Source organism: Pseudomonas sp. B21-048 (genome assembly GCF_024748615.1).
Classification (GTDB): domain Bacteria; phylum Pseudomonadota; class Gammaproteobacteria; order Pseudomonadales; family Pseudomonadaceae; genus Aquipseudomonas.
In genome coordinates this window covers 1-114262 of sequence record NZ_CP087168.1, presented here as the reverse complement: position 1 = coordinate 114262, position 114262 = coordinate 1, and the positions used below count along the sequence as shown (strand labels likewise).

Annotated in this window: 110 protein-coding genes and 2 pseudogenes (1 of these 112 cut by a window edge); 61 read left to right on the top strand and 51 right to left on the bottom strand. The window is 58.7% G+C overall.

Going from position 1 to position 114262, the window contains the following annotated elements; all coding sequences use genetic code 11:
- Both LOY56_RS00560 and LOY56_RS00555 read right to left on the bottom strand, forming a co-directional pair.
- Nucleotides 1–457 carry the 5' end (the start) of a CaiB/BaiF CoA-transferase family protein gene (locus tag LOY56_RS00560; RefSeq protein WP_258618695.1) on the bottom strand. Its footprint begins 764 nt before the window's first position, so the window shows 457 of its 1221 coding nt (coding positions 1–457); it begins with the start codon at nt 455–457; the stop codon falls past the left edge of the window.
- 13 nt (nt 458–470) lie between these two features.
- Nucleotides 471–1652 carry an acyl-CoA dehydrogenase gene (locus LOY56_RS00555; RefSeq protein ID WP_258618693.1) on the bottom strand — a complete coding sequence of 394 codons (1182 nt, stop codon included), beginning with the start codon at nt 1650–1652 and terminating at the stop codon, nt 471–473.
- Nucleotides 1653–1810: 158 nt separating this feature from the next.
- On the opposite strand from LOY56_RS00555, the gene LOY56_RS00550 reads away from it, so the two are divergent.
- The 10 genes from LOY56_RS00550 (at nt 1811) to LOY56_RS00505 (ending at nt 11677) form a co-directional block, all read left to right on the top strand.
- Nucleotides 1811–2710 carry a LysR family transcriptional regulator gene (locus LOY56_RS00550; RefSeq protein ID WP_258622928.1) on the top strand — a complete coding sequence of 300 codons (900 nt, stop codon included), beginning with the start codon at nt 1811–1813 and terminating at the stop codon, nt 2708–2710.
- Nucleotides 2711–3143: 433 nt separating this feature from the next.
- Complete coding sequence (locus tag LOY56_RS00545; protein WP_258618691.1) at nt 3144–4265, top strand: Re/Si-specific NAD(P)(+) transhydrogenase subunit alpha; 1122 nt, start codon at nt 3144–3146, stop codon at nt 4263–4265.
- Between the two features lie 15 nt (nt 4266–4280).
- A complete protein-coding gene (locus LOY56_RS00540; protein WP_003187010.1) occupies nt 4281–4604 on the top strand; it encodes an NAD(P) transhydrogenase subunit alpha in 324 nt (107 codons plus the stop codon).
- The gene (locus LOY56_RS00535) at nt 4604–6040 is read left to right on the top strand and encodes an NAD(P)(+) transhydrogenase (Re/Si-specific) subunit beta (RefSeq protein WP_258618685.1); all 1437 of its coding nucleotides are present in this window, start codon (nt 4604–4606) and stop codon (nt 6038–6040) included. The genes LOY56_RS00540 and LOY56_RS00535 overlap by 1 nt, the downstream gene beginning before the upstream one ends.
- Nucleotides 6041–6220: 180 nt before the next feature.
- Nucleotides 6221–7714, top strand: coding sequence for an acetyl-CoA hydrolase/transferase family protein (locus LOY56_RS00530; protein ID WP_258618683.1), 1494 nt, complete (start codon nt 6221–6223; stop codon nt 7712–7714).
- A 319-nt stretch (nt 7715–8033) separates the two neighbouring features.
- On the top strand, nt 8034–8249 hold the full coding sequence (locus LOY56_RS00525) for a DUF1127 domain-containing protein (RefSeq protein WP_095055374.1): 216 nt from the start codon (nt 8034–8036) through the stop codon (nt 8247–8249).
- Nucleotides 8250–8627: 378 nt separating this feature from the next.
- Nucleotides 8628–8945 (top strand): DUF2388 domain-containing protein, encoded by a 318-nt coding sequence (locus LOY56_RS00520; protein ID WP_258618682.1) that lies wholly within the window; start codon nt 8628–8630, stop codon nt 8943–8945.
- Nucleotides 8946–9052: 107 nt separating this feature from the next.
- Nucleotides 9053–9370 carry a DUF2388 domain-containing protein gene (locus LOY56_RS00515; protein ID WP_258618681.1) on the top strand — a complete coding sequence of 106 codons (318 nt, stop codon included), beginning with the start codon at nt 9053–9055 and terminating at the stop codon, nt 9368–9370.
- A 28-nt stretch (nt 9371–9398) separates the two neighbouring features.
- Nucleotides 9399–9719: a DUF2388 domain-containing protein gene (locus LOY56_RS00510; protein WP_258618680.1), complete on the top strand. Its 321-nt coding sequence runs from the start codon at nt 9399–9401 to the stop codon at nt 9717–9719.
- Nucleotides 9716–11677, top strand: coding sequence for a DUF4105 domain-containing protein (locus tag LOY56_RS00505; RefSeq protein ID WP_258618678.1), 1962 nt, complete (start codon nt 9716–9718; stop codon nt 11675–11677). The genes LOY56_RS00510 and LOY56_RS00505 overlap by 4 nt, the downstream gene beginning before the upstream one ends.
- Nucleotides 11678–12019: 342 nt before the next feature.
- On the opposite strand, the gene trpA is transcribed toward LOY56_RS00505, so the two are convergent.
- A complete protein-coding gene (trpA, locus tag LOY56_RS00500) occupies nt 12020–12832 on the bottom strand; it encodes a tryptophan synthase subunit alpha (protein ID WP_258618676.1) in 813 nt (270 codons plus the stop codon).
- Nucleotides 12832–14067, bottom strand: coding sequence for a tryptophan synthase subunit beta (trpB, locus tag LOY56_RS00495; RefSeq protein ID WP_007902766.1), 1236 nt, complete (start codon nt 14065–14067; stop codon nt 12832–12834). The genes trpA and trpB overlap by 1 nt, the downstream gene beginning before the upstream one ends.
- A gap of 112 nt (nt 14068–14179) precedes the next feature.
- Between trpB and LOY56_RS00490 the strand changes: the two genes are divergently transcribed.
- Nucleotides 14180–15073 carry a LysR family transcriptional regulator gene (locus LOY56_RS00490; RefSeq protein WP_258618673.1) on the top strand — a complete coding sequence of 298 codons (894 nt, stop codon included), beginning with the start codon at nt 14180–14182 and terminating at the stop codon, nt 15071–15073.
- On the opposite strand, the gene LOY56_RS00485 is transcribed toward LOY56_RS00490, so the two are convergent.
- Nucleotides 15070–15396, bottom strand: coding sequence for a YqjD family protein (locus LOY56_RS00485; RefSeq protein WP_008008037.1), 327 nt, complete (start codon nt 15394–15396; stop codon nt 15070–15072). The genes LOY56_RS00490 and LOY56_RS00485 overlap by 4 nt on opposite strands.
- A gap of 153 nt (nt 15397–15549) precedes the next feature.
- Here LOY56_RS00485 and LOY56_RS00480 point away from each other — a divergent pair, with 153 nt between their 5' ends.
- On the top strand, nt 15550–15765 hold the full coding sequence (locus tag LOY56_RS00480) for a dodecin (RefSeq protein WP_007902773.1): 216 nt from the start codon (nt 15550–15552) through the stop codon (nt 15763–15765).
- Between the two features lie 129 nt (nt 15766–15894).
- Nucleotides 15895–16119: a DUF1161 domain-containing protein gene (locus LOY56_RS00475; protein WP_258618672.1), complete on the top strand. Its 225-nt coding sequence runs from the start codon at nt 15895–15897 to the stop codon at nt 16117–16119.
- Nucleotides 16120–16183: 64 nt separating this feature from the next.
- Here LOY56_RS00475 and LOY56_RS00470 read toward each other — a convergent pair whose 3' ends face one another.
- Nucleotides 16184–17185, bottom strand: coding sequence for an LLM class flavin-dependent oxidoreductase (locus LOY56_RS00470; RefSeq protein ID WP_258618671.1), 1002 nt, complete (start codon nt 17183–17185; stop codon nt 16184–16186).
- 237 nt (nt 17186–17422) lie between these two features.
- Between LOY56_RS00470 and LOY56_RS00465 the strand changes: the two genes are divergently transcribed.
- Nucleotides 17423–17854 (top strand): OsmC family protein, encoded by a 432-nt coding sequence (locus LOY56_RS00465; RefSeq protein WP_258618670.1) that lies wholly within the window; start codon nt 17423–17425, stop codon nt 17852–17854.
- Nucleotides 17855–18025: 171 nt separating this feature from the next.
- Nucleotides 18026–18259, top strand: a complete 234-nt coding sequence (locus LOY56_RS00460; RefSeq protein ID WP_258618668.1) for a DUF1161 domain-containing protein — start codon at nt 18026–18028, stop codon at nt 18257–18259.
- A 6-nt stretch (nt 18260–18265) separates the two neighbouring features.
- Here LOY56_RS00460 and LOY56_RS00455 read toward each other — a convergent pair whose 3' ends face one another.
- Complete coding sequence (locus LOY56_RS00455) at nt 18266–18685, bottom strand: hypothetical protein (protein WP_123720043.1); 420 nt, start codon at nt 18683–18685, stop codon at nt 18266–18268.
- A gap of 40 nt (nt 18686–18725) precedes the next feature.
- Nucleotides 18726–19142, bottom strand: a complete 417-nt coding sequence (locus LOY56_RS00450; RefSeq protein WP_258618667.1) for a hypothetical protein — start codon at nt 19140–19142, stop codon at nt 18726–18728.
- Nucleotides 19143–19200: 58 nt separating this feature from the next.
- Between LOY56_RS00450 and LOY56_RS00445 the strand changes: the two genes are divergently transcribed.
- A complete protein-coding gene (locus LOY56_RS00445; protein ID WP_258618666.1) occupies nt 19201–20292 on the top strand; it encodes an aminopeptidase in 1092 nt (363 codons plus the stop codon).
- A gap of 39 nt (nt 20293–20331) precedes the next feature.
- Here the strand turns inward: LOY56_RS00445 and LOY56_RS00440 are convergent, their stop codons facing one another.
- Both LOY56_RS00440 and LOY56_RS00435 read right to left on the bottom strand, forming a co-directional pair.
- A complete protein-coding gene (locus LOY56_RS00440) occupies nt 20332–20982 on the bottom strand; it encodes an HAD family hydrolase (protein WP_258618665.1) in 651 nt (216 codons plus the stop codon).
- A 45-nt stretch (nt 20983–21027) separates the two neighbouring features.
- Entirely contained in the window at nt 21028–21573 is a 546-nt protein-coding gene (locus tag LOY56_RS00435; protein ID WP_258618664.1) for a gamma carbonic anhydrase family protein, read from the bottom strand.
- 101 nt (nt 21574–21674) lie between these two features.
- Here LOY56_RS00435 and prlC point away from each other — a divergent pair, with 101 nt between their 5' ends.
- The gene (gene prlC, locus LOY56_RS00430; RefSeq protein ID WP_258618663.1) at nt 21675–23726 is read left to right on the top strand and encodes an oligopeptidase A; all 2052 of its coding nucleotides are present in this window, start codon (nt 21675–21677) and stop codon (nt 23724–23726) included.
- Nucleotides 23723–24010 carry a YheV family putative zinc ribbon protein gene (locus tag LOY56_RS00425; protein WP_258618662.1) on the top strand — a complete coding sequence of 96 codons (288 nt, stop codon included), beginning with the start codon at nt 23723–23725 and terminating at the stop codon, nt 24008–24010. The genes prlC and LOY56_RS00425 overlap by 4 nt, the downstream gene beginning before the upstream one ends.
- A 46-nt stretch (nt 24011–24056) precedes the next feature.
- Here LOY56_RS00425 and LOY56_RS00420 read toward each other — a convergent pair whose 3' ends face one another.
- Nucleotides 24057–24704: a tyrosine-protein phosphatase gene (locus LOY56_RS00420; RefSeq protein ID WP_258618661.1), complete on the bottom strand. Its 648-nt coding sequence runs from the start codon at nt 24702–24704 to the stop codon at nt 24057–24059.
- Between the two features lie 154 nt (nt 24705–24858).
- Nucleotides 24859–25164, bottom strand: coding sequence for a hypothetical protein (locus LOY56_RS00415; RefSeq protein WP_258618659.1), 306 nt, complete (start codon nt 25162–25164; stop codon nt 24859–24861).
- Nucleotides 25165–25404: 240 nt separating this feature from the next.
- Between LOY56_RS00415 and LOY56_RS00410 the strand changes: the two genes are divergently transcribed.
- The 3 genes from LOY56_RS00410 to LOY56_RS00400 all read left to right on the top strand — a co-directional run bounded on the left by LOY56_RS00410 (nt 25405) and on the right by LOY56_RS00400 (nt 29037).
- Nucleotides 25405–26463 (top strand): PA0069 family radical SAM protein, encoded by a 1059-nt coding sequence (locus LOY56_RS00410; protein WP_258618658.1) that lies wholly within the window; start codon nt 25405–25407, stop codon nt 26461–26463.
- A 232-nt stretch (nt 26464–26695) separates the two neighbouring features.
- Nucleotides 26696–27427, top strand: coding sequence for a carbonic anhydrase (locus tag LOY56_RS00405; protein WP_258618654.1), 732 nt, complete (start codon nt 26696–26698; stop codon nt 27425–27427).
- An 80-nt stretch (nt 27428–27507) separates the two neighbouring features.
- Entirely contained in the window at nt 27508–29037 is a 1530-nt protein-coding gene (locus tag LOY56_RS00400; RefSeq protein WP_258618652.1) for a SulP family inorganic anion transporter, read from the top strand.
- 102 nt (nt 29038–29139) lie between these two features.
- Here LOY56_RS00400 and LOY56_RS00395 read toward each other — a convergent pair whose 3' ends face one another.
- Nucleotides 29140–29790 (bottom strand): hypothetical protein, encoded by a 651-nt coding sequence (locus LOY56_RS00395; RefSeq protein ID WP_258618650.1) that lies wholly within the window; start codon nt 29788–29790, stop codon nt 29140–29142.
- A 371-nt stretch (nt 29791–30161) separates the two neighbouring features.
- On the opposite strand from LOY56_RS00395, the gene coxB reads away from it, so the two are divergent.
- From coxB to LOY56_RS00375, 4 genes are all read left to right on the top strand, one after another.
- Nucleotides 30162–31289, top strand: a complete 1128-nt coding sequence (gene coxB / locus LOY56_RS00390) for a cytochrome c oxidase subunit II (protein WP_258618646.1) — start codon at nt 30162–30164, stop codon at nt 31287–31289.
- Between the two features lie 82 nt (nt 31290–31371).
- The gene (gene ctaD, locus LOY56_RS00385; protein ID WP_258618638.1) at nt 31372–32964 is read left to right on the top strand and encodes a cytochrome c oxidase subunit I; all 1593 of its coding nucleotides are present in this window, start codon (nt 31372–31374) and stop codon (nt 32962–32964) included.
- A 126-nt stretch (nt 32965–33090) separates the two neighbouring features.
- Nucleotides 33091–33648 carry a cytochrome c oxidase assembly protein gene (locus tag LOY56_RS00380; protein ID WP_258618636.1) on the top strand — a complete coding sequence of 186 codons (558 nt, stop codon included), beginning with the start codon at nt 33091–33093 and terminating at the stop codon, nt 33646–33648.
- Between the two features lie 33 nt (nt 33649–33681).
- The gene (locus LOY56_RS00375) at nt 33682–34569 is read left to right on the top strand and encodes a cytochrome c oxidase subunit 3 (protein WP_258618634.1); all 888 of its coding nucleotides are present in this window, start codon (nt 33682–33684) and stop codon (nt 34567–34569) included.
- A 51-nt stretch (nt 34570–34620) separates the two neighbouring features.
- On the opposite strand, the gene LOY56_RS00370 is transcribed toward LOY56_RS00375, so the two are convergent.
- A complete protein-coding gene (locus LOY56_RS00370) occupies nt 34621–34824 on the bottom strand; it encodes a twin transmembrane helix small protein (RefSeq protein ID WP_258618633.1) in 204 nt (67 codons plus the stop codon).
- A 70-nt stretch (nt 34825–34894) separates the two neighbouring features.
- Here LOY56_RS00370 and LOY56_RS00365 point away from each other — a divergent pair, with 70 nt between their 5' ends.
- The 5 genes from LOY56_RS00365 to LOY56_RS00345 are packed head-to-tail and all read left to right on the top strand — an operon-like array spanning nt 34895 to nt 38797.
- Nucleotides 34895–35635: an SURF1 family protein gene (locus tag LOY56_RS00365; RefSeq protein WP_258618632.1), complete on the top strand. Its 741-nt coding sequence runs from the start codon at nt 34895–34897 to the stop codon at nt 35633–35635.
- Nucleotides 35601–36194 carry a hypothetical protein gene (locus LOY56_RS00360; RefSeq protein WP_258618631.1) on the top strand — a complete coding sequence of 198 codons (594 nt, stop codon included), beginning with the start codon at nt 35601–35603 and terminating at the stop codon, nt 36192–36194. The genes LOY56_RS00365 and LOY56_RS00360 overlap by 35 nt, the downstream gene beginning before the upstream one ends.
- A gap of 10 nt (nt 36195–36204) precedes the next feature.
- A complete protein-coding gene (locus tag LOY56_RS00355; RefSeq protein WP_258618630.1) occupies nt 36205–37278 on the top strand; it encodes a heme A synthase in 1074 nt (357 codons plus the stop codon).
- Nucleotides 37266–38165 (top strand): heme o synthase, encoded by a 900-nt coding sequence (gene cyoE / locus LOY56_RS00350; RefSeq protein ID WP_258618629.1) that lies wholly within the window; start codon nt 37266–37268, stop codon nt 38163–38165. Before LOY56_RS00355 ends, cyoE begins: the two co-directional genes overlap by 13 nt.
- On the top strand, nt 38162–38797 hold the full coding sequence (locus LOY56_RS00345; RefSeq protein ID WP_258618624.1) for an SCO family protein: 636 nt from the start codon (nt 38162–38164) through the stop codon (nt 38795–38797). The genes cyoE and LOY56_RS00345 overlap by 4 nt, the downstream gene beginning before the upstream one ends.
- A 142-nt stretch (nt 38798–38939) precedes the next feature.
- Here the strand turns inward: LOY56_RS00345 and LOY56_RS00340 are convergent, their stop codons facing one another.
- The 7 genes from LOY56_RS00340 to zur form a co-directional block, all read right to left on the bottom strand.
- Nucleotides 38940–39713: a MetQ/NlpA family ABC transporter substrate-binding protein gene (locus LOY56_RS00340; RefSeq protein WP_258618623.1), complete on the bottom strand. Its 774-nt coding sequence runs from the start codon at nt 39711–39713 to the stop codon at nt 38940–38942.
- An 89-nt stretch (nt 39714–39802) separates the two neighbouring features.
- A complete protein-coding gene (locus LOY56_RS00335; RefSeq protein ID WP_123500528.1) occupies nt 39803–40477 on the bottom strand; it encodes a methionine ABC transporter permease in 675 nt (224 codons plus the stop codon).
- The gene (locus LOY56_RS00330; RefSeq protein WP_258618622.1) at nt 40477–41484 is read right to left on the bottom strand and encodes a methionine ABC transporter ATP-binding protein; all 1008 of its coding nucleotides are present in this window, start codon (nt 41482–41484) and stop codon (nt 40477–40479) included. The genes LOY56_RS00335 and LOY56_RS00330 overlap by 1 nt, the downstream gene beginning before the upstream one ends.
- A gap of 244 nt (nt 41485–41728) precedes the next feature.
- Complete coding sequence (locus LOY56_RS00325; protein ID WP_258618621.1) at nt 41729–42445, bottom strand: PA5502 family lipoprotein; 717 nt, start codon at nt 42443–42445, stop codon at nt 41729–41731.
- Between the two features lie 37 nt (nt 42446–42482).
- The gene (gene znuB / locus LOY56_RS00320; protein WP_258618619.1) at nt 42483–43271 is read right to left on the bottom strand and encodes a zinc ABC transporter permease subunit ZnuB; all 789 of its coding nucleotides are present in this window, start codon (nt 43269–43271) and stop codon (nt 42483–42485) included.
- Nucleotides 43264–44043 carry a zinc ABC transporter ATP-binding protein ZnuC gene (gene znuC, locus LOY56_RS00315; protein WP_258618616.1) on the bottom strand — a complete coding sequence of 260 codons (780 nt, stop codon included), beginning with the start codon at nt 44041–44043 and terminating at the stop codon, nt 43264–43266. Before znuC ends, znuB begins: the two co-directional genes overlap by 8 nt.
- Nucleotides 44043–44525, bottom strand: coding sequence for a zinc uptake transcriptional repressor Zur (zur, locus tag LOY56_RS00310; RefSeq protein ID WP_007902861.1), 483 nt, complete (start codon nt 44523–44525; stop codon nt 44043–44045). The genes znuC and zur overlap by 1 nt, the downstream gene beginning before the upstream one ends.
- 66 nt (nt 44526–44591) lie before the next feature.
- Here zur and LOY56_RS00305 point away from each other — a divergent pair, with 66 nt between their 5' ends.
- Nucleotides 44592–45512, top strand: a complete 921-nt coding sequence (locus LOY56_RS00305; RefSeq protein WP_258618612.1) for a zinc ABC transporter substrate-binding protein — start codon at nt 44592–44594, stop codon at nt 45510–45512.
- A gap of 91 nt (nt 45513–45603) precedes the next feature.
- Here LOY56_RS00305 and LOY56_RS00300 read toward each other — a convergent pair whose 3' ends face one another.
- Nucleotides 45604–46554, bottom strand: coding sequence for a homoserine kinase (locus LOY56_RS00300; RefSeq protein WP_258618610.1), 951 nt, complete (start codon nt 46552–46554; stop codon nt 45604–45606).
- Nucleotides 46555–46613: 59 nt separating this feature from the next.
- Nucleotides 46614–46901 (bottom strand): DUF2782 domain-containing protein, encoded by a 288-nt coding sequence (locus tag LOY56_RS00295; RefSeq protein ID WP_008076254.1) that lies wholly within the window; start codon nt 46899–46901, stop codon nt 46614–46616.
- Between the two features lie 74 nt (nt 46902–46975).
- On the opposite strand from LOY56_RS00295, the gene polA reads away from it, so the two are divergent.
- The gene (polA, locus tag LOY56_RS00290) at nt 46976–49744 is read left to right on the top strand and encodes a DNA polymerase I (protein ID WP_258618607.1); all 2769 of its coding nucleotides are present in this window, start codon (nt 46976–46978) and stop codon (nt 49742–49744) included.
- Nucleotides 49745–50028: 284 nt separating this feature from the next.
- On the opposite strand, the gene yihA is transcribed toward polA, so the two are convergent.
- The gene (yihA, locus tag LOY56_RS00285) at nt 50029–50670 is read right to left on the bottom strand and encodes a ribosome biogenesis GTP-binding protein YihA/YsxC (protein ID WP_258618605.1); all 642 of its coding nucleotides are present in this window, start codon (nt 50668–50670) and stop codon (nt 50029–50031) included.
- A gap of 191 nt (nt 50671–50861) precedes the next feature.
- Here yihA and LOY56_RS00280 point away from each other — a divergent pair, with 191 nt between their 5' ends.
- The 7 genes from LOY56_RS00280 to LOY56_RS00250 all read left to right on the top strand — a co-directional run bounded on the left by LOY56_RS00280 (nt 50862) and on the right by LOY56_RS00250 (nt 58123).
- Nucleotides 50862–51152 (top strand): cytochrome c5 family protein, encoded by a 291-nt coding sequence (locus tag LOY56_RS00280; protein WP_258618603.1) that lies wholly within the window; start codon nt 50862–50864, stop codon nt 51150–51152.
- Between the two features lie 46 nt (nt 51153–51198).
- Nucleotides 51199–51810, top strand: coding sequence for a cytochrome c4 (locus LOY56_RS00275; protein WP_258618601.1), 612 nt, complete (start codon nt 51199–51201; stop codon nt 51808–51810).
- Between the two features lie 197 nt (nt 51811–52007).
- Complete coding sequence (locus LOY56_RS00270; protein ID WP_258618599.1) at nt 52008–52649, top strand: thiol:disulfide interchange protein DsbA/DsbL; 642 nt, start codon at nt 52008–52010, stop codon at nt 52647–52649.
- Between the two features lie 14 nt (nt 52650–52663).
- Nucleotides 52664–53524 (top strand): endonuclease/exonuclease/phosphatase family protein, encoded by an 861-nt coding sequence (locus LOY56_RS00265; RefSeq protein WP_192345218.1) that lies wholly within the window; start codon nt 52664–52666, stop codon nt 53522–53524.
- Nucleotides 53525–55549, top strand: a complete 2025-nt coding sequence (locus LOY56_RS00260; protein ID WP_258618591.1) for a diguanylate cyclase — start codon at nt 53525–53527, stop codon at nt 55547–55549. It begins immediately after the preceding gene.
- 104 nt (nt 55550–55653) lie between these two features.
- Nucleotides 55654–56433 carry an N-acetylmuramoyl-L-alanine amidase gene (locus LOY56_RS00255; protein ID WP_258618588.1) on the top strand — a complete coding sequence of 260 codons (780 nt, stop codon included), beginning with the start codon at nt 55654–55656 and terminating at the stop codon, nt 56431–56433.
- 73 nt (nt 56434–56506) lie between these two features.
- Nucleotides 56507–58123: an EAL domain-containing protein gene (locus LOY56_RS00250; RefSeq protein WP_258618587.1), complete on the top strand. Its 1617-nt coding sequence runs from the start codon at nt 56507–56509 to the stop codon at nt 58121–58123.
- A gap of 12 nt (nt 58124–58135) precedes the next feature.
- On the opposite strand, the gene LOY56_RS00245 is transcribed toward LOY56_RS00250, so the two are convergent.
- Entirely contained in the window at nt 58136–59926 is a 1791-nt protein-coding gene (locus LOY56_RS00245; RefSeq protein ID WP_258618586.1) for an ATP-binding protein, read from the bottom strand.
- Nucleotides 59927–59936: 10 nt separating this feature from the next.
- The gene (gene algB, locus LOY56_RS00240) at nt 59937–61283 is read right to left on the bottom strand and encodes a sigma-54-dependent response regulator transcription factor AlgB (RefSeq protein ID WP_258618584.1); all 1347 of its coding nucleotides are present in this window, start codon (nt 61281–61283) and stop codon (nt 59937–59939) included.
- A gap of 425 nt (nt 61284–61708) precedes the next feature.
- Here algB and LOY56_RS00235 point away from each other — a divergent pair, with 425 nt between their 5' ends.
- The 4 genes and pseudogenes from LOY56_RS00235 to LOY56_RS00220 all read left to right on the top strand — a co-directional run bounded on the left by LOY56_RS00235 (nt 61709) and on the right by LOY56_RS00220 (nt 65795).
- Nucleotides 61709–61993, top strand: a complete 285-nt coding sequence (locus LOY56_RS00235; protein WP_258618583.1) for a hypothetical protein — start codon at nt 61709–61711, stop codon at nt 61991–61993.
- 71 nt (nt 61994–62064) lie between these two features.
- Nucleotides 62065–62229 carry a DUF1328 domain-containing protein gene (locus LOY56_RS00230; RefSeq protein WP_003177151.1) on the top strand — a complete coding sequence of 55 codons (165 nt, stop codon included), beginning with the start codon at nt 62065–62067 and terminating at the stop codon, nt 62227–62229.
- Nucleotides 62230–63013: 784 nt separating this feature from the next.
- Nucleotides 63014–64345: a glutamate/aspartate:proton symporter GltP gene (gltP, locus tag LOY56_RS00225; RefSeq protein ID WP_258618582.1), complete on the top strand. Its 1332-nt coding sequence runs from the start codon at nt 63014–63016 to the stop codon at nt 64343–64345.
- 219 nt (nt 64346–64564) lie between these two features.
- Nucleotides 64565–65795 (top strand): annotated as a pseudogene (locus LOY56_RS00220) (nucleoside recognition domain-containing protein).
- Between the two features lie 26 nt (nt 65796–65821).
- Here LOY56_RS00220 and LOY56_RS00215 read toward each other — a convergent pair.
- The 9 genes from LOY56_RS00215 to LOY56_RS00175 form a co-directional block, all read right to left on the bottom strand.
- The gene (locus tag LOY56_RS00215) at nt 65822–66448 is read right to left on the bottom strand and encodes an ABC-type transport auxiliary lipoprotein family protein (RefSeq protein WP_258618580.1); all 627 of its coding nucleotides are present in this window, start codon (nt 66446–66448) and stop codon (nt 65822–65824) included.
- A complete protein-coding gene (locus tag LOY56_RS00210; RefSeq protein ID WP_258618578.1) occupies nt 66445–67383 on the bottom strand; it encodes an MlaD family protein in 939 nt (312 codons plus the stop codon). Before LOY56_RS00210 ends, LOY56_RS00215 begins: the two co-directional genes overlap by 4 nt.
- Before the next feature lies 1 nt (nt 67384).
- The gene (locus LOY56_RS00205; RefSeq protein WP_008007958.1) at nt 67385–68188 is read right to left on the bottom strand and encodes an ABC transporter ATP-binding protein; all 804 of its coding nucleotides are present in this window, start codon (nt 68186–68188) and stop codon (nt 67385–67387) included.
- The gene (locus LOY56_RS00200) at nt 68185–69333 is read right to left on the bottom strand and encodes an ABC transporter permease (protein WP_258618570.1); all 1149 of its coding nucleotides are present in this window, start codon (nt 69331–69333) and stop codon (nt 68185–68187) included. The genes LOY56_RS00205 and LOY56_RS00200 overlap by 4 nt, the downstream gene beginning before the upstream one ends.
- A gap of 54 nt (nt 69334–69387) precedes the next feature.
- The gene (locus LOY56_RS00195; RefSeq protein ID WP_258618568.1) at nt 69388–70416 is read right to left on the bottom strand and encodes a DUF2914 domain-containing protein; all 1029 of its coding nucleotides are present in this window, start codon (nt 70414–70416) and stop codon (nt 69388–69390) included.
- Between the two features lie 273 nt (nt 70417–70689).
- Nucleotides 70690–72069: a pitrilysin family protein gene (locus LOY56_RS00190; protein WP_258618566.1), complete on the bottom strand. Its 1380-nt coding sequence runs from the start codon at nt 72067–72069 to the stop codon at nt 70690–70692.
- Nucleotides 72070–72125: 56 nt separating this feature from the next.
- Nucleotides 72126–73784, bottom strand: a complete 1659-nt coding sequence (locus LOY56_RS00185; RefSeq protein ID WP_258618558.1) for a Na/Pi cotransporter family protein — start codon at nt 73782–73784, stop codon at nt 72126–72128.
- A 212-nt stretch (nt 73785–73996) separates the two neighbouring features.
- On the bottom strand, nt 73997–74764 hold the full coding sequence (locus LOY56_RS00180; RefSeq protein ID WP_258618557.1) for a TerC family protein: 768 nt from the start codon (nt 74762–74764) through the stop codon (nt 73997–73999).
- 86 nt (nt 74765–74850) lie between these two features.
- A complete protein-coding gene (locus LOY56_RS00175) occupies nt 74851–76158 on the bottom strand; it encodes a CitMHS family transporter (RefSeq protein WP_123720078.1) in 1308 nt (435 codons plus the stop codon).
- A 320-nt stretch (nt 76159–76478) separates the two neighbouring features.
- Between LOY56_RS00175 and LOY56_RS00170 the strand changes: the two genes are divergently transcribed.
- Nucleotides 76479–76880, top strand: coding sequence for a GFA family protein (locus LOY56_RS00170; protein WP_258618554.1), 402 nt, complete (start codon nt 76479–76481; stop codon nt 76878–76880).
- Here LOY56_RS00170 and LOY56_RS00165 read toward each other — a convergent pair whose 3' ends face one another.
- Nucleotides 76881–77207, bottom strand: coding sequence for a DOPA 4,5-dioxygenase family protein (locus LOY56_RS00165; RefSeq protein ID WP_258618553.1), 327 nt, complete (start codon nt 77205–77207; stop codon nt 76881–76883).
- Nucleotides 77208–77290: 83 nt separating this feature from the next.
- Between LOY56_RS00165 and LOY56_RS00160 the strand changes: the two genes are divergently transcribed.
- Nucleotides 77291–77953, top strand: coding sequence for an NAD(P)-dependent oxidoreductase (locus LOY56_RS00160; RefSeq protein WP_258618552.1), 663 nt, complete (start codon nt 77291–77293; stop codon nt 77951–77953).
- Between the two features lie 20 nt (nt 77954–77973).
- Here LOY56_RS00160 and LOY56_RS00155 read toward each other — a convergent pair whose 3' ends face one another.
- Nucleotides 77974–78924, bottom strand: coding sequence for a choline sulfate utilization transcriptional regulator (locus LOY56_RS00155; protein ID WP_258618550.1), 951 nt, complete (start codon nt 78922–78924; stop codon nt 77974–77976).
- A gap of 114 nt (nt 78925–79038) precedes the next feature.
- Between LOY56_RS00155 and betC the strand changes: the two genes are divergently transcribed.
- The 3 genes from betC to LOY56_RS00140 all read left to right on the top strand — a co-directional run bounded on the left by betC (nt 79039) and on the right by LOY56_RS00140 (nt 83214).
- Nucleotides 79039–80553, top strand: coding sequence for a choline-sulfatase (gene betC / locus LOY56_RS00150; RefSeq protein ID WP_258618548.1), 1515 nt, complete (start codon nt 79039–79041; stop codon nt 80551–80553).
- A 16-nt stretch (nt 80554–80569) separates the two neighbouring features.
- Nucleotides 80570–81502 (top strand): choline ABC transporter substrate-binding protein, encoded by a 933-nt coding sequence (gene choX, locus LOY56_RS00145; protein WP_258618546.1) that lies wholly within the window; start codon nt 80570–80572, stop codon nt 81500–81502.
- 143 nt (nt 81503–81645) lie between these two features.
- Nucleotides 81646–83214 carry a SulP family inorganic anion transporter gene (locus LOY56_RS00140; protein ID WP_258618537.1) on the top strand — a complete coding sequence of 523 codons (1569 nt, stop codon included), beginning with the start codon at nt 81646–81648 and terminating at the stop codon, nt 83212–83214.
- A 30-nt stretch (nt 83215–83244) separates the two neighbouring features.
- On the opposite strand, the gene aroE is transcribed toward LOY56_RS00140, so the two are convergent.
- The gene (gene aroE, locus LOY56_RS00135) at nt 83245–84066 is read right to left on the bottom strand and encodes a shikimate dehydrogenase (RefSeq protein WP_258618535.1); all 822 of its coding nucleotides are present in this window, start codon (nt 84064–84066) and stop codon (nt 83245–83247) included.
- Nucleotides 84067–84079: 13 nt separating this feature from the next.
- The gene (gene hemF, locus LOY56_RS00130; protein ID WP_258618529.1) at nt 84080–84994 is read right to left on the bottom strand and encodes an oxygen-dependent coproporphyrinogen oxidase; all 915 of its coding nucleotides are present in this window, start codon (nt 84992–84994) and stop codon (nt 84080–84082) included.
- 179 nt (nt 84995–85173) lie between these two features.
- On the opposite strand from hemF, the gene LOY56_RS00125 reads away from it, so the two are divergent.
- Entirely contained in the window at nt 85174–86151 is a 978-nt protein-coding gene (locus LOY56_RS00125) for an NADPH:quinone reductase (RefSeq protein ID WP_258618527.1), read from the top strand.
- Between the two features lie 108 nt (nt 86152–86259).
- On the opposite strand, the gene LOY56_RS00120 is transcribed toward LOY56_RS00125, so the two are convergent.
- The 3 genes from LOY56_RS00120 to LOY56_RS00110 form a co-directional block, all read right to left on the bottom strand.
- A complete protein-coding gene (locus tag LOY56_RS00120; protein WP_258618525.1) occupies nt 86260–86817 on the bottom strand; it encodes an L-threonylcarbamoyladenylate synthase in 558 nt (185 codons plus the stop codon).
- A gap of 54 nt (nt 86818–86871) precedes the next feature.
- Complete coding sequence (gene dprA / locus LOY56_RS00115; RefSeq protein WP_258618519.1) at nt 86872–87972, bottom strand: DNA-processing protein DprA; 1101 nt, start codon at nt 87970–87972, stop codon at nt 86872–86874.
- Between the two features lie 80 nt (nt 87973–88052).
- Nucleotides 88053–89078: a LysM peptidoglycan-binding domain-containing protein gene (locus tag LOY56_RS00110; protein ID WP_258618513.1), complete on the bottom strand. Its 1026-nt coding sequence runs from the start codon at nt 89076–89078 to the stop codon at nt 88053–88055.
- 169 nt (nt 89079–89247) lie between these two features.
- Between LOY56_RS00110 and def the strand changes: the two genes are divergently transcribed.
- The 5 genes from def (at nt 89248) to LOY56_RS00085 (ending at nt 93930) form a co-directional block, all read left to right on the top strand.
- On the top strand, nt 89248–89754 hold the full coding sequence (def, locus tag LOY56_RS00105; protein ID WP_258618511.1) for a peptide deformylase: 507 nt from the start codon (nt 89248–89250) through the stop codon (nt 89752–89754).
- 70 nt (nt 89755–89824) lie between these two features.
- Nucleotides 89825–90784, top strand: coding sequence for a methionyl-tRNA formyltransferase (gene fmt, locus LOY56_RS00100; RefSeq protein ID WP_258618506.1), 960 nt, complete (start codon nt 89825–89827; stop codon nt 90782–90784).
- Entirely contained in the window at nt 90781–92091 is a 1311-nt protein-coding gene (gene rsmB / locus LOY56_RS00095) for a 16S rRNA (cytosine(967)-C(5))-methyltransferase RsmB (protein WP_258618504.1), read from the top strand. Before fmt ends, rsmB begins: the two co-directional genes overlap by 4 nt.
- 22 nt (nt 92092–92113) lie before the next feature.
- The gene (trkA, locus tag LOY56_RS00090) at nt 92114–93487 is read left to right on the top strand and encodes a Trk system potassium transporter TrkA (protein WP_258618502.1); all 1374 of its coding nucleotides are present in this window, start codon (nt 92114–92116) and stop codon (nt 93485–93487) included.
- Between the two features lie 131 nt (nt 93488–93618).
- Entirely contained in the window at nt 93619–93930 is a 312-nt protein-coding gene (locus LOY56_RS00085; RefSeq protein ID WP_258618501.1) for a tetratricopeptide repeat protein, read from the top strand.
- A gap of 34 nt (nt 93931–93964) precedes the next feature.
- On the opposite strand, the gene LOY56_RS00080 is transcribed toward LOY56_RS00085, so the two are convergent.
- Together LOY56_RS00080 and tag are read right to left on the bottom strand one after the other, a co-directional pair.
- A complete protein-coding gene (locus tag LOY56_RS00080; protein WP_258618500.1) occupies nt 93965–94852 on the bottom strand; it encodes a lysophospholipid acyltransferase in 888 nt (295 codons plus the stop codon).
- Nucleotides 94853–94892: 40 nt separating this feature from the next.
- A complete protein-coding gene (gene tag, locus LOY56_RS00075) occupies nt 94893–95450 on the bottom strand; it encodes a DNA-3-methyladenine glycosylase I (RefSeq protein ID WP_258618499.1) in 558 nt (185 codons plus the stop codon).
- Between the two features lie 81 nt (nt 95451–95531).
- Here tag and glyQ point away from each other — a divergent pair, with 81 nt between their 5' ends.
- The 4 genes from glyQ to LOY56_RS00055 all read left to right on the top strand — a co-directional run bounded on the left by glyQ (nt 95532) and on the right by LOY56_RS00055 (nt 99942).
- The gene (gene glyQ, locus LOY56_RS00070) at nt 95532–96485 is read left to right on the top strand and encodes a glycine--tRNA ligase subunit alpha (RefSeq protein WP_003213601.1); all 954 of its coding nucleotides are present in this window, start codon (nt 95532–95534) and stop codon (nt 96483–96485) included.
- Complete coding sequence (glyS, locus tag LOY56_RS00065; RefSeq protein WP_258618498.1) at nt 96482–98536, top strand: glycine--tRNA ligase subunit beta; 2055 nt, start codon at nt 96482–96484, stop codon at nt 98534–98536. Before glyQ ends, glyS begins: the two co-directional genes overlap by 4 nt.
- Before the next feature lie 4 nt (nt 98537–98540).
- Nucleotides 98541–99080, top strand: a complete 540-nt coding sequence (gene gmhB, locus LOY56_RS00060) for a D-glycero-beta-D-manno-heptose 1,7-bisphosphate 7-phosphatase (protein ID WP_258622919.1) — start codon at nt 98541–98543, stop codon at nt 99078–99080.
- A gap of 82 nt (nt 99081–99162) precedes the next feature.
- On the top strand, nt 99163–99942 hold the full coding sequence (locus tag LOY56_RS00055) for a 1-acyl-sn-glycerol-3-phosphate acyltransferase (RefSeq protein ID WP_258618495.1): 780 nt from the start codon (nt 99163–99165) through the stop codon (nt 99940–99942).
- 181 nt (nt 99943–100123) lie between these two features.
- Here the strand turns inward: LOY56_RS00055 and LOY56_RS00050 are convergent, their stop codons facing one another.
- The gene (locus tag LOY56_RS00050; protein WP_258618494.1) at nt 100124–102433 is read right to left on the bottom strand and encodes a CHASE2 and HATPase_c domain-containing protein; all 2310 of its coding nucleotides are present in this window, start codon (nt 102431–102433) and stop codon (nt 100124–100126) included.
- A 533-nt stretch (nt 102434–102966) separates the two neighbouring features.
- On the opposite strand from LOY56_RS00050, the gene LOY56_RS00045 reads away from it, so the two are divergent.
- Nucleotides 102967–103686: a response regulator transcription factor gene (locus LOY56_RS00045; protein ID WP_258618493.1), complete on the top strand. Its 720-nt coding sequence runs from the start codon at nt 102967–102969 to the stop codon at nt 103684–103686.
- 128 nt (nt 103687–103814) lie between these two features.
- On the opposite strand, the gene LOY56_RS00040 is transcribed toward LOY56_RS00045, so the two are convergent.
- Nucleotides 103815–104714 (bottom strand): EamA family transporter, encoded by a 900-nt coding sequence (locus tag LOY56_RS00040; RefSeq protein ID WP_258618492.1) that lies wholly within the window; start codon nt 104712–104714, stop codon nt 103815–103817.
- A 131-nt stretch (nt 104715–104845) separates the two neighbouring features.
- Here LOY56_RS00040 and LOY56_RS00035 point away from each other — a divergent pair.
- A pseudogene (locus LOY56_RS00035) lies at nt 104846–105034 on the top strand (AraC family transcriptional regulator); the annotation flags it as partial.
- Nucleotides 105035–105433: 399 nt separating this feature from the next.
- Here the strand turns inward: LOY56_RS00035 and LOY56_RS00030 are convergent.
- Nucleotides 105434–106321, bottom strand: coding sequence for a LysR family transcriptional regulator (locus LOY56_RS00030; protein WP_258618491.1), 888 nt, complete (start codon nt 106319–106321; stop codon nt 105434–105436).
- A gap of 541 nt (nt 106322–106862) precedes the next feature.
- Here LOY56_RS00030 and panB point away from each other — a divergent pair.
- A complete protein-coding gene (panB, locus tag LOY56_RS00025) occupies nt 106863–107687 on the top strand; it encodes a 3-methyl-2-oxobutanoate hydroxymethyltransferase (protein ID WP_258618489.1) in 825 nt (274 codons plus the stop codon).
- Nucleotides 107688–108051: 364 nt separating this feature from the next.
- Here the strand turns inward: panB and gyrB are convergent, their stop codons facing one another.
- The 4 genes from gyrB to dnaA are packed head-to-tail and all read right to left on the bottom strand — an operon-like array spanning nt 108052 to nt 114262.
- Nucleotides 108052–110469 carry a DNA topoisomerase (ATP-hydrolyzing) subunit B gene (gyrB, locus tag LOY56_RS00020; RefSeq protein WP_007902994.1) on the bottom strand — a complete coding sequence of 806 codons (2418 nt, stop codon included), beginning with the start codon at nt 110467–110469 and terminating at the stop codon, nt 108052–108054.
- 5 nt (nt 110470–110474) lie between these two features.
- Nucleotides 110475–111578 (bottom strand): DNA replication/repair protein RecF, encoded by a 1104-nt coding sequence (gene recF / locus LOY56_RS00015; RefSeq protein WP_258618486.1) that lies wholly within the window; start codon nt 111576–111578, stop codon nt 110475–110477.
- A gap of 20 nt (nt 111579–111598) precedes the next feature.
- The gene (dnaN, locus tag LOY56_RS00010; protein ID WP_258618485.1) at nt 111599–112702 is read right to left on the bottom strand and encodes a DNA polymerase III subunit beta; all 1104 of its coding nucleotides are present in this window, start codon (nt 112700–112702) and stop codon (nt 111599–111601) included.
- Nucleotides 112703–112741: 39 nt separating this feature from the next.
- Nucleotides 112742–114262 carry a chromosomal replication initiator protein DnaA gene (gene dnaA / locus LOY56_RS00005; RefSeq protein ID WP_258618483.1) on the bottom strand — a complete coding sequence of 507 codons (1521 nt, stop codon included), beginning with the start codon at nt 114260–114262 and terminating at the stop codon, nt 112742–112744.

Here is a 114262-nt window from a genome sequence, read left to right as displayed (position 1 = left end):
CCAAGCCCTGGATCATGAAGTCATAACCCGCACGCTTGGCATACGGACCGGTCTGACCGAATCCGGTGATCGAGCAATAGATAAGCTTCGGATTAATCGCCTTGAGCGACTCATAGTCCAACCCATAAGCCGCCAGACCGCCGACCTTGAAGTTTTCAATGAGGATGTCCGACTTCGCCGCCAACTCACGCACGAGCTGCTGTCCTTCTGGCCGCGTGAAGTCGATGGTCACTGATTGCTTGTTGCGGTTGGCGGACAAGTAATAAGCCGCCTCGCTGGTGTTCTCGCCATAAGCGTCTTTAAGGAACGGAGGCCCCCAGGCGCGCGTGTCATCGCCATTGCCCGGGCGCTCGACCTTGATGACTTCGGCGCCAAGGTCCGCCAGGATCTGCCCGGCCCAAGGCCCGGCAAGCACCCGCGATAAATCCAGTACCCGTAGATGCGAAAGCGCGCCCATGACCGTTCTCCTATTAATAGAACGCCTGGATGCCGGTCTGCGCGCGACCGAGGATCAGTGCGTGGACGTCATGCGTACCTTCATAGGTATTCACCACTTCCAGGTTGACTAGATGCCGAGCGACACCGAATTCATCGGATATACCGTTGCCACCCAGCATGTCGCGCGCCATGCGGGCGATGTCGAGGGACTTGCCACAGGAGTTGCGCTTCATCATCGAAGTAATCTCGACGGCAGCAGTGCCCTCATCCTTCATACGACCCAGACGCAGGCAGCCTTGCAGCGCCAGAGTGATTTCGGTCTGCATGTCAGCCAGCTTCTTCTGGATCAACTGCGTGGCTGCCAATGGACGACCAAACTGCTTACGATCCAGGGTGTACTGACGGGCGGTGTGCCAGCAGAACTCGGCAGCGCCCAGTGCGCCCCAGGAAATGCCGTAACGTGCCGAGTTAAGACAGGTAAAAGGACCTTTCAAGCCGCGAACATCCGGAAAGATGTTCTCTTCAGGGACAAACACGTTGTCCATGACGATCTCGCCGGTGATGGATGCACGCAGGCCAACCTTGCCGTGAATCGCCGGAGCGCTCAGGCCTTTCCAGCCCTTCTCCAGAACAAAACCACGAATGTCGCCCGCGTCGTCCTTGCCCCAAACTACGAACACATCGGCGATCGGGCTGTTGGTGATCCACATTTTGCTGCCGGTGAGGCTGTAGCCACCTTCCACTTTGCGTGCTCGAGTAATCATCGCACCCGGGTCGGAACCGTGGTCAGGTTCGGTCAGACCAAAGCAACCGATCCATTCACCCGAGGCCAGCTTCGGCAGGTATTTCTGCTTCTGTGCTTCGGTACCGAATTCGTTGATCGGCACCATGACCAGCGAGGACTGCACGCTCATCATCGAGCGATAGCCGGAGTCGACACGCTCGACCTCACGGGCAATCAGACCGTAGCTGACGTAGTTAAGGCCGCTGCCACCGTATTGCTCAGGAATGGTCGCACCCAACAGGCCCACTTCACCCATCTCGCGAAAGATCGCCGGGTCGGTCTTCTCATGACGGAAAGCTTCGAGAACGCGCGGCGCGAGCTTCTGCTGAGCGAATTGCAGAGCAGTGTCGCGAATCATGCGCTCTTCTTCAGTGAGCTGTTGATCCAGCAGCAGTGGATCGATCCAGTTGAAGCTAGCTTTACCGCCCATGAGTGAGTCCTCTCGAATCGGGTCAAATAACGTGGAGTGATCCTAGGCCGGGTTTGGCTTCACGACAAACGAGGATTTTGCATACTGTTGTGCTAATTTCTCACTCCGTAACGTCGCAAAAATAGCCTATATGCGATGTATTAGTGAGGTTGACGTACATGCGCAGGAAGATCCCCAGTACAACCGCCCTGATCAGCTTTGAAGCTGCAGCGCGCCACGAGAGCTTTACCAAGGCCGCCCAGGAACTTTCCCTCACGCAGGGAGCGATTTGCCGACAGATCGCCAGCCTGGAGGAGTTCCTCAGCGTCGAACTATTCCGACGCTCCCGGCGCGGAGTGAAGCTGACCGAGGCCGGGCTTTCCTACAGCCGCCGAGTGGCCACCCAACTCGATGCGGTTGAACGCGACACTTTGTCAGTGATGGGCCAGCAAGGCGCCAACATGATCGAGTTGGCGGTGGTGCCAACCTTCGGCACTCAATGGCTGCTGCCGCGACTCAAGGATTTTCAGCACAAACATCCAGAAGTGACGGTCAACCTCACCAATCGCACGCGCCCTTTCCTGTTTGCCGACACGGATTTCGACGCCGCGATCTATTTCGGCGATGCCGATTGGCCGGGTACCGAATCCCACAGGCTGATGGGCGAAAATCCGATGCCGGTGTGCAGCCCCAACCTTCTCGGCAAAAAGACACTCCTCACGCCTGCGGAAATTGCTGATCTACCCCTACTGCAACAGACCACCCGTCCCTATGCCTGGCGCCAGTGGTTCAATTCCCAGGACCTTAATATCCCGCGAGACATGACAGGGCCGCGTTACGAGCTATTCTCCATGCTCGCCCAAGCAGCGATGCACGATATGGGGATCGCTCTGATTCCACCATTCCTGATTCAACGTGAATTGACGGAGAAGCGCCTGGTGATTGCTAACCCTCAAGCCCTATCCAGCATCAAGGCTTACTACCTGATGATTCCGGAGCGAAAAGTCGAATCAGCCTCTTTGAAGGCATTTCGCGATTGGCTGGTGAATCAGGCACAAAGCTACAGCCTAGAAGGATAAAGGCTCACACCAATTAGCTGACCTCGTAGTCATAAAAACAGACACACTACAGATATAAGTATTTGTCGCATATGAACAGACTGTACTGATAGCAGTACAAACGTCCCACAAGGTCCGGAGGACGTGGCTTTCAGCCTCTATTGGCCAGCAGTGACGCTTCATTCACCGAGCCGACGTGTAAATACTTGAATTTTTGCCGAAATCCTTATAAGCCACGGGTTATAAGGGATTTAACCGACCCGTGCGACATTCGGTCACAGGGTGACTTGTAGTTAATTTTCCGTCACCCGTCATAATCCCTTGAAGGGCACAAAGTTCGCCTGCAAAATGCCGCGCCCCGCCCTGATTTGGCGGGATCGTGCTGATCGGCCGCCCCAGCCGCACCATTCGAAGTGCCTGGGTTTACTCAATAAGATCACGCAGGAGATTTGACGTGCACATTGGTGTTCCTCTCGAAACCCAGACGGGTGAAACACGGGTTGCTGCAACCCCGGAAACCATCAAGAAGCTGATCGGCCAGGGTCATAAGGTCACTGTGCAAAGCGGCGCCGGCATTAGTGCCAGCGTTGTCGACAGTGCTTATGAAACGGCAGGCGCAACCATTGGCAGCGCCAATGATGCATTTGGCGCAGAGCTGATTCTCAAGGTGGTCGCCCCCAGCGACAGCGAGCTGACGCTGATAAAGAGCGGCACCGTTGTGGTGGGCATGCTCAACCCGTTCAGCAATGAAACCATTGCCAAGCTGGCCGAGTGCGGCATTACCGCATTTGCGCTGGAAGCCGCACCGCGCACCTCCCGCGCCCAGAGCCTGGATGTGCTGTCTTCCCAGGCCAACATCGCCGGCTATAAAGCTGTGCTGCTTGCCGCCCACTACTATCCTCGCTTCATGCCAATGCTGATGACTGCCGCGGGCACTGTGAAAGCGGCGCGCGTGCTGATTCTCGGTGCCGGTGTGGCCGGTTTGCAGGCGATTGCCACGGCGAAACGTCTGGGTGCAGTCATCGAAGCGTCCGACGTGCGTCCTGCGGTGAAGGAACAGATCGAATCCCTGGGTGCGAAATTCGTCGAAGTGCCGTACGAAACCGATGAAGAGCGCGAATGCGCCGTCGGTGTCGGCGGTTACGCACGCCCCATGCCGGCCAGCTGGATGCAGCGTCAGGCCCAGGCCGTGCATGAACGTGCCAAGCAAGCTGACATCGTCATCACCACCGCACTGATCCCGGGCCGCAAGGCGCCGACGCTATTAAGCGCCGAAACCGTGGCGCAGATGAAGCCCGGCTCGGTGGTCATCGACCTCGCGGCAGCCCAGGGCGGCAACTGCCCGCTGACCGTGGCCGATCAGGTGGTCGTCGAGAATGGCGTGACCATTTGCGGCCCGACCAATCTGGCCGGCGCAGTCGCGGCCGATGCTTCGGCGCTGTACGCGCGCAACCTGCTGGACTTCCTGAAGCTGGTCTTCAACAAAGAAGGCCAGTTTGAAGTGAACCTCGAAGACGACATCGTCGCCGCGTGCCTGATGTGCCGCGACGGCCAAGTCATCCGCAAAAACGCCTAAGCAGGGATTCAGACGATGGAAGAGCTTATCTCCCCCGGTATCTACAACCTGATCATCTTCGTGCTGGCGATTTATGTCGGTTATCACGTGGTGTGGAACGTTACACCTGCACTGCACACGCCATTGATGGCAGTGACCAACGCCATTTCGGCGATTGTGATCGTCGGCGCCATGCTGGCGGCCGCTTTGACCGTGACGCCACTGGGCAAGACCATGGGCACCCTGGCGGTGGCTCTGGCGGCAGTGAACGTGTTCGGTGGTTTCCTGGTCACCCGTCGCATGCTTGAGATGTTCAAGAAAAAAGCCCCGAAAGCCGTAAAAGAAGAGGCGCCCAAGTAATGAGCATGAATCTGGTAACGACGCTCTATCTGATCGCGTCGATCTGCTTCATCCAGGCCCTCAAAGGCCTGTCGCACCCCACTACGTCGCGTCGCGGCAATGTCTACGGCATGCTCGGCATGGCCTTGGCGATTCTCACTACGGTCGGCCTCATTTATAAGCTCGGGGCTGAGCTGGCGACGGCCGGCATCGGTTACGTCATCGTCGGTCTGTTGGTCGGCGGCACTGCCGGTTCGATCATGGCCAAGCGTGTTGAAATGACCAAGATGCCAGAGCTGGTCGCTTTCATGCACAGCATGATCGGTATGGCCGCAGTGTTCATCGCGATCGCGGCGGTGGTTGAGCCGCAGTCTCTGGGCATCGTTAAACAGCTGGGTGATTCCATTCCGGCGGGCAACCGTCTGGAGCTGTTCCTCGGCGCGGCCATCGGCGCAATCACCTTCTCCGGTTCGGTGATCGCATTTGGCAAGCTGTCGGGCAAGTACAAGTTCCGACTGTTCCAGGGCGCACCAGTACAGTTCAGCGGTCAACACAAGCTGAACCTGCTGCTGGGTCTGGCGACGTTGGCATTGGGCGTCACCTTCATGCTGACCGGCAGTCTCAGCGCTTTCGCACTGATGCTGGCCCTGGCCTTCGTGATGGGCGTGCTGATCATCATCCCGATCGGCGGCGCGGACATGCCCGTCGTGGTGTCGATGCTCAACAGCTACTCGGGCTGGGCCGCAGCGGGTATCGGCTTTTCGCTGAACAACTCGATGCTGATTATTGCCGGCTCGCTAGTGGGCTCAAGCGGTGCGATCCTTTCGTACATCATGTGCAAGGCGATGAACCGCTCGTTCTTCAATGTGCTGCTCGGCGGTTTCGGTAACACGGCGGATGCCGCTGGCCCGGCAGGCTCGAAAGAAGCTCGCCCGGTGAAGTCCGGCTCGGCTGACGACGCCACCTTCCTGCTGACCAACGCCGACACCGTGATCATCGTTCCGGGCTATGGCCTGGCGGTAGCCCGTGCGCAGCACGCATTGAAAGAACTGACCGAAAAACTGAGCCACCGCGGGGTGACGGTGAAGTACGCGATTCACCCCGTAGCAGGGCGGATGCCTGGCCATATGAACGTCTTGCTGGCCGAGGCTGAAGTGCCTTATGACCAGGTGTTCGAGATGGAAGACATCAACTCCGAGTTCGGCCAGGCCGACGTGGTGCTGGTGCTCGGCGCCAACGACGTGGTGAACCCGGCCGCGAAGAATGATCCGAAATCGCCGATTGCCGGCATGCCGATTCTCGAAGCGTTCAAAGCCAAGACCATCATCGTCAACAAGCGCTCAATGGCCAGCGGCTATGCCGGCCTGGACAACGAGCTGTTCTACCTGGACAAGACCATGATGGTATTTGGCGACGCCAAGAAAGTTATCGAAGACATGGTTAAAGCAGTCGAGTAAACACTGCTCCAGCGCAATACCAAAAACCTCAGCCTTTAGTAGGCTGGGGTTTTTTTATTCCTCGTGAAACCCGACCAAAGGCTCTAAATCAGGGGCTGGCATTCGACCATGGTAGCGGGACGATTTTTTTTCAAATCACTAGACTGCGCATCTTGCTTTCGCTGCCCGAGATATCAATCCATGTACCGTGACCGTATTCGCTTGCCTTCATTGTTGGACAAGGTAATGAGCGCCGCTGACGCTGCCGCTCTGATTCAGGACGGCATGACCGTCGGCATGAGCGGCTTTACCCGCGCCGGCGAAGCCAAGGCCGTGCCGCATGCCCTGGCCGAGCGCGCCAAGGTCACGCCGCTGAAAATCACCTTGATGACCGGTGCCAGCCTGGGCAACGACCTCGACAAACAACTGACCGAGGCCGGCGTGCTGTCGCGACGCATGCCGTTTCAGGTGGACAGCACCTTGCGCAAGGCGATCAATGCCGGCGAAGTCATGTTCATCGACCAGCACCTGTCGGAAACCGTGGAACAACTGCGCAACCAGCAACTCAAGCTGCCGGACATCGCAGTGATCGAAGCTGTGGCAATCACCGAGCAGGGCCATATCATACCGACCACCTCAGTGGGCAATTCCGCCAGCTTCGCGATTTTCGCCAAACACGTGATCGTCGAGATCAACCTGGCTCACAACCCGAATCTCGAAGGTCTGCACGACATCTATATCCCGACCTACCGGCCGACCCGCACGCCTATTCCGCTGGTGAAGGTCGATGATCGCATTGGCAGCACCGCCATCCCGATACCGCCCGAAAAAATCGTTGCGATCGTGATCACTAATCAGTCCGACTCGCCGTCCACTGTCTTGCCACCCGACAGCGACACACGGGCCATCGCTGACCATTTGATCGATTTCTTCAAACAAGAAGTGGCTGCCGGGCGCATGACCAACAAGCTCGGACCGCTGCAAGCCGGTATTGGCACTATCGCCAATTCGGTGATGTGCGGCTTGATCGACTCGCCGTTTGAAGACCTGACCATGTACTCCGAAGTGCTGCAGGATTCGACCTTCGATCTGATCGACGCCGGCAAACTGAGCTTTGCTTCGGGCAGCTCGATCACCTTGTCCAGTCGGCGCAATGCCGATGTGTTCGGGAACCTGGAGCACTATAAGGACAAGCTGGTGCTGCGCCCCCAGGAAATCTCGAACCACCCCGAAGTGGTGCGACGCCTGGGTATCATCGGTATCAACACCGCGCTGGAATTCGATCTGTATGGCAACGTCAACTCCACTCATGTCTGCGGCACACGGATGATGAATGGCATCGGTGGCTCCGGCGATTTCGCGCGCAATGCGCACCTGGCTATCTTTGTTACCAAGTCGATTGCCAAAGGCGGCGCGATTTCCAGCGTGGTCCCCATGGTCAGCCACGTCGACCACACAGAACACGACGTCGACATTCTGGTCACCGAGATAGGCCTGGCCGACCTGCGAGGCCTGGCGCCCCGGGAGCGCGCTCGCGTCGTCATCGACAACTGTGTTCACCCGGACTATCGCCCAGCCTTGAATGACTACTTCACCGCCGCTTGCGCAGTCGGTGGGCATACCCCGCACATCCTTCGCGATGCCCTGAGCTGGCACATCAACCTGGAAGAAACCGGGCGCATGCTGGCGGTGTAATTGATACAGATTGCAGCTGACGCAAACACAGTTTCGTCAGCTTGCTGTCGCAACACTCAACCTCATCAAAAACTGTACTGCTGTACCGGTCTTTTCCTACCGTAATTGCCTGCCCTTCTCGCTCAAATACCAAAAAATGCACTGATTCAGTGCGGATAGGTACAGTTGCCTCAATTTTGACCAGTACACCGTCTTTTAACAGTTAACTGGTCCCTCACAATACAGGTGAACTGTATCTACAGAGAATGGCCGAACGAGAGGATTATGGGCACCAGTCAAACCACTACCTAATCCCGCCACAAGCGGAAGGATGAAAACCATGGAACGTACACTCAGTTCCGAACTGTTCTTCGAAGACACCGCTGCAAAAACCCAGGCTTCCATGCCTCTGCGCGTTCTCGCCAACCTGATGCTGTGGCAGCGCCGCATTACCAGCCGCCATCAACTGGCTCGTCTGGATTCGCGACTGCTGGCTGATGCCGGGATTAGCGAAGCACAACGCTATGAAGAGCTGAGCAAGCCGTTCTGGCGCTAAGTTAGCGTCGCTGGCTCTGATCCTTCGGATCCACCGCCAGCAACCCGAATTGAATACACAAAACCCGTCGTGGGAAACCACGGCGGGTTTTGTCGTTTTGGCGCTCTCAGAGTGGCCGTAAAAAAGAGATAGCCGTCCATAGGTACAGTTTAAAATAATAACAATTTAACCAGTACACTTTTATCCTAAGCTCGATACCCTAGAGCAACAGGGTTCGCCGACAGCCCCTCAGCCTTTCTGGCGTTAGCTTCTCCATTAACAGGGGACTGTTCTAACCCAGGTGCACAGGCCTAATATCCAAATAGAATGTGGCAAATGCTTTACGACAGTGTCTAATCCTGCGCCACTCTTAATCGGTCTATCCAAAGGAGCTATTCCATGTCCCGTCTTCGTCTGCTCAGTGCTGCTGCCCTGCTTGCCGTGGCTGCCAATTCCCACGCCACCAGTTTCATCGTGACCACCGATTCCATTGTTGGTGGGCTGAAGGCTTCCTCCGACGCGACCTCAGATGTTTCGTCTTCCTTTCGTGATGACAAAATCGTCCGTGCTGCTCGGGACGATGCCGCCAGTTTCGTCGCCAGTGAAGGTGCGATTCGTGGTGTGAAACTCGAAAGCGCTTTCGACCATATCCGCCAACAGACTCCACAACTGAATGCGACCGACGCACAGCTGGCCCAAGCCATCCTGACGATCTAAGCGACAGCTCTGAAGTGGGACACGCACGTCGTGTCCCGCTGTTTCGGTGCTGGCTCTAGCCCGGGCATTACGCTAGCCTTGGGACTCGCTTTCAGCTATCGAGTCTCATGCGTTTTCTTTCAAGCTGGTCGATCACTGCGGTTGTTCTTGCGGCTTGCTGGTCGGGTTCGACCCATGCTTTCGACGCGTTCAACCTGTCTACGCAAGGCACCGTGGCCAGTGGTTATGCCACCAGCGTGGTGACCTCCGCACCCTTCGACCATAAATTGCTGATCGCCGCCCGGGATGACGCTGCCGCGTTCATTGCCAGTGACGGCCAGCTGCGAGGAGCGCAACTGGAGTCGGCCTTGATCTACCTGCGCCGGATCCAGCCAAAACTTCATGCCAGTGATCTTGAACTGGCACAGTCAATTCTCGTCCAATAGTTATCCCTTGCCTCTCCGGAGTCGTTCCATGCGTAGCCCGCTGATTGCTGCCACCCTTGGTCTGCTGTTATTGGCCGACGTGACCCAGGCACACACCCTGGTAGCCACCAGTAACATCATCATTCAAGCCTCCCAACGCACGCTTGATTTCACATCCGATACCACCACGTCCATCCGCGATTCGAAGATTGTCCGTGAAGCCCACGACGACGCGGCCAGTTTCGTCGCCAGCAACGGTGAAATCCGCGGCGCGCACCTGGAAGCGGCCTTCGACACCTTGCGCACCCGCGTACCGGAAGCCCGCGACGCCAGTGATCAGGTTCTCGCCGAAGCCATCCTCGCACTGTGAGGTCACTAGGCGTCTGGCTATTGGCCGGGGTTGTATTGCTGCTCGGCAATACGGCGCAGGCGGGCCTGCAACTACGGCTCAAGACCGACGGTCTGAGCCCTGCGCAACAGCAGGCCAGTCAGGCGCTGCTCGATGAAGCCATCCAGGCGTTACCGCCGCGCTTCATCGAGCAACTGGACCGGCGCATTGATGTCGGCTGGACCGACGACATGCCGAGCGATGCCTACGGTCAGGCGTCGCTGGTGTCCGAGCTGGACCTGAATCGCAATCTGCTCGCCAGCCTCACCAACGGCAGCGCCGCAACCCAAAAAACGTATCGCCCCCACGGCACCGTGCGCCGGGAAATGCTCGCCACGGTGTTGCACGAACTCACCCATATTTATGACCGCGCGCGCCTATGGCCAGCTGTCGAGCGCACACTGATCCAGCGTTGCACGCAACGTAACAGCAGCTCCGGGCTGATCGGCATCCCCGATCAATGCCGTGGGCAGACGGAGCGACGCTGGACCCTCAGCGATGACCCTCGTCTACTGGATTTGGCCGGTTGGCCGCAATACGTCGGTCGGCGCGGCGAGCGCGAACAGCACAACCGGCAGATTGCCCGCAGCCCGGACATCTACGAGACGAGCAGCCCGAAGGAGTTCGTCGCGGTCAATATGGAGTATTTCCTCCTCGACCCAAGCTATGCCTGCCGTCGCCCTGCGCTGTACCGTTACTACAAAGAACATTTCGGCTGGGCACCCGCCGCCAAAGACATGTGCGGCCAATCCTTCGCATTCCTCAATGCCGGCAACGACTTCGCCAAACAACCCTTGGGCCAGGTCGATCCGGAGCGGGTTTATGCTGTTGACTACCTGCTGGCAGAAGCCAACCAGAACTGGGTCAGCCGCTGGGGCCACAGTATGCTGCGACTGGTGATCTGTGCTCCGGGCCGGCCTCGCGGGCCGGATTGTCGACTGGATCTGGATCAGCATCTGGTGTTGTCCTACCGCGCCTTCGTCGGTGACGTACAGCTGTCGAGCTGGGACGGGCTGGTGGGTAAATACCCATCGCGCCTGTTTGTCTTGCCGCTGGCCCAAGTGATCGACGAATACACCAAGACCGAACTGCGCAGCCTGGCCTCAGTGCCGCTGAACCTGTCGCACAGCGAGATCGAAGACGTAGTGGAACACGCCGCGGAGATGCACTGGAGTTACGACGGCAACTATTTTTTCCTGTCCAACAACTGCGCGGTAGAAGGCCTGAAATTACTGCGCAGCAGCACCAACAATGCGCAACTGGTCGGCCTCGACAGCATCATGCCCAACGGTTTGCTGGAAGTGCTCAAGGGCCGGGGACTGGCAGACACCAGCGTGCTGGACGATCCCCGCGAAGCGCTGCGTCTGGGCTATCGCTTCGACTCCTTCCGCGATCGTTATCAAGCGATGTTCGAAGTGCTGAAAAAGCATTTGCCGATCAAGCAGGAAAAGGTCGAGGACTGGTTGTCACTGAAAGCCGAAGAACGCCGCAAATGGATTGACCAGGCTGATTTGCGCACCAGCGCGGCGTTGCTGCTGCTGGAACAGGCCAGTTTCCGTCAGCAGATGGTGCTGGCCCAGGACGAAGTGAAGCAACGCTATCTGGGCGCTCGGGAATTGAAGAATGGCGGCATGGATAAAGCCAATGCGACCTTGCAGCAGATTCTCGCCAACAGCGGCTTCCTCAGCCGTCCGGCCGAACTGCTCGGCACGGGTGGTTATGGTTTGCCGCAGCCGAATGAATGGACACGTCTGGAGTCGGAAAGCAGCTTGCGCCAGAAGCAGCTTCAAGCGCTGACCGGGGATCTCGACAAGGAAGTGAGAGCGTTGCTCGAGCCGAGTCGTGCCGCCGAAATGGCTGCCAACGAAGCCAATCTGAAGCAGGTTGGCGAACATTTGCGCAAGCTGCACAAGGCCGCGGGTGGGTTGGAATTGCCCTGAAGCATAAGACCCCGAGAGAACAAAATCCTCTGTGGCGAGGGAGCTTGCTCCCGTTCGACGGCGAAGCCGGCGCAATAGGGTGCCTGGTCGATTTTGGGGCCGCTTCGCGCCCCAGCGGGAGCAAACTCCCTCGCCACAGTGGGTCGCCTGATTGCTTGCCTGTGGGTCAATACAAAACCCCATCAAGAATCTCACAAACAATCCCGGTGCCTACGGCGATCAGCACAATATCCTCACAGCCATACAGCAAAAAGGGCCTCAGAACGTAGTCCTGAAGCCCTCGGTCTTGCTGTTCAGTCTGTGCCGCGAGGCGCTAATTCCTCAGTATCAGGCACTTTACCTTCAGCTGACCCGCGCTTTACGCACGCCGTCGGACAAGGCTGCGCACAGGCTGAGGACGCCCTCCACCGCCTGATCCGGCGTTGATGCATTGGCGATGTGATCGATCAGCGCCGACCCCACCACCACACCATCGGCCAGACGTGCGATTGACGCGGCCTGCTCCGGTGTACGAATACCAAAACCGATGCTGATCGGCAGATCGGTATGGCGACGCAGACGGGTGACGGCTTCTTCGACATGTTCCAGAGTCGCCGCGCCCGCACCGGTCACACCCGCCACCGACACGTAGTAAACAAAGCCGGAACTGCCGTTCAATACCGTCGGCAAGCGCACGTCATCAGTCGTCGGAGTAGTCAGACGGATGAAGTCCAGGCCCGCCGCCTGTGCCGGGTCGCACAGCTCAGCGTTATGTTCCGGCGGCATGTCGACCACGATCAGGCCATCGACACCGGCCTCTTTGGCTTCAGCGATGAAACGCGGCACGCCGTACATGTGAATTGGGTTGAAGTACCCCATCAGCACCAAAGGCGTCTCGCTATTGCCTTCGCGGAACTCGCGAACCATTTGCAGGGTTTTCGCCAGGTTCTGTTTGGCGCCCAAGGCACGAATGTTCGCCAGTTGAATCGCCGGGCCATCGGCCATTGGATCGGTGAAGGGCATGCCCAACTCGATCACGTCGGCACCCGCTCCCGGCAAGCCTTTGAGGATCGCCAGAGACGTGTCGTAGCTCGGGTCGCCAGCGGTCACGAAGGTCACCAGGGCGGCGCGGTTCTGTTCCTTGAGTTCGGCAAAACGCGTTTGCAGGCGGCTCATCAGTGTTTCTCCTGCTTGGATTGCTCTTGTTGAGAGTGTTCCATGTGGTGCATCACGGTCTGCATGTCTTTGTCGCCACGGCCGGACAAGTTGACCACCATCAGGTGATCTTTCGGCAGCGTCGGTGCGCGTTTGAACACTTCAGCCAGGGCATGGGCGCTTTCCAGTGCAGGAATAATCCCTTCCAGACGGCAGCATTTGTGGAACGCGTCGAGGGCTTCGTCGTCGGTCACCGAGGTGTACTGGACGCGGCCGATGTCATGCAACCAGGCGTGTTCCGGGCCGATGCCCGGATAGTCGAGGCCAGCGGAAATCGAATGAGCGTCGATAATCTGGCCGTCATCGTCCTGCAACAGGAAAGTACGGTTGCCGTGCAGCACGCCCGGTACGCCGCCGTTCAGGCTGGCCGCGTGCTTGCCGGTTTCGATGCCGTAACCGGCAGCTTCAACACCGATGATCTCGACGCTCTTGTCATCGAGGAACGGGTGGAACAGGCCCATGGCATTGGAACCACCACCGATGCACGCCACCAGACTGTCGGGCAGACGGCCTTCCTGGGCTTGCAACTGCTCGCGGGTTTCCTTGCCGATCACAGCCTGGAAGTCGCGAACCATGGCGGGATACGGGTGTGGGCCGGCCACGGTGCCGATCAGGTAGAAGGTACTGTCGACGTTGGTCACCCAGTCACGCAGGGCTTCGTTCATCGCATCTTTGAGGGTGCCGGTGCCGGCGACCACCGGGATCACTTCGGCGCCCAGCAGCTTCATGCGAAACACGTTGGCTTGCTGACGTTCGATGTCGGTGGTGCCCATGTAGATCACGCAATCGAGGCCGAAACGCGCAGCCACGGTGGCGGTCGCCACGCCGTGCATGCCGGCGCCGGTCTCAGCGATGATGCGTTTCTTGCCCATGCGCCGCGCCAGCAGGATCTGGCCGATGCAGTTGTTGATCTTGTGCGCGCCGGTGTGGTTCAGCTCTTCGCGCTTGAGATAAATCTTCGCACCACCGCAGAACTCTGTCAGACGCTCGGCGAAATACAGTGGGCTTGGACGTCCGACATAATCACGCTGAAAGTAGGCCAATTCTTCTTTGAACGCCGGATCCTCCTTGGCCGCTTCGTATTCGCGGGCCAGATCGAGGATCAACGGCATCAGGGTTTCGGCGACGTAACGGCCACCGAACGCGCCGAACAGGCCGTTGGCGTCGGGGCCGTTGCGCAGATTAGTCTGGGTCATGGGTCGCTCCAGTTGTATTCGAGAGGTGACGATGGGGTTCACTCTACCCCTGACGTTCCGCACTGAAAACCGATAAGATCGCCACAACCTGTCAGGAAAACTCACAGATCCCATGAGCCACGACCTTCCTCCGCTGAACGCTCTTCGCGCCTTCGAAGCCACTGCCCGCCTGAACAGCGTCAGTCAGGCCGCCGAACAGCTGCACGTCACTCATGGCGCGGTCAGCCGACAACTCAAGGTGCTGGAAGAACACCTCGGCGTGAGTCTGTTCATCAAGGATGGACGCGGCCTGAAACTCACAGATGCCGGTGTCCGTTTGCGCGATGTCAGCGGTGAAGCCTTCGAGCGATTGCGCAGCGTTTGCGCCGAACTGACCCAAAGCACCGCCGACGCGCCGTTCGTACTCGGCTGCTCGGGCAGTCTGCTGGCACGCTGGTTCATTCCGCGTTTGGGGCGGCTCAATGCGGACCTGCCGGATCTGCGTTTGCATCTGTCGGCTGGCGAAGGCGATCTCGACCCTCGGCGGCCCGGCCTGGATGCCTTGCTGGTATTTGCCGAGCCGCCATGGCCGGCGGACATGCAGGTCTACGAATTGGCCAGCGAACGCATCGGCCCGGTCATGAGCCCACGATTCGTCGGCTACGAAAGGCTGCAGAACGCACCGGCAAACGCACTGTTGACCGAACCCTTGCTGCACACCACCTCACGCCCGCAAGCCTGGCCGAGTTGGGCACAGCAAAGCGGCCTCGACACAAAAGAGCTGAAGTACGGCCAGGGTTTCGAGCATTTGTATTATTTGCTGGAAGCGGCAGTGGCCGGGCTGGGTGTGGCCATCGCGCCCGAGCCGCTGGTGGCCGAGGATTTGAAAGCCGGTCGCCTGGTTGCACCATGGGGTTTCTGTGAAACCCCGGCGCAACTGGCGTTGTGGCTACCCAAGCGCGCCGCGGACGGGCGCGCTCGGCAACTGGCGCAGTGGCTTAAAAACGAACTGCGCCAGGCATCTTAATTACCGCGTCTGCACAGCAGGTAGGCTGCCAGAAGACCCAGCGCACCCACGGCGACACCGGCGGTAGTCCAAGGGTGTTCCTGGGCGTAGTCACGTGTCGCGATCCCGGTTTCACGGGTTTTGACCTTGACCTCTTCATAAGCATCGGAGAGCAGATGACGCGAATGTTTCAGCGCATTTTCGGCGTTGATTTTCAGCGTTTTAAGGGTTTTACGCGACTCGTCCGAGGCGTCGTCCTTCAGGCTTTCCAACGATTTCAGCAGACTCTCGATTTCGGCTTCCATGCTTTGCAATGAGGCTTTGCGTAACGAGGTATTGGCCATGGTGGCTCTCCTGCATTGTTTGAGTTGCGTGTGTTGGTTGGGACTTCAGGGGGGCGAGAAAGTGCAGTAAATCTGAACATCCCTGCGGATCAGTCAAGGAAGAAATACAAAAAATCACTGCTAGGCTGTATTTCACACCTCAAGGAGAACGCCATGACTGACCATCACACCTACAAGAAAGTCGAGCTGGTTGGCTCATCCACCACCAGCATTGAAGATGCGATCAACAACGCCCTGGCCGAAGCCAATAAAAGCCTCAAGTACATGGAATGGTTTGAAGTGACCGAAACCCGTGGGCACATCAAGGACGGCAAAGCGGCACACTTTCAGGTGACGCTCAAAGTCGGATTCCGGATCGCCAGTAGCTGAATTTTAGCCAGGCTTCTGAACTTGCGCGCCGGTCGAATGCCATAGGGAATGGCTGAGCGCTACGTGGTGAGCGCATCCGGCCGACAGCTGGACGCCTTCCCCTATTGATCCGATCAGGGAGTGCAACCCATGAAGACGTTTATTTTGGCGGCAGGTTTGTTGAGCCTGGCGGGAACAGCCTTTGCCCAGGGCAAGTCGTGCGACGAGCTGAAAGCCGAAATCGCAGCGAAACTGGATGCCAAGGGTGTTTCCAACTACACACTGGAGATCGTCGACAAAGGCGCTGCTGCTGACGGAAAAGTCGTTGGCACCTGTGAAAAAGGCTCCAGGCAAATCGTCTACAAGCAGGGCTGACCGCCCTCGAAAATGAAAAAGCCGACGCAATGGCGTCGGCTTTTTTGTGGGTGCGGTTTGCGCCTCAGCCCTTCATGACCTGCGCCAGCAACTCATAGGAGTGCACGCGATCGGCATGTTCGTACAGGTCACAGGTAAAAATCAGCTCATCGGCCTGAGTCTGCTCGATCAGCACTTCCAGTTTGGCGCGAATTTTCTGCGGGCTGCCGACCATGGCCAGGCCAAGGAAATCACCGACCGCTTCTTTCTCATGGGGCAGCCACAAGCCGTCCATGGTCTTCACAGGCGGGCGTTGCACCAGGCTCTGGCCACGCATCAACGCGAGAATCCGCTGGTAGACCGAAGTGGCCAGGAAATCGGCCTGCTCATCAGTATCCGCTGCCACCAACGGCACGCCGAGCATCACGTAAGGCTTATCCAAAACCGCGGAAGGCTTGAAGTGGTTGCGGTAAACGCGAATCGCCTCATGCATGAAGCGCGGTGCGAAATGTGAGGCGAAGGCGTAGGGCAAACCGCGCTCACCGGCCAGTTGGGCACTGAACAGGCTCGAACCCAGTAACCAGATCGGGACGTTGGTGCCGGTACCCGGCATGGCAATGATCCGCTGGTCCGGCGTGCGTGGGCCGAGGTAGCGCATCAGTTCGGCCACGTCTTCCGGGAAGTCGTCGGCACTCCCGGAGCGCTCACGACGCAAGGCGCGGGCGGTCATCTGATCGGAGCCGGGGGCGCGCCCCAGGCCCAGGTCGATCCGTCCTGGGTACAGACTTTCAAGGGTGCCGAACTGTTCGGCGATCACCAGCGGCGCGTGGTTGGGCAACATCACGCCACCCGAACCGACACGAATGGTCGAAGTGCCACCGGCCAGATAGCCCAGCAGAACTGAGGTCGCCGAACTGGCGATCCCGTCCATGTTGTGGTGCTCGGCGACCCAGAAGCGGTTGTAGCCGAATTTTTCGACGTGCTGCGCCAGATCCAGGGAATTGTGCAGGGACTGGGCCGCGCTGCCGTTCTCCCGCACGGGCACCAGATCAAGGGTGGAAAACTTGATATCAGATAGTCGTTTCATCAACCTGCTTCTCCAATGGGTAAACAGGTTTTTTCACGACGAAAACCTGCCAAGTCTATAAGCGTGCTCTATGCAATGAGGGCATATACCCGAGTTTCAAGAGAACAGACAAAATTCCTACACGATTAGAGGACTGATCAGATGAGGTGAACTTTGCCTGACGGTCTATCCTCAGAACCCTGGTAACCGAAAACCACGAAGGCGCGACGTTTCGTGCCGGATATTGAGGAGGCAGACATGGCTATCACAAAGAAAGCATCGGCTCATTGGGAAGGTGATCTGAAAACCGGTATCGGCTCGATTTCCACCGAAACCGGTGTCCTCAAAGAAGCGCCCTACGGCTTCAAGGCCCGTTTCGAAGGCGGTAAAGGCACCAATCCGGAAGAGCTGATCGGCGCGGCTCACGCGGGCTGTTTTTCCATGGCGTTTTCAATGATTCTCGGCGAGGCCAACCTTAAGGCCGACAGCATCGACACCACTGCCGAAGTCACTCTGGACCAAGTAGATGGTGGCTTTGCAATCACGGCGGTAAAACTGATTCTCAAGGCGAAAATCCCCGGGGCGACCCAAGCGCAATTCGAGCAACTGAGCAACAAAGCCAAAGAAGGCTGCCCGGTGTCCAAAGTGCTGAATGCGAAAATCAGCCTGGATGCGACGCTGGTCAGCTGATAATGGGTTGATACGTTAGCGGGTAAAAGATCGCAGCCTTCGAGGGCTCCCTTGCGCAGGTTGCGGTCTTTTTTTGCCCTGAAACATAACCTGACAGACAAAACTGTGGTCGAATAAATGACAGCAGCTTCAGCGCATCACCCTGCGCGCTGCCTTAAGGGAGCTTCAACCATGAAACGTTTTGCCTTGGCGGTTATCTGTTGCACGCTGGCCACATCGGCCCTCGCGGCACCGAAATCCTGTGAGGAACTCAAGGCCGAGATCGAAGCCAAGATCCAGGCCAATAACGTCACCTCCTACACCCTCGAAATCGTCACCAACGACGAAGTGCACGATCAGAACATGGTCGTGGGCTCATGCGAATACGGCACCAAAAAAATCATCTACCAAAAAAATGACCGCTGATTCGTCTCACATGACGCAGTTGGTCAGCCGATCTTCCGCAACAATTTCCCGTTTGGCGTTGTACAGCCGGGCGCTGGGGGTGAACGCTATAGAACGCGCTTCCAACAGGTAACGCTGGCCGGCCTCGAAATGGTCGTAGTTGATGGTCAGGTAGCACAGCCGCTCCAGCGGAGCATTCATCAAGCCCGAGCCGCCACCAAACACTTCAAAATCGAAACGTACCCTCAGTTCATGGCTACCCGGGGTGACCTGGAAGTAACGTCCGTCGCTCAGCCGCTGGTTGTCCAGCCGTTCGGCCATCAGCAGTTTCCCGCCGGGGCTCGGCGTAGCGAAGTCGACCCAGGCCATTTGCGGATCGACCGCCGGCAACGGACTCGTGCACCCGACAAAGGCGCCTGCAGCGAGCAACAGCAACAACCTGCGCATGATGAGTTTCCCAAGGACTGATCATTCAGCATAGCGTCGATCAAGTACGTTGGCAGCCTGCCGGTGTGCCCTGCCCAATCACTTTTCGCTGTTGATCGTAGAGCTTCGCCCACGGCCGAAAACCGATATACCCCGCTTGCAGCTGATACCGTTGACCGGCGTTGAAGTCCTTGAATTTCACATTCAGCTGGCAGTCGCGCCACAGCGGCTCGGCGTCGGGGCCAATGTTGGTCGGCTGGACTGCGAACAAGTAGCGAACCGTCAGCTCATGGCTACCCGGCTGCACCTCGAAGTAGCGCTTATCGATGGAAGCCTTGTTATCGACTTCCAGCGCTTGCAGCGCGGTGTCTTCCAGCCGTGAATCCAGATCGATCCATGCCTGCGAAGGATCAGGGGTGGGCAGTCCAGCACAACCGGCCAGCATCAGCAGGCCTCCCGTCAGCATCAACTTGCGCATAGCGGAGCTCCAATAGGCGGGATAGTCTTGCGGGCAGACTTTCCAGGGATGATTCATTTTGATCAGGCCGCGTCCAAGCCTTGGGTTACTTGATCGCGTTTTACGCATTTTGTTTCCGGGGATGTTTCTTTTGTTATTGAATGGCTGCACCAGCATCAGCTATTACGGCCAACTGGCCAGTGGTCAGCTGCACTTGCTGCGGGCGCGAGAGCCGGTCTCCAGTGTGATTGCCGATCCCGGCCGCGATCAGCAATTGCGCGCGCATCTGGCCCAATCACAAAAGGCCCGGACATTCGCCAGCCAACATCTGCACCTGCCGGACAACCCGAGCTACCGCCTGTACGCCGACATCGGCCGACCGTTTGTAGTCTGGAACGTCTTTGCCACGCCGGAGTTTTCGCTGAAGCCACAGAACCATTGTTTCCCCATCGCTGGCTGCGTCGCCTATCGCGGGTATTACAGCCAGAGCGCTGCCCGCGGTGAAGCCGCCTTGCAGCGTCTGCAAGGTATGGACGTGTCGATCGGCGGCGTCGAGGCCTATTCGACGCTCGGTTGGTTCAACGACCCGATCATGAGCTCGATGATGGATTGGGGCGACGAACGGTTGGCGACGCTGATTTTTCACGAACTCGCCCATCAACGTTTTTATGTGAAAGACGACACCGAGTTCAACGAGTCCTTCGCCACCTTCGTCGAGCAGGAAGGCACTCGGCAATGGCGCGCATTCCGCAGCCTGCCACCCGATAACGGAGCGCTGGTGCAGCAACGTGACCAGTTCATCCAATTGGTTTTGGACGCCCGCAAGAGACTGGAACAGCTTTACGCCTTGCCGCTTCCTGCCGAGCAAATGCGCGAACGAAAAGCGGCAGAGTTCGAACAATTGCGCCGTGAATACCGGACGCTGCGCGACAGCCAATGGGCCGGAAACAAACGCTACGACGCCTGGATCAACGCCCCGATGAACAACGCCCGGCTACTGCCGTTTGGTTTGTACGACCAATGGGTGCCGGCGTTTGCCACGTTGTTCAGGCAGGTTGATGGGGATTGGAAGAAGTTTTATGCGGCGGTGGAGAGGCTGGGCGCGTTGCCGGTTGGGGAGCGTAAGGCGGCGTTGAAAGTGTTGGCGGAATCAAAAAGTAGCGGTAGCTGAGCGCGCCCCTTCGCGAGCAGGCTCGCGATGGCGATTCAACTAACGCCGCAAAAACGCCTGATGCAACTCATCCAGCGTCTCGAAGTGATACGCCGGTGCTTCGGCGCTCAACTCCTCTCGGCTGCCAAACCCATAACCCACCGCCGCCGCGTCCAGTCCATTGCTACGAGCGCCGATCAGATCGTGTTTACGGTCACCAATCATCAGCGTGTTGGCCGGGTCCAGGCCTTCTTCGCTCATTAAGTGCGCAATCAGCTCGACCTTGTTGGTCCGCGTGCCATCCAGCTCGCTGCCGTAAATCACTTTGAAATGCTTGGCGAAGTCGAAGTGCCGGGCGATTTTCCGGGCGAAAACCCATGGTTTTGAAGTCGCGATGTACAGCTGTCGCCCTTGCCCACCGAGGTTTTCCAGCAGCGGCATGACACCGTCGAACACCCGGTTCTCATACAGCCCGGTAACCTTGAAGCGCTCGCGATAGAAGTTCACCGCTTCCCAAGCTTTCGGCTCGTCGAAGTCGTAGAACTGCATGAACGCCTGCAACAACGGCGGGCCGATGAAGTGCTCGAGCCTGGTCAGGTCCGGTTCATCGATCCCCAGTTTGCTCAGGGCGAACTGGATGGAACGGGTGATGCCTTCACGCGGGTCAGTCAGCGTGCCATCGAGGTCGAACAGTACGGTTTGATAATGCATGAAAATTCCTGAGCAATAGCGAGACGCTTTTCGTTATGAAAAGGCTTAGAGCTGGTCGTAGCCTTCGGCCAGATGCAGGTCCTTGAGCTTCACGTAGTTCGCCGCGCTGTAGGCAAAAAAGGCTTTTTCCTTATCAGTCAGCGGCCGGATCTGTTTCACCGGGCTACCGACGTAGAGGAATCCGCTTTCCAGGCGCTTGCCCGGGGGTACCAGGCTGCCAGCGCCGATGATCACATCGTCCTCGACCACCGCACCGTCCATGACGATGCTGCCCATGCCGATCAGAATCCGGTTACCCACGGCGCAACCATGAAGCATGACTTTATGCGCGATGGTCACATCGTCACCGATCAGCAGCGGGAAGCCATCGGGGTTGAATGGTCCGGCGTGGGTAATGTGCAACACGCAGCCGTCCTGCACGCTGGTGCGCGCACCGATTCGGATGCGATGCATGTCGCCGCGGATCACCGTCAGGGGCCAGACGGAGCTGTCTTCGCCGATTTCGACGTCGCCGATCACCACCGCCGAGCCGTCGACAAAGGCGCCTTTGCCCAGCAGCGGCGTGTGGTTCTGATACTTGCGAAGGGTCACGATAGGCTCTCTCTCTTTTGCTGATAGCTGCGGTGAGCGTCGATTGTAATTAAGATGGGGCCATGTTTCTTCCCGCATGTTTTCCAGCCAAGGTGCCAACCGTGAGCGTGAACAACCCTCTTCTGCAGTCCTACGACCTGCCGCCATTCTCGGCGATCCGTGCCGAACACGTGCAACCGGCCATTGAAAAGATCCTGGCTGACAACCGCGCCGCCATCGTCGACATCCTCAAAGTCCAGGGTAAACAACCGACCTGGGCCGGCCTGGTGCTGGCAATGGATGAGCTCAACGATCGTCTGGGCGCCGCCTGGAGCCCGGTCAGCCACCTCAATGCCGTGTGCAACAGCGCCGAGTTGCGCGAAGCCTACGAGGCTTGCCTGCCGGCCTTGAGCGCCTACGCCACCGAGCTGGGCCAGAACCGTGAACTGTTTCAGGCCTATGAAGCGCTGGCCAACAGCCCAGAGGCTGCCGGCTTCGACGTGGCGCAGAAAACGATCCTGGAACACGCCCTGCGTGACTTCCGTCTGTCGGGTATCGACCTGCCTGCGCCAGAGCAAAAACGTTACGCCGACGTGCAGAGCAAACTGTCGGAGCTGGGCAGCCGCTTCTCCAATCAGTTGCTCGATGCTACCCAGGCCTGGACCAAGCACGTCACCGACGAAGCCGCCCTCGCCGGCCTGACCGAGTCGGCCAAGGCGCAAATGGCCGCCGCCGCACAAGCCAAAGAGCTGGATGGCTGGTTGATCACCCTGGAATTCCCGAGTTACTACGCGGTGATGACCTACGCCCAGGACCGCGCCCTGCGTGAAGAAGTCTACGCCGCCTATTGCACCCGCGCGTCGGACCAAGGCCCGAATGCCGGTCAGAATGACAACGGCCCGGTCATGGAAGAAATCCTCGACCTGCGTCAGGAACTGGCAAAGCTATTGGGTTTCTCCAGCTTCTCGGAGCTGAGCCTGGCCACCAAAATGGCCGAGTCCAACGATCAGGTGCTAAGTTTTCTGCACGACCTGGCCAAACGCAGCAAGCCGTTCGCCGCCCAGGATCTGCAGCAGCTCAAGGCCTACGCCGCCGAACAGGGTTGCCCGGATCTGCAAAGCTGGGACAGCGGTTTCTACGGTGAAAAACTTCGCGAACAGCGCTATAGCGTCGCCCAGGAAACCCTTCGCGCGTACTTCCCGATCGACAAGGTTCTGGGTGGGCTGTTCAGCATCGTCCAGCGCCTGTACGGCATCGAGATCGCCGAGCTGAAAGGCTTCGATACCTGGCACCCGGACGTTCGCCTGTTCGAAATCAAGGAAAACGGCCAGCACGTCGGCCGCTTCTTCTTCGACCTGTATGCCCGCGCCAACAAGCGTGGCGGGGCCTGGATGGACGGCGCCCGCGATCACCGCCGCACAATCAACGGCGTGCTGCAAAGTCCGGTGGCGAACCTGGTGTGCAACTTCACCCCGGCCGACAGCGGTAAGCCGGCCCTGCTGACCCACGATGAAGTGACCACCCTGTTCCACGAATTCGGTCATGGCCTTCATCACCTGCTGACCCGCGTCGAGCATGCTGGCGTGTCCGGCATCAATGGCGTGGCTTGGGATGCGGTCGAGCTGCCAAGCCAGTTCATGGAAAACTGGTGCTGGGAGCCGGAAGGTCTGGCGCTGATTTCCGGTCACTACGAAACCGGCGAGCCGTTACCTCAGGATCTGCTGGAGAAAATGCTCGCGGCGAAGAACTTCCAGTCCGGCCTGATGATGGTCCGCCAGCTGGAGTTCTCGCTGTTCGACTTCGAATTGCACGCCACCCACGGCGACGGACGCAGTGTGCTGCAAGTGCTCGAAGGCGTGCGCGACGAGGTTTCGGTCATGCGTCCGCCGGCCTACAACCGTTTCCCCAACAGCTTCGCCCACATCTTTGCCGGCGGTTACGCGGCGGGTTACTACAGCTATAAATGGGCTGAAGTATTGTCGGCCGATGCCTTCTCGAAATTTGAAGAAGAGGGCGTGCTCAATGCCGAGACCGGTCGCGCGTTCCGCGAAGCGATCCTGGCACGGGGCGGCTCCCAGGAACCAATGGTGTTGTTCGTCGACTTCCGTGGCCGTGCGCCATCGATTGACGCACTCTTGCGCCACAGCGGCCTGAGTGAGGACGCGGCAGCATGAGTGAGGGACCTGTGATTACCAAAAAACGCTTTATCGCCGGGGCGGTCTGCCCGGCCTGCAGCGAGCCGGACAAGTTGATGATGTGGAACGAAGACGCCGTTCCGCATCGCGAGTGCGTGGCCTGCGGTTATTCCGACACACTGAATGAACAAGGTCTGTCGGTGCCCAAGGAATTGGGCACGCGGGTCAATACTTCGGCACTCAAGGTGCCGGACACCAAGGTCCAGGCCGTGCAGTTTTTTCCGAACCCTAAGTTGAAGAAGAAGCCAGACGAGCAACACTGAGTACTGGAAATCACCTTCCACTGCGTCATGCAGTGGAAGGCGTTACTTATTCGACATGGGCCGATTTGAACCAATTCTTCATCGAGCAACTGGCAAATGGACTGGTGCTGCAATCACCATTGGCCAGCGCCGTACGAAGTTTGTCGACATGGGCCTGCATCATGTAACGCACACCTTCCTTGAAATGGGTGCTGTCACCAAAGCCGCCCTGGGTCATTTCATTCAGCGCGTCTTCCTTGCTCCAGCCCTGCACGACCACTCGGTACATCGCGGCCATCAGGCCGGTGCGGTCAGAACCATGCTTGCAGTGCATCAGCACCGAGCCTTTGGCTTCGGCGATCTGAATCGTGCGAAGGGCCTTGAGCACATCACTGTCATCCACGTGATTGGTGCGATAGGGCAACTGTACCAGTGCGATATCGGGTGTGGACAACCAGGTTGAATCTGACTCGGGCAGAAAGTTGATGACGGTGCCGACCTTGAGTTTCTTCAACAGCGGTACCGCTGTGCGATCGGGCAATGCGCTGCGGTACAGCGTCGGGGACATTTGAAAGAGGTTGTACTTGGCTTCTACCGGTTGAGCCCAGTCCACAGGACGAGGTGCAGCCGAGTCGTCAGCGTGGGCCAGCGTCAGGTTGAAAAGTACGGCCAGCGACAAAAAGAGTGTCGCGGGTAAAAGGCGCAGTAGGGACATGCTCAGGTTGACCGTGAAGTGTGGAGAGTAACCGACAGCCTGAGCCTGGGACAGTCAAAAGCCTGTGAGGCCACTGTCAAAGAATCGTGAATCCAATGAAGATAAAACCAGGCCAGCCTATACACTCTGGCTGACCTGGAAACAACGTTAAACTTCAGGGATTTATAATGCTGGAATAAGCCTTGGCCAGCGCCAACAGTTTTGCCTTGTCGTCATTATCGATATCACCGTCCCCGTCCACATCGCTGTTGACGGTCTTGATAGTGAAGGACCGACCCGCATCGCTGGAAACCGCTGTCACATAGGCAGAGTCGACCAGTGCTATGGTCTGCACTTCATTGACCGGGTCCCACCCCAACTCTTTACGGGCAAGTTGCATCGATACCTGAGCTTCATGAGGGTGGGTAATGTTGGGTGCCAGTAGTTGTAAAAAAACACCGCGCTGATTAAAAAACGACATGATTAGATCCTTCTAGTTAATTGATCAACGACAACTTCGTGTGGAACAGATAGTACTGGCAATTTTTGTAACCGCGCCACTTTGCATATGTTTCTCGCGATGACTGTCGCAAAATTTTTTGATCGTTAGTTATTGTTTTAGTTTGTTTCTTTTATCTCGGGTATAAAGCTGCCGAACGGCACTGGCCTATCGTTTGACGCTCAGATACTGTATACACATACAGTTATTGGACCTTTATCGATGAATACGCCTCTGCCCCCTCGTGGTCGCGGCACCGCGACCAACCCGCACAACCGCTTCGCGCCCAATCGTTCGGTGGCCGAGGATGACGGCTGGTATCAGGAAGTGCCGATCACCCAAGGCACCGAGGTACGCATTGAAACCGCAAAAACCATCATCACCCGCAACAACTCACCGGATTTGCCCTTCGATCGTTCGATCAACCCTTATCGCGGCTGTGAGCACGGCTGCATCTATTGTTACGCACGGCCCAGCCACGCTTATTGGGACCTGTCACCGGGGCTGGATTTCGAAACCAGACTGATCGCCAAGACCAACGCCGCCGATGTGCTGGAAGAACAACTGTCCAAACGCGGCTATCAATGCGCCCCCATCAACCTGGGCTCCAATACCGACCCTTATCAGCCGATCGAACGTGAACACAGAATCACCCGCAAAACCCTGGAAGTACTGCTGCGTTACCGCCATCCGGTGACCATCATCACCAAGGGCTCGCTGATCCTTCGCGATCTGGACTTGCTCGCCGAACTCGCCGAACACAGGCTGGTGGCGGTGATGATCAGCCTGACCACCCTGGATGATGAACTCAAACGCATCCTCGAACCTCGCGCCGCGGCGCCCAAGGCACGATTGCGGGCGATCCGGGTGATGCGCGAAGCCGGGATTCCTGTAGGCGTTTTGTGCTCACCGATGATTCCAATGATCAACGACAGCGAACTCGAAAGCCTGCTCACCGAAGCCCATGCGGCCGGCGCGCAAAGCGCGGCCTACATGATGTTGCGCCTGCCACTGGAAGTGGCGCAGCTGTTCGAAGAGTGGCTGGCTGCGCACTATCCTCAGCGGGCGGCTCATGTACTGAGCCTGATTCGCCAGAGTCGTGGGGGCGAGCTCTACGACAGCCGGTTTGGCGCTCGTATGCGCGGTGAAGGGCCGTTTGCCGATCTGTTGGCGCAACGTTTCGCCAAAACCATCAAGCGTTTGGGGCTCAATCGCCGGGAAGGTTTCAATCTGGATTGCGAAGCCTTCTGTCCGCCGGGTCGCCAAATGTCGCTGATTTAAAAGCAATTGACCCATGATTGAGTCGAGAAAACGACTAGGCTGATCACGTTTTCTTGGCCTGGAACACTCGTTCTAGAGCGTTTTATTCAGTTTGAGTTAAGATTCAACGGCTACCTTGTTCATCGAGTGACTGACGGGTCTGGCCTTTCGACCTGGACGTTTTTTAAACAGCCACTGGCTTCATACCGGACAAAACGGGAAAATTCCCTGACTCCGCCAAAGAGGATGAATCATGAGTGACAAGGATAAACAGCCGTTGGCTGCGTCGGCTTCAGCCCAACCCGAGGCGGAAACCGCCGATGCAGCGCTGCAGCATATCGTTGACGGCTTTTTGCACTTTCATCACGAGATCTTTCCACAGCAGGAAGAACTCTTCAAAAAACTCGCCACGGCCCAGCGGCCTCGAGCGATGTTCATCGCGTGTGCCGATTCACGCATCGTTCCCGAACTGATTACTCAAAGCGCCCCCGGCGACTTGTTCGTGACCCGCAACGTCGGCAACGTCGTGCCGCCCTATGGGCAAATGAACGGCGGTGTTTCCACGGCCATCGAATACGCGGTGCTGGCTCTCGGCGTGCAGCACATCATTATCTGCGGGCACTCTGACTGTGGCGCCATGCGCGCAGTGCTCAACCCGCAGAGCCTGGAAAAAATGCCGACGGTAAAGGCCTGGCTGCGTCATGCGGAAGTGGCGAAAACCATGGTCCATGACAACTGCCATTGCGCTGACGAAAACGAGAGCATGCACATTCTCACCGAAGAGAATGTGATCGCTCAGTTGCAACATTTGCGTACGCACCCGTCGGTGGCTTCGCGTATGGCCAACGGTCAGTTGTTTATTCATGGTTGGGTTTACAACATCGAAACCAGCGAAATCAAAGCTTACGACGCGGATCAGGGGTGTTTCCTGCCGCTCGACGGCAGCCATCCGATTCCGGTGGCGACGCCTAAAGCGCGCTTCTAAATCCTCCGTGTGGTTTAGCCGAGGCTGCTGATCTGGCAGCCTGCTTTGCCATGCCTGAAGAAAACTTCGGGAGAGTCACCATGCGTGCTACTCAATTAAAAGCTGTTCTGCCACGGGAGCTGCTGGCTTCGGTGGTTGTGTTTCTGGTCGCCCTGCCCTTGTGCATGGGTATCGCCATCGCCTCGGGGCTGCCGCCGGCCAAAGGTCTGATCACCGGCATCATCGGTGGCCTGGTAGTCGGCTGGCTTGCCGGGTCGCCGCTGCAAGTCAGCGGCCCGGCGGCGGGGCTGGCGGTATTGGTGTTCGAACTGGTGCGCCAGCATGGTATCGCCATGCTCGGGCCGATCCTGCTGCTGGCGGGTTTTCTGCAATTGGTGGCCGGGCGCCTGAAACTGGGTTGCTGGTTTCGGGTCACGGCGCCGGCGGTGGTGTACGGCATGCTCGCCGGGATTGGGGTGCTGATTGTGCTGTCACAGGTGCATGTGATGCTCGATGCCGTGCCCAAACCCTCGGGGCTGGATAATCTGGCGGCCTTCCCCGCTGCAGTGATTCAGGCTTTGCCTTCGTTTGGCTGGCAGGCGGGTTTGCTCGGGCTGTCGACCATTGCCGTGATGTGGCTGTGGGAAAAATTCCGCCCGCATTCCCTGCGTTTCGTCCCTGGAGCATTGCTTGGCGTCGGTCTGGCAACGTTCGCAAGCCTTGTGCTCGCATTGCAGGTCAAACGTGTAGAGGTCCCGGCTAATCTGGCAGAAGCCATCGACTGGTTGCGCCCGGCGGATCTGCTCAATCTCGCAGACCCGACCTTGCTGATCGCTGCCTTCGCCGTGGCCTTTATCGCCAGCGCCGAAACCTTGCTGTCAGCCGCCGCCGTGGACCGCATGCACAGTGGCCAGCGCTCGGACTTCGACCGCGAATTGTCGGCGCAAGGCGTGGGCAACATGCTGTGTGGTCTGCTCGGCGCGCTGCCGATGACCGGGGTGATCGTGCGCAGTTCGGCCAACGTTCAGGCCGGCGCCACCACTCGGCTGTCGGCGGTGTTTCATGGTCTGTGGTTGCTGGCTTTCGTGCTGCTGCTGTCGAGCGTGCTGCAAAGCATTCCAGTGGCGAGTCTGGCGGGGGTTCTGGTTTACACCGGTTTCAAACTGGTGGACCTCAAGGCCTTTCGCGGTCTGGGCCGTTATGGCCGGATGCCGATGTTCACCTACGCGGCGACCGCACTGGCAATCATCTTCACCGACCTGTTGACCGGCGTGCTGATCGGCTTCGGCCTGACGCTGGCCAAACTGGCCTGGAAGGCTTCGCGCCTGAAAATCAGCTTGATCGATCTTCCGGCGGACGGCGAGATGGAGCTGCGACTGGTGGGAGCAGCGACTTTTCTCAAAGTGCCGGCGTTGACCCAAGTGCTGGGGAGCATTCCGGCAGGCGCGACGGTGCATGTGCCGCTCAATAACCTGAGCTACATCGATCACTCGTGCCTTGAGCTGCTGGAGGAATGGGGCCGGGCGAATGCGGCCAAGGGTTCGAAGCTGCTGATTGAAGCGCGAGGGTTGAAGCGCAGGCTTGAAGGACGGTTGCGTACTACCGCTGGCGTTGGCTCAACGGCGGGTTGAAGCAAGTCCTCCTGTAGGAGCGAGGCTTGCTCGCGAAGGCGTCCTCGAGTACGCCAAAAGCTTCGCGGGCAAGCCTCGCGCCTACAGGGGATGTATAGGCACTTACGCCGCTGGCTGATCTAGCTCAAGCCCCACGCCCAATTGGCGCGACAGGCACGGCCAGCGCTTCCACGCGGCGCCGGTGTCCGGGCTGTTAAGTTTCTCGCGGTAGGCTTCTACCGACTCCAGCGCGAAACTTTCATCGTCAAGCATCTCGTCCACAGCGTGATGCACCGCCTCATCCAGTTGATTGGCAAATTCCTCACCGATCAGTTGATGGGCAATCAGGTTGGCAACAGTCATGTCCAAGGGGATCAATGGCTGGCCAAAATGCTTGATGTACAGGTCGTTGACCTCTTCGACCAAGCGATGTGCCAGATAAGCTTCATCCAGCAGGCTATCCAGGCCGATGTGCCCGGCCATGATCGCCGGCGGCTGGAGGAAGAACTGTTCGGCGATGTCCAATACCGGCTTGATCTGCGATTCGATGCCCGCTTCCCTGGCGACTTCATTGGCTGCGTCCAGCAGGTCCGGCACTTGTTCTATATACGCGGCCACAAAACGCGTCATCACGCCGTTGGCATCGATATCCGGCAATTGGATGGCGGAATGAAGGTGCGGCAGTTGGGTTTCCAGCTGACGAGTCAACAGGCCGGTCTCGGCCTCATGTTGTTGGGCTTTTTGGATCTGCTCGCGCAATGCGGCGGTGTTCATGAAAACTCCAGGAAACAAAGGCAATGAAATAGGGGAAGACAAACGTAGCTGGCTTACGAAAAATGCTAAGACGCATTGGTCATAATTATTTCATCCTTGAGACATCGAAGTTATATCGATTTGCCACCACTCGTCTGCATCCTTCTCCATTCGTGACCAGGAACGCAAGTCCTACCTGTTTCGGTTGATTTACGCCATCGCGTTGCGAGGTGGCAGTCGCTGTCTATACTCGGTTTTGAATGGAGTTAGCTGATGACGCCCGACTGCCTATGCAGCAAGGCTCGGCGATTCAAGTTCGTAGTCTGAAAAAGCCGCTCCCTTGCCGCAGGTGAAAGCCGGCGGGATAAAAAGAACTATAAGGGGAACCCGCAATGATGCGACATCCACATGTCTGGATGGGCCTCCTGTTGTGGTCGATTTTCAGTCAGGCGCAAGCGGCCTGGACTGTGAATATGGCGCCTGGAGCGACTGAAATCAGTCACGCAGTATTCGATCTGCACATGATCATTTTCTGGATCTGTGTAGTGATCGGCATCATCGTCTTCGGCGCCATGTTCTGGTCGATGATGATCCACCGCCGCTCTACCGGGCAGGTGGCCGCCAAATTTCATGAAAGCACCACCGTCGAAATTCTCTGGACCATCGTGCCCCTGCTTATTCTGGTGGCCATGGCGGTCCCTGCAACCGCCACCCTGATCAAGATGTACGACAACTCTGAGCCGGATATCGATATCCAGGTCACCGGTTACCAGTGGAAGTGGCACTACAAATACCTGGGTCAGGACGTCGAGTTTTTCAGCAACCTGAGCACCCCTGCCGATCAAATCAACAACAAGGAAACCAAGGGCGAGCATTACCTGTTGGAGGTCGACAAGCCGCTGGTGTTGCCGATCGGTGCCAAGGTGCGCTTTTTGGTGACCTCCGCCGACGTCATCCACTCCTGGTGGGTGCCGGCCTTCGCGGTCAAGCGCGATGCGATTCCGGGCTTCGTCAATGAATCCTGGACCCGTGTCGAAAAACCCGGCATCTACCGCGGCCAGTGCGCCGAGCTGTGCGGCAAGGATCACGGCTTCATGCCGATCGTGGTCGAGGTCAAGGAAAAGGCCGACTACGAAACCTGGCTGGGCGAACGCAAGGCGGAAGCCGCGCAGCTCAAAGAGCTGACCAGCAAGGAATGGACCCTCGACGAGCTCAAGGAGCGCGGCGACAAGGTCTATCACACCACCTGCGTAGCCTGTCACCAAGCTGAGGGCCAAGGCCTGCCGCCGATGTTCCCGGCACTCAAGGGCTCGAAAATCGCCACCGGGCCGATCAAGGATCACCTGAACATCGTCTTCCACGGCAAGCCCGGCACCTCCATGGCGGCGTTCGGCAAGCAGCTCTCGGAAGTCGATATCGCAGCGGTCGTGACCTACGAACGTAACGCCTGGGGCAACAACAAAGGCGACATGGTCACCCCTAAAGAAGTGCTGGAGCTGAAACAGGCGGAAAGCAAATGACCCGGTTAATTGCGCACGTAAGGAACCGCTCGGGGCATGACGCCCCGGCCCGCCCAGCCCATCCGTTTGCAGGAGACAGGACATGACTGCTGTAGTCGATGACCATGTTCATACCGCCACCGACCACGCCCACGGCCCCGCCAAAGGCCTGATGCGCTGGGTGCTGACCACCAACCACAAGGATATCGGTACGCTGTACCTGTGGTTTGCGTTCTCCATGTTCCTGCTGGGCGGCTCGTTCGCCATGGTGATTCGCGCCGAGCTGTTCCAGCCGGGACTGCAAATCGTCCAGCCGGAATTCTTCAACCAGATGACCACCATGCACGGCCTGGTGATGGTGTTCGGTGCGGTGATGCCGGCCTTCGTCGGCCTCGCCAACTGGATGATCCCGTTGATGATCGGCGCGCCGGACATGGCCCTGCCACGGATGAACAACTTCAGCTTCTGGCTGTTGCCGGCAGCGTTTCTGCTGCTGGTATCGACCCTGTTCACCCCCGGTGGCGGGCCAAACTTCGGCTGGACCTTCTATGCACCGCTGTCGACGACCTACGCACCGGAAAGCGTGACGTTCTTCATCTTCGCCATCCATTTGATGGGGATCAGTTCGATCATGGGGGCGATCAACGTGATCGCGACCATCCTCAACCTGCGCGCCCCCGGCATGACGTTGATGAAAATGCCGCTGTTCGTCTGGACCTGGCTGATCACCGCATTCCTGCTGATCGCGGTGATGCCGGTATTGGCCGGCTGCGTGACCATGATGCTGATGGACATCCACTTCGGCACCAGCTTCTTCAGTGCCGCCGGTGGCGGAGACCCGGTACTGTTCCAGCATGTGTTCTGGTTCTTCGGTCACCCCGAGGTGTACATCATGATCCTGCCGGCCTTCGGTGCCGTCAGCTCGATCATTCCGGCCTTTTCGCGCAAGCCACTGTTTGGCTACACCTCGATGGTCTACGCCACGGCGAGTATTGCGTTCCTGTCGTTCATCGTCTGGGCGCACCACATGTTCGTGGTCGGCATTCCGCTGGTGGGCGAGTTGTTCTTCATGTACGCCACGCTGCTGATCGCGGTGCCCACCGGGGTCAAGGTGTTCAACTGGGCCAGCACCATGTGGCAAGGCTCGCTGACCTTCGAGACGCCGATGCTGTTCGCCGTGGCGTTTGTCATTCTGTTCTCCATTGGCGGGTTCTCCGGGTTGATGCTGGCCATCGCCCCGGCGGACTTCCAGTACCAGGACACCTACTTCGTGGTCGCGCACTTCCACTATGTGCTGGTGCCGGGGGCGATCTTCGGGATCTTCGCCTCGGCCTACTACTGGCTGCCGAAATGGACTGGCCACATGTACGACGAAACCCTCGGCAAGCTGCACTTCTGGCTCTCGTTCATCGGCATGAACCTGGCGTTCTTTCCGATGCACTTCGTGGGCCTGGCGGGCATGCCGCGGCGGATTCCGGACTACAACCTGCAATTCGCCGACTTCAACATGGTGTCGTCGATCGGGGCGTTCATGTTTGGTGCCACGCAGATCTTCTTCCTGTTCATCGTGATCAAGACCATTCGCGGCGGCGAGCCGGCACCGGCCAAGCCGTGGGATGGTGCCGAAGGCCTGGAATGGAGCATTCCGTCACCCGCGCCATATCACACCTTCACCACGCCGCCGGAAGTGAAATGAATGCTCTAGCCTTTGTGGGAGCGGGCTTGCTCGCGAAGAACGATGACGCGGTCCGTCTGCCAAACTGCAGCGCCTGCTTCGCGAGCAAGCCCGCTCCCACATGGGTTTGTGTGGAGGACTTAAATCATGGCTGATTCGATTTCGATGAAGAAACTGGTCACCCGCCTGGTGCTGGTGGTGGTGGCGATGTTTGTCTTCGGCTTTGCCCTGGTGCCGATCTACGACGTGATGTGCCAGGCGTTCGGCATCAATGGCAAAACCTCCGGGCAGTATGAAGGCGAGCAAACGGTCGACGCCTCGCGGCAGGTTCGCGTGCAGTTTCTGTCGACCAACGCCGCCGACATGACCTGGGACTTCTATCCCAAGGGCGATGAATTGGTCGCTCACCCGGGGGCAGTGAACGAGATGATTTTTATCGCCCACAACCCGACTGATCGCCCGATGAGCGCCCAGGCGGTGCCGAGTATCGCGCCAAGCAACGCAGCCGCGTACTTCCACAAGACCGAATGTTTCTGCTTTACCCAGCAAGTGCTGCAGCCCGGTCAGCGAATCGAGATGCCGGTACGGTTCATTGTTGACCGCGACATGCCCAAAGAAGTGAAGCACCTGACGCTGTCCTACACGCTGTTCGATATCACCGCACGTCATCCGCCCGTGGCTGTTGCAGCAAGCACCGGCGGCTAGGCGTTAAAGCGTGCCCGATAAGGAGAACAATAAATGGCAACTCATGAACATTATTACGTTCCGGCCCAGAGTAAATGGCCGATCATTGCCACGGTCGGCATGTTCGTCACCGTGTTCGGCCTGGGCACCTGGTTCAACGACCTGAAGGCTGCGCGGCCAGAATCCCACGGCCCGCTGATCTTTTTCGTCGGCAGCCTGCTGCTGGCCTACATGCTGTTCGGCTGGTTCGGTACGGTGATCAAGGAAAGTCGCCAAGGACTGTACAGCGCACAGATGGACCGCTCGTTCCGCTGGGGCATGAGCTGGTTCATTTTCTCCGAGGTGATGTTCTTCATCGCCTTTTTCGGTGCCTTGTTTTATGTGCGCAACATCGCGGGGCCGGCACTGGGCGGTGAAGGCACCAAAGGCATCGCTCACATGCTGTGGCCGGCGTTTGAATTCACCTGGCCGCTGCTGAACAACCCGGACTCGAAACTCTTTCCACCCCCCAAGGAAGTCATCAGCCCCTGGGGCCTGCCGCTGCTCAATACCGTGCTGCTGGTGAGTTCCAGCGTCACCGTGACCATTGCTCACCATGCCCTGAAAAAAGGCCATCGCGGCGCACTGAAAATCTGGCTGGCGCTGACCGTGTTGCTCGGTTGCGCGTTCCTCGGTTTCCAGGCCGAAGAATACCTGCACGCCTACAACGAGCTGGGCCTGACTCTGGGTTCCGGCATCTACGGCGCGACCTTCTTCATGCTCACCGGTTTCCACGGCGCCCACGTGACCATGGGCACCATCATTCTGTTCGTGATGCTGATGCGGATCATGCGCGGGCACTTCGATGCCGACCATCAATTCGGCTTCGAGGCGGCGAGCTGGTACTGGCACTTCGTGGACGTGGTGTGGATCGGTCTGTTCGTTTTCGTCTATGTGCTTTAGAGCAGCTTCAAGCCGCAAGCTTGAAGCTTGAAGCTGCGCGCTTTGCGCGCCCTACCAAGGCACGTGAGACACCAACTGGCCGCTGAAAAAACCCCAGGCGATCAAGCCGACAGTGGTGGCGGCCAGCGCAACACGAACACTCAAGGCGATGACCAGGCGATTGGAATGGCTGTCGTCCTTGACCAGAAAAAACAGGCCGCTGAACAGGCTGACAATCGTGGCAATCAGCATCAGGACGATGGCTGCTTTGAGCATGGTGACACTCCGGGGGACAGGCGATGCATTTGAGTATAGCTATCGCGACTACCGACTTTCTGGCGACGCCATGAAGCGCTTCCGGCCGGGCTTCGTGCCGACCCTGGTGGTCGCGATGCTGCTGCCTTTGCTGGTGTCACTCGGGTTCTGGCAGTTGAGCCGGGGCGCGGAGAAAAGCGCGCTGCTGCAAAGCTACGCCGAGCGCCGGACGGCCGAACCGATGACCAGCACTGAACTGCAACAGACCGAAGATCCGGACTTCCGTCGGGTTCGCCTGCACGGCCAGTTCGATGCCGAACACAGCCTGCTGCTGGACAACCGTCAGCGCGATGGCAAGGTCGGGGTCGAACTGCTGCAACCGTTTCAGGACCGGGCGACCGGGCTCTGGCTGCTGGTTAATCGCGGCTGGCTGCCGTGGCCGGATCGGCGCACACCGCCGTCATTCACCACACCGACTCAGGCATTGAGCCTCGACGCCTGGGTCTACGTCTCCCCCGGCGCAACGTTCCAGTTGCACGCCGACCCAGACGCCACGACCTGGCCACAACTGGTCACCGCCATTGAACCGCCCAGGCTCTGGGCGGCGCTTGGCCGTGACGGTTTCGCCTATGAATTACGCGCGCAAAGCGGTCCCGCGACCTACCAGGCCGATTGGCCGGTGGTGGCCATGGGGCCGGAAAAACACGTGGCTTATGCCGTGCAGTGGTTCGCCCTGTCGATCGCCCTGCTCGGCCTTTACCTCTATCTCGGCTGGCACAACGCAAAGGAGAACAATAATGGGAGCGGCCATGAATCCACTCGGCATGTCTGAGGCGAAAACGCCGGTCAATCGTCGGCGCGGGCGCTTGCAGTTGTTACTGATCCTGTTGGGAGTGGTGGGTCCGATGATCCTCGCCACCGGCATGTACAAATTGCAGTTCTGGGTGCCGGAGGGCCGCAGTTATCACGGCGAACTGATCGGCAACGGCCAGACCCGCGCCGACATCGGCGTACCGGCGCAAGAAGACCGCTGGCAATTGCTGGTGACTGCGCCCAAGGACTGTTCGGTGGACTGCCAGCAGTTGGTTTATCTGGCGCGCCAGATCCAGATCGGCCTCGGTCGCGATGCCTCCCGCGCCAGCCATGCGCTGGCCATCGCGCAGCCACTGAACAGCGATTACGAGACTAAGCTTCAACGTGAGTACCCGCAGCTGCAACGTTATTCACTGGACCCGCCGATCTACATCAAAGGCGCTCAGAGCAATGACACGCCGCACCTGTGGATCATCGACCCTCACGGCAATCTGGTGCTGCGCTACGACCCGACGGTGAAGGGCAAGGACCTGCTCAACGACCTGCGCCATTTGCTGAAACTGTCGAACATCGGATAAGGGCATCGTCATGGCCAAACCTGGATTTCGCCTCGCGCTGTTTGCCACCTTGCTGGCACTGATTGTGGTGTTGCTCGGCGCCTACACACGCCTGACTCACGCGGGCCTTGGCTGTCCGGACTGGCCCGGCTGCTACGGTTTTATCAGCGTGCCGAACAGCGAAGCCCAACTGGCCCATGCCGAACTGCATTTTCCCGACGCACCGGTGGAGGCTCACAAAGGCTGGAACGAGATGCTCCATCGCTACTTCGCCGGCACGTTGGGGCTGTTGATCGCGGTGTTGGCGGGCCGCGCCTGGACCCATCGTCATCATCCGGGGCAACCGGTGAAGTTGCCGCTTTTCCTGTTGGCAGTGGTGATTGCCCAAGCGGCGTTCGGCATGTGGACGGTGACGCTCAAGCTCTGGCCGCAAGTGGTCACCGGGCATTTGCTCGGTGGCTTTGCGACCTTGAGTCTGTTGTTTCTGCTGACCTTGCGCCTGTCCGGCGTGTTGCCGGCGCTGACCGTGCCCCGGCGTTTGCAGCACTGGGCGACCGCCGGGTTACTGCTGGTGATCCTGCAAATTGCCCTGGGTGGCTGGGTCAGCTCCAATTACGCGGCGGTGGCCTGCATCGACTTTCCGACCTGCCACGGACAATGGCTGCCACCGACTGATTTCGCCAACGGCTTTCACCTGACCCAACACATCGGCCCCAATTACCTGGGCGGACAACTGGACAGCGATGCCCGCACCGCGATTCACCTGACTCACCGTATCGGCGCACTACTGGTCACCTTCGTTCTGCTCGGTCTGGCCTGGCAACTGAAGGTCGTCGGCATGACGCGCTTGGCCGGCATAGTGCTGATCGCCCTTGCCGCACAAATCACCCTGGGCATCAGCAACGTGGTGTTTCACTTACCGCTGTGGGTGGCCGTCGCCCACAACGCCGGTGGCGCAGCGCTGCTGCTGACGATGGTGCTGGTCAATTATCACGCGCGAACCAGCCTGGTTCGGGTCAAGCAGCCGACACGCTGGCGCTTCAGCCCGCGTAAACATTCAGCCGGGCCCATAACAGTAAAAGGAGAGGTGCCATGGCGATTCTGATCGGCGAACATCACAGTCGGGCTATCTGGCGCGATTACCTGGAGCTAACCAAGCCAAAAGTGGTGGTGCTGATGCTCATCACCTCGCTGGTCGGCATGTTTCTCGCGACGCGCGCCGGGGTGCCGTGGACGGTGCTGGTGTTCGGCAATCTGGGGATTGCCTTGTGTGCCGGCGGTGCGGCGGCGGTCAACCATGTGGTGGACCGGCGCATTGACGCCGTCATGGCCCGGACCCACAAGCGGCCCTTGGCCGAAGGTCGGGTATCTCCGAGCGCTGCGCTGACGTTCGCCTTGGTGCTGGCGCTGCTCGGCCAGGCTTTGCTGCTGGCCTTCACCAACCCGTTGACGGCGTGGCTGACCCTCGCGTCCTTGCTCGGTTATGCCGTGGTTTACACCGGTTTCCTGAAACGTGCGACGCCGCAGAACATCGTCATCGGCGGCCTCGCAGGTGCGGCCCCGCCGCTGCTTGGCTGGACCGCCGCCACCGGTCATGTCAGCGCCGAACCGTTGCTGCTGGTGCTGATTATCTTCGCCTGGACCCCGCCGCACTTCTGGGCGCTGGCGATTCACCGCAAGGAGGAATACGCCAAGGCTGACATTCCGATGCTGCCGGTGACCCATGGCGAGCACTACACCAAAGTCCACATCCTGCTTTATACCTTTGCGCTGCTGGCCGTCAGCCTGATGCCCTACGTGATCCACATGAGCGGCGTGCTCTACCTGATTTGTGCCCTTGTACTGGGCGCGAGGTTTCTGCAATGGGCCGTGGTGCTGTACCGTGGCACTCGGCCGCACGCGGCGATCAACACGTTCAAGTACTCTATTTACTACTTGTTCCTGCTGTTTATCGCGCTGCTCGTAGACCACTACTTACTGTTGAACCTATGACTCGAACCCAGAAAACCGTCTTCATTCTCGTCGCCTTGATCGCGCTGATCCTGGGCTTGACCATCAATAAAGTACTGACCGGAAAAAACCAGGGCGACCCGACGGCACTGATCGATGCGGGGATCATCCTGTTACCCCAAAGCCGTAACCTGCCAGACGTGAAAATGACCGATCAGGATGGCAAGCCGGTGGCGGTCAACGAGCTGAAAGGCAAGTGGAGTTTGCTGTTCTTCGGCTACACCTTCTGCCCGGACATCTGCCCGACCACCCTCGCCCAGCTGCGGCAGATCAAGAGCGAACTGCCGGCGGATGCGGTGGACAAGTTGCAGATCGTTTTGGTCAGCGTCGACCCAAACCGCGATACGCCCAAGCAACTCAAGCAATACCTGGGTTACTTCGATCCGCAGTTCATCGGGCTGACTGCATCCTCGGTCGAAGACCTTCAGAAGCTGGCCAATGCGGTGAGTATTCCGTTTATTCCGGCGGACACCAGCAAGCCTAATTACACCGTCGACCATAGCGGTAACCTGGCGGTGATCGGACCGGACGGGACTCAACGCGGGTTCATTCGTGCACCGTTGAACAACCAGAAGCTGGTGGCGCAGTTGCCGGTAATGCTCAAGCGCGAATAACCAACACCCACCCCTGTAGGAGCCAGCGGTGGTATTGCAGGCATAAAAAAACGGGGACGCAATCAATGCGTCCCCGTTTTTTTGATCGTTCCCACGCTCCGCGTGGGAATGCAGCCAGGGACGCTCTGCGTCCCCTTCAACGTCAGAACGCTGGCAATACCGCGCCTTTGTACTTCTCGAGGATGAAGGCTTTCACTTCTGGGCTGTGCAGCGCCGCAACCAGTTTCTGCATCGCGGCGCTGTTCTTGTCGTCCGGACGGGCAACGAGGATGTTTACGTATGGCGAGTCGCTGCCTTCGATAACCAACGCATCCTTGGACGGATCGAGCTTGGCTTCCAGCGCGTAGTTGGTGTTGATCAGCGCCAGGTCGACCTGGGTCAGCACGCGCGGGATGGTCGCGGCTTCCAGTTCGCGGAATTTCAGGTCCTTGGTGTTCTCGGTGATGTCCTTCACGGTCGACAGGATGTTGTTCGAATCCTTCAACTTGATCAGGCCAGCCTTGGCCAGCAGCAACAGCGCACGACCACCGTTGGTGGCGTCGTTCGGGATCACCACGTTGGCGCCGCCCGGCAGCTCGGTCAGCGCTTTGTACTTGCTGGAGTAAGCGCCCAGCGGTTCCAGGTGCACGCCGGCAACGGCAACCAGATGGGTGCCCTTGGCCTTGTTGAACTCATCCAGGTACGGCTGGTGCTGGAAGAAGTTGGCGTCCAGACGCTTCTCGGCCACCTGCACGTTCGGCTGGACGTAGTCGGTGAACACCTTGACGTTCAGGTTCACGCCTTCTTTGGCCAGGGCCGGTTTAACGAACTCGAGGATTTCCGCGTGAGGCACCGGGGTGGCCGCGACTGTCAGGGTGTCGGCAGCGTGTGCGGAAAAGGCTGCAACGGCAGCGAACGCGACGAGTAGTTTTTTCATTCAGCTAACTCCTTGTGGGTGCCCGCTTGCGGCGCCCGTTTGGCGCCTGCCAGCGAATGGCCGGCTCATGTCTTGGTTACGTGAACTGTTTATTTGCGTGAGAAGTGTACGACCAGTTTGTCGCCAACGGTTTGCAGCACTTGAACCAGCATCAGCAGCAACACCACCGTCACAACCATCACATCCGTCTGGAAACGCTGGTAACCGAAACGGATCGCCAGGTCGCCCAGACCGCCAGCGCCGACCACACCGGCCATCGCCGTGTAGGACACCAGTGTAATCGCTGTCACCGTAATTGCCGCGAAGATGCCCGGACGGGCTTCCGGCAGCAAGGCGTTGATGATGATCTGACGTGTCGTCGCCCCCATGGCCTGGGTCGCCTCAATGATGCCGCGATCCACTTCACGCAGGGCGGTTTCCACCAGTCGCGCGAAGAACGGCGTGGCACCCACCACCAGCGGTGGAATCGCACCGGCGACACCCAGCGAGGTGCCCGTGATCAACACGGTGAACGGAATCATCACGATCAGCAAAATGATGAATGGCAGCGAACGCAGAATGTTCACCACCAACGACAGCATCGCGTAGACGCCTTTGGCTTCCAGCAACTGGCGCGGGCTGCACAGGAACAACAGCACGCCCAAGGGCAAGCCCAGCAGCACCGTGAACAACAGCGAACCACCGAGCATCAGCAGGGTGTCGCCGGTGGCCAGCCAGATTTCGTACCAGTCGATATTGGAAAAGAAACTCATCAGGACTTCCATCAGCGCAGCACCTCCATGTGGACGTCAGCTGCAGTGAAGTGAGCAAATGCCGCTTCCATATCGCCACCGGTGACGGCCAGGGTCAATTGCCCGTAAGGGACGTCTTTGATGCGATCGATACGACCGGCCAGGATGCTGTAGTCCACGCCCGTTTCCCGAGCGACGGTACCCAGCAACGGCGCGTAAGTCGCTTCGCCCTGAAAGGTCAGACGCACGATGCGCCCCGGTACGTGAGCGAAGTCGTCGCGCTGTTCGCTTTCGTCGATTTGCTCGTCTTCCTGCACGAAGCGCTTGGTAGTCGGGTGCTTGGGATGCAGGAACACCTCGGCCACCGAACCTTGCTCGACGATCTTGCCGGCATCCATCACCGCCACCTGATCGCAGACTCGACGGATCACATCCATCTCGTGGGTGATCAGGACGATGGTCAGTTTCAGTTCGCGGTTGATCTCGGCCAGCAGTTGCAGGACCGACGCCGTGGTTTGCGGGTCCAGGGCACTGGTGGCTTCATCGCACAGCAGGATTTTCGGTTTGGTCGCCAAAGCCCGGGCGATACCGACACGCTGCTTCTGACCACCGGACAATTGCGCCGGGTATTTTTTGGCATGGTCGGACAGGCCGACCCGCGCCAGCAACTCCGTCACGCGCCGGTCGATTTCGCTGCGCGATAGTTCGCCGGCGAGCGTCAGAGGCAGCGCGACGTTGTCGGCCACGGTCTTGGACGCCAGCAGGTTGAAGTGCTGGAAAATCATCCCGACCTGCTGACGGAAACGCCGCAGGCTATTGGCATCCAGCGCGGTGACTTCTTCGCCATCGACAATGATCTTGCCGCCACTGGAGTTCTCCAGGCGATTGATCAAACGCAGCAGGGTACTTTTTCCCGCGCCGGAATGGCCGATCAGGCCAAAGACCTGACCATTCTCAATCGTCAGACTGGTCGGATGCAGGGCGGGAATATCCTTACCGGCGACGCGGTAAGTTTTGTGGACGTTTTGAAACTCGATCACGTAGCGAACCTTGTGGGGCGCGTTAGAAAAGGATCAGCGGTTAGCCGGGCGCGCATTTTAGCCTTTCTGTATAGAGGTTCTTAGCATTTATTTTGCATTCAACCAGCGATTTGGCAATAAGGCGATCAAAGGTAGGGAGCCTAAGGTCAAGGCGATTGCGGCCTGATGCATTTAGAAAAGCAAAAGATCGCAGCCTTCGGCAGCTCCTACACTGGTCGGAGCTGCCGAAGGCTGCGATCTTTTCTTATGGCTTACGCGGACTCAGAACCATTTGCGCCGGAATGTTGCGCAGAATCTGCCTCTCCAGCTTCAGATCAAACTTCGAATCCAGTTTCTTCACCCGTTTGGTCAGCAGCGTGGCCAGCCATGGGTAATCCTGAGTGCGCGGCGCCTGAATGCTCACGTCGCACTGATAATTCACCACATCGGCGGCGATAGCATCAAGTTGGCGACGAAGCTTGCTCATATCGGCGAGGTTCAATGCCACCGTGGTGCTTTCAGCCGTCGGATCGATGACTTTGGCCTGAGGTTTGGCTTCGGCAGCCTTGAGTGCCGCTTCGGCTTTATCCAGTTCAGCCTTGCGCGCATGGACAATGGCGCTGTTGACGCCACCGGTCAGCGCCGGGGCCTTGGGCATCAATACCCGGGCACGGCTTAGCGCCGTGGCCGCCGCATTCACATCACCTTTTTGCAACACGATCTGGCTGCGCAGCAAATAAGCCTCGGCCAATTGCCGCTGGTATTGCTCAAGGGATTGATCGTTGGGTGACTCGGCCTGCAAGGTCGCCAATTGGTCCTCGGCGGTGGCCAGTTCGCTGCTGGCCAGGCTTTGCTCCAGCTGTGCGATAGCCATGGCCCGCGCATCGGGAGCGTCGATGGCTGCCGGTGGCGTGCTTTGGCAAGCGCTCAGGAGCAGCGAAAATGCGACGAGGAGCAGATAACGGGAGGCGAACAGCTTCATTCCTGCGACTCTCTATTTGCGCAAAAAACGAGCAAGTCTACACCCCTCGACGGGGCAGGACAAAACTCAGCAGAAACAGCGCGGCGGCCGCCACTACAATCGACGGGCCTGCCGGGGTGTCCTTGAACCAGGACAGCGCCAACCCACCACACACCGCGAGCATGCCCAGCAGGCTCGCACCTAGTGCCATCTGCTCCGGCGAGCGGGCGTGACGCTGTGCCGCAGCCGCCGGAATAATCAGTAACGAAGTAATCAGCAACACGCCGACGATTTTCATCGCCACCGCGATCACCACCGCGATCAGCAACATCAGGACTAGGCGCAAGGCTGCCACTGGCAAACCTTCTACCTTGGCCAGTTCTTCGTGCACCGTGATCGCGAGCAAGGGTCGCCACAGCGTGACCAGCAATGCCAGCACCGCCGCGCTACCGCCGAGGATCCAGGCCAGATCGGTCGGGCTGATCGCCAGCAAGTCGCCGAACAGATAAGCCATCAGGTCAATCCGCACTTCATGCATGAAGCTTAGTACCACCAGCCCCAGGGAGAGCGTGCTCGGTGCGAGAATTCCCAAAAGCGTGTCGGATGCCAGCGGCTGACGTTGTTGCAGCGTCACCAGCAATACCGCCAGCAACAAGCAGCCTACAGTGACGGCAACGGTCGGGCTGACATCCAGCAGAAAACCCAGCGCCACACCGAGCAGTGCGGCGTGAGACAAGGTGTCGCCGAAATAGGCCATGCGCCGCCAGACCACGAACGAACCCAGCGGGCCCGCGACCAGCGCCAAAGCCAGGCCTGCAAGCAGGGCAAAGAGCAGAAAATCAGCCATGCTTGCAGCTATCTCCATGAACGTGAGTCGACGGGACCGCGCTGACCACCGAGCCATGCAGGTCGTGGGCGTGGTCGTGATGGTGGTGATAAATCGCCAGGCTTTGTGCGTTTTTTCCGAACAGCTCGACGAATGCCGGATCGCCGCTGACCTGCTCGGGATGTCCGGAGCAGCAGACGTGGCGATTCAGGCACACCACCTGGTCGGTGGTACTCATCACCAGATGCAGATCGTGAGAGACCATCAAAACGCCGCAACCATGCCGGTCGCGCAAGCGTGTAATCAGGCTGTAGAGCTCGGCTTGACCGGCCACATCGACGCCTTGCACCGGCTCATCCAGCACCAACAGTTCCGGTTCGCGCAACAAGGCCCGCGCCAGCAGCACCCGCTGCATTTCGCCACCGGACACACTTTGCACCGGACTGTCGATGACCTGTTCGGCGCCGACTTCCTTGAGGGCCGCCAAGGCCCGAGCACGGTCCACGCCCGGCACCAGACGCAAAAAGCGCAGCACCGACAGCGGCAGGGTCGGATCGACATGGAGTTTTTGCGGCATATAACCGACGCGCAACTTCGACTTGCGCCAGACGCGGCCGTTGTCCGGTTTCAACAGGCCGAGCACAGCGCGCACCAGTGTGGTTTTGCCGGCACCATTGGGGCCGATCAAGGTAACGATCTGCCCCGGCTCAACACTCAGCTCGATGTTGTCCAGCACGTTTTGCCCGGCAAAGGTGACAGCTACCTGCTCGAGGCGAATCAGCGCGTTGCTCATCAAGCCCCCTGGCAACCCGAGCAGAGACCGATCACTTCAACGGTCTGGGCCTCGACGATAAATCCGACATCTTTGGCGCTATTGATGATCGCGTCGCTGATGGATTTCTGTTCGAGTTCGATGGCGGCGTGGCATTCGCGGCAGATCAGGAACTGGCCCTGGTGAGCGTGTTCCGGGTGATTGCAGCCGACGAAGGCGTTCAGCGAAGAGATGCGGTGTACCAAGCCGTTTTCCAGCAGGAAATCCAGCGCGCGGTACACGGTGGGAGGCGCGGCGCGGCGGCCGTCCTGCTCACTGAGCACCGCCAGAATATCGTAAGCACCCAGCGGTTTGTGGCTTTGCCATACCAGTTCCAGCACCCGCCGGCGCAAAGCGGTCAGGCGCAACCCCTGACGCGCGCACAATGCATCGGCCTCAGACAATGCGCTATGCACGCAATGAGAGTGGTCGTGGGGACGGCTGGCAATCGGTGTTTTAGGCATGAGCGGCGACGAGTTTTGTGAGAGACGTTATTATGTTACCCGTTCTCGCCTCTTCGAGTGGTCATCGTGTCCCGACTTTTTTCTACGTTTGTCGCATTTGTCGCAAGTTTTTTGCTGATCGGCTCGGCCCAAGCCGAGGTCAAAGTCCTCACCAGCGTCAAACCCCTGCAGTTGATAGCCGCGGCGGTGCAGGACGGCGTAGCGGTTCCGGAAGTCTTGCTGCCGCCCGGCGCCTCGCCCCATAACTACGCCTTGCGCCCTTCCGACGTACGGAAAGTACAGTCGGTGGATCTGGTGTACTGGATCGGCCCGGACATGGAAGGTTTCCTGCCTCGCGTGTTGAAAGGTCGTACGCTGCCCAGCGTCGCGGTGCAGGATGTGCCTGGTCTGAAACTGCGACATTTCGCCGAAGATAACCATTCCCACGCCGAAGAAGCCGACGAGCATGACCACGATCACCGCCCCGGAAGCCTGGATGCACACTTGTGGTTGTCACCGATCAACGCCCGCGTGATCGCCACCAAAATGGCCGCCGATCTGAGCGCCGCCGATCCGGCCAACGCGGCGCGCTACCAGAGCAACCTCAAGACATTCGATGAGCGTCTGGATGCTTTGGACCTGCGCCTGAAGGCCCGTCTGGCGGGTATCGCGGGCAAGCCATATTTCGTGTTCCACGAAGCCTTCGACTACTTCGAAGACGCTTATGGCCTCAAGCACGCCGGCGTGTTCAGTGTCGCTGCCGAAGTGCAACCCGGTGCCCAACACGTGGCAGCGATGCGCACGCGGTTGCAGGAAGTCGGCAAGACCTGCGTGTTCAGCGAACCACCTCTGCGCCCCCGCCTGGCAGAAACCCTGGTGGCCGGGCTGCCAGTGAAGCTGGCGGAGCTGGATGCATTGGGCGGGTACACGCCAGCGACCGCTCAAGGGTATGAGCAGGTATTGGAAAAGCTGGGGAATGATTTGGCGGGGTGTCTGGAGTCGTTGTAACTCCAGCATCGGCGTCGCCTCCATCGCGGGCAAGCCCGCTCCCACAAGGATCATCGCGAATCCTGTGGGAGCGGGCTTGCCCGCGATGCTTTTAAAGCGCGAACGGCAACGGCGTGCTGACCTTCTGCCGCTGCGCCAACCGCAGCTGAAACTCCATCGGATCGTGAATCAACACGTCCTGCCCGGCAAAAGACTCCGCGGCAATCAATCGCGACAACCAGAACCGTACGCACGCCACGCGCAGCATGGTCGGCCATAGCTCGGCTTCGGCTGCGGTGAACGGTCGCAGCGCAGCATAAGCGCCCAGCAATGCCCGTGCCCGAGCGCCATCAAGCTGCCCTTGTTCGTCCGAACACCAATCGTTCAAGGCAATTGCCACGTCATAGAGCATTGGCCCCGAACAGGCGTTGTAGAAGTCGATCAACCCGGTCAGGTGCGTGCCTTCGAACATCGCGTTATCGCGGAACAGGTCCGCGTGGATGTTTGCCCGTGGCAGCGCCAGAATTTTCGCCTTCTGCTGTGTGATTTCATCCAGCGCCCGTTGCAGCAAATCGCTTTGCTCGGCATTCAGGTGCGAAAGCAATTGCGTGCCCTCCTCCAGCATCCAGTCCAGGCCGCGATCGGTTTTGCGTTTGATCATGTTGGCCTGGGTCGCCAGGTGCAGATGAGCCAGCAGCTCGCCGACCTGAGCGCAATGCTGCGCGTTGGCGTCCTTGATGTGCTTGCCCGCCAGACGTGGCTGTAGCAGCGCAGGTTTGCCGGCCAGCTCGCGCAAGGCAACACCGTCGGTGGTGCGCAGGGCATAAGGCACCGGCAGGTTGGCGTCGTGCAGCACGTCGAGCAGCTCGATGAAGAACGGCATCTCTTGCACCGGCCCGCGCTCGACCAGGGTCAGGACAAATTCACCCTGCTCCAGGCTGATAAAGAAATTGGTGTTTTCGCTACCGGCGGCGATCCCCTGGAAATCAAGCAGACGGCCAAGCCCGTAAGGGGCGAGAAAGGTTTCCAGCTCGGGCCGAGCCAGGGGGGTGAACACAGACATGGTTAAAACTGCCAGTACGGGCGCCGCGACTGCCGGCGCCGATTTAAGTTAGGAGCGGTTTACCACTCGAATATTTTCCACGACGGAATCAGCATATCCGGCTGGTCCGAGCGAATGAAGTTACCGTCCGAGCCATCAGCGCGCACCAGGAAATACGGTTTGCCGACTTTCGGGGTCACCTTGATGGCATACAAAAAACCATTTTGCCGATATTCCTGAATGGTTTTATCGCCTTCCGTGCGGATCGTTACATCCGGGTCCGCCGAGGGCGCGTCATCCGCCGCCATGACAGCCAATGGGGTAATTGCAAACAAACCAGCCAGCAACAAGCGATTTAGTGTGCGCATGATAACCTTGTCCCTTTGTCGTCAACGGTCCCGCTATTCTAGCGCCGGACCCGCCGAAAAGGTTGATCCTGCTCATGAGCCAAGCCCCCCTCGTCCTGGTGGACGGTTCTTCTTACCTGTACCGCGCCTTTCATGCGCTGCCACCGCTGACCACCTCCAAAGGCCTGCCGACCGGTGCGGTCAAAGGCGTATTGAACATGCTCAAAAGCCTGCGCAAGCAGTACCCGGACAGCCCGTTCGCCGTGGTATTCGACGCCAAGGGCGGGACGTTCCGCGATGCGATGTTCGCCGAATACAAAGCCAACCGTCCAAGCATGCCCGACGACATGCGGGTCCAGATCGAACCGCTGCACGCCAGCGTCAAGGCCCTGGGCTTTCCATTGCTGTGCGTGGACAACGTTGAAGCGGACGACGTGATCGGCACTTTGGCCCGCAGCAGCGCGGCCGCCGACCGCCCGGTGGTGATCTCCACCGGCGACAAGGACATGGCGCAACTGGTCGACGGGCACATTACCTTGGTCAATACGATGACCGGTAGCGCGCTGGACGTGGAGGGCGTGAAGGAGAAATTCGGCGTCGCTCCCGAGCAGATCATCGATTATCTGGCACTGATGGGCGATTCGTCCGACAACATTCCGGGCGTTCCGGGTATCGGTCCAAAAACCGCTTCCGGTCTGCTGGTCGGCGTGAACGGCGGCCTGACCGAGCTTTATGCGCAGCTCGACATCGTCCCGACCCTGCCGATTCGCGGCGCCAAAACCCTGCCGGCCAAGCTCGAAGAGCATAAGGAGATGGCGTTCCTCTCCTATCAACTGGCAACCATCAAGATCGACGTGCCGCTGGACATCAGTCTCGATGACCTGCAAATGGGCAAGCCGGATCACGACAAGCTCGCCGAGCTCTACACTCTGCTGGAATTCAAAAGCTGGTTCGAAGAGAACCAGCGCGACGCCAAGCGCTCGGGTCAGGACATTGTCGAGGTCGTCCAGGAACAACCGGGCGCCGCCGAAGCGGAGTACGAAACCATCCTCGACCAGAAGCACTTCGAGGCTTGGCTGGACAAGCTCGACAAGGCGCCGTTGATCGCCTTCGTCACCGAAACCAACGGCAGCGATGCGCAACATGCACAACTGGTGGGTCTGTCGTTTTCCGTCGCGGCCAACGAAGCGGCCTACATTCCGCTGACCCATTCCTACATGGGCGTGCCGGAACAACTGGATCGCGACACCGTGCTGCTGGCGTTGAAGCCGCTGCTGGAAAACCCGAACAAACTGAAAGTCGGCCAGCACGCCAAGTTCGAAACCAATATCCTCGCCAACTGCGCCATCGGTGGCGATCAGAGCAACGGGATTATTGTTCAGGGTATTGCCTACGACACCATGCTCGAGTCCTACGTTTTGGACTCGACGGCCACCCGCCACGACATGGACAGCCTGGCGCTCAAATACCTGGGCCAAAGCAAGACCGACATTCAAGAGATTGCGGGCAAAGGCGTCAAACAGCTGAGCTTCGATCAAATCTCTCTAGAGTTGGCCGGTCCCTATGCCGCCGAAGATGCCGACGTCACCTTCCGGTTGCATCTGGCATTACAGGAAAAACTGGCGGCAACGCCAAGCCTGGGCAAAGTGCTCAACGCCATTGAAATGCCGCTGATGCCGGTTCTGGCCCGAATCGAGCGCCAAGGCGCGCTCGTGGACGCCAACCTGCTGGGCATCCAGAGCGTCGAGCTGGGCGAGAAACTGGTCGCCCTTGAGCGCGAAGCCTTTGCCATCGCCGGTGAAGAATTCAACCTCGGCTCGCCGAAGCAACTGGGCGTGATCCTCTACGAAAAGCTCGGTTTGCCCGTACTCAGCAAAACCGCCAAGGGCCAGGCTTCGACTGCCGAAGCGGTGTTGGCCGAGTTGGCCGAACAAGACTACCCGCTGCCCAAGGTGCTGATGCAATACCGCTCGCTGAGCAAGCTCAAGAGCACCTACACCGACCGTTTGCCAGAACAGATCAACGCTCGCACCGGGCGCATTCATACGTCTTACCAGCAAGCCGTCGCCGCCACCGGACGTTTGTCGTCCATCGACCCGAACCTGCAGAACATTCCGATTCGCACTGCCGAAGGTCGTCGGATTCGTCAGGCGTTCGTCGCGCCGAAAGGCTACAAGCTGCTGGCCGCGGACTACTCGCAAATCGAACTGCGGATCATGGCGCATCTGGCCAAGGACGAAGGCTTGCTGCACGCTTTCCGTAACAACCTTGATGTACACCGCGCCACGGCCGCAGAGGTTTTTGGCGTCGAGCTGGACGCGGTTACCAACGATCAGCGTCGTAGTGCGAAAGCCATCAACTTCGGCCTGATCTATGGCATGAGCGCGTTTGGCCTGGCCAAGCAGATCGGCGTTGACCGCAAACAGTCCCAGGCCTACATCGATCGCTACTTCGCCCGTTATCCCGGCGTACTGGAATACATGGAGCGCACGCGCGCCCAGGCTGCCGAGCAAGGCTTCGTCGAAACCATCTTTGGTCGTCGCTTGTACCTGCCGGAAATCAACGCGAAAAACCAGGCATTGCGCAAAGCCGCCGAGCGCACGGCAATCAATGCCCCGATGCAAGGTACCGCGGCGGATATCATCAAGAAAGCCATGGTGGCAGTGGACAACTGGCTGACATCGTCAGGCCTGGACGCCAAAGTCATCCTGCAGGTGCACGATGAATTGGTACTTGAGGTGCGTGAGGACCTGATTGACCAGGTACGAGAGGAGATTCGCGTGCACATGAGCAACGCCGCCCAGCTGGATGTACCGCTTCTGGTCGAAGTGGGCGTCGGTAACAATTGGGATGAAGCCCACTGAGCCAGTGTGCTGCGGCACTTTGCCGCCGCACGCAATGACGAAGGGTTATAGAGCGGGAAATGACGACGATTATTTCCAATGGTTTTTGAAAATACTCTGAACTAAATTCATGCACCGCCACTCAGAGATACTGAATGGCTGGTGAAGCCCTTCGATGCTCCTATGTTGTGTTAAGTGTTGGCAGATATCTGGACCCCGCCCTAGTGGTCCGGAATTTGAACCCCGGAACTTCTTCCTCCCCATACGAAGTCCGGGGTTTTTTTTGCCTGCAGATCTGGAGAGCTTTACTCGCCAGCCTCGGCGCCTTTGTCCGCCAATTCCATCCAGCCCGCCAATACGGTGTAGGCGTCTTCCAGGCCCATGCGCTTGGGTGCCGAAAACAGCTGGATAGTGATCGTATCGCCCCAGCCCTTGCGGATTTCCGCCTGAACCTTGAGCAGCGCGTTTTTCGCCGCGCCGTAGGTCAGCTTGTCTGCCTTGGTCAGCAAAATATGCATCGGCATGCCACTGGCGATCGCCCAATCGAGCATCAGCAGGTCGAAATCGGTCATTGGATGACGGATGTCCATCATCAGAATCAAACCCTTCAAACTCTCACGACCGCCCAGATAGGCTTCCAGGTGACGCTGCCAGTGCAGCTTCAACGGGATCGGCACTTTCGCGTAACCGTAACCCGGCAGGTCGACCAGACGGCGTTCATCGTCTAGCTTGAAGAAGTTCAACAGCTGCGTGCGACCCGGTGTTTTCGAGGTCCGCGCCAGGCTGGCGTGTGTCAGGGTGTTCAACGCGCTGGACTTGCCGGCGTTGGAACGCCCGGCGAAGGCCACTTCGAAGCCTTCGTCGTCGGGGCACTGGTCGACTTTGGCGGCGCTGAGCATGAAGGTGGACTGTTGGCACAGGCCGAGTATGGGATTCTTGAGTTGCATGGGATTTCCGATGTGGGCGGCGCCGGGAATGGACGCGGCAAGCAGTGTCGTTTCCGTTTCAGTGACGCCAGTATATAATGCCGCAGATTTTGTGTGCGCTTTGTCCCAGCGCAGGATGAAGTTCACGAGAGCGATTAACCTTGATTGCGCACTAGAACGCAGCACGCTCTCAACCCTGAAAAGGTCGTTTTATGACGAAATGGCTGCTAGCTGCCGGTGTCTTGATGCCGCTTTACAGCGCTCAGGCTACACAGGATCCGGAAGCGGTGTACAACCGTGTTTGTGGTGCCTGTCATTCCGGCCAACTACCCATGGCGCCCCGCAAGGGCGATCAGGACGCTTGGACGCCGAGGTTGGCGAAAGGTATGGAGACGCTGGTGCAACACGTGACCCAGGGTTTCAAGGCGATGCCGCCGCGTGGTTTGTGCATGGACTGCAGTGCCGAGGATTACCGAGCCATCATCCAGTGGATGAGCGAGTAAACCCGGCCCATAACTCTTTAACCCTTAGCCGTAGTTGGATTAGCTGATGAACAAATTGATCGTGAGTCTGCTGTTGACCGTGGGGATCTCCGGCGTAGCCCATGCTGCAGGTGATGCGACTGCTGGCCAGGCGAAAGCCGCAGTATGTGGCGCCTGTCATGGCCCGGATGGCAACAGCATGGCGCCTAACTTTCCGAAACTGGCAGGTCAGGGCGAGCGTTATCTGAACAAGCAGTTGCACGACATCAAGTCCGGCAAACGCACGGTACTGGAAATGACCGGTCTGCTGACCAACCTGAGTGATCAGGACCTGGCTGATATCTCCGCCTACTTCGCCAGCCAGAAAGGCAGCGTGGGTGCCGCTGACCCGAAAGTCGTGGCTCGCGGTGAAGCGCTGTTCCGTGGCGGTGATCTGGCCAAGGGCCTGCCATCCTGCACCGGGTGCCACTCGCCGAATGGCGCAGGTAACGCAGCTGCCGGTTTCCCACACTTGGGCGGTCAGCATGCTCAGTATGTCGGCAAACAACTGACCGACTTCAGAAAAGAAGAAGGTGGCCGGACCAACGACGGCGATACCAAACCGATGCAGAGCATCGCTAAAAAGCTGAGCGACGAAGATATCGCCGCCGTCTCCAGCTATATTCAAGGCTTGCACTAAGGCCTGTGATCGAGCGTTGTGAATGGTGTAGATCTCTTGCAACGTTAACACTCGATTAATCCGTCGATGCAAACATAAAAAGGGTAGCTTTGGCTGCCCTTTTTTGTGGCCGCTGCCGTTACACTACAAACTCAAGCCCGCCGGAATCTGTCTGAAAACAGGTCGCGCGAGGCGACCCAATTGTCCAGGAGTAAAGCATGCGTAATCTGATCATCAGCGCCGCACTCGTCGCTGCCAGCCTGTTTGGCATGACTGCCCAAGCCGCCGAAGCCCCTGCCGCACCTTACGTAGAATTGGCCAACCCGGTGCCGGTTGCAGAGCCTGGCAAGATCGAAGTGGTCGAGCTGTTCTGGTATGGCTGCCCGCACTGTTATGCCTTCGAACCTGTGATCAACCCTTGGGTTGAAAAACTGCCTGCCGACGTGAACTTTGTGCGCATTCCGGCCATGTTTGGCGGCCCATGGGATGCACACGGCCAGATGTTCCTGACCCTTGAAGCCATGGGTGTCGAAAGCAAGGTTCACGCCGCGGTATTCAACGCGATCCAGAAAGAACACAAAAAACTGACTGACAAAGAAGACATGGCGGACTTCCTGGCGACTCAAGGTGTAGACAAGGACAAGTTCCTGGCCACCTTTGACTCCTTCGCCATCAAGGGCCAGATCAACAAAGCCAAAGAACTTGCCAAGAAATATGAAATTACCGGCGTGCCTACCATGATCGTCAATGGCAAGTATCGCTTTGACATCGGCTCTGCCGGCGGTGCCGAGCAAGCGCTGAAACTGGCCGACCAACTGGTCGCCAAAGAGCGAGCGGCAACCAAGGCCGTCGCCAACTAAGCGCGGCACCTGCCATGCGCCGCTGGGGAACTGAACGCATCGTTGGCCTGCATCATCCGCAGGTCAACGAGCATCACCTGGAATCGACGGGGTTGCCCGTGGACAGTCGTCTGCGTTTGCTCAGTTTCAATATCCAGGTCGGCATCAGTACCGAGCGCTATCGGCACTATCTGACCCGCGGCTGGCAGCATCTGTTGCCCCACACCGGACGTGCCGACAACCTGCAAAAAATCGGCAATCTGCTGGGTGACTTCGATCTGGTCGCCTTGCAGGAAGCCGATGGCGGCAGCCTGCGATCAGGCTACGTCAATCAAGTCGAACACCTGGCCCAGCTCGGCGCCTTCCCTTACTGGTATCAACAACTCAATCGCAATCTCGGACACCTCGGTCAGCACAGCAATGGCGTGCTCAGCCGTTTGCGCCCGTGGGCGATTGAAGATCATCCGCTGCCGGGGCCCAAGGGTCGCGGGGCCATTCTGGTGCGCTTCGGCGAAGGTCCGGAGGCGCTCGTGGTGGTGATGATGCACCTGGCGCTGGGCGCTCGCGCCCGTAGCCTGCAACTGGCCTACATCCGCGAGTTGATCGGCGGTTATAAACACCAGGTGCTGATGGGCGACATGAATACCCATGCCAGTGACTTGCTGCAAAACTCCCCGTTGCGTGATTTGGGCCTGCTCGCGCCGCAACTGGAAGCGACCTTCCCCAGCTGGCGCCCACAGCGTTGCCTGGACCATATTCTGCTTAGCCCCACCCTGACCCTTGAAAAGGTCGAAGTGCTGGCACAGCCCATTTCCGATCACCTGCCGGTCGCGGTAGAAATTCGTCTGCCGGGTTCGCTCACGGCCGATGCATTGCCCGCGTTGAGTCCTGCCTGAATGAGCGAAGAAGCACAGCGCTGGAAAGAGAAATACCTCAAAAGCATCGAACAACAGGAAAAACTGGAGCGTCGATGGGACGCCCGGCTCGACCTGCTGCGTCGTGGTCTGGTGCGCAGCACCCTGGCCGCAGAAGGTACCGATCGCGCCGTTGATCAATGCATGAAGGAAATGCGCGAAGTCGTCCGCACCGATGACATGGACGCCGGCCTGGCTGCCTTGCTGCCGCGCCTGGAAAAAGCCGTGCTCGACTCCGAGCAACGCCGGGAAACCCGGGTCGATCAAGTCAATGCCGCCCTGACGTCGCTGGTCTCTCAGCTGCAAGCATTGCCGCTGCCCCGGGAAGTGAGCCGGCCGCTGAAAAAATTCGCCAAACAGCTGGACGGACGCGTAGGCCAGGCTCGCGAAATACCGTTGCTGCTCAGCGAACTGAGCGGCTTGCAAGGCAAAGCCTTGAACCTGCTGGAGAATCCAGCCGAACCTGATCGTCCGGGTTTGCTGCAGCGCCTGTTCGGCAGGGAAACGGAGGAGACCGCTCCACAGCTCGTCACCGCCGAATCGCAAATGCCTGCGCCGCAACCTGTCGAACCGGTTGCAGCATCGGCCGAGCCCTCACAAGCGATGGCCAATCCCACGCCAGCCACCGATCAATCGCTGCTGCCGACCATAGAAGCCGCCCTGCCCGCCTCTGCACACCCTGAGCCACAGCAAATTCAGGCACCCGTGGCAATGGCGCCTGCGACTGGAGTCGTGGCGTTGGTCCCGCCCGCCCTTGAGCCAGAAGCGATGAGCGGCCAGGCCCCAGAATTACAAGCCCGACCGAATATCGAGCAACCACAAGGGTCGGTTCCAGCGATCGCCCTACCGATCACTCGGCCTCCATCGGCAATCAATCCCGATGAACTGACTCCGGTGACCATCGATCCAGAGCCGTCCGAGCACGATATTCTGTATGCCCTACCGGACTCGCCGGAGCCGTCCTACAGTTCTGTCGCCAAGCATATCGAAGACACCCTGCTGGGTCTTCTCGATGACCTGACGCTGCCCGAGCGCCATCGTCCACAAGCCGAGGCGATGCGTGATCGTCTACAAAATGGTTTGAACTGGTATGAGTTGATACCGATCCTCGACGACCTGGCCACATTGATGCTGGCAATCACCGACAGCGGTCAGCATGAATTCGAAGCGTATCTGCAGCAACTCAACGAACGTCTTGAGTCCTTCCAGAGCAATCTGCAAGCGGCGAGCGACGGCCACGCCGACAACCGCTCGGCCGCGCGGGAAATGGACACGCAGATTCGCGAGCAAGTGGACGGCTTGCAAAACAGCATGCAGGAAGCGGCAGACCTTGATGATCTCAAGCATGTGCTGGAAAACCATCTCGAAGGCCTGCTCGGCACCATGGACCAACACCAGAAGCAGCGTGACGAGCGTGAGCAGGAAGTAGCAGCCCGCCTGCAAAGCCTGGCTGAAAGGGTTGCTCACATGGAGCAGGAAGCACTGGGTTATCGGGAGCATCTCGAAGAGCAGCGCCAGAAGGCGTTGATTGATCCATTGACCGGCCTGCCGAATCGAGCAGCCTGGAGCGAGCGCCTGGAGCATGAAATCGGCCAATGGCAACAACATGGCAATACTCTGTTGCTGGCAATGCTCGACCTCGACCATTTCAAGCGCATTAATGACAACTATGGCCATTTGGCGGGCGACAAAGTACTGAAAATCATCGCCAGCGTGCTACGCAAACGTCTGCGCGGGACGGATTTTATTGCCAGGTTCGGCGGTGAGGAGTTTGTGCTGTTGATGCCAGACACACCACCTATGGCTGGGGCGAAACTGCTGGAAACCTTGCGCGCATCGATCGAAGCCTGCCCGTTCCACTTCAAGGGCGAGCGAGTCACCATCACCATTTCCATGGGACTGACAGCATTCAGGGCTGGGGAACACAGCGATCTGGTGCTTAAAAGAGCCGATCAGGCGCTATATCGTGCGAAAAACACCGGACGAAATCGAGTAGAACTGGGCTGACGGCTAATTGTTCCATTTTGTTTAAAGGAACCTTTTTGCCGTCAGCGCCGTGAGGCAATACGTTACACTGTTGCATTATTGTCTCGCGCGTATTGCCTCCTGCCATGAAATATCTTGTTCTTATTGCGTCGCTGCTTCTATTAGCCGGTTGTGCCAGCGGCCCCCGAATCGATACCAGCCACCCCTCAGCCAATCACGACAGTCGCATTCAATTCGTGGTGATGCATTACACCTCTACATCCCTGGAGAATTCGCTGCAATTGCTGACCCATGGTGAGGTCAGCAGCCATTACCTGATCGGCGACGACAAGCACGCCACTATTTATAAGCTGATGGATGAAAATCTCCGGGCCTGGCACGCTGGCGAAAGCGAATGGCAAGGCCGGACCTGGCTGAACTCCAGTTCCATCGGCATCGAAATCGTCAATCCGGGCTTTGAAGACACTCCAACCGGGCGCCTCTGGTATCCCTACAGCGAAGCCCAGGTTCAGTCGTTGATCTTCCTGCTCAAGGACATCAGCAAGCGCCAAGGCATCAGCCCCCGCCATATCATTGGCCATAGCGACATCGCACCGATGCGCAAACTCGACCCCGGCCCGCTGTTTCCCTGGAAGCGCCTGGCTGCCGAAGGCCTGGGCATCTGGCCGAACGAGCAGGCCGTCGCGCGGCAGCAAGCGCAGTTTTCCGTGCAACTGCCGAGCATCATTTGGTTTCAGGGACAACTTGCCCGCCTGGGCTACGCGACACCGCAGACCGGCGAACTGGATGCAGAGACACGTAATGTGCTGGCAGCCTTCCAGATGCATTTTCGTCCGTCCCGTTTTGACGGCACGCTGGATGCGCAAACCGCCGCGCTTCTTCAGGTGTTGAATCAGACAAAATAATGACGCCCGCCCGACGGTCAGCGCTTTTTCCAAATCAGCAGCTATAACTCATTGGTAATTCTTCGGATATTCCATGATGCCTGCTGCTCGGGAGAGACTGCATAGCTGGTTCTATCGCCCTTTGTTTTTGGCGATGCTGGCGACTGCCTTGAGCGCAACGCTACTGACGGTCGGCAGTTTGTTCGTGGCGATGCATCAGGTCGAAAACAACGAAAGCCAGGAAATGAATGCCCAGGGAGAACGCTTTCTGGTTCGTCTGGAGCAGCTGTTCGGGCAGTTACGCGAAAGCCTCGATGACCTGGAAGCTCAACCGTTACGAGGTTGCGATGACGAAATGATCGCCACTTTGCAGCAGGTCAGCTTCAATTACCGCTTCGTTTACGAAGCCGCTTACATGGATGCTTCACGAATCTGCTCAAATCGCCCTCGCCAAGAGGGACTGTCACTGGTCCGGCCGCCGGATATCAAGGGCCCCACCTACAGTTATTGGCTGAACACCACCACTGAACCTGATGAGAACCGCGCCGCATTGATGCTGGGGCGTGGCAATTTCCGGGTGGCAACATCTCGCGGGCACTTGACCGACATGGTCGATTTGTCGCCGGGCAGCAGCTTGCTGGTGGTACTCGATCACGGCACCCGGGCGATACCGGTACTCGGTGTCGCGCAGGATTGGCCCCCCGCGGAACCCTGGCCCCCGAAAAGCCGCGAGGCGCTGCAAGTCACTCATACCCGCCTGATTTATCGAATGCCCACTCACAACCCCGAATACCAACTGGTACTGATCACACCGCGCACCGGGGTGCATGTGCCGGCGGTATGGTGGTGGTTACTGCCGGCCAGCCTGGCGCTGAGTGCCTGTGTTGGCATTCTGGTGTTTTTGCTGGTACGCCAGCGTCAGTCGCTGGATGCCGAACTGCAAGGCGCGATACGGCGAGGCGAGCTGCAGGTGTTGTATCAACCCATCTTCGACCTCGACAGCCGCAACTGCGTCGGTGCCGAAGCCCTGCTGCGCTGGCGAAGGCCGGACGGCACGCTGACCAGCCCCGATCTGTTCATTCCGATGGCGGAGAACACTGGCCAGATCCGCCAGATAACCGATTTCGTATTGCAGCGCCTGCTGGAACAGCTCGGGCAACTGTTGCGGTCCAATCCGCAGCTGTACATCTCAGTCAATCTGGCGGCCTGCGATGTCATGGTGCCGCGTATCGGCCAAGTGATAGCGCGCCTCCTGAATATGCACCGGGTGGCGGCCAGGCAGATTGCCTTTGAGGTGACCGAGCGTGGATTGGTGGATGTGGTGGTGGCCAGAGAAAACCTGCAAGCCCTGCGTGATGTTGGGCATCAAGTGCTGATCGATGATTTTGGCACCGGCTATTGCAGCCTCGCCTACCTGCAAACCCTGCCGGTGGACTGCTTGAAAATCGACAAGGCCTTTATTGACGCGCTGGGCCATGATGCCGCCAGCAGCGGCGTGGCCCCGCACATCATTCGCATGGCGCAGGCCCTGCAACTCAAAGTGATTGCAGAGGGCATCGAACATGAAGCCCAAGCCGTGTTCCTGAGCAGCGAAGGGGTGAAGTTCGGTCAGGGCTGGCTATTCGCTCATGCACTGAGCGCTGTGCAATTCATCGAACTGATTACCCGTGGCCGCCGACTGACCACGCGCCGCCTGGATGACGAACCCTGAGATGGCTGCGGATTATATCGCCAGCGCCATGTAGAACTGCGTGCCCTGCCCCGGCCGCGAATATACCCCCATTCGCCCGCCATGCAGCTGCACGATTTCCTTGCACAGCGCCAGACCAAGCCCGGCACCGCCCTTTTTACGACCCACCTGAACAAAGGGCTCGAAGATCCGTCCCTGCTGGCCATAGGCAATGCCTTCGCCGTTATCCTCGACACTGATAATCATCCGCTCCCCATGGCGCCGGGCCTGCAAACGTATCAGGCCGTCATGGGAGGTATGGCGCAAGGCGTTGTCGATCAGGTTGTCGAGCACCCGCTCCAGTTGCGCCTGATCGGCTTGCAGCCGCGGCAACGGTCCCTGCACTTCCACCAGCAGCTCAATGCCCTTCTCCTGCGCGACGCCGGCAAAACGTATTTGAGCCTGATCCAGCAAGTCTTCGATGGAGCAAGGTGCCAGCACAAGTTTTTGCAGGCCATTCTGATACCGCGAGAAATTCAGCAGGTCGTTGATCAACTGCATCAGACGCTGCATCTCTTCGTTGACGGTATCCAGCAGGTCGGCTTCGCGGGAGTCTTCGGCAAAATGCGTTCGCTCGCGAAACAGGCCGAATGCCATGTGCATTCCGGTAACCGGTGTGCGCAATTCATGGGAGGCGCGCAAGACGAACTCACTGCGCACCCGCTCGAAGGCGCGCTGTTCAGTGACATCATGAAACACCATCACGGCGCCGAGAATATGACCCTGGGTATGGCTGACCGGGGTCAGGCTATACGTCAGCAATCGCGACTCGCCATCGACCTCAATGCTCAGGTCATCTGGTGCTCGTTCCAGGGTGCCGCCGCGCAACACCAGTTGCAGTTGCTCATCCAGTTCGGGACGTTCGAGCGCAGTGCCCAACCCTTGGCCAAGACGATCAGTGTCCCAGCCTAGCTGGCGCTGAGCCACCGGGTTAAGGTGTTCCAGATGACCTTGACGGTCGATAATCAGTAAACCGTCGTCGATGCTGTCGAGCACCGCCTGCAAACGTTGCTGACCGGCGAGCAACTCGTCGATATTGATAGCCTGGTGCTCTCGCAGAGCCTCGGCCATGATGCCGAAACGTCGGGTCAGCTGGTTCATTTCTACAGCGGAGGAAATGGGCAGGGTCACTTCGAAATTGCCTTGGCCAATGTTGTCAGCCGCCGCCGCCAAAGCCTCGATCGGAGCCCCGAAACGTCGTGCAAGCGCATGGGCGGTAATGAAGCCGATAAATAGCACTGCCACTCCGACCAACCCAAGCAATCCGGCAATCAACAACGCTCGCTCTCGAGCCCGCTGCTCAGTTTCGCTGATGTTATCCAGCGCACGCTTCTGTTCGGCGATCAAACCGTTGCGCAGCGCGTTGAATTTTTCCGTCAAATCCCCGCCGTCACTCAGTACCTGTACCGGAACACGGGAAAGATCAAAAACTTGCAGCAAACTCTGATAATCAGCTTTGGCTTTTTTGAAACCATACTCGACACCCTCACTGGATGGCTCATGAGCAATGGCTTCGTCAAGCAATTGGAGGGAATGCTGCCTGGAGGCCTCGAATGCCGCCGGATCAGGATTCTCGCCCAGCACAATGATCAGTTGATCACCCAAGGTCTGACGCAGCTTCAATCCCAGATCCAGCTTGACGAAGCTTTCACGAATGAGGGCTTCTTGAGTCCCTGCCATCTGCATCACGCTGACCAGCCCGAGCAAGAGCCCCAGCAGCGCCACCGTAATCAGCGCGGAAATACTCAGAAACAGCCGGGTGCGCAACGTCATCGCCAGTTTCATCGGGTAGCACTCACAGGTTGTACTGCTTGCGTTTGCGGTACAGAGTCGAAGCGTCGATACCCAAGGTCTTGGCCGCCTGATCCAGCGTGTCGGCCGTGGCGAGGACCGCGCCAATGTGAGCTTTCTCCAACTCATCCAGGCTCAACGCAGCCCCGATGCGCGGCGTATGGTTGCTCGGCGTTTCGGCCATGCCCAAATGGCTGAGTTCGACCCGTTCCTGCGGACAAATAATACTCGCGCGCTCCACCACGTTGCGCAGCTCGCGAATGTTGCCCGGCCAGCGGTAACTGAGCAGTGCTTCGCGAGCCTCGTCGCTGAAACACCGGGCCGGGCGCGAGTATTCCTTGACGAAACGCGCCAGGAATCGGTCAGCCAGGTTCAGAATATCTTCCCTGCGCTCGCGAAGCGGCGGCAAATGCAAGGTGATGACGTTCAGGCGATAGAGCAAGTCTTCACGAAAACGACCATCACGAACCATGTCTTCCAGATTGAGGTTAGTCGCTGCGAGGATTCGCACGTCGGCGCGACGGGTCACCGGGTCGCCCACGCGTTCGTATTCCTTGTCCTGAATGAAACGCAGCAATTTTGGCTGCAAGGTGAGGGGAAAATCGCCGATCTCATCAAGAAACAACGTTCCGCCATCGGCTTGATTAACACGACCCAAGGTGCTTTCGCTGGCCCCGGTGAACGCGCCACGGCTGTGTCCGAAAAGTTCGCTGTCCATTAGCTCTGCCGTCAAGGATGGGCAGTTGACGGTCACGCAGGATTTCTTCTGGCGTTTGCTCCAGCCGTGAATGGCCCGTGACAGCTCACCTTTACCTGTGCCGGATTCGCCGAGAAGCAGAATGTTGGCGTCAGTGCTGGCGACCTGGCGCGCGGTTTCGAGCACCACTTTCATGGCCGGACTGTGGGAATCCAGGCCCTCTTTGGGTTTGCGCACTTCCCCTTCGAGGGCTTCCAGGCGCGCCGAAAGCCGCCGCACTTCCAGCTGCTTGGCGGTGGCCAGACGCAACTGATCGGGGCTGCAAGGTTTGACCAGATAGTCGGCGGCGCCAGCCTGAATCGCATCCACGGCGGTGTCCACGGCCGAGTGAGCAGTGACGATCACCACTCGCATCCAGGGCGCCTGCACACGCATCTGGGCCAACACATCCAGGCCATTGTCTTCACCCAGGCGCAAATCGAGGAAGCACAGATCGAAAACCTGGCGTTGCAACAAAGCCTCGGCCTGAGCCGCGCTGGTCGCGGTGGCCACGCTGTAACCTTCGTCTTCAAGGCAGTAGCGAAAGGTTCGAAGGATGGCAGACTCGTCGTCTACCAGCAGAATGCGGCCTTGATGCTCAGTGGCTGATTCCATGTTCCTACGCTCCTTTAATTGAGACCTGAGTTAAGCCCGGAAAAATCGGGCAAGTTGCATGATTGATTGTGGTCGATTCCAGCCAAACCAGGGGAGCTATCTTCTGGGTATTAAGATAACTCACTGATCTATTAGTCTTTTATTAAACAACCACTCTTCGTCGATTGCCTGCGTCCCTTTCTGACATCCAAGTCCTTCCCTCAATTCCAAAAAAATTGAAAGTTTCCGGCAAGTTCATCGTGCATTACGCACGACTTCAAAAGGGCCATCGTGCAGGATGCGTCTAAAACGGTTTTCACAACTCAAGTAATTTATTGATTTTAATCGGATTAATTCAGCCAATTGAGGTGGCATGCACGCTGCAGGAGTCTGGGTAATCAGAGAGCCAATGTCCGCCAAATGACCCAGCGAGGGAGGACTTCAGGATGAATCGCCAAAGTGCCGCCCCATTGCATATTTCACCACTGCTCATTCAGCAAGGCTTGTTTGTCTTGCTGGGGTTGTTGATTACCTTGGTTGGCGGCCAGCAATTCTTGCGTTGGGAACAGAGCCAGCAGCCAGAGTCGCCGCACCTGTCGATGACACACGCCCCTCAAACCCGCTTTAGCGTCAGTAGCAACCTGGCTGACAGCGATCCGATACGAATGATGGACGTCGACCAGGCCCAGCCTGTCGATGAGACGCTTCGTCAGGAACGCTGGGTGTTTTAACAAACGAACTTGGCGTGCTCCACGCGCCGGGAAACGCAACACCTTTAAATAGAAGCGTAAGGAGAATCACCATGTTGAGCTGGGCAATCACATTCTTGATCATTGCCATCATCGCTGCAGTACTGGGCTTCGGTGGTATCGCGGGCACCGCCACGGGTATCGCCAAGATTCTCTTTGTCGTGTTCCTGGTGATGTTCATTGCTTCCTTCTTCTTTGGCCGCCGCGGTCGAGGCTGACATGAGCATTTCGTTTAAGACACTGGCAGCCGCCCTGCTTCTGGGCGGCAGTGCCACGGTGATGGCGGCCAATGAATTGCTCAATGCCTGACGAGTACTGAGTTCGAAACACGAAAGAGGCCACAGCGCTTCTTCCCACTGCGCTACCCGAGGACGGTAGACGCATGACCAAGGGGCCGGGACGTTCTGACTGCGTCAGGGTCGGAGTGACCTACGGGTACAGGGAGTGCCCGCGTAGGGGCCGGGTCAGGCAAAGCTGCGACGCAAGTTCGCCGGGGTTAGAGCGACTCGACGAACTTGCGGAGAGCTTCAACGTGCAAACGTTGATCTAGAGCATTCAGCTCATCTGTTCTTGCTGCATATTCCCCGCAAAACCGGTTCAGGATGTTTCTTCGTGACCGTATATCGAGAAAGCGCCCAATTTTCCGAGAAGATCATTCGCCCTCAAACGTAGGCCTTTTCCTAAAATTTCGTTTAATTAAGAAACATTGATCTGCGCTGAAATGGCCGGTTCTCGGCACTTATGCCCGCCTGAATGTCGTCTCCGAACCGCTTGTGACGTGGGTTTCAATGGAAAAATCTCATGCCGATTCGGCATAGGGTAGGCGTTTACGGCATTAGACGGCGCTTCCCCGCATCGGAATAGTTGCGCCTTTTTCGCTGCCTGAGAGCTGTAAATGCTCGCTCGCGGGGACCTTATACGGGGGCCGATGCAAGACTTGTTCGCCATTGAGCGTTTCAGTTCATGCATCGGCCTGAGTCAAACGCAAGTAAGGGTAAAGATATGAAGAAGGCAAAGCTTAGCCTCGCCTGGCAGATCCTCATCGGTCTGGTATTGGGGATTGCAATCGGTGCGCTGCTCAACCATTTCAGTGCCGAAAAAGCCTGGTGGATCAGCAACGTCCTGCAACCAGCAGGCGATATCTTTATCCGTCTGATCAAGATGATTGTGATCCCGATCGTGATCTCTTCGCTGATCGTCGGTATTGCAGGTGTCGGCGACGCGAAGAAGCTCGGGCGTATCGGCCTGAAGACCATCATTTACTTCGAGATCGTCACCACCATTGCCATCGTGGTCGGTCTGGTGTTGGCCAACGTGTTCCATCCGGGCACCGGCATCGACATGAGCACCCTGGGTACCGTGGATATTTCCAAGTACCAGGCCACTGCCGCCGAGGTTCAGCATGAACATGCGTTCATCGAAACCATCCTCAACCTGATCCCGTCGAACATCTTCGCGGCCATGGCCCGCGGCGAGATGCTGCCGATCATCTTCTTCTCCGTATTGTTCGGTCTCGGTCTGTCGAGCCTGCAATCGGACCTGCGCGAGCCGCTGGTGAAGATGTTCCAGGGCGTGTCGGAAAGCATGTTCAAAGTCACCCACATGATCATGAACTACGCCCCGATCGGCGTTTTCGCACTGATCGCGGTGACCGTGGCCAACTTCGGCTTCGCCTCTCTGATACCGCTGGCCAAACTGGTGATCCTGGTTTACGTCGCCATCGCCTTCTTCGCCTTCGTGGTGCTGGGCCTGATCGCTCGCCTGTTCGGCTTCTCGGTGATCAAGCTGATGCGCATCTTCAAGGATGAGCTGGTGCTGGCCTACTCCACCGCCAGTTCCGAAACCGTGCTGCCGCGCGTGATCGAGAAGATGGAAGCCTACGGCGCACCGAAAGCCATTTGCAGTTTCGTAGTACCGACCGGCTACTCGTTCAACCTCGACGGTTCGACCCTGTACCAGAGCATCGCGGCGATCTTCATTGCCCAGCTCTACGGCATCGACCTGTCGATCAGCCAGCAATTGCTGCTGGTGCTGACCCTGATGGTCACCTCCAAAGGCATCGCCGGCGTACCGGGTGTGTCCTTCGTGGTACTGCTGGCCACCCTGGGCAGCGTTGGTATTCCGCTGGAAGGCTTGGCGTTCATCGCCGGTGTCGACCGCATCATGGACATGGCCCGTACCGCGCTGAACGTGATTGGTAATGCCTTGGCCGTGCTGGTCATCGCACGTTGGGAAGGTATGTACGACGACGCCAAGGGCGAGCGCTACTGGAACTCCCTGCCGCACTGGCGCTGCAAGGAAAAGCTGCCGGTTGGCGAGATTTCCAACAACTGACGCAAAAACCTGTAGGAGCGGGCTTGCTCGCGAAAGCGGCGGATCAGTCAACAGAGATGTTGAATGTTCCGGCCTCTTCGCGAGCAAGTCGAATCGTCGCACCGCCGCTCCCACATTGGTCTTTTGCTAGCAGTACTAAACAAACCCCGGAGAAATCCGGGGTTTGTCGTTTCTGACTACCCCGCTATCATTCGCCGCAACTTCCGGGGGATTTGACTGATGCTTAATGGCCTGTGGCTTGGCTTCTTCATCGTGGCTGCCGTTTCGGCGCTGGCGCAATGGCTGATCGGCGGTAACGCCGGGATCTTTGCGGCGATGGTGGAGAGCATTTTCGCCATGGCCAAATTGTCGGTCGAGGTCATGGTCCTGCTGTTCGGCACCCTCACCCTCTGGCTGGGTTTTTCTGCGGATTGCCGAAAAGGCAGGGATCGTCGAATGGCTGGCCAAGGCGCTGGGCCCATTGTTCCTGCGCCTGATGCCGGAAGTGCCGGCCGGTCACCCGGCCATCGGCCTGATCACCCTGAACTTCGCCGCCAACGGCCTGGGCCTGGACAACGCCGCCACGCCGATCGGCCTCAAAGCCATGAAGGCGCTGCAAGAGCTCAACCCCAGCGACACCATCGCCAGCAACGCGCAAATCCTCTTCCTGGTACTCAACGCCTCCTCCCTGACCCTGCTGCCGGTGACGATCTTCATGTACCGCGCCCAGCAAGGCGCGCCCGATCCGACCTTGGTGTTCCTGCCGATTCTGCTCGCGACCAGTTGTTCGACCCTGGTCGGTCTGTTGTCGGTGGCGTTCATGCAGCGTCTGCGCCTGTGGGACCCGGTAGTGCTCGCTTACCTCATACCCGGTGCCTTGGCCCTCGGCGCTTTCATGGCGTTGCTGGCGACGCTCTCGGCGACCGCTCTGGCGAGCCTGTCATCGATCCTCGGCAACCTGACGCTGTTCGGGCTGATCATGCTGTTTCTGGTGATCGGCGCATTACGCAAAGTGAAGGTCTACGAGGCGTTCATCGAAGGCGCCAAAGAAGGCTTCGACGTGGCCAAGAACCTGCTGCCGTATCTGGTGGCGATGCTCTGTGCCGTGGGCGTGCTGCGAGCATCCGGAGCGCTGGATTTCGGTCTGGACGGGATTCGGCATCTGGTGGAGTGGGCCGGTTGGGACACGCGTTTCGTCGATGCGCTGCCGACGGCCATGGTCAAACCCTTCTCCGGCAGCGCCGCGCGGGCGATGCTGATTGAAACCATGAAGACCGAAGGGGTAGACAGCTTCCCGGCGCTGGTGGCGGCGACGATTCAGGGCAGTACCGAAACGACCTTCTATGTGTTGGCGGTGTACTTCGGCGCGGTGGGCATTCAGCGTGCACGGCATGCGGTGGGGTGTGCGTTGCTGGCCGAACTTGCCGGCGTTCTCGGCGCGATCGGCGTCTGTTACTGGTTCTTCGGTTAACCAAAAAACCTGTGGGAGCGGTGGCGTCAAGGCCTCAGCGGCGGCGCAACCTTCTGACCTTGCTCCACCGTCCAAGCCACCACCTGCGCCGTCAACTGGTCGCTGGCCAAGCCAAAACCGCTCACCACCGCCGGCACCTTCACATCGCTCAACGGCTGACGCACTTCAAAGCGTCGACTGGCGAGGATTCGCTGGTCATACCCACGCACCAACAACGCATCCAGGCGCACGACCACGCTCGCCGCCGTGCCCTGGTACTCGGTCTGGAACGCTTGCAGGTTGCCGCCCAGTTCCAGGTCTGCCTGGAAATTGCTGTCATCGGTGCTGAGCAACGGCACCCGACCGTCACGCTGGAAACCATCGAACAGACGATTGCGCAACAGCACCGGTGCCGGATCGCTCCAGCGTGAAGCCTTGTAGCTGCTGATCAGATCACCCTGAGGGATTACGGCAATTTTCGGGTTGTTCAAGGCTTCGCTGGTCTGCGGCTTGGCCAGCCGTAACGACCAGCGCTGTGGCGTAGCGCGTTGGGCCGACGCGTCGCTCTGTGCCGACGGCAGTCGATAGACATCGGACGGCTCGGTCTTGGGGAAAATCGAACAGGAAGCGACCAACGCAAAACCGGCGAGGAGGGCGATATGAGGCAGTTTCATGGCGTGAACTCCTTGTTCTTGTCATTGCCCAGCAGATAACCGCTGGGGTTGGCCTCAAGCCGCTGGGAAATGGTTCGCAGCGAACTCAAGGTATCGCGCAGCTCACGCACCGCCGGCGCCAGGCCATTGAGGCCCTGCATGCCGCTGTTGAGGGAATCCTGATTGGCGGAGAGCAACGTGTTGATGGTCGCGCTGCTTTGTTCCAGGGACTTCATGGCTTGCTCGGCACTGCCGAACATCTGCTTGCCCTGATCGTTGAGCAGGCCGTTGGCGTTGCGCATCAACGCGGTGGTCTGTTCCAGGGTGGCGCTGGCCTGCTTGCCAACCGAAGCCAGTTGCTGCATCGCCTGACGAATGTCCCCGCGCTGGTCGGCGATGGTGCCGGTGGTTTGTTCCAGGTTCTCGAGGGTGCTGCTGATACGCGCGACGTTCTCCGAGGAAAACAACTGATTGGCGTTGTGCATCAACACGTTCACGCCCTCCATCAGATCGTTACTGTCATTCATCAACCGGGAAATGGGCGAGGGCGACGCAACGATTGTCGGCAAATTGCCGTCCTTGCCCTTGAGGGTCGGACTTTGCGGCGTGCCGCCGCTGAGCTGGATGATCGAGGTCCCGGTGATCCCGGTCAGCGCCAGCTTGGCCTGGGTGTCTTCTTTGATCGGAGTGTCTCCGCCCAGGCGAATCCGCGCCAACACCCGGCGCGGATCGTTCGGGTCCAGGCGCAGCATCACCACGTCGCCGACCTTGATCCCGCTGTACTGCACCGCGCTGCCCTTGGACAAACCGCTGACCGCCTCGTTGAAGACGATTTCGTAATCCTTGAATTCGGTATCAACGCTGGACTTGGCCAGCCACAGACCGAAGAGCAGGGCGCCTGCCACCACTATGACGGTGAACAGGCCGATCAATACGTGATGGGCTCGGGTTTCCATGTCAGACCTCGTTGAGCTGGTTAGCGGCCGTCAGCGCCGCGCGGCCGCGAGGGCCATGGAAGTATTCATGAATCCACGCATCATCGGTTTCCGACACCTTGTCGATGGCGTCCGCCACCAGCACTTTCTTCTGCGCCAGCACTGCCACCCGGTCAGTGATGGTGTAGAGCGTGTCGAGGTCGTGGGTCACCAGAAACACACTCAGGCCCAAGGCATCGCGCAGGGTCAGGATCAGTTGATCGAAACTCGCGGCGCCAATCGGGTCCAGACCGGCGGTGGGTTCGTCGAGAAACAGGATGTCAGGGTCCAGGGCCAAGGCACGGGCCAGGGCTGCGCGCTTGATCATGCCGCCGGACAATGAAGCAGGGTATTTGTCAGCCGCCGACAACGGTAGCCCGGCCAACGCCATTTTCACTGCCGCCAGATGCTCGGCGTCGGCACGGCTCAGGCCGGCGTGTTCAATCAGGGGCAGGGCGACGTTCTCGGTCACGGTGAGCGAAGAGAACAAGGCACCTTTCTGGAACAACACACCGAACCGCCGTTCGACCAGCGAGCGCTCGTGTTCCGACAGGCTCGGCAAGTTCTTGCCGAAGACCTTCACCAGCCCTTCGCTGGGCTGACGCAGGCCGACAATGCTACGCAGCAGCACCGATTTGCCGCTGCCGGAACCGCCGACCACCGCCAGAATCTCGCCCTTGTACAAGTCCAGGTCGAGGTTCTCGTGCACGCTCTGGCGGCCGAAGCGATTGCACAACCCACGGACTTCGATCACCGCCTCTGAAGGCGCTCGGGGTAAACGACTCACCAGTCCATCTCCATGAAAAACAACGCAGCCACGGCGTCGAGCACGATCACCACGAAAATCGACTGCACCACACTGGACGTGGTGTGCGCGCCGACGGACTCGGCGCTGCCGCTGACCTTGAAGCCCTCGAGGCAGCCGATGGCGGCAATCAGGAACGCAAAAATCGGCGCTTTGACGATCCCCACCAGAAAGTGCTGAACGCCAATGTCCGATTGCAGCAGTGACAGGAACATCGCCGGCGAGATATCCAGCGACAGCGCGCAGACTACGCCACCGCCGACAATCCCTGACACCATCGCCAGAAAGGTCAACATCGGCAACGCCACCAGTAACGCCAGGACGCGAGGTACGACCAGCAACTCCATTGGGTCGAGGCCGAGGGTGCGGATCGCGTCGATTTCTTCATTGGCCTTCATCGAACCGATCTGCGCGGTGAACGCGCTGGCGGTGCGGCCGGCCATCAGGATCGCCGTGAGCAACACGCCGAACTCCCGCAGAAAAGAGAACGCCACTAGGTCCACGGTGAAAATACTCGCGCCAAAACTCGCCAGCACCGTCGCCCCGAGAAACGCCACCACAGCGCCCACCAGAAAGGTCAGCAGGGCGACGATGGGCGCGGCATCGAGACCAGTTTGTTCGATGTGAGCGACCATCGGCGTGAGGCGCCAGCGCTTGGGACGAAACAACCCGCGAGCGATGGTTTCCAGGATCAGGCCGACGAAACCCAACAGTTGCAACGTGTCCTGCCAGACCGCGTCGACCGCGCGGCCGATGCGGGTCAGCAGTTGAATGCCGACGCTGATTTCCGGCTCTTTGATCGGCACACAGAAATCGGTGAGTGAGCAGTACACCGTCTGCAACAAGGCGCGATCGGCGGAAGAAAGGGTGCACTCGGGATGTTCGGCAGATTTGCCCAGACGCTCGGCCCCCAGCAGCTCCACCAGCAATGACGCACCCGCCGTATCGAGCGCGCCGAGGCCATTGAGATCGATGTGGGTGTTGTTGTCGTATTGGCCACGGAGCTTTTCGCTCAGGCGGCTGAGATCGGCATAATGGGCGAGCGTCCAGTCACCCGTGACCCGCAACAGGGCAGGGCTGTGCGAGGTGTCCAGTCGGGCACTGCCAGGCATTGTGCTGCTAGTCATAAGCTCCGTGCTTGTTCGGCTATTACGCAGATCTGACTAATAGCACGAACCGCGTTACTTTTCTTTGACGGGTGTGCTGTCCATGACCTTGAAGCGCAACACGCCGATCAACTGGCCGTCTTCGGTGAGCACCCGGACCTGCCATTTGCCGGCGGGATTACCGGGGAAGTTCTGCTTGTGGGTCCAGGCGCGGTAGCCTTCCTTGCGCCCGCCGTTGATATCCAGCGGGATTCGGTCGACTTCCTTACCGTTGAACATCCAGACGTGATAAATCCGTTCGGCCAGCCCCCGCGGGGCATTGATCGCGGTGTACGCGTATAGCCCACCTCCGCGAATCTGTTCGGCGCTGACTTCTTCCAGACTCTTGCCGGGGGTTCGATCCTGCATTTGGGTGCTGATCGCCACTTCGGTCATCCACAGGGTCGCCGGCGGAACCCACGAGCGCAGCACCCAACCGGCGGCGCCGATGCCGACGGTGATACTGAGGATCGCCAACGCATTGCGCACAGTGCGAATCGGGAAGATCGAGGCCAGGCTCGGGAACGACAGCACCATGGCAATGCCAAGCGCCAGCTTGAAGCTCTGGGCGGTGGTCAGGTGCAGGATGACGGGCAGGGCGGTCAGCAGGGCCGCGAACAGAGTCAGGGTATGCAGCGCCAGGAACGCCCAGCGGCGCGGTGCCAGCCATTTGTAATAGAGCGGGTCGATGATCGAAATCAGCGCCGCCATGCTCAGTAATCCAGTGAAGAACAACTGGCCGCTGTTCCAGGTGGTGGTGATTAAAAAGAACGGCAGGACGAAGAACAGGCTTTCCTGATGGATCATCTGCGTCGCGTAACGCAGCAAGGGCTGGGGTATTTCGCGCTTGAAGACCTTGGCGAACAGCTTGGTGAGGCTGTTTTCCAGCATCAGCCAGACCCAGCTGACCAGCATGATGGTGGTGATCCAGGTCGCCAGCCCCTGTTGACGATCCACCAGCATGAAGCTGCCGACCCCGGAGATGAAACCGCCGAGCGCAATGACCCCGGGATAGCGCTTCATCAATTCGATGATGCGCTGTACGTACAGGGTCAGATTCGGCATTCGGCGATTCACAATAGTCGTGGGGAACATCCTCGACAGGGTACCGCCCGGGAGGCGGTGTGGCGAGGCTTGCGGTCACTTTGATCGAACCCAAAACCCTGTGGCGAGGGAGCTTGCTCCCGCCGGCCGGTCCGCGTTCGGGCGCAGCAGTCGCAATATCGGTGAATGCGGTGTGTCTGATAAACCGGGGTGCGGGGGTGCCGTTTTTCAGGGCCGCTTCGCAGCCCAACGGGACGGTGCGGCGTTCCGACAAGCTCCCTCGCCACAGGGAAATCATTGCTTTGTGCGGTGAACACGCCAACCCAATATTCCAAGCACCATCAACCCAAATCCCCCGACAATCGCCCACATCACCTGGTCATAACTCACCAGCGGCTTCTCGATCCGCAGATACCCCGGTTGCAGCAGCAACTCGCGCATTGCCTTGTTCGCCTCGGGCAGAGTCACGTCTTGCAGCGCCTTGGCCGGGTTGACGAAATGGCCGTCCTCGTAGTCGCCAAGGGCGCTCCAGTAATAGTCCGCCAGGGCGCTGTTGCCTTGCACGGCCCAGGCCTGGCGAGCGATAGCGGCTTGCTTGAGACGGGAGAAGGTGGCGGCGTCGAGGCCGTTCTTGAGCAGATCGGCTTTAAGCTCATCCAGCACCTGTTCAGCAGCCAACACCTCGTCGCGATCAAGGTCGGCGTTCAGGCTCATGAAGCCCACCCCGCCAAATACCTCGCGCTCGGCCGAGGGCCCGTAGGACAATCCATGGGCCAGGCGCAATTGGCGATAGAGCGCCCAGTCCAGATAGTCCTTGAGCAGGTCGAAGGTTTCGTCGTGCTGGTCTTCCAGCACCGGCTCCGGCACCAGCCAATGCAACTTGGCACCGCCGCCGACGAAACCGTTACTCAAATTGCGCTCGTGGGCCGCGCTGGCCTGAATGTCTGGCAGCGGCAGGTGAGCGCTAGGCTCAACCGATTCGAGTGCGCCATAGGCCCGTTCCAGATAGGCCGGCAGCAGGCGGTCGAGATCGCCGACCACGATCAGGGTCATGTTGTTGGGCGCGTACCAGGCCTTGCGCACCTTCTCCAGTTGCTCGCGGGTCAGGTGATCGACTTGCGCGCGCTCGGGGCATTTGAGGCCCAGCTCCACCGCCAACTGATTACTCGCGGTGTGCCCCAGGTCCTGGCGATCCAGCCAGCGTTGCAGGTGCGAGTAATGACCACCGTCTTCGCGCTCGACCACTTGCTTGGCGACGTTGATCGCATTGTCGTCGATACGGGTCTGGGTCAGCAGCGCCAATAACAGGTCGAGGACCTTGCGCTGGTTTTTCGCCGGGGCTTCGATGACGAAAGTCGTGTCGGCATTGCTTGTGTAGGCATTCCACTCACCGCCCAGAGCCTGCATGCGCTCTTCCAGACCGCCTTCGCCGGTGGCGTCGATGCCGCTGAACAGCAAATGTTCGAGCAGGTGCGGCAGCTCCTTGTCGGCACAGCTGAAATCATCCAGGCCTACGCCAACCACCAACCGGATCGCCACATGCCCGCGCTCGGTGCCCGGTTTGAGGACCAATTGCAGGCCGTTTCGCAACGTGTAGCCCTCGACCTGAAAGCGATCCAGGGCAATTGAAGGCAGTGAACCGAGCAACAGACAAGCGAAGAGCAGACAACGCATAACGAGTTTCCGTACGACCAGCGTAAGTTCAACAGACTTCAGGCAACTGTGGACGTTCAGGGTGAATGAGTGATGTCAGTCAAATCGTCGACCGCCAGAGCGCCGGTGTCCGAAGTGCCCAACACCGCATAGGCACTGCTGCAGAACAGCGAATTCAAGCGTCTCATGTCAGCAATCAGTTCCAGATGCAGCGAACTGGTCTCGATACTTTGCACGATCTTACGGTTTAAACGGCTGACATGAGCGTGGGCCAGGCGGCGCTCCTGTGCGCGAAAGCGACGCTTCTCACGCAGTAACTGGCGGGCACTTTCCGGGTCGGAACTGAGGTACACCGACAACCCCAGACGCAGGTTGGCAATCAGCTGACTGTGCAGCCCCGCCAACTCCTCCAGGCCCACCTCGGAAAAAGACCGGCGTTGCGAGGTTTTCTGCTGCTGAACCTTGCGCAGCATGCGTTCGATCAGGTCGCTGGAGAGTTTCAGGTTGATCGCCAGCTCGATGGTTTCCGCCCAGCGCCGACTGTCCTGCTCGCTGAGGTCTTCGCGGGGCATTTGTGCCAGATAGAGTTTGATGGCGCTGTAGAGCGCTTCGACATCATCGGTCAGGCGACGAATTTCCTGGGTGACGGCGGTCTGTTTGCCGCGCAGCACGTCGAGCATGGCTTCGAGCAGGCTGTCGACCAGATCGCCAATACGCAGGGTTTCCCGGGCGGCATTGGCCAGCGCCAGGCTAGGCGTGACCAAGGCGGTCGGGTCGAGATGCCGCGGTTTGGCCGTGCCATTGATGTCCGGCCGCTCTGGCAGCAACCACGCACAGAGCTTGGCCATCGGCCCTACGCTGGGCAACAGGATCAGGCAGCGCGCGGTGTTGTAGAGCAGGTGAAAGCCGATGACCATTTCCTGAGCACTGAAATCGAAGCTGTCGATCCAGTGCACCAACGGGTCGAGCACCGGAATGATCAGCAGCAGGCCGATCAGTTTGTACAACAGGCTGCCAAGCGCCACCTGACGGCCGGCCGCGTTCTGCATGCTGGTGCTGAGGAAAGCGAGAATGCCGCTGCCGATGTTCGCGCCGATCACCAGGCCGATGGCCACTGGCAAACTGATCACGCTGGCACCGGCGAGAGTCGCGGTCAGCAAAACGGCAGCCAGGCTGGAGTAGGAAATCATTGCGAACAGCGCGCCGACCAGAGCATCGAGCAAGATATCGCCGGTCAGGGAGGCGAAGATGACCTTCACCCCTTGCGCCTGAGTGATCGGCGCGGCGGCCTCGACGATCAGTTGCAGCGCCAGAATAATCAGTCCCAGACCAATGCTGACCCGGCCCATCTGCCCGACCCGGGTTTGCTTGCGCGACAGAAAGAAAATCACCCCAAGAAAAATCAGCAGCGGCGACAGCCATGACAAGTCGAGGGTCAGTACCCGCGCCATCAGCGCGGTACCGACGTCGGCGCCGAGCATGGTCGCCAGGGCCGGCGTCAGCGCCATCAGGCCCTGACCGACAAACGAGGTCACGAGCATGGCGGTGGCATTGCTGCTCTGGACCATGGCGGTCACCATGATCCCGGCGACAAACGCCAGCCAGCGCCTGGACATGTTATGGGCGATCACGTGACGCAAGTTGGAACCATAAACCCGAAGGATGCCGGTTCGGACGATGTGCGTGCCCCAGATCAACAAGGTCACGGCTGATAACAAATTGAGCAGGGTGAGCATGCAGGCCCCCTGTGGTGGTAGCGCCCCAGTGGGGCAAGTCAACGGTGCCGCGCGTTTTCTACGTTCTGTACTTAAGCTGTAGTTGGCTAACGGTCTGGACGCCAGCATCGCATAGCTAAAGAGGCGATTGAAACAAAACTGTCATGAAAACAGTTTGCTGCAGACATGACAAAGGGGCCCGAAGGCCCCTTTGTCATAGCAGGGTGTTCAGGTTACTGACCCGGAACATCCTTGCGCAGTTTCACTGGCTCTTGCTGCTTCTTCTTTTTCATCATCGCGGTGCGCATCTTGATGTTGATCGCTTCCACCGCCAACGAGAACGCCATAGCAAAGTAGACGTAGCCTTTTGGCAAGTGCACGTCGAGCGATTCGGCAATCAGCACGGTACCCACCAGCAACAGGAACGACAGCGCCAGCATCTTCAGCGACGGGTGCTTGTCGATGAAGTCGCTGATGGTGCCAGAAGCCCACATCATCACTAGCACTGCAACGACAATCGCCGCGACCATGACCGGTACGTGGGACACCATGCCCACCGCCGTGATCACCGAGTCCAGCGAGAACACGATGTCGATGATCGCGATCTGGATGATGGTGTACAGGAAATTGCCGCCCTTGCCCGAAGGCTCGTCGCCGATTTCATCTTGACCTTCCAGCGCGTGGTACATCTCTTGCGAGCTCTTCCACAGCAGGAACAGACCACCGAAGAACAGGATCAGGTCACGCCCGGAAATACCCTGGCCGAAGACTTCGAACAGGTCTGCGGTGAGGCGCATGACCCAGGTGATCGACAGCAGCAACAGGATCCGCGTGATCATGGCCAGCGCCAGGCCGAAGATCCGGGTGCGCGCCTGCATGTGCTTGGGCATGCGGCTGACCAGGATCGAGATCATGATGATGTTGTCGATGCCCAGGACGATCTCCAGGGCAGTCAGGGTGAAGAAGGCAACCCAGATTTCAGGGTTGGTCAGCCATTCCATGTGTATTCCTTTGAGCGAGTGTTTAAACCACAAAGGGCCCAGGCTTCAAACAACAAAGCCTGGACCCGTCATGGTGAGTCTTGGGCTTATAGAGTGCTGAACAGCGGAAAAATCCCCATCAGCAACGCAGCGACCAGTATGCACAGGCAAACCAGCACTGCCCACTTCAAGGTGAACCGCTGATGGTCACCGAATTCGATACCGGCCAGGGCCACCAACAGGTAGGTCGATGGTACCAGCGGGCTCAGCAAGTGGACGGGCTGACCGACGATCGAGGCACGTGCCATTTCCACCGCGGTTATACCGTAATGACTGGCAGCTTCGGCAAGTACCGGTAACACGCCGTAATAAAATGCATCGTTCGACATGAAGAACGTGAACGGCATGCTCACCAGCGCGGTGATCACGGCCAGGTACGGGCCGAGGAAATCCGGGATGACCGCCAGCAGGCTTTTCGACATGGCATCGACCATACCGGTGCCCGACAGGATACCGGTGAAGATACCCGCGGCAAAGATCAACCCGACCACCGCCAGCACGCTACCGGCATGGGCCGCGACGCGGTCCTTCTGCTGTTGCAGGCATGGGTAGTTGACGATCATCGCGATACTGAACGCCACCATGAACAGCACCGGCAGTGGCAACAGACCGGCGATCAGCGTACCCATGAGCGTCAGGGTCAGCGCGCCGTTGAACCAGATCAGCTTTGGACGACGGGCATCCGGGAACTGCGAAACGCTGATTTCGCTGTGATCGACTTCATCACCGACCAGATGCAATTCACCCAGACGCGCACGCTCGCGTTTACCGTAGAAGTAGGCAATCGCCAGGATCGCCACCACGCCGGCCAGCATTGCCGGGATCATTGGCACAAAGATGTCGGACGGGTCGACATGCAGCGCACTGGCCGCACGAGCCGTCGGACCACCCCAAGGGGTCATGTTCATCACGCCACCGGCGAGGATGATCAGACCGGCCATGATCCGCGGGCTCATGCCGATGCGGCTGTAGAGCGGCAGCATGGCGGCCACGCAGATCATATAAGTGGTCGCGCCGTCACCATCAAGGGAAACGACGAGCGCCAGTACGGCGGTTCCGACCGAAACTTTCAACGGGTCGCCCTTGACCAGTTTGAGGATCTTGCGCACGGCGGGGTCGAACAGGCCGGAGTCGATCATCAGGGCAAAGTAGAGAATGGCGAACATCAGCATCACGCCGGTCGGCGCGAGTTTGGTGATGCCTTCTAGCATCATCGGGCCGATCTTCGGCGAGAAGCCGCCGAACAGGGCGAAGATGATCGGGATGATGATCAGGGCGATCAGCGCGGACAGGCGCTTGGTCATGATCAGGAACATGAACGTGATGACCATGGCGAAGCCAAGGAAAGTCAGCATAGGAATACTCCAGGCGTAGCGCGGCTAGTAAATGGGCGAACCGGATGAGGTCAGCGCAGAACGGGAAGCACGAGGCGTACGGGCGGAGTTGCAGCGAAGAGGCGGATAGGAGAGGACATCAGGATCACCATTGTTGTTGTTAAATGGACCGGGCGGGCGATAAAACACTCGCATTGGCCAACCGGTCTGTTGCCGGCAGTGAGGGCGATCCTAATCGGGGAAGCTTTCAGCCAGCTTTCGCGAGTGAAAGCATTGACCGAATGTACAACCGGTCGTCGGCCGGATTGAGAGTCCGTAAACACGGGTCAGGAGCAAAAGACATGGGCGAACTTCACACCGGCGGTTGCCACTGCGAACAAATGCGCTATCAATTCAGCGGGCCATTGCACGACATCGCTCATTGCCATTGCTCGATTTGCCGACGGGTCAGCGGCGGGATCGTGACCACCTGGATCACGGTGCCCGCCTCAGCATTTAAATGGATGGCGGGTACGCCGTCCCGGTACGAGTCTTCGCCTACTTGCGTGCGATATTTCTGCCGCAACTGCGGGGCGCAACTGGCGCTGGAGACAACGCTCAGCCCCGAGAGCATCGATGTGACTATCGCCACCCTCGACCATCCCGAGCAGGCCCCGGCCGAGCGGCATATCTGGACCGACAGTCGTTTGCCGTGGCTGCATCTGGACGAGCACTTGCCCGGTGAGGCCGAGGAACAACTCTGATCAGAAAATGGACAGGTTCAGCGGCCGAATCGCGCCCATCCAGATCGCGTGTTCGGTGTGGTCGAGCAGATCGTCGCCCGTGTCCGGATGCAGGAATATCACTAATCCCTTGCGGTTGAGCGCCAGCCACGGCAACACCGCGCCGAGGTGTTGCGGCTCGAAAGCCAATTGGCAGCTCCAGTCTGGATGTGGGCCGACCGGGCGCTCGTGCACGCGGCCCATCTTCAGCGGAAACAATTGCGCTGCCTGCTCACACAAGGCCCGTGCCTGCGGGAGGGTGCTGGCGTCGAAATAGACATGGGCGTGGTAGCCCTTGATCTGTCGCATCTGAAACCCCTTTAAACCTGGTCGAACCCACACCATTCCCCGCAGGTCTCACGTTATATAGGCAGGAAGTACGGAGCACAGCCATGAAAAATGCCGAAACCCCGGTGGTGAAGGTGGTGCTTTATGGTGCCATGAGTAGCCTGGGCAGTGCGCTGATGGCTGAAATGCTGCGGCGCAAGCATGAAGTGATCGCGATTATCGATGACTTGAACGCGCTCGCGCCGCGCCCGGGTTTACGCACCAAGGCGGGTGACCTGTTCGATGCCAAGCGGGTCAAGCAAAGCGTGGCCGGCTGTTCGGCGGTGATCTGCCTGCTCGATGCGCCAGGGTTGCCGATGAACAGTGAACACATCGAAAAATCCATAGTGCCCGGCCCGGTCGAGGAGGTGCTGGCGGTGGATGCACTGATCGACGGCATGCAGGCCGCAGGCATTGCCCGCTTGTTTGTGGTGGGCGATTTCGAGGTGCTGGACGACCCGGAAATAGAAGACCCGTTGCAACGCCACGCCGCCGAAGAAATCCGCGAGGCTCTGCAAAGCAGCTCGTTGCACTGGACCTTGGTGAATGCACCACGCCGCGTGCCCGGGCTGACCATCGAGCATTTCAGTCACGTCAGCAGTAGCCTGGAACCGGGTCTGGCCGCAGTGCTGGAACAACTGAACAGGGTAGCCGTAGGAATTGCCGATGAGCTGCACCTGAACCTGCATGTTGGTGAGCATGTGAGTTTTATTGCGACGTCGGAATAGTAAAAATCGTCCGAACCCGTTCACACCGCAATCGAGGGTAACGGAAGACCATTGAGCGATTGCGCACTGCTAGCCTGTTCCGCCATCAACCAATCCACAAACAGCTGAATCAACGCCCCACGCCGTTTGCGCTGGGGCAGGACCACGTAATAGCCCAGCCTGGAAATCACCGTATCGGCAATCGGGCGACACAACAGACCTTGCGCCAACAAGTTATCCACAAGGTGCCGCCATCCGATTGCAACGCCCTGACCGCCAATCGCCGCCTGAATCAGCAAGGTGTAGTTGTCGAAGCGCAGTTGCCCCGGCGCTGGGGCCGAGGTGATCCCCAGCTCGCGAAACACACCGCTCCAGTCGAACCAGTTGCTGCTGTTCTCGCCTCGCAGGTGCAGCAGCGGAAATTCCAGCAAGACCTGAGCCGGCAAGGGCAGGGCACGGTCCTTCAATAGCAGCGGGCTGCATACCGGGAACACCTCTTCGCTGAACAGCCAGTGGCTCTCGCCTTGCTTGAACCGGCCATCGCCGAACAGCACCGCCACATCGATGTCGGTGCGCAGCATGTTGTGGCTGCGTTCGCTGGTAACCAGGCTGACGTCCACTTGAGGGTTGGCGGTATGGAAGCGGTGCAGACGCGGCATCAGCCAGTACGCAGCGAAGGCAAAGTCAGTGGCCACCTGCAACACTTCGTGCTGTTGTTGTGCGCTGATTGCGCTCAATCCTGCATCGATATTCTGCAAACCGAGCTGAACTTGCTCAAACAGAATAGTCCCGGCCTCAGTCAACTCAATACCGCGATAGATACGGTCGAACAACCGTGTCGCAAGCTGTTCCTCCAGTCGTTTGATCTGCTGACTGATGGCCGGTTGCGTGGTGCCGAGCTCCACCGCGGCGGCGGTGAAGCTGCGTTGCCGGGCTGCGGCTTCAAAGGCACGCAGCAGGTCCAGGGACAAATCACCGAGGGCGTCATACATAAGCTGTGCTTATCCTAGTCATTGCCTGGCATGGGCTTTACCACAAAGAGTATGGACTCCATGCTCGATCACAGCACTCTCGCATAAATATCCACTATGGAATGCCGCGATCACATGAAGCGCAAAAATATTCTTTTCATCATGGCCGATCAGATGGCCGCGCCAATGTTGCCGTTCTACGGCCCTTCACCGATCAAACTGCCGAATCTCAGCCGCCTCGCCGCCGAAGGCGTGGTGTTCGACGCCGCATACTGCAACAGCCCACTCTGCGCGCCGTCGCGTTTCACCCTGGTCAGCGGTCAGTTGCCGAGCAAGATCGGCGCCTACGACAACGCGGCCGATTTCCCCGCCGACGTTCCAACCTATGCCCACTACCTGCGTCGCCTCGGTTATCACACCGCGCTATCGGGCAAGATGCATTTCTGCGGCCCGGACCAGTTGCACGGCTATGAAGAACGCCTGACCAGCGACATCTACCCGGCCGATTACGGCTGGTCGGTGAACTGGGATGAGCCCGATGTGCGCCCAACCTGGTACCACAACATGTCATCGGTGCTGCAAGCCGGGCCCTGCGTGCGCACCAATCAGCTGGATTTCGACGAAGAGGTGGTGTTCAAGGCTCAGCAATATTTGTTCGACCACATCCGCGAGGATGGCGATCAGCCGTTCTGCCTGACCGTATCGATGACTCACCCACACGATCCGTACACGATTCCTAAAGCTTTCTGGGATATGTACGACGATGCCGACATCCCTTTGCCCGAAACACCCCCGCAGGATCAACTTGATCCTCACTCCCAGCGTCTGCTCAAGGTCTATGACCTGTGGAACAAGCCGCTGCCTGTGGATAAGATTCGCGACGCGCGTCGCGCCTACTTCGGTGCGTGCAGCTATATCGACAGCAACGTCGGCAAACTCCTGCAAACACTCGAGGAAACCGGCCTTATCGACGACACCATCATTGTGTTCTCCGGGGATCACGGCGACATGCTCGGCGAGCGCGGCCTCTGGTACAAAATGCACTGGTACGAAATGGCTGCCCGTGTACCGCTGTTGATCAGTGCACCAGGGCAATTCGGGGCCGGGCGGGTCAGCGCGGCGGTGTCCACTGCCGATCTGTTGCCGACCTTTGTCGAACTGGCCGGCGGCTCTCTGGAACCGGGTCTGCCGCTGGACGGCCGCTCGCTGGTTTCGCACCTGCAAGGGCAGGGCGGTCACGATGAAGTTTTCGGCGAGTACATGGCCGAAGGCACCATCAGCCCGTTGATGATGATTCGCCGGGGCGCCTACAAATTCATCTACAGCGAAGACGACCCTTGCCTACTCTTCGATGTACATAACGACCCCAAGGAACAGGAAGAACTCAGCCAATCGCCGCAACATCGGCAGCTATTTGATGAGTTTCTCGCCGAAGCGCGGGCCAAATGGGATATCCCGGCGATCCACCAACAGGTGCTCGCCAGTCAGCGACGCCGGCGTTTCGTCGCCGACGCCCTGACCATTGGCAAGCTGAAGAGCTGGGATCACCAGCCGCTGGTGGACGCCAGTCAGCAGTACATGCGCAACCACATCGACCTCGACGATCTGGAACGTAAAGCACGTTATCCACAACCCTGCCAAAACCAATAACGTTAAGGGGAAGTCCATGCAAAGGTTATCCACAGTACTGACGGTCGGGCTTCTGGCTCTGGGCAGCGCCTCGGCTTATGCCGAGCAAAGCTGCGAGACGGTGAAAATGGCCGACCCTGGCTGGAGCGACATTGCTGCAACCAACGCCATCACCGGGTTTCTGCTGGACGGCATGGGCTACAAGGCCAAGGTCGACACGCTGGCAGTACCGATCACCTTTGGCGGTCTGAAGGATGGCCAGGTGGACGTATTCCTCGGTAACTGGATGCCGGCGCAGCAGGGCTTCTACGACAAGTTCGTGGCCAACGGCGACGTTACGCAACTGGCGAAGAACCTCGACGGCACCGAATTCACGCTGGCGGTCCCGGATTACGTTTGGGATGCGGGTGTGCATAACTTTAACGACTTGAACAAGTACGCCGAGCTACACCCAAAAGAAGTCGACAAAAAGATCTATGGCATCGGCTCCGGCGCCCCGGCAAACATTTCGCTGCAAGAGATCATCAAGAAGAATGACTTCGATATGGGCCAGTGGAAGCTGGTCGAATCCAGCGAGCAGGCGATGCTGGCCGAAGTGTCTCGCGCGGTGAAGAAACAGAAGTTCGTGACCTTCCTCGGCTGGACGCCCCACCCGATGAACGTGCAGCTGAAAATGCATTACCTGAAAGGCGGCGAGAAGTACTTCGGCGACACCGGCAGCGTTTATACACTGACCCGCAAAGGTTATGCACAGGCCTGCCCGAACGTCGGCAAACTGCTCACCAACCTGAGTTTTACCCAGGAAATGGAGAACAGCATCATGGCCGAGGCGGTGAACAAAAAGGTCAGCAATGCCGAGGCGGCCAAGGCGTGGATCAAGGCCAATCCGGCGGTGCTGGATAAGTGGCTGGACGGTGTGAAGACCGTGGACGGGAAGGATGCGTTGCCGGCGGTCAAAGCCAAACTTTAACTGCTACCACTTGATCGTTCCCACGCTCCGCGTCACATCCCGAAGCGGACGCAGAGCGTCCATGGCGGCATTCCCACGCAGAGCGTGGGAACGATCAGCGTCGGTCCTGATACTCTTCCGTAAAACCCTGCCCGAGAGGACCCATGGCCTTCCCCAGCCGCCATTCACTCTTCCCCTTCCTGACCTGGTTGCCCCGGCAAACCCGCGCCAGCGTCGGCCGTGACCTGATTGTCGGCCTGAGCGGTGCGATTCTCGCGTTGCCGCAATCCATTGCCTACGCCCTGATCGCCGGTCTCCCACCAGAATACGGGTTGTACGCCGCGATTATCCCAGTGCTGATCGCCTGCCTCTGGGGCTCGTCATGGCATTTGATCTGCGGTCCTACGGCGGCCATTTCCATCGTCCTGTATGCCAGCGTCAGTCCTCTGGCTGTCCCCGCGTCGCAGGACTACGTCACGCTGATCCTGCTTCTGACACTCCTTGCGGGCATTTTCCAGTGGTTGCTGGGTTTGCTGCGTTTCGGCGCTTTGGTGAATTTCGTCTCTCACTCGGTGGTGCTGGGCTTCACCCTTGGCGCAGCGGTGGTGATTGCCATTGGGCAACTGCCGAACTTGCTGGGGCTGGATGTGCCCAATCAGGCCACGGCACTGAACAGCCTGGTGCTGCTGTTCAGTCATCTGAGTGAGGTGGACAAACCCTCGCTGGTACTGGGCCTGGCCACGGTCGTGGTGGGCGTCGTACTGAAACTGCTGGTGCCGCGCTGGCCGACACTGTTGATCGCTCTGGCCCTGAGCGGATTGCTGGTGTGGCTGTGGCCAGCGATGTTCGGTCATGTGCAGTTGGTCAGCGCCTTTGTCGGGCGGCTGCCACCCTTCAGCCCGTTGCCGCTGGATCTGGACCTGGTGTTGCGCCTGCTGCCTAGCGCGGTGGCGGTCGGGATGCTCGGGCTGGTGACGAGCCTGTCGATTGCCCGCTCCTTGTCGGCGCGCTCGCAGCAGTTGCTCGACGCCAATCAAGAAGTCCGCGCCCAAGGCTTCTCGAACATGGTCGGTGCGTTTTTTTCCGGCTCGCTGTCAGCCGGTTCCTTCACCCGCTCGGCCCTGAGCTATGACGCCGGTGCCTGCTCACCGTTGGCGGGCGTTTTTTCAGCAGTATGGGTGGCGTTGTTCGCTATCTTCGGTGCGGTATTGATCGCGCACATTCCGATCCCGGCTATGGCCGGCAGCATTTTGTTGATCGCTTGGGGATTGGTCGACCATCGCGGCATTCGCGCCTTGTTGCGGGTCAGTCGTGCCGAGTTTCTTGTCATGGCGCTGACCTGTGTCGCGACGCTGTTGCTGGAGTTGCAAACGGCGATCTACGCCGGCGTGCTGGCCTCGCTGTTCTTCTACCTCAAACGCACCTCGCAACCTCGGGTGCAGCATTGGCGTGAGGGCGACGAGGACATTCTGCGAGTCGGCGGTTCAATCTTTTTCGGCGCCAGCCATTACCTGCAAGTGCGTTTGCAACGGATGCACGGCGCGCGGGTAGTGATCGAGGCGCAGCAGATCAACTTCATCGACTATTCGGGCGTGGAAATGCTGCACCAGGAGGCGCGACGGCTGCTGCGCCAGGATCGCAGCCTGACCCTGCGGCGGGCACGGCCACAGGTGGTGGAGGAATTGAGAAAGCTCGAAGGCGCGGAGAAATGCCCGATCCGGTTTGAAGATTGAAACACTCCCCTTGAGGCTCGCCACAAATGCCTAGAGCGCGAGCTGGCGACGGAGCTCGGCCAGCACCGGCGCCGTATCCGGGCGCACACCGCGCCACAGATAGAACGCTTCCGCCGCCTGCTCGGCCAACATGCCCAGGCCATCCATCGCCACCGCCGCACCGTGCTCGCTGGCCCAGCGGCAGAACGAGGTCGGGTCTTTGCCGTACATCATGTCGTAGCAAACCGTCTTGCCCGGTTCGATCAAACTGCTGGCAATAGGCGGTACATCACCTGACAGACTGGCGGACGTAGCGTTGATGATCAGGTCCACCGGTTCCAGCAACCAATCGAAACCACTGGCCGACACCGGCCCCAAATCCGCGAACAACTCCGCCAGCAATTCGGCTTTTTCCACCGTGCGGTTGGCAATGATCACCGACGCCGGTTGCTCCGCCAGCAGCGGCTCCAGCGCACCACGCACCGCCCCCCCGGCCCCGAGCAGCAGGATGCGTTTGCCCGTAAGGCTGAATCCGGCGTTGACCGTCAGGTCCCTCACCAGCCCGGCGCCATCGGTGTTGTCACCCAGCAAACTGCCATCGGCCAGTTTGCTCAGAGTATTCACCGCGCCGGCTCGCTGCGCCCGCTTGGTCAAACTGTTCGCCAAACGATAGGCGTCTTCCTTGAACGGCACCGTCACATTCGCCCCACGCCCTTCGCGGAAAAATGCCTGGGCACAGCCGGAAAAATCATCGAGGGGCGCCAGCAAAGTGCTGTAGTCCAGTTTTTGCCCCGTCTGCTCGGCGAACAAACGGTGGATCAGCGGCGACTTGCTGTGGCCAATCGGGTTACCGAATACGACGTAACGATCCATCAGGATTCCTCGTTCAGGCCTTGGCCAACCAATCGCGGTCTTGCAGGAAGTACTCGGTCAGGCGCGCTTCTTCACTGCCCGGCTCGGCCTTCCAGTCGTAGGCCCAGCGCACTTGCGGTGGCAATGACATCAGAATCGATTCGGTACGCCCGCCCGATTGCAGGCCGAACAACGTACCGCGGTCATAGACCAGGTTGAACTCGACGTAACGACCACGGCGAAACTCCTGGAATTCACGCTGTTTGGCCGTGAACGCATCGTTCTTGCGGCGCTGCACGATCGGCAGGTACGCGTCGATGAACGCATCGCCGATGGCGCGCATGAAGGCGAAGCTCGTGTCGAAGTCCCACTCGTTCAAATCATCGAAAAACAAACCGCCGATGCCGCGCGGCTCGTGGCGATGCTTGATGTGGAAATAACTGTCGCACCAGGCTTTGTAGCGCGGGTAGACGTCCGGGCCGAACGGCGCGCAGGCCTGTTCGGCGACGCGGTGCCAGTGCGCGCAGTCTTCTTCATTACCGTAATAAGGGGTCAGGTCGAAGCCGCCACCGAACCACCAGACCGGCTCTTCACCTTCTTTTTCAGCAATGAAAAAGCGCACATTGGCGTGGGACGTCGGTACATGCGGGTTGTGCGGGTGAATCACCAGAGACACGCCCAAGGCTTCGAAGCCTCGGCCGGCCAGTTCTGGCCGATGAGCGCTGGCGGAGGGTGGGAGTCCGCTGCCAAAGACGTGGGAAAAGTTGACGCCGCCCTTTTCGATGACCGCGCCGTTTTCTATCACCCGGGTGCGACCGCCACCACCGGCAGGGCGGGTCCAGGCGTCTTCGACGAAACGTGCGCCGCCGTCTTCGGCTTCCAGGGCAGCGCAAATGCGGTCTTGCAGGTCGAGCAGGTAGGCTTTTACGGCCTCGGTGCGGGTCGTCATGTCATCACCTTGAATCGGGCAAAGCTACGCGGCGCTCCATCGGAGCGGGGGCCGGCGCAAATGGGCCCGTAGCATAACATCGCAGGCGAGCCTGCCGCAGTTGACGAAGATCAAGCTTGGGAGTTCGATAGGGCGCTTGGCGCTACAACTCTAGAAGCCAAGACTTAAGGAGAGAGCAGATGGCAAAACGTATCCAGTTCCGCGCCCATGGCGGCCCCGAAGTGCTCGAATACGTGGACTACCAACCCGCCGAGCCCGGCCCGCTGCAGGTACGCGTGACCAACAAGGCCATCGGCCTGAACTTCATCGACACCTATTACCGCAGTGGCCTTTATGCGCCGCCAACCCTGCCATCGGGCCTGGGCGCCGAGGGCGCGGGCGTGGTCGAAGCAGTCGGAAGCGAAGTCACCCGCTTCAAGATCGGCGATCGCGTGGCATACGGCAGTGGCCCTTTGGGCGCCTACAGCGATGTTCACGTATTGCCGCAAGACAACTTAGTGCACTTGCCGGACGCCATCAGCTTCGAACAAGCCGCCGGCGTGATGCTCAAAGGCCTGACCGTGCAGTACTTGCTGCGTCAGACGTATGAACTCAAGGGTGGCGAAACCATTCTGTTCCACGCTGCGGCCGGCGGCGTTGGTTCCCTCGCCTGCCAATGGGCCAAGGCCTTGGGCGTGAAGCTGATCGGCACGGTCAGCTCAGCGGAGAAAGCTGCCCTGGCGAAGGCCAATGGTGCCTGGGCGACCATCGATTACAGCCATGAAAACGTCGCACAACGCGTGCTGGAGTTGACTGACGGCAAAAAAGTGCCGGTGGTGTACGACGGTGTAGGTAAAGACACCTGGCTGACGTCGCTCGACAGCGTCGCGCCTCGGGGGTTGGTGGTGAGTTTCGGTAATGCTTCAGGCGCAGTGGATGGCGTGAATCTGGGGATTCTCGCGGCAAAGGGTTCGCTGTACGTGACCCGACCGACCCTGGCGACCTACGCCAACAACGCTGAAAACCTGCAAAGTATGGCCGATGAGCTGTTCGAGATGATCATCAGCGGCAAGTTGAAGGTGGACATCAGCCAGCGCTATCCATTGGCTGAAGCGGCCAAAGCGCAGACCGAATTGTCGGCACGGCGCACGACGGGCTCGACTGTTTTGTTGCCTTGAGGACGCCATCGCGGGCAAGCCCGCTCCCACAGGATTTCGGTCGTTCACATTATTCGTAGACTCGGATCTGTGGGAGCGAGGCTTGCCCGCGAAGAACGATGACGCGGTCTAATCCGGGCGCACAACGTGGCCGGTGGCCAGATCGCGAATCACGCTCGGATTCTTCCGCCCACCCAGATTGCCGCCCAGCACCCAATCAACCTGCCCACGGAAATACTGCTCCACGCGAAGCCGCGTCCGCGCCGCCGGCCGTCCCTGAGGGTTGGCCGAGGTTGAAACCAACGGCCCGACCAACGCACACAAATCCCGCACCAGTGGGTGATCGCTAACCCGCAACGCCACCGTTTCATGCACTCCGGTAATCCACTGGGGCAACAGATTCTGATGCGGCACCAGCCAGGTGTTGGGCCCCGGCCAGGTGCTGGCCATGCGGTCCATCCACAATTCAGGGAAGTCTTCGAAGAGGAAGTCGAACTGGCGAATATTGTCGGCCACCAGAATCAGGCCTTTATCCACAGACCGTCCCTTGATCAGCAGCAGACGATCCACCGCCTCTTCGTCCCACGGGTCGCAACCCAGACCCCAGACAGCTTCGGTTGGATAGGCAATGACCGCCCCGGCGCGAACTTCTCGTGCGGCTTGTTGCACACGCCAACTGTTGACCATGAAAAACTCTCCGGAATAAGGCTCTGCGCAGTTTACCGATCTTCCTTATAAAACCTAGTTTACCCGCGCAAACCATCGACCGCTTTCGCAGACCGCACGGCCGTCCATTTCCAATTCCGTCAGCACTGCCAACACTTTCGACAACGCCCAGCCGCTGGTGACCGACAAGGCTTCGCTGGTATGGGGCGCCGCGTGGAGCAATATGAGCAGCGGATGAGCCTCTGTCGGCGCTTCTGTGGATAACGGCAGCCGTTGCCAGCCGCGCAAGGCTTCGAGGATGTGCTCGATGGTTTCCACCAGCACCGCACCGTCGCGGATCAGCTGATGACAACCCTTTGCCCCAGGGTGATGGATCGACCCTGGTATCGCATACACCTCACGCCCCTGTTCCGCCGCCAGCCTCGCGGTGATTAATGAACCACTGGCAATACTCGCCTCGACCACGAGCACGCCGAGGGACAAACCGCTGATGATTCGATTGCGCCGGGGGAAATTGCTGGGGAAAGGGCCGGCGTCCAGCGGGAACTCCGAAAGTACCGCACTTCCCGAAGCGATCATGGCGTCTGCCAGTCGCCGATTGCGCTGTGGATAAAAATTTTCCAGCCCCGTGCCAAGTACACCGACCGTTTGCCCGCCAACGTCCAGAGCCGCCTGATGCGCGGCAGCATCGATACCCAGGGCCAGACCACTGGTGATGACAAAACCGGCGCCAGCCAGAGTGCGCGAAAACGCGGTGGCAGTGTCCATGCCTGGTCGTGAAGCACGACGGCTGCCGACCATCGCCAGCTGTGGTTTTTCCAGAATTCCCGGATCGCCCGCGACGAATAACAGCGGCGGCGCATCACTGATTTGCGCCAGCAATGCGGGGTAGTCAGGTTGGTCCCACATCAGTAAATGCTGGCCCGGGAGCTCTAACCAGGCCAATGCATGACTGGCGCCGTCACGGACTTCAATAGAGCGCCGGGCTTCCGCACAAGCAAGTGGCAGGCCCAACGCACGCCAGGCGCTGGCCGGCGCGCTGATGGCTTTGGAGGCAGAGCCGAAGGCTTCAAGCAATTTCTTGAAACGCGCAGGACCGAGTTCCGGCAAACGGTGCAGGCGTAAACGGGCTTCCAGTTCCGCAGGGGAAACGGACGTACAGGCAGACAGCGACATGGATCATCCTTGATCGTTATAGAGTCCCGTCGAATCGGGAATAAGCTGTGGATAACTCTGTTGGTAACTTGTGAGCAGGCTTACGGATTTCGCACCTTGTCCATCACCGCCAAAGAGCGCGATGCGTTAAGGACCAGCCCGTAGCTGAGCTTGTCGTAAGTGCGAAAGACCATCAGCAAACCGGCCCGCTCGTCGGGAATTTTCAATGGCTGGCCAGTGATCCGGTCACGCACGGTTTCACCGGTTTTCATCACCACCAATACATTGCCTTCGGCCAGGCCATCGCGCTGCCCCTTGTTCAACGTGACGACATCCAGCGCGCCGATCTGGGTGACCCCACGCGGTACATCGATGATCAAGCCGTTGATGTCGGTGGTTGGCGCACTGGGCATGAAGGTCGAATTGATCGAGCGCTCTTCGCCGCTGAACAGTCGGTCGCCGAGTCGCACTTCCTGAGTGGTGCGTTGCAGGGCCAGGGTGGCGACGTCGCCTTCAGTGGCAATGATCTCGCCGCCGCCGATGTCGTCGGCGTTGATCCCCAGAAACTCCTTACTCTGCGGATCGGTGTAGACCTTGCCCTGACGGAAGATGCCGTACACCGGTTGTGCCGGGTCGAAATGGCCACGGGCGAATATTCGATCACCGGTGCCGCTGAGCACCCGTTCGGCATCGCCGGCGACGATGTAGGGCGCCTTGTCGAAATCCTCTGCCTTGTCGACGATGCGATTGCTCAGCAGAAAGCTGTTGATCGATTTCAGCGGAATGCTCGAAATGGCATCGGCCACCGGCGAGCTGCGGATTCGTGGCGAAAGCTTGATGGTGCCCCGGGAAGCGCCGCGATTGAGGGTCAGGCGTGGCTGACCGTTGACATAGACCAGCGACAGCGTATCGCCCGGATAGATGAGATTGGGGTTTTCGATCTGTGGATTGGCCTGCCAAAGCTGCGGCCACTCCCACGGCTCACGCAGGTATTTGGCGGAAATGTCCCAAAGTGTGTCCCCTGCCACCACGGTGTATTGCTGTGGAAAACCTTCCCTGAGTTGCACTTGCCCGTGCGCAAAACCGGCCGAGGCCAGAAGGAGCAGGGCGAGTAGTGATTTCCTCATGCGGTGAATCCCTTTATTATGTACGTTCGCGTGAAACGCCAGAGCCCTCGTGGCTCGCTCCCGGCTCATTATTGAAAAGCCGGAAGCTACGTTCACAACGGTAGCCTGCATCCCCGGACTCGCCAGGCCATCGACCCGACTTTACCTCACACGTGCAGCAATTGAGCTTATGGCCATTTTAGACATCCTCGAATTCCCCGACTCACGCCTGCGCACTATCGCCAAACCCGTGGCTGTAGTGGACGACGAAGTGCGTCAGTTGGTCGATGACATGTTTGAAACAATGTATGAAGCGCCAGGCATCGGCCTCGCCGCGACCCAGGTCAACGTGCATAAACGTATCGTCGTGATGGACCTCTCCGAAGACCGCAGCGAGCCACGGGTGTTCATCAACCCTGAGTTCGAAACCCTGACCGACGAGATGGAGCAATACCAGGAAGGCTGCCTGTCGGTGCCGGGCTTCTACGAAAATGTCGACCGCCCGCAGAAGGTCAAGGTCAAGGCCCTGGATCGCGACGGCCAACCGTACGAATTGATCGCCGAAGGGCTGCTCGCGGTATGCGTCCAGCATGAATGCGACCACCTCAACGGCAAATTGTTCGTTGATTACCTGTCCACGCTCAAACGCGACCGGATCAAGAAAAAACTGGAAAAGCTCCATCGCCAGAACGCTTGATGCCCTTCTTTCAAAGGCTTGCTGCGGCAAGCCTTTTTCTTTTCAAGACGCTTTGTAATTGAGAGCTTTCATGACTGAGCCACTGCGCATTGTCTTTGCCGGTACCCCGGAATTCGCCGCCGAACACCTCAAGGCCCTGCTCGACAGTCCTTACGAGATCGTTGCGGTCTACACCCAACCGGACCGTCCGGCGGGCCGTGGGCAGAAGCTGATGCCGAGCCCGGTCAAGCAGTTGGCTCTGGAGCACAACATCCAGGTGTTGCAACCACCAACCCTGCGCAACGAAGACGCTCAGGTTGAACTCGCCGCACTGAAGCCGGATTTGCTGGTAGTGGTCGCCTACGGGCTGATCTTGCCTCAGGTGGTGCTGGATATTCCGCGCCTGGGCTGCATCAACAGCCACGCATCTTTGCTGCCACGCTGGCGCGGTGCGGCGCCGATCCAGCGTGCCGTCGAAGCGGGCGACAGCGAAAGTGGCGTGACCGTCATGCGCATGGAACTGGGCCTCGACACCGGGCCGATGCTGCTCAAGGTCACCACGCCGATCAGCGGTGAAGACACCGGCGGCAGCCTCCACGATCGCCTTGCAGAGATGGGCCCACCGGCCGTGGTTCAGGCGATTGCCGGCCTGGCTGCAGGCACTCTGGAAGGCGAAGTGCAGGACGACAGCCTCGCCACCTACGCACATAAATTGAACAAGGACGAAGCGCGCATCGACTGGAGCCGCCCGGCAGTTGAACTGGAGCGTCTGGTTCGCGCCTTCAACCCATGGCCGATCACCCACAGCACGCTGAACGGCGAAGCGCTGAAAGTGCTGGCTGCGAGCCTGGCCGAAGGGCAGGGCGCACCGGGTGAAATCCTCAGCGCCAGCAAGGACGGCTTGGTCGTCGCCTGCGGTGAACAGGCACTGTGCCTGAGCCGTCTGCAATTGCCCGGCGGCAAGGCGCTGAACTTCAGCGACTTGTTCAACAGCCGTCGTGAGAAATTCGCCGTCGGCACCGTTCTCGGTCAAGCGGCGGACGCTCAATGAATCCACGTCTGGCTGCCGCCAAGGCACTGGCTGCTGTTCTTAACGGAAAAGCCTCACTCAACAGTTCTCTGCCGACGCAAATGGACAAGGTCGAAGACCGTGATCGCGGCTTCACCCAGGACCTGGCGTTCGGCACGGCTCGCTGGCAGCCACGTTTGTCGGCGCTGGCGGCCAAGTTGCTGCAAAAACCGTTCAAGGCGGCCGATGCCGATGTCGAGGCGCTGTTGCTGGTCGGCCTCTACCAACTGCTCTACACCCGGGTTCCGGCCCACGCTGCCATCGGCGAAACCGTCGGTTGCGCCGACAAACTGAAAAAGCCGTGGGCCAAAGCCCTGCTCAACGCCGTGCTGCGCCGCGCCCAGCGGGAAAGCGAAGCGCTGCTGGCCGAGCTGGAGCACGACCCGGTGGTGCGCACCGCTCACCCACGCTGGCTGCAAAAATCCCTCAAAGCTTTCTGGCCTGAGCAGTGGGAAGCCATTTGCGCGGCGAACAACGCTCACCCGCCGATGATTTTGCGGGTCAACCGTCGCCATCACACCCGCGATGCTTATCTCGGGTTGCTGACTGAAGCGGGCATCGCTGCCACGCCGTGTGTTTACAGCCGGGACGGCATCATCCTCGACGCCGCGGCCGACGTGCGCAGCCTGCCGGGTTTCGCCGAAGGCTGGATCAGCGTGCAGGACGAAGCCGCGCAATTGGCCGCCGATCTGCTGGACCTGGCGCCAGGCCAACGGGTGCTGGACGCCTGCTGCGCACCGGGCGGCAAGACCTGCCACATCCTTGAGGCCGAGCCCAAACTGGCCGGCGTGGTAGCTGTAGATCTGGAAGCCAAACGTCTGGTGCGAGTACGGGAAAACCTTGCACGCCTGGGACTGAGCGCCGAACTGATCGCCGCCGACGGCCGCGACACCGCGACTTGGTGGGACGGCAAACCGTTCCAGCGCATCCTGCTGGACGCCCCCTGTTCGGCCACCGGCGTGATCCGTCGTCACCCGGACATCAAACTGACCCGTCAGCCCGACGACATCGCTGCACTGGCGGTGCTTCAGGGCGAGCTGCTTGATGCCATGTGGATAACGTTGGAAGTGGGCGGCATCCTGCTTTACGCCACCTGCTCCACGCTGCCGACCGAAAACACCGAAGTCATCGAAGCATTCCTCGCTCGCACGCCGGGTGCCCGTGAACTGGACCTCGCCACGACGGCCGGCATCAAACAGCCCCATGGTCGCCAGTTGCTGGCCCAGGAAGGCGGCCACGACGGGTTCTACTACGCCAAGCTGATCAAGATCGCCGCCGCGCGCGGTTAACCGGTTTTAAGGGAGTGACTGGATGAAAATCATCATCCTCGGCGCAGGGCAGGTTGGCGGCTCGCTGGCAGAACACTTGGCCAGCGAGGCCAACGACATCACCGTGGTCGACACCGATGGCGAACGCCTGCGCGACCTCGGCGATCGGCTGGACATCCGCACCGTGCAGGGTCGCGGTTCGCTGCCGACCGTACTGCGTCAGGCCGGTGCCGACGACGCCGACATGCTGGTTGCAGTGACCAACAGCGACGAAACCAACATGGTGGCCTGTCAGGTCGCTCACACCTTGTTCCACACGCCAACCAAGATCGCCCGGGTCCGCGAAGCCGCGTACCTGACCCGCGCCGAACTGTTCGATAACGAAGCAATTCCGGTCGACGTGCTGATCAGTCCGGAGCAAGTCGTTACCAACTACATCAAGCGCCTGATCCAGCATCCGGGTGCATTGCAGGTCATCGACTTCGCCGAAGGCAAAGCACAACTGGTGGCCGTGAAGGCCTATTACGGCGGTCCGCTGGTGGGTCAGCAACTGCGGCAGCTGCGCGAACACATGCCGAACGTCGAAACCCGCGTTGCGGCGATTTTCCGTCGTGACCGGCCGATCCTGCCCCAGGGCGATACGGTGATCGAGGCCGACGACGAAGTGTTTTTCATCGCCGCCAAAGCGAATATTCGCGCGGTGATGAGCGAAATGCGCCGTCTCGATGAGAGCTACAAACGCATCGTCATCGCCGGCGGCGGGCAGATTGGCGAGCGGTTGGCCGAGGCCATCGAAAGCCGCTATCAGGTGAAGATCATCGAGATGAACCCGGCCCGCTGCCGCCATCTCTCGGACACCCTCGACAGCACCGTGGTGTTGCAGGGCAGTGCCTCCGACCGCGATTTGCTGATGGAAGAGAACATCGCCGACGCCGACATCTTCCTGGCGCTGACCAACGACGACGAAGCCAACATCATGTCGTCGCTGCTCGCCAAGCGCCTGGGCGCGAAGAAGGTGATGACGATCATCAACAACCCGGCCTACGTCGACTTGATCCAGGGCGGCGACATCGACATCGCCATCAGCCCGCAACTGGCGACCATCGGCACCTTGCTGGCCCACGTGCGGCGCGGCGATATCGTCAGCGTGCACTCATTGCGTCGAGGTGCGGCGGAAGCCATCGAGGCCATCGCTCACGGTGATGCGAAGTCGAGCAAGGTGATCGGCAAAGCCATCGAAAACATCGGCCTGCCGCCGGGGACCACCATTGGCGCGATCATCCGCGACGAAGAAGTGATCATCGCCCACGACGACACCGTGATCGAAACCGGCGACCATGTGATTCTGTTTCTTGTGGATAAGAAGCATATTCGGGATGTGGAAAAGCTGTTCCATGTGGGGTTGAGCTTTTTCTGATGATCGTTCCCACGCTCGGCGTGGGAATGCCTCAACGGACGCTCCGCGTTCGGCTTTGAATGGGACGCAGAGCGTCCCGGACTGCATTTCCACGCGGAGCGTGGGAACGATCACTGACTGAGGAAGCACCGATGATCGAATCCCTGGAAAAAATGCTCGCCAAGGGTGTGGATAACTCGCTGCTGCGCTTCGGCTTGGGCAAGGGTTATCTGGATCTGGGTGAAAATGCCAAAGCCGCAGCGCATTTCCAGCGCTGCGTCGAGTTCGATCCAAAGTATTCGGCGGCCTGGAAGCTATTGGGCAAGGCCCATCTGGCGCTGGCGGATTACGCGGCGGCGCGTCAGGCCTGGGAACAGGGCCTGGAAGCCGCCCGCAACCATGGCGACAAGCAGGCCGAGAAGGAGATGACGGTGTTTCTGAAAAAGCTTGAGCGTCAGATCTGACACAAGGGACCACAGCGTTAGATCATCCAGTGTCTCAATACCAGCGTTCTTCGCCCGGCGGACGCTTCTTGAAGCGCTTCATGCTCCACATGTACTGGCTCGGATAAGCCCGCACGTAGCGTTCGACTACCTGACTCATCGCCGCGCAGGAGGTTTCGGTATCGGTGCTGTACATGGCCTCTGGCGCTGCTTCGAGGATCACTTTGTAACCTGAACCGTCCGGAAGCCGCAGGGCATGCAGGAACACGCCGACCGCTTTGCCGCCGGCCAGCATGTTCGGGACAAATTTGCTGGTCAGGGCCTGAGTGGCGAAGAACGGCACGAAGATCCCGGCGGATTCGGCTGGTTCCGGGTCAGCCGGAATGCCCACTGCACCACCTTTGCGCACTTCCTTGATCACGCTGAGGATGCCTTCCTTGGTGGAAGCAGCCACCCGGTTACCCAATTGCACCCGCTGCTTGCGCAGCAACTCATCCACCGCCTTGAGCTTGGGTGGACGGTAGAAAATGATCGGTTTGCACTGGTTGCAATAGAAGTGGTTCAACACTTCCCAGTTGCCCAGGTGGCTGGTGATGCCGACCACGCCTTTGCCGGACGCCAAAGCCTCTTTCAAAACGTCGAGACCTTCGACTTCACGCACCAGATCAAGGGAACGCTGAGCCGGCCAGATCCACGCGCAAGCGCTCTCGGTCAGGGACTTGCCAATGTCTTTCAGGCTCTGGCCCACCAGACGTTCGCGTTCGGCCGGGTCCATCTGCGGGAAGCACTTGGCGAGGTTAATCCGTACCACGTCGCGGGAACGGTTGGGGGTTTTCCACATGATCCAGCCAATCGCCGAACCCACCGCCTGCACTGCACACCAAGGAAGCAGGGCAAACAGACGCAGAGCGCCTACCAGCAAGGCGCCTTTCAACTTATCCACAGGTCACTCCTGATCTTGTGCTGTGCGCGAGGCGGCTATTCTAACCGCCGTTCGCCAAGGTGGCGTAGCGATCACAATCCCGAGTGTGGTCCATGACCATGCCCGAAGCCTGCATCAACGCGTAACAAATGGTCGGGCCGACGAACGTGAAGCCGGCTTTTTTCAGGCCTTTGCTCATCTCGACGGCGACCGGTGTCACGGCCGGCACTTCACTGCGATCCTTGAAATGATTGATCACAGGCGCTCCGCCGACAAACGACCAGAGAAACGTCACCGGATCTTCCAGCGCCAGCCAGGCTTGGGCATTGCGCCGGGCCGCATTGAGTTTGAGGCGATTGCGGATGATCCCCGGATCGAGCATCAATTCATCGATTTCCGCATCGCTCATCTGTGCCACGCGCTGTACGTCGAAGCCAAACAGCACCTCGCGATAACGCTCTCGTTTGCGCAATACGGTGATCCAGGAAAGCCCGGCCTGGAACCCTTCGAGCAAAAGCAACTCGAACAAACCCTGCGCATCGCGTAGCGGCGTGCCCCACTCCTGATCGTGATAAGCCATGTACAGCGGATCTTCGGTACACCAAAAGCAGCGTGGCATAAGGCTCCAGGGGGCGTGCGCAGGACCGAATCGGGTATACTCCCGCTCTTTAAATCGCAGCCCAAGAAACAGGTGAATTTCGTGAGCCAGCCTACGCCAGCCGTGCGTACCTTCCAAGACTTGATCCTCGCCCTCCAGCAATACTGGGCCGAGCAAGGTTGTGTGGTACTTCAGCCCTACGATATGGAAGTAGGCGCCGGCACTTTCCACACTGCCACGTTCCTGCGCGCCATTGGCCCGGAAACCTGGAACGCCGCTTATGTGCAGCCCAGTCGTCGCCCGACTGACGGCCGCTACGGCGAAAACCCGAACCGTCTGCAGCACTACTACCAGTTCCAGGTAGTCCTGAAGCCGAACCCGGACAACTTCCAGGAACTGTACCTGGGTTCCCTCAAGCACGTGGGCCTCGACCCGCTGGTGCACGACATCCGCTTCGTCGAAGACAACTGGGAGTCGCCAACGCTGGGCGCCTGGGGTCTGGGCTGGGAAGTCTGGCTCAACGGTATGGAAGTGACGCAGTTCACTTACTTCCAGCAAGCGGGCGGCATCGAATGCTACCCGGTGACCGGCGAGATCACTTACGGTCTGGAGCGTCTGGCCATGTACCTGCAAGGCGTGGACTCAGTCTACGACCTGGTCTGGGCTGACGGTCCGTTCGGCAAGGTGACCTACGGCGACGTGTTCCACCAGAACGAAGTGGAGCAGTCGACCTACAACTTCGAACACGCCAACGTCGAGAAGCTGTTCGAGTTGTTCGACTTCTATGAAAGCGAAGCCAAGCGCCTGATCGAACTCGATCAGCCATTGCCGTTGCCGAGCTACGAAATGGTGTTGAAGGCTTCCCACACCTTCAACCTGCTGGATGCGCGCCGGGCGATCTCGGTGACCGCGCGTCAGCAATACATTCTGCGTGTACGCACCCTGGCGCGTTCCGTTGCGCAAGCCTACCTGCTGGCTCGCGCCAAGCTGGGCTTCCCGATGGCGACTCCGGACCTGCGTGATGAAGTACTGGCCAAGCTGGAGGCTGCACAATGAGTGCTCAAGATTTTCTGGTTGAATTGGGCACCGAAGAACTGCCACCCAAAGCCCTGAATACCCTGGCCGAAGCGTTTATGGCCGGTATCGACAAAGGCCTGCAAGCTGCCGGCCTGAACTACGAAACCAAAACCGTCTACGCCGCGCCACGTCGTCTGGCCGTACTGATTACCGCGCTGGCGACCCAGCAGCCAGATCGCAGCATCAACCTCGACGGCCCGCCGCGTCAGGCCGCGTTCGATGCCGAAGGCAACCCGACTCAAGCAGCCCTGGGCTTCGCCAAGAAGTGCGGCGTCGACCTGAGCGAAATCGATCAGAGCGGTCCGAAACTGCGCTACAGCCAAAGCATCGCTGGCAAGCCGACCGCGAGCCTGATGCCTACCATCGTCGAAGATTCCCTGAACGACCTGCCGATCCCCAAGCGCATGCGCTGGGGTGCTCGCAAGGAAGAATTCGTTCGCCCTACCCAGTGGCTGGTGATGCTGCTCGGTGACCACGTCATCGACTGCACCATCCTCGCCCAGAAGGCGGGTCGCGATTCCCGTGGTCACCGCTTCCATCATCCTGAAAGCGTGCGCATCACCTCGCCAGCCAACTACCTGAGCGATCTGCGTGCGGCTTACGTGTTGGCCGACGCCAACGAGCGTCGCGAGCTGATCAGCAAACGTACCGAAGAACTGGCGACGCTGCAGGAAGGGACGGCCATTGTGCCGCCGAGCCTGCTCGACGAAGTGACCGCGCTGGTTGAATGGCCGGTGCCGCTGGTGTGCTCGTTCGAAGAACGGTTCCTCGACGTGCCGCAAGAAGCGCTGATCACCACCATGCAGGACAACCAGAAATATTTCTGCCTGCTGGATGCCGACGGCAAGTTGCTGCCACGTTTCATTACCGTGGCCAACATCGAGAGCAAAGACCCGCAGCAGATCATCGCCGGTAACGAGAAAGTGGTTCGCCCACGCCTGACCGACGCCGAGTTCTTCTTCAAGCAAGACAAGAAGCAAAAACTCGAAGACTTCAATTTGCGTCTGCAGAACGTGGTGTTCCAGGAAAAACTCGGCAGCGTTTACGACAAGGCCGAGCGCGTTTCCAAACTCGCCGCATTCATCGCTCAACGCATTGGCGGCAACGCTGCCTGGGCTTCCCGTGCCGGCCTGCTGTCCAAATGCGACCTGGCGACCGAGATGGTCGGTGAGTTCCCGGAGATGCAAGGTGTCGCCGGTTACTACTACGCCCTCAATGATAGCGAGCCGGAAGAAGTCGCACTGGCGCTGAACGAGCAGTACATGCCGCGCGGTGCCGGCGCTGAACTGCCGACCACCCTGACTGGTGCGGCCGTGGCCATCGCCGACAAGCTCGACACGCTGGTGGGTATTTTCGGTATCGGCATGCTGCCTACCGGGAGCAAAGACCCGTATGCCCTGCGCCGTGCAGCGCTGGGTGTATTGCGCATCCTGATCGACAAGAAGCTCGACCTCGACCTGAACGACGCCGTGGCGTTTGCCGTGAATGCGTTCGGTACCAAGGTCAAGGCTGCCGGCCTGAATGACTCGGTGCTGGAATTCATCTTCGACCGTCTGCGCGCCCGTTATGAAGACGAAGGCGTTGATGTCGGGACTTACCTGTCGGTACGTGCCCTGAAGCCGGGTTCGGCGCTGGACTTCGATCAGCGTGTACAAGCGGTAGAAGCGTTCCGCAAATTGCCGGAAGCCGCTGCCCTGGCCGCCGTGAACAAGCGTGTTTCGAACTTGCTGAGCAAGGTCGAAGGCTCTGTTCCTTCGGTCGTTGAAGCCAAGTACTTCGACAATGCCAACGAGTTCTCGCTGTATTCGGCGATCCAGCAGGCAGACCAGGCTGTTCAGCCAATGGCGGCGGCCCGCCAGTACAGCGAATCGCTGGCGCGTCTGGCCGCCTTGCGCGAGCCGGTGGATGCGTTCTTCGAAGCGGTGATGGTCAACGCTGAAGATGCCAAGGTGCGAGCCAACCGCTATGCGCTGCTGGCGCGTCTGCGTGGTTTGTTCCTCGGCGTCGCCGACATTTCGCTGCTGGGCTAAGGGGCTGCTGTTGAAACTGCTGATTCTCGATCGGGACGGAGTGATCAATTACGACTCCGACGCGTACATCAAGTCGGTGGAGGAGTGGATTCCGCTCCCCGGTTCGATCGAAGCGATCGCGCAGTTGAGCAAGGCCGGCTGGACGGTGGCGGTCGCTACCAACCAGTCAGGCATCGCTCGCGGCTATTACGACATCGCCACCTTGGACGCCATGCACGCTCGCTTGCGCGAGCTGGTGGCGGAGCAGGGCGGCGAAGTCGGGCTGATCGTCTATTGCCCGCACGGGCCAGATGATGGCTGCGATTGCCGCAAGCCCAAACCCGGGATGTTGAAAACCATCGCCGCGCATTACAACGTTTCGCTGACGAATCTATGGTTCGTCGGCGATACTCTCGGTGACCTGGAAGCCGCCAGAGCCGTCGACTGTCAGCCAGTTTTGGTAAAGACAGGGAAAGGCGAAAAGACTCATAGCAAAACCCTGCCGGCGGGCACCTTGATTTTTGACGATCTGGCGGCGATTGCCGCGGAACTTATCCATCACTAAGGCTCTTCTGACAATCCTGGCCAAGGACTGATCGGGAGTGCGTTTGAATAGGCGGGCAATGCCCGCAACGGTAAATGTCGCCATGTCGATACTGCAGGCCATCAGAACCTTCCTCTTTTACCTGCTGCTGGGCACCAGCTCTTTGCTCTGGTGCACCCTGAGCTTTTTTATCGCGCCGTTTCTGCCGTTCAAGGCGCGTTATCGTTTTATCAATGTGTATTGGTGCCGCTGCGCCTTGTGGCTGAGCAACGTCTTTCTGGGCATCCGTTACGAAGTGAAGGGTGCCCAGAATGTGCCTGAGCAGCCCTGCGTGATTCAGTCGAACCACCAGAGCACCTGGGAAACATTCTTTCTCTCGGCCTATTTCTCGCCTCTGAGCCAGGTGCTCAAGCGCGAACTGCTCTACGTTCCATTCTTTGGCTGGGCCATGGCCATGCTGCGACCGATCGCCATCGACCGTGGCAATCCAAAAGCTGCGCTCAAGCACGTAGCGAAGAAGGGCGATGAACTGCTCAAGGACAATGTCTGGGTACTGATCTTCCCGGAAGGAACTCGCGTTCCTTACGGCACCATCGGCAAGTTCTCCCGCGGTGGCACCGCGTTGGCCGTCAATGCGTCATTACCGGTACTGCCGATTGCGCACAATGCCGGCAAATTCTGGCCAAAAACCGGTTGGGCAAAGAAGCAGGGGGTGATCACGGTGATCATCGGCGCACCGATGTACGCCGAGGGTAGCGGGCCACGAGCCATCGCCGACCTGAATGACCGGGTGCAAGCCTGGAACGAACAGATGCAGCGAGAGATGGGCTCACTGCCAGCAGCCCCTGCGGCACCCAGCGCTACTGATCAAGTGACTGTCTGAGTTTCTGTGGATAACCTGTGTACCGTTTTATTGAAAAACGTCGTTTTTAGTTTTTAAGCTTATGATTTACATACATATTTCTTAAGCAAATAAAACGTCGAAAAAGGTGCATAAGTTTATTTCGGACGTAAAAAAACCGGCTGATATAGCCGGTTTTTTTATGCCCGTTGAAGCGTCAGGCTCACTCGCTCAATAGCGGCAACCGGATACTGAACGTCGTGCCTTGGCCCACCACGCTATGACAGGAAATCCTCCCGCCATGGCGATCCATCACGGCCTTGACCATAGACAAACCCAGCCCCAGGCCATCGCTGCCGTGAGCCGAGGTAAAACGCCGATACTGACTGAACAACTCGGGAAGTTCATCGACAGCAATCCCTCGGCCCTGATCGGCGATTTCGCACAGCAGCCAGCCCTCGGCATAACTCACCCGCACCGAGATCCGCGAGCCCGCCGGACTGTACTTGATGGCGTTTTCCAGCAGGTTGAACAGTGCCCGTGTCAGTAGCGATTGATCGGCCAGGACCAGCGCTTCAGCGTCTTCGTCGAGGTCATGCTGCAGTTGAATGTTCTTCAGATGAGCGATGCTCGATGCCTGGTCGAAGGTATCGAGCAACAACATTGCGAACATGCTCGGCTGAAACTGATAGACCTCGGATTCGGCTTTTGCCAACTGCACAAAAGCCTCAGTCAGGTTCAGCGCCTTGCGCACTTGTAACTCAATCTGGCTGAACACTTGTGTGTCGCCGGCCACCTGATGACGCTGAACGTCGAGCAAGGCCAGAATCGCCGAGTGAGGAGCTCTGAGGTCATGGGACAAAAAGCGCAACAATACGGCTCGCTGTTCTTCGGCGTCCCGCTCGACGCTCAAGTCAGTGAGGCTCAGCAGCCAACCAATCACGGAGTCACCCTCGGCCGGCAACAGCGGTGCCCGATCCAGACGCAGGCTGCGTGCCTGGCTATCACGAAACTCCAGCGGCTCCAGGGTCGACAATGCAGACTGAATTCCGCCGGACAACGCCGGATAACCCAGGTCGCTCAGCTGCTCGAGCACGTCCTCGCCCACCAGATCACAGGAAAATACCTCTCGGGCTTTGCGGTTGGCCAGCAGAATACGCCCGCCCGGATCGCTGATCAGCGTCGCCACCGGCAGGTATTCCAGTCCATCGGCAATGAAACGCCGGGTATCGCGGGTCCGGCTCATGGCCTGCTCCAGCGCGACGATTTGCCCTTGCAGCACATCACCGGCTGGCGCTTGGGTACGACGACGTTCGGGAAAGACTTTTGGCTCGCTATCCAGACGCGCCAGTTCCCAGCCGAAATAGGCGAGCACCGCGTTCAGCCTTCGCCAATTCCAGATCAGGTAGCCCAGCATCATACCCAGCAGACTCGCGGCCGGTGACCACCACCAGCCAAGCCGCAACAGTAAGCCCGAACCCAACAGAACGGCCGTCATTGCTCCCAGTGTCAGCCATAGGGCACGACGTGGACGCACCAACAGCAGGCCCAGTAACTCACCAACTATTACCACCGATAGAAACGCCCCCAGGCGCTGATCAACAGCCACGATATTGCGCTGTTGCACCAGCCCGTTGAGGATATTCGCCTGAATCTCGATGCCCGGTGTGGTGCCGATGCTCGCCGATTGCGTCACATAACGGTCCCCCAGGCCTGGAGCGGTTGAGCCGATCAGGATCAAACGATCGCGCAACAACTCGGGCGGGACTTCGCCGCGCAATACCCTGACGTAGGGCACAGTGGGAAAGCCCGCATCGGAACGGATGAAAGGAATCCGTATTTCATGCGTTCGCTGCCAGCCTTGCGCCGATGGCAGGGCCGGGGTACCAGGCATCCGTGCATTTCCCTTGTCAGCAAGGGTTTCTTCGTACAGCAGCCAGGCCAGTTGCGGGCGGGGGTTTTGCGCTGGTCCTTCACTTAAATACACTCTGCGCACAATTCCGTCGGCATCCGCTTCGGCATCGATGTGTCCGACGCCTTTGGCGCAATGGCTCAGCGGAGTCACCGGTTCAATTTCCCCCAAGGGCTCTCCATAACGCTCGACGCCTTCGCGCAGCAGCGGCACGAAAACATTCCCGGCCCGACAGGCCGCCTGGGTCAAAAGCTGATCGTTACCGGGATGGCTATCGGACTCGCTGAAGATCACGTCGAACAGAACGCCTTTGGCGTTCGCGGCGCTGAGCCGATCAAGCAACTGCGCGTGCATGGCCCGCGGCCACGGCCATGGACCGAGCTGCTGCACGCTGTAGTCGTCGATCGTGACAATGAGTATTCGCGGGTCAACTGGCAGCGGGTTCAACCGGCGCAGCTTGTCGTACAGCAGATAGCTCAAGGACAAGCCCTGGCTCATGGACAACAGCGCCGTCAGCGGCAACAGGATCAGACTGACCCACAACCATTCGCGGACCATTCGCCGAAAAAGTCGCTGAGCCTGGGTTGGTTCACGCTCGTCCTTCCTTGGTCGGCTCTTCATCGGTCGTCGACCAGGATGCTATCGGACATGCGTTGTCTTGCCCTCTAACCCATCAAAGAGACAAACACCGCGTGGAAACAATAAGGTCATGGGGTTCATGGATTGGCTTTTATGCTCTTATGAAAATCACGCCAGTAACGCACACAAGTATTTAACGCACGATACCTGACTGGCCGCTCTGGCAGATAGCCATGGGAGCAAAGGACATAAAAGATGACACATCCTTGTGTTAGAACCGAGCAGGCACTCCGTGTATTTCCCCCTGAACTGCAAACCGTCGAAAACCGGCGATCGATGGTCCTGCCAGGTTGACGCTCCCTGCGTCGGGCAAATCCCAATGCCCTTTGTGCCGCTCAGCGACGACGAATTTACCGGCATAAGTAACCTGCTAGCCGATTCACAATATTTGTTCAGAATTGGTCGAAGGCTAAAACATTATCAATATCACCCTGCTTGGGAACTTCGATTCAATCAATCAGCCTAACCTCCCGCCATTTTCACTTAGCACTTACGAGATGAAGGAAACACTCGGCATGCGTGTCGCAATACTGGATGACGAACCCGCCGAACTCCGCCGGGTGGAACAGACACTGCGACAAATCCCTGCCACGGGAGAGCAGGCTTGGACGTTGCACAGTTTCGAGCGGGGAGAGGACTTGCTACGGCAACTTCGAAGGGAGACTTTCGATCTGCTAATCCTCGATTGGCAATTGCCCGATATCAGCGGCCTGTCATTGTTGCGCTGGACTCGCGAACATATGGACGCCCCCCCCGCCGCGATCATGCTTACCAGTCGTGATACTGAAAGCGATATCGTCCAGGCACTGAACGCCGGGGCCGATGATTACGTGAGCAAACCGTTTCGGCCCAATGAGCTGATGGCTCGAGTCAGCGCGGTGCTTCGGCGGCATGGACTGCAACGTGCGGCAACCCCAGAAATACTGACTTTCAATGACCTTGAGTTCGACGACGCCGAACTCACTGTCACCCGCGCGTCCACCCCCATCAGCCTGACCGAACGGGAATACCGTCTCGCTCGTTGCCTGTTTGCCAATCTGGGCCGACCTTTATCCCGTGACTACTTATATGAGCGCTTTTGGACTCATGAGGAAATAGTCTCTTCTCGCCCGTTGGATACTCATATTTATCGTTTGCGCAACAAGTTGGGCCTGACAGCTGATCGTGGTTGGCGATTACTGACGATTTACGGGTATGGGTATCGGCTTGAGAGTGTGACTAACACTAGCGCATGACGACGTTTCGCCGATCAGTAAAAAAGGCCAACACTTAGCGTTGGCCTTTTTCGTTTTAGCGGTTCTGTCGGATGATTCGGCAGCCCTGGCAAATGCTGGCAAAGATGAATAGTTCTGGCACGACCGGTTCAGTCAGGGCGGAACGCGGCTTTGGGGGCTGCATTGATTGTGCTGGAGGACTTACGATAGAGGCCGACTGTCAATCCCATAATGATGATCGCAATTGAAATCAAGTTCGGTATCGAGATGTGTTCGCCGATAATCAGCATCGAACTGCCGATGCCAAATACCGGAATCAACAACGACAGCGGTGCCACTGTGGATACGGGATAAAGCTTCAACAGCGAATTCCATCCCCAATAGGCAAAGTGGGTGGCCAGGTAAACCTGGAAAACGATCGATAGCACAGCCGTGAAGTCGAGACTACTTTGCAGGTTCTCAAAGGGCGCGGCGCCCTGCATGAGCCAAGCGATGAAGAAGAGTGGGATAGGTGGAAACAGACTGGCCCAGACCATGAATGAAAAGATCTCTTTGACACCGGATTTCTTGATAATCACGTTGCCGACGCTCCAAGCGACCGCACTCAGCACAATCAGCAATACTCCAAGTATTGCGTGCTCCCCTTGTTGGGTGGAAATGATGCCCCCTAGCCCGACCAATGCCAGCAGTGCCCCGATAAGCTGAGCACTGCGTAGCTTTTCTTTAAACAGTAACGCCCCCCAACCCATGGTGAAGAACACGCTGAGCTGAATGATCAGCGAAGCAATACCAGGGCTGACACCGATCTGAATGCCATAGTTGATCACACCCCACATCCCTAACCCGAAAATGAAGCCGTAAGCGGCGACATAGCTGAACTTGATGGCGGGGCGCTTGATGAAGAACACCAACGGTATGGCGGCGAGTGCAAAGCGTATCCCGGTTAACACAAAGGGATCGATCGAGCGCAAACCCAGTTTGGTGATTGGGAAGTTCACTCCCCACACTAAGGTGACGAGTATCGCCAGAACCAAATGTTTTTTCTGCATGTCCCTAGCCTCACATTCCAGTCAGTTCAATGCGAACCGTTTCTGCATCAGGTAGTTTTGGAGATGCGATTCTATGGTCAAAAATTTTGGCCTGCTTGTTATAGCAGGTCTATTTTTGTCAAAATCGGGCCATGTCGATCAATCAAACTCTGGATCCTTACGAGCCTGGAAGCCCCGATGCTGTGGTGAGTCTGCGCAAGTATTCTTCGGGTACTGTTTTTGCGCGGCACACGCACAGTCGTGGTCAGTTTGCGTACGCCTCAACGGGCGCGTTAAAGATGTTCACCGATCAGGGGAATTGGGTAGTCCCGCTACCTCGGTGTTTCGGCGCAACCTGAGGGATTCACCGGGGCGTTATCTGGCCAAGTCCAAAGGAGCATCGGTGTTCTGAGCGATTGATCGAGAAGGGGAAACAATCGACCCCTTGGCACGTCGATACGCCGTTTCAACGGAGTGAGAGTCACCAATCTGCGAACCCTGGCCCTAATAGTCGATGGGGGCGAGTTGCCGGCTGGCGAATCGGGCCCGGAGTTCGGCGGCCGTAAGGGTGTGCAGGTCACTCATCATTCTCTTCCTTGGAATGGGCCGGCGGGTTGCAGTGGGGGCGACTATATACACCCCGCTGTGGATCGGCCAACACATGTTCAGCAAAAGCGCTGGGCCGTATTTGTATAGACCTTTGTTTTTGGCGCAGGGAACGACGTCGAAGATATGCCGGGTTATTGGCCAGCGTCGGTTGCCAAGAGTTCAAGCCATTGCTGTGCCGCAACCGACAGCTGTGAGCTCTTGCGCCAGATGACGACGAGTTGCCACTGTAGTTCGGCGCATTCGAGCGGGACGATCTCCACACCGGGTGGGATATGGTGTTGAGCCAATAACCTGGGCAATACCAGCAGGCCTGCGTTCGCAGCCACCAATGACAAACAAAAGGCCAGGCTGTCGCTTTTGGCCGTCTGTAGGCGACTGACGTCCAGAGCAGGGCAGCAGAGCTTGATGCGGTGATTGAGGATAGAGGCACCCTGTAGCTGCACCCATGGGTGATGCGCTAAATCCGGCAGCGTCAGTCGATGGCGGTTGGCGAGTGGGTGGCGAGGCGGCAGGACGACAACGAGTGGTTCCTCACAAATTGGAAGCCAGGCCAGGTCATCGCCCTCTGGTCGCAGACTGATCGCCAGTTCTATCTCGCCCTTGCGAACGGCCTCTTCCAGGGCTTGTCCTCCTTGTTCGCGCAATTGGAGTTCCACTTGGGGAAAGCGTCGCCGAAACTCGGTCAACACGACCGCTACTTGATCGGTACTACCTAAAGGAGGTAGCCCCAGCCGAAGGGCGCCGGTGACGAGGCTATTAAGCAAGCTTACGTCGGTCAGCATTTGCTTGCTGCGGCTCAGTAACCCTTTGGCGTGGTGGAATACCACTTCGCCCGACGGGGTCAAGCTTGATGGCACGCCTGGACGGCTGCGAACCAATAGCGTCGTACCCAGTTCTTCTTCGAGCAATTGAACGGCTTTGCTAAGCGCCGACTGGGTGACGTGAATATTGTGGGATGCCTTCGAGAAGCTGCCATGCTCTGTCACCTCCACGAAATAGCGCAAGTTCTTCAGATCCATCTGTATTCCATTTCCGCATAGAGTTTATAAAAATTGTTCACTCACTCTGGTTGGAGAAATGCTTCTACTATCGCCCCCCCAAAAACGTCCGAATGCCAAGACGGGGAACGTCAAATTAGAAGTAGAGGCCAACCTTGTTCAATGATTGTATTCGGCTTGATCAGACGCTGGTGGAAGCTGCACAGCGCTATCCACAGAGGCCTTCGGTGACGTTGTTAGCCGATCATTTTCGTGACTGGAATATTGAGCAATACTTGGCCGATATTAGTTGCCCGGTCTTGTTGCTGCAGGGAGATCGGGACGAGTACGGAACGCTGGCGCAGCTGAGCGCGATTCAACGGAAAGATACCCGGAGTTGTCACCCAGCATTGCCTGATCGATTGCGGACACTCGCCGCATCTTGATCAGACGGACCACACACTTGATCTGATAGTCGAATTCTTTGACCAGATGATGGGCGCGTTACCCAAAGCCAACTTGGCGTCAGCGTCGTTTTAAGAGGTCCTTCCTTCAACGCTATTTTTCGCGAGGAGCTAACTTCATGAGTACCGCAGTCAGTGAAACCCGCCGTCTAACCGTACCAGATATCAGGGCTTACAAGGGCAAACGTAAGATCGTGTCGTTGACCGCACACAATCGATCGATCGCTGAGATTGTTGACGAATTTGTTGACGTTATCCTGATGGGTGATTCGACCGCGATGGTTGCCTACGGGCAGCCCAACACGCTGGATTTCACATTGGATCAGACGATACAACATAGTCGCGCGGTAGTGCGTGCTACACGCCGCGCGTGTGTGGTGGCTGATCTGCCGTTCGCCTCCTACCAAGAATCACCGGCTCAGGCTTTCCGCAGTGCAGCGCGGTTGATGATGGAGGCGAATATCGCAGCGGTAAAGGTGGAAGGTAGTGCGGTCATGGCGCCCACCGTGCAGTTTCTGGTGGAACGAGGCATTCCAGTGATGGCGCATATCGGGTTGATGCCTCAGTTTGTCAACACCATGGGTGGGTTCCGAGCCCAAGGTATGGACGATCAATCGGCGAACTCTATCCGTGATGCAGCCACGGCGATGGAATCAGCAGGTGCTTTTTGCATCGTGCTGGAGGGGGTAGCAGAGCCGCTAGCCCGAGAGTTAACCGAGGTACTGCACGTGCCAACGATCGGAATCGGGGCCTCGCCCGCTTGCGATGGCCAAGTGCTGGTGATCGAAGATATCCTGGGTCTTGGCGGTGAGTTCGTACCGCGTTTCGCTAAACGTTATGTCGATGCCCATGCTGTAATCCGCGATGCAGTGGGCCTGTACGCATCTGATGTCCGCAATGGCTGCTTTCCTGAACTCTCGCACTGCTTTGGAGTGAAACGCTGACATTAATACTGCTTAACTCAGGTTGACTGGCTCGATGCCTTCAATGACTGGGCAAACGTGTGTGCGGTGAGGAGTTCGCGCTGGTTCTTCCGGCCACCGACTGCGTCGGCTATTTGAAGTTTAAGATCCTTATCCGTCATTCTTGAGCGTTCTGGGTAAGCCCGATTGCACAATTACTCCATGTAACGCCCCTGATGTAGGCGCCTTCCTCGGGCGGCCCCCAGCACCTTGCCTGGCAGAAGGGCAGATACCGAATTTTCGAGCGCACAAAAAAGGCCAATTCAAAGAATTGGCCTTTTTTGTGTTGAGTCCGTCGATCATCTATTTGTGAAAATGATCAACTATTTTGTAAACCTACACTGGATCAGAAGTCCAGGTTGGACACCGCCAAGGCGTTGCTTTCGATGAAGTCACGACGAGGTTCGACCGCATCACCCATCAGGGTGTTGAAGATCTGGTCCGCGCCAATGGCGTCTTCGATGGTCACTTTGAGCATCCGGCGCTGGCTTGGGTCCATGGTGGTTTCCCACAGCTGATCCGGGTTCATTTCACCCAGCCCCTTGTATCGCTGGATAGTGTGACGCTTGGTGCTTTCAGCCATCAGCCATTCAAGTGCTTCCTTGAATTCGGTGACCGGCTTCTTGCGCTCGCCGCGCTGGATGTACGCGCCGTCGTCCAGCAAGGTGCTCAATTGAGCGCCCAACGACACGACAGTCTTGTAATCATTACTGCCGAAGAAATCGCGGTTGAAGGTGATGTAGTTCGACAGGCCGTGGGAGATCAGCTCGACCTCTGGCAGCCAGACGTTACGTTCACGGTCTTCACGCAGGCTGGCTTTGTAAACCAGGCCGGATTTTTCGACGGTGCGCAGGCGAACTTCGAACTGAGCCATCCAATCCTGCATCGCTGCGTGATCCGACAGTTGCTCCATGCTCACCGCTGGCAGGTAGATGAAGTGCTCGGTCAGTTCCTGCGGGTACAGGCGCGACAGACGCTTGAGGGTCTTCATCACCAGGCGGAAGTCATTCACCAGACGCTCAAGCGCTTCGCCGGAGATACCCGGGGCTTCTTCGTTCAGGTGCAGGCTCGCATCTTCCAGGGCCGACTGCGTCATGTACTCTTCCATGGCGTCGTCGTCTTTGATGTATTGCTCTTGCTTGCCTTTCTTGACCTTGTACAGCGGCGGCTGAGCGATGTAGATGTAACCGCGCTCAATCAACTCCGGCAACTGACGGAAGAAGAAGGTCAGCAACAGGGTACGGATGTGCGAACCGTCGACGTCAGCATCGGTCATGATGATGATGTTGTGATAACGCAGCTTGTCGATGTTGTACTCATCGCGGCCAATGCCGCAGCCCAGCGCGGTGATCAAGGTGCCCACTTCTTGCGAAGAGATCATCTTGTCGAAGCGTGCCTTCTCGACGTTCAGGATCTTGCCCTTGAGCGGCAAGATGGCCTGGGTGCGACGGTTGCGTCCCTGCTTGGCGGAGCCGCCAGCAGAGTCACCTTCCACAAGGTACAGTTCGGAGAGGGCAGGGTCTTTTTCCTGGCAGTCAGCCAGTTTGCCCGGCAGGCCGGCGATGTCCAGCGCGCCTTTACGGCGGGTCATCTCACGGGCTTTACGCGCGGCTTCACGAGCACGCGCCGCGTCGATCATCTTGCCGACGACCAACTTGGCTTCGTTCGGGTTCTCCAGCAGGAAGTCGGAGAAGTACTTGCCCATTTCCTGTTCGACCGCGGTCTTCACTTCGGAAGACACCAGCTTGTCTTTGGTCTGGGAGCTGAACTTCGGATCTGGCACCTTGACCGAAATAATCGCGGTCAGGCCTTCGCGGGCATCGTCACCGGTGGTGGCAACTTTGTGCTTCTTCGCCAGACCTTCAGCTTCGATGTAGGTGTTCAGGTTACGCGTCAATGCGGAACGGAAACCCACCAGGTGAGTACCGCCATCGCGCTGAGGAATGTTGTTAGTGAAGCACAACAGGTTCTCGTTGAAGCTGTCGTTCCACTGCAGGGCGATTTCCACGCCGATGCCGTCTTCGCGCTGGATGTTGAAGTGGAACACCTGGTTGACCGCAGTCTTGTTGGTGTTCAGGTATTCAACGAACGCACGCAGACCGCCTTCGTACTTGAACAACTCTTCCTTGCCGCTGCGCTCGTCCTTGAGGACGATACCGACACCGGAGTTGAGGAAGGACAGTTCACGAATCCGCTTGGCCAGGATGTCCCAGCTGAAGTGGATGTTCTTGAAGGTCTCAGCCGATGGCTTGAAATGAATCTGCGTGCCAGTGGTTTCGCTCTCGCCAACGATTTTCATCGGCTCTTGCGGAACACCGTGGACGTAAGTCTGTTCCCAGATCTTGCCGCTACGGCGAACGGTCAGGATCAGTTCTTTGGACAGCGCATTCACAACCGAAACGCCTACACCGTGCAGACCGCCGGATACTTTGTAGGAGTTGTCGTCGAACTTACCGCCGGCGTGCAGCACGGTCATGATGACCTCTGCCGCCGAGACGCCTTCTTCTTTGTGCACGTCTACCGGGATGCCACGACCGTTGTCGCGAACGGTGATGGACTCGTCCGGGTGGATGATGATGCTGATGTCGTCGCAGTGGCCGGCCAAAGCTTCGTCAATCGAGTTATCAACCACCTCGAACACCATGTGGTGCAGACCACTGCCATCGTCGGTGTCACCAATGTACATACCGGGACGTTTGCGTACGGCATCCAGGCCTTTCAGCACTTTAATGCTCGTTGAGTCGTACGTATTTTCTTCGCTCAATGCCTTCACTCCCGATGGTCGTGGGTCTGGGTGATACGGCCCTGTTCCACGTGGAACAGAGCGACTGGCGTTTCCGTCTGCCAGCCTTCCCTCAATAATTCGTGATCTACACAGGTGATAAAAACCTGGCAGCGTAAGTCTTCCAGCAAGCGGCAAAGCGCACGACGGTGGTGCTCGTCCAGTTCGGACGGCAGGTCATCCACCAGATAAATACACTGCCCGCGTCGGGCCTGGCTAACCAGGTGCCCTTGGGCGATCCGCAATGCACAGACCACCAACTTCTGCTGGCCACGAGACAAGATGTCCGCGGCGTTATGTGCGCCCAATCTAAGACGCAAATCAGCGCGTTGTGGTCCGGCCTGGGTATGACCCATTTGCTGATCCCGCTGAAGGGACCCGGCGAGCACTGCACTCAACTCACGGTCTTTGTCCCAACCTCGGTAATAACTGAGCGTTAAGCCCTCAAGCTCAACCAGTTCGCTCAAGGTCTGTTCAAAGACTGGTTTCAAGGCTTTGATATAAACGCGGCGGTATTCATCTATTTCAGCGCTGGCCTGGCACAATTCCCTGTCCCAAACCGCTTGCGAAACGGCGTCAAGTGTACCATGCCGCAGCCAAGAGTTTCTCTGACGCAAGGCCTTCTGCAAGCGCTGCCATGTGGACATGAATCGCGGTTCCACGTGGAACACACCCCAGTCCAGAAACTGTCGGCGAATCTTCGGCGCGCCTTCGAGCAGGCGAAAGCTGTCCGGGTTGATCAGCTGCAACGGCAGAATCTCTGCCAGTTGCGCAGCACTTCGGGCGTTCTGCCCGTCGATGCGGATCTGGAACTCACCCTGCCGGTCGCGAGATATCCCCAGAGCGCTGTGTCCACCCTCGGCCAGTTCGACCTGGCCAAACACCGTACACGCCAATTGCTCGTATTGAATGACGGGTAACAGACGGCTGCTACGAAACGAACGGGCAAGCCCCAGCAGATGAATGGCTTCCAGAACACTGGTTTTGCCGCTGCCGTTGGCGCCGTAAAGAATGTTGATTCGGGGGGAGGGAGAGAAGGTCACCGGGTGCAAATTACGCACCGCGGTGACCGAGACGCGACTTAAGGACATCTAGGTTCTGCTGAACATGATTACAGACGCATCGGCATGACAACGTAGGCCGAGTCGTCGTTGTCGGACTCTTGCACCAGCGCACTGCTGTTGGAGTCGGACAGGATCAAGCGAACCTGCTCGGTGGTCATCACGCCCAGTACGTCGAGCAGATAGCTCACGTTGAAGCCGATTTCCAGAGAGCCGCCGTTGTACTCAACGCCCACTTCTTCTTCCGCTTCTTCCTGCTCCGGGTTGTTCGCCTGAATCTTCAGCTGACCATTGGCCAGTTGCAGACGGATGCCACGGTACTTCTCGTTGGACAGAATCGCGGTACGGCTGAACGCTTCACGCAACGCCTGGCGATCGCCGAGTACCAGCTTGTCACCGCCTTTAGGCAGGACACGCTCGTAGTCAGGGAATTTACCGTCGACCAGTTTTGAGGTGAAGGTGAACTCGCCAGTGGTGGCGCGGATGTGGTGCTGGCCCAGCACGATGCTGACGTTGCCGTCCGGTTCGGTCAGCAGACGCGCCAGTTCCAGAATACCTTTGCGCGGCACGATCACCTGATGACGATCCGGCTGACCGATATCGGCCTGCATCGAGCACATGGCCAGACGGTGACCGTCGGTCGCCACGGCGCGGATGATCCCGGCCGAGACTTCCAGCAGCATGCCGTTGAGGTAGTAACGTACGTCCTGCTGCGCCATGGCGAAGCTGGTGCGTTCAATCAGACGACGCAGTTTGCTTTGCTCAAGGCTGCAGGTCAGCGAGCCTGGGCCTTCTTCCACGGTCGGGAAGTCATTGGCCGGCAGGGTCGACAGGGTGAAGCGGCTACGGCCGGCTTTCACCACAAGCTTCTGCTCGTCGACCTTGATGTCGATCAGCGCATCGTTCGGCAAGCTTTTGCAGATGTCCATCAGCTTGCGCGCAGGCACAGTGATGGAACCCGGGTCCGTAGGCTCTTCGAGTTGCACACGACCGACCAGCTCGACTTCCAGGTCGGTACCGGTCAGCGACAATTGCTGGCCTTCGACAACCAGCAGCACGTTGGAGAGCACCGGCAAGGTCTGTCGGCGCTCGACGACGCCTGCGACCAGTTGCAGGGGTTTCAACAGGGCTTCGCGTTGAATGGTGAAATGCATGGTCTAGTCCCTTGCCTTAATAAGCTGCGCTGGTGTTCATCAAGTAGTCAGTGTACGCAGCAGGTTCTTATAGTCCTCGCGGATGTCCGCGTCGGATTCCTTAAGCTCGTTGATCTTGCGGCAGGCGTGCAAAACAGTCGTGTGGTCGCGGCCACCAAACACATCGCCGATTTCCGGCAGGCTGTGATTGGTCAGTTCCTTGGACAACGCCATGGCGACCTGACGCGGACGTGCTACCGAGCGTGAACGACGCTTGGACAGCAGGTCAGAGATCTTGATCTTGTAATACTCGGCGACGGTGCGCTGAATGTTATCCACAGACACCAGTTTGTCTTGCAGCGCCAACAAGTCTTTCAAAGATTCGCGAATCAGCTCGATGGTGATATCGCGGCCCATGAAGTGCGAGTGGGCGATCACGCGTTTGAGCGCGCCTTCCAGCTCACGAACGTTGGAGCGAATTCGTTGGGCAATGAAGAACGCCGCGTCATGTGGCAGATCGACTTTGGCCTGGTCGGCCTTTTTCATCAGGATCGCCACGCGGGTTTCCAGCTCCGGCGGCTCGACGGCAACCGTCAGGCCCCAGCCGAAACGTGACTTCAGGCGTTCTTCAAGGCCTTCGATTTCTTTCGGATAGCGGTCACTGGTAAGAATGACCTGCTGGCCACCTTCAAGCAGGGCGTTGAAGGTGTGGAAAAACTCTTCCTGGGAGCGTTCCTTACGGGCGAAGAACTGAATGTCATCGATCAGCAACGCATCTACCGAGCGATAGAAGCGCTTGAACTCGTTGATCGCATTCAGCTGCAAGGCCTTGACCATGTCCGCAACGAAACGCTCGGAATGCAGGTACACAACCTTGGCATTCGGATTCTTCTTTAATAGGTGGTTACCCACAGCGTGCATCAAGTGGGTTTTACCCAAGCCGACACCGCCATAAAGGAAGAGCGGGTTGTAGCCGTGCTTGGGGTTGTCCGCCACTTGCCAGGCCGCAGCCCGGGCCAGTTGGTTGGACTTGCCTTCGACGAAGTTCTCGAAGGTAAAGGTGCGGTTCAGGTAGCTGGTGTGCTTAAGCGCGCCTTCGACCTGCACCGTACGCTGTTCGGAACGAACCGGGGCCTGTTGCGAACTGGCGCCAGCCATGGGATCGAAGCTGTCGCGGGACGGCTCTTCACTGACCTCGGCGACTTTTTGTGTCGCACGTTTGGTCAAGACAGCTGCCGGCGCTGGCGCCGGAGCGCTGACAGGCGCTTGAGCAGCTTGAGCCTGGGACGCCGCAGCGGCCAACGGGGCATTGGGTGCCGCACGCGGTGCCGAACTGCGTTTGCTGCCTATTAATAAGGAAAGCGCCGGCGCCAGGCCATTGCCATGCTCATCCAGCAGTTCAAGGACGCGGCCCAGGTACTTTTCATTGACCCAGTCGAGAACAAAACGATTCGGCGCGTAGACACGCAACTCGTCGCCTTCGGCTTCGACCTGTAGTGGACGGATCCAAGTGTTGAATTGTTGGGCAGGCAGCTCATCGCGCAAAAGCTCTACGCACTGCTGCCAAAGTTCCACTGACAC

Coding starts and splice junctions, on each gene's coding strand:
- LOY56_RS00555 (WP_258618693.1), bottom strand. CDS start 1,652: ATGGGCGGTAAAGCTAGCTTCAACTGGATCGATCCACTGCTGCTGGAT.
- LOY56_RS00550 (WP_258622928.1), top strand. CDS start 1,811: ATGCGCAGGAAGATCCCCAGTACAACCGCCCTGATCAGCTTTGAAGCT.
- LOY56_RS00540 (WP_003187010.1), top strand. CDS start 4,281: ATGGAAGAGCTTATCTCCCCCGGTATCTACAACCTGATCATCTTCGTG.
- LOY56_RS00535 (WP_258618685.1), top strand. CDS start 4,604: ATGAGCATGAATCTGGTAACGACGCTCTATCTGATCGCGTCGATCTGC.
- LOY56_RS00530 (WP_258618683.1), top strand. CDS start 6,221: ATGTACCGTGACCGTATTCGCTTGCCTTCATTGTTGGACAAGGTAATG.
- LOY56_RS00525 (WP_095055374.1), top strand. CDS start 8,034: ATGGAACGTACACTCAGTTCCGAACTGTTCTTCGAAGACACCGCTGCA.
- LOY56_RS00520 (WP_258618682.1), top strand. CDS start 8,628: ATGTCCCGTCTTCGTCTGCTCAGTGCTGCTGCCCTGCTTGCCGTGGCT.
- LOY56_RS00515 (WP_258618681.1), top strand. CDS start 9,053: ATGCGTTTTCTTTCAAGCTGGTCGATCACTGCGGTTGTTCTTGCGGCT.
- LOY56_RS00510 (WP_258618680.1), top strand. CDS start 9,399: ATGCGTAGCCCGCTGATTGCTGCCACCCTTGGTCTGCTGTTATTGGCC.
- trpA (WP_258618676.1), bottom strand. CDS start 12,832: ATGAGCCGCCTGCAAACGCGTTTTGCCGAACTCAAGGAACAGAACCGC.
- trpB (WP_007902766.1), bottom strand. CDS start 14,067: ATGACCCAGACTAATCTGCGCAACGGCCCCGACGCCAACGGCCTGTTC.
- LOY56_RS00490 (WP_258618673.1), top strand. CDS start 14,180: ATGAGCCACGACCTTCCTCCGCTGAACGCTCTTCGCGCCTTCGAAGCC.
- LOY56_RS00485 (WP_008008037.1), bottom strand. CDS start 15,396: ATGGCCAATACCTCGTTACGCAAAGCCTCATTGCAAAGCATGGAAGCC.
- LOY56_RS00480 (WP_007902773.1), top strand. CDS start 15,550: ATGACTGACCATCACACCTACAAGAAAGTCGAGCTGGTTGGCTCATCC.
- LOY56_RS00475 (WP_258618672.1), top strand. CDS start 15,895: ATGAAGACGTTTATTTTGGCGGCAGGTTTGTTGAGCCTGGCGGGAACA.
- LOY56_RS00470 (WP_258618671.1), bottom strand. CDS start 17,185: ATGAAACGACTATCTGATATCAAGTTTTCCACCCTTGATCTGGTGCCC.
- LOY56_RS00465 (WP_258618670.1), top strand. CDS start 17,423: ATGGCTATCACAAAGAAAGCATCGGCTCATTGGGAAGGTGATCTGAAA.
- LOY56_RS00460 (WP_258618668.1), top strand. CDS start 18,026: ATGAAACGTTTTGCCTTGGCGGTTATCTGTTGCACGCTGGCCACATCG.
- LOY56_RS00455 (WP_123720043.1), bottom strand. CDS start 18,685: ATGCGCAGGTTGTTGCTGTTGCTCGCTGCAGGCGCCTTTGTCGGGTGC.
- LOY56_RS00450 (WP_258618667.1), bottom strand. CDS start 19,142: ATGCGCAAGTTGATGCTGACGGGAGGCCTGCTGATGCTGGCCGGTTGT.
- LOY56_RS00440 (WP_258618665.1), bottom strand. CDS start 20,982: ATGCATTATCAAACCGTACTGTTCGACCTCGATGGCACGCTGACTGAC.
- LOY56_RS00425 (WP_258618662.1), top strand. CDS start 23,723: ATGAGTGAGGGACCTGTGATTACCAAAAAACGCTTTATCGCCGGGGCG.
- LOY56_RS00420 (WP_258618661.1), bottom strand. CDS start 24,704: ATGTCCCTACTGCGCCTTTTACCCGCGACACTCTTTTTGTCGCTGGCC.
- LOY56_RS00415 (WP_258618659.1), bottom strand. CDS start 25,164: ATGTCGTTTTTTAATCAGCGCGGTGTTTTTTTACAACTACTGGCACCC.
- LOY56_RS00410 (WP_258618658.1), top strand. CDS start 25,405: ATGAATACGCCTCTGCCCCCTCGTGGTCGCGGCACCGCGACCAACCCG.
- LOY56_RS00405 (WP_258618654.1), top strand. CDS start 26,696: ATGAGTGACAAGGATAAACAGCCGTTGGCTGCGTCGGCTTCAGCCCAA.
- LOY56_RS00400 (WP_258618652.1), top strand. CDS start 27,508: ATGCGTGCTACTCAATTAAAAGCTGTTCTGCCACGGGAGCTGCTGGCT.
- LOY56_RS00395 (WP_258618650.1), bottom strand. CDS start 29,790: ATGAACACCGCCGCATTGCGCGAGCAGATCCAAAAAGCCCAACAACAT.
- coxB (WP_258618646.1), top strand. CDS start 30,162: ATGATGCGACATCCACATGTCTGGATGGGCCTCCTGTTGTGGTCGATT.
- ctaD (WP_258618638.1), top strand. CDS start 31,372: ATGACTGCTGTAGTCGATGACCATGTTCATACCGCCACCGACCACGCC.
- LOY56_RS00380 (WP_258618636.1), top strand. CDS start 33,091: ATGGCTGATTCGATTTCGATGAAGAAACTGGTCACCCGCCTGGTGCTG.
- LOY56_RS00375 (WP_258618634.1), top strand. CDS start 33,682: ATGGCAACTCATGAACATTATTACGTTCCGGCCCAGAGTAAATGGCCG.
- LOY56_RS00370 (WP_258618633.1), bottom strand. CDS start 34,824: ATGCTCAAAGCAGCCATCGTCCTGATGCTGATTGCCACGATTGTCAGC.
- LOY56_RS00365 (WP_258618632.1), top strand. CDS start 34,895: ATGAAGCGCTTCCGGCCGGGCTTCGTGCCGACCCTGGTGGTCGCGATG.
- LOY56_RS00360 (WP_258618631.1), top strand. CDS start 35,601: ATGGGAGCGGCCATGAATCCACTCGGCATGTCTGAGGCGAAAACGCCG.
- LOY56_RS00355 (WP_258618630.1), top strand. CDS start 36,205: ATGGCCAAACCTGGATTTCGCCTCGCGCTGTTTGCCACCTTGCTGGCA.
- cyoE (WP_258618629.1), top strand. CDS start 37,266: ATGGCGATTCTGATCGGCGAACATCACAGTCGGGCTATCTGGCGCGAT.
- LOY56_RS00345 (WP_258618624.1), top strand. CDS start 38,162: ATGACTCGAACCCAGAAAACCGTCTTCATTCTCGTCGCCTTGATCGCG.
- LOY56_RS00340 (WP_258618623.1), bottom strand. CDS start 39,713: ATGAAAAAACTACTCGTCGCGTTCGCTGCCGTTGCAGCCTTTTCCGCA.
- LOY56_RS00335 (WP_123500528.1), bottom strand. CDS start 40,477: ATGGAAGTCCTGATGAGTTTCTTTTCCAATATCGACTGGTACGAAATC.
- LOY56_RS00325 (WP_258618621.1), bottom strand. CDS start 42,445: ATGAAGCTGTTCGCCTCCCGTTATCTGCTCCTCGTCGCATTTTCGCTG.
- znuB (WP_258618619.1), bottom strand. CDS start 43,271: ATGGCTGATTTTCTGCTCTTTGCCCTGCTTGCAGGCCTGGCTTTGGCG.
- znuC (WP_258618616.1), bottom strand. CDS start 44,043: ATGAGCAACGCGCTGATTCGCCTCGAGCAGGTAGCTGTCACCTTTGCC.
- zur (WP_007902861.1), bottom strand. CDS start 44,525: ATGCCTAAAACACCGATTGCCAGCCGTCCCCACGACCACTCTCATTGC.
- LOY56_RS00300 (WP_258618610.1), bottom strand. CDS start 46,554: ATGTCTGTGTTCACCCCCCTGGCTCGGCCCGAGCTGGAAACCTTTCTC.
- LOY56_RS00295 (WP_008076254.1), bottom strand. CDS start 46,901: ATGCGCACACTAAATCGCTTGTTGCTGGCTGGTTTGTTTGCAATTACC.
- polA (WP_258618607.1), top strand. CDS start 46,976: ATGAGCCAAGCCCCCCTCGTCCTGGTGGACGGTTCTTCTTACCTGTAC.
- yihA (WP_258618605.1), bottom strand. CDS start 50,670: ATGCAACTCAAGAATCCCATACTCGGCCTGTGCCAACAGTCCACCTTC.
- LOY56_RS00280 (WP_258618603.1), top strand. CDS start 50,862: ATGACGAAATGGCTGCTAGCTGCCGGTGTCTTGATGCCGCTTTACAGC.
- LOY56_RS00275 (WP_258618601.1), top strand. CDS start 51,199: ATGAACAAATTGATCGTGAGTCTGCTGTTGACCGTGGGGATCTCCGGC.
- LOY56_RS00270 (WP_258618599.1), top strand. CDS start 52,008: ATGCGTAATCTGATCATCAGCGCCGCACTCGTCGCTGCCAGCCTGTTT.
- LOY56_RS00265 (WP_192345218.1), top strand. CDS start 52,664: ATGCGCCGCTGGGGAACTGAACGCATCGTTGGCCTGCATCATCCGCAG.
- LOY56_RS00260 (WP_258618591.1), top strand. CDS start 53,525: ATGAGCGAAGAAGCACAGCGCTGGAAAGAGAAATACCTCAAAAGCATC.
- LOY56_RS00255 (WP_258618588.1), top strand. CDS start 55,654: ATGAAATATCTTGTTCTTATTGCGTCGCTGCTTCTATTAGCCGGTTGT.
- LOY56_RS00250 (WP_258618587.1), top strand. CDS start 56,507: ATGATGCCTGCTGCTCGGGAGAGACTGCATAGCTGGTTCTATCGCCCT.
- LOY56_RS00245 (WP_258618586.1), bottom strand. CDS start 59,926: ATGAAACTGGCGATGACGTTGCGCACCCGGCTGTTTCTGAGTATTTCC.
- algB (WP_258618584.1), bottom strand. CDS start 61,283: ATGGAATCAGCCACTGAGCATCAAGGCCGCATTCTGCTGGTAGACGAC.
- LOY56_RS00235 (WP_258618583.1), top strand. CDS start 61,709: ATGAATCGCCAAAGTGCCGCCCCATTGCATATTTCACCACTGCTCATT.
- LOY56_RS00230 (WP_003177151.1), top strand. CDS start 62,065: ATGTTGAGCTGGGCAATCACATTCTTGATCATTGCCATCATCGCTGCA.
- gltP (WP_258618582.1), top strand. CDS start 63,014: ATGAAGAAGGCAAAGCTTAGCCTCGCCTGGCAGATCCTCATCGGTCTG.
- LOY56_RS00215 (WP_258618580.1), bottom strand. CDS start 66,448: ATGAAACTGCCTCATATCGCCCTCCTCGCCGGTTTTGCGTTGGTCGCT.
- LOY56_RS00210 (WP_258618578.1), bottom strand. CDS start 67,383: ATGGAAACCCGAGCCCATCACGTATTGATCGGCCTGTTCACCGTCATA.
- LOY56_RS00200 (WP_258618570.1), bottom strand. CDS start 69,333: ATGACTAGCAGCACAATGCCTGGCAGTGCCCGACTGGACACCTCGCAC.
- LOY56_RS00195 (WP_258618568.1), bottom strand. CDS start 70,416: ATGCCGAATCTGACCCTGTACGTACAGCGCATCATCGAATTGATGAAG.
- LOY56_RS00190 (WP_258618566.1), bottom strand. CDS start 72,069: ATGCGTTGTCTGCTCTTCGCTTGTCTGTTGCTCGGTTCACTGCCTTCA.
- LOY56_RS00185 (WP_258618558.1), bottom strand. CDS start 73,784: ATGCTCACCCTGCTCAATTTGTTATCAGCCGTGACCTTGTTGATCTGG.
- LOY56_RS00180 (WP_258618557.1), bottom strand. CDS start 74,764: ATGGAATGGCTGACCAACCCTGAAATCTGGGTTGCCTTCTTCACCCTG.
- LOY56_RS00175 (WP_123720078.1), bottom strand. CDS start 76,158: ATGCTGACTTTCCTTGGCTTCGCCATGGTCATCACGTTCATGTTCCTG.
- LOY56_RS00170 (WP_258618554.1), top strand. CDS start 76,479: ATGGGCGAACTTCACACCGGCGGTTGCCACTGCGAACAAATGCGCTAT.
- LOY56_RS00165 (WP_258618553.1), bottom strand. CDS start 77,207: ATGCGACAGATCAAGGGCTACCACGCCCATGTCTATTTCGACGCCAGC.
- LOY56_RS00160 (WP_258618552.1), top strand. CDS start 77,291: ATGAAAAATGCCGAAACCCCGGTGGTGAAGGTGGTGCTTTATGGTGCC.
- LOY56_RS00155 (WP_258618550.1), bottom strand. CDS start 78,924: ATGTATGACGCCCTCGGTGATTTGTCCCTGGACCTGCTGCGTGCCTTT.
- betC (WP_258618548.1), top strand. CDS start 79,039: ATGAAGCGCAAAAATATTCTTTTCATCATGGCCGATCAGATGGCCGCG.
- choX (WP_258618546.1), top strand. CDS start 80,570: ATGCAAAGGTTATCCACAGTACTGACGGTCGGGCTTCTGGCTCTGGGC.
- LOY56_RS00140 (WP_258618537.1), top strand. CDS start 81,646: ATGGCCTTCCCCAGCCGCCATTCACTCTTCCCCTTCCTGACCTGGTTG.
- aroE (WP_258618535.1), bottom strand. CDS start 84,066: ATGGATCGTTACGTCGTATTCGGTAACCCGATTGGCCACAGCAAGTCG.
- hemF (WP_258618529.1), bottom strand. CDS start 84,994: ATGACGACCCGCACCGAGGCCGTAAAAGCCTACCTGCTCGACCTGCAA.
- LOY56_RS00125 (WP_258618527.1), top strand. CDS start 85,174: ATGGCAAAACGTATCCAGTTCCGCGCCCATGGCGGCCCCGAAGTGCTC.
- LOY56_RS00120 (WP_258618525.1), bottom strand. CDS start 86,817: ATGGTCAACAGTTGGCGTGTGCAACAAGCCGCACGAGAAGTTCGCGCC.
- dprA (WP_258618519.1), bottom strand. CDS start 87,972: ATGTCGCTGTCTGCCTGTACGTCCGTTTCCCCTGCGGAACTGGAAGCC.
- LOY56_RS00110 (WP_258618513.1), bottom strand. CDS start 89,078: ATGAGGAAATCACTACTCGCCCTGCTCCTTCTGGCCTCGGCCGGTTTT.
- def (WP_258618511.1), top strand. CDS start 89,248: ATGGCCATTTTAGACATCCTCGAATTCCCCGACTCACGCCTGCGCACT.
- fmt (WP_258618506.1), top strand. CDS start 89,825: ATGACTGAGCCACTGCGCATTGTCTTTGCCGGTACCCCGGAATTCGCC.
- rsmB (WP_258618504.1), top strand. CDS start 90,781: ATGAATCCACGTCTGGCTGCCGCCAAGGCACTGGCTGCTGTTCTTAAC.
- trkA (WP_258618502.1), top strand. CDS start 92,114: ATGAAAATCATCATCCTCGGCGCAGGGCAGGTTGGCGGCTCGCTGGCA.
- LOY56_RS00085 (WP_258618501.1), top strand. CDS start 93,619: ATGATCGAATCCCTGGAAAAAATGCTCGCCAAGGGTGTGGATAACTCG.
- tag (WP_258618499.1), bottom strand. CDS start 95,450: ATGCCACGCTGCTTTTGGTGTACCGAAGATCCGCTGTACATGGCTTAT.
- glyS (WP_258618498.1), top strand. CDS start 96,482: ATGAGTGCTCAAGATTTTCTGGTTGAATTGGGCACCGAAGAACTGCCA.
- LOY56_RS00055 (WP_258618495.1), top strand. CDS start 99,163: ATGTCGATACTGCAGGCCATCAGAACCTTCCTCTTTTACCTGCTGCTG.
- LOY56_RS00050 (WP_258618494.1), bottom strand. CDS start 102,433: ATGAAGAGCCGACCAAGGAAGGACGAGCGTGAACCAACCCAGGCTCAG.
- LOY56_RS00045 (WP_258618493.1), top strand. CDS start 102,967: ATGCGTGTCGCAATACTGGATGACGAACCCGCCGAACTCCGCCGGGTG.
- LOY56_RS00040 (WP_258618492.1), bottom strand. CDS start 104,714: ATGCAGAAAAAACATTTGGTTCTGGCGATACTCGTCACCTTAGTGTGG.
- LOY56_RS00030 (WP_258618491.1), bottom strand. CDS start 106,321: ATGGATCTGAAGAACTTGCGCTATTTCGTGGAGGTGACAGAGCATGGC.
- panB (WP_258618489.1), top strand. CDS start 106,863: ATGAGTACCGCAGTCAGTGAAACCCGCCGTCTAACCGTACCAGATATC.
- recF (WP_258618486.1), bottom strand. CDS start 111,578: ATGTCCTTAAGTCGCGTCTCGGTCACCGCGGTGCGTAATTTGCACCCG.
- dnaN (WP_258618485.1), bottom strand. CDS start 112,702: ATGCATTTCACCATTCAACGCGAAGCCCTGTTGAAACCCCTGCAACTG.